108 protein-coding genes, 1 tRNA gene and 1 pseudogene (2 of these 110 cut by a window edge) are annotated in these 115,343 nt (G+C 38.5%); 64 read left to right on the forward strand and 46 right to left on the reverse strand.

Features of this window, described 5'->3' with window-relative positions:
• Together ruvA and K6I41_RS04560 are read right to left on the reverse strand one after the other, a co-directional pair.
• Positions 1 to 577, reverse strand: partial view of a Holliday junction branch migration protein RuvA gene (gene ruvA / locus K6I41_RS04555; RefSeq protein WP_016137345.1) — the 5' portion only. The gene continues 23 nt to the left of window position 1, outside the view; only the first 577 of its 600 coding nucleotides appear in the window; its start codon is at positions 575 to 577; its stop codon lies beyond the left edge, outside the window.
• A gap of 93 nt (positions 578 to 670) precedes the next feature.
• Complete coding sequence (locus K6I41_RS04560) at positions 671 to 2,011, reverse strand: deoxyguanosinetriphosphate triphosphohydrolase (RefSeq protein ID WP_004790671.1); 1,341 nt, start codon at positions 2,009 to 2,011, stop codon at positions 671 to 673.
• Positions 2,012 to 2,320: 309 nt separating this feature from the next.
• Between K6I41_RS04560 and purL the strand changes: the two genes are divergently transcribed.
• The 4 genes from purL (at position 2,321) to K6I41_RS04575 (ending at position 8,157) form a co-directional block, all read left to right on the forward strand.
• A complete protein-coding gene (gene purL, locus K6I41_RS04565; RefSeq protein ID WP_250375286.1) occupies positions 2,321 to 6,154 on the forward strand; it encodes a phosphoribosylformylglycinamidine synthase in 3,834 nt (1,277 codons plus the stop codon).
• A gap of 82 nt (positions 6,155 to 6,236) precedes the next feature.
• A complete protein-coding gene (locus K6I41_RS04570; RefSeq protein ID WP_250375287.1) occupies positions 6,237 to 7,442 on the forward strand; it encodes a multidrug effflux MFS transporter in 1,206 nt (401 codons plus the stop codon).
• A gap of 200 nt (positions 7,443 to 7,642) precedes the next feature.
• Positions 7,643 to 7,768: a KGW motif small protein gene (locus tag K6I41_RS19160; protein ID WP_005307535.1), complete on the forward strand. Its 126-nt coding sequence runs from the start codon at positions 7,643 to 7,645 to the stop codon at positions 7,766 to 7,768.
• Between the two features lie 68 nt (positions 7,769 to 7,836).
• Entirely contained in the window at positions 7,837 to 8,157 is a 321-nt protein-coding gene (locus tag K6I41_RS04575; RefSeq protein ID WP_250375288.1) for a YqfO family protein, read from the forward strand.
• Here the strand turns inward: K6I41_RS04575 and K6I41_RS04580 are convergent.
• Positions 8,150 to 8,950, reverse strand: a complete 801-nt coding sequence (locus tag K6I41_RS04580; RefSeq protein ID WP_250375289.1) for an enoyl-CoA hydratase-related protein — start codon at positions 8,948 to 8,950, stop codon at positions 8,150 to 8,152. The two genes, K6I41_RS04575 and K6I41_RS04580, sit on opposite strands and share 8 nt — an antisense overlap.
• A 109-nt stretch (positions 8,951 to 9,059) precedes the next feature.
• On the opposite strand from K6I41_RS04580, the gene K6I41_RS04585 reads away from it, so the two are divergent.
• The 3 genes and pseudogenes from K6I41_RS04585 (at position 9,060) to K6I41_RS04595 (ending at position 10,157) form a co-directional block, all read left to right on the forward strand.
• The gene (locus K6I41_RS04585; RefSeq protein ID WP_128825156.1) at positions 9,060 to 9,626 is read left to right on the forward strand and encodes a nicotinate-nicotinamide nucleotide adenylyltransferase; all 567 of its coding nucleotides are present in this window, start codon (positions 9,060 to 9,062) and stop codon (positions 9,624 to 9,626) included.
• Positions 9,614 to 9,775 (forward strand): annotated as a pseudogene (locus K6I41_RS04590) (tautomerase family protein); the annotation flags it as partial. The gene K6I41_RS04585 and the pseudogene K6I41_RS04590, both read left to right, overlap by 13 nt.
• A gap of 1 nt (position 9,776) precedes the next feature.
• Positions 9,777 to 10,157 carry a nuclear transport factor 2 family protein gene (locus K6I41_RS04595; RefSeq protein WP_151821474.1) on the forward strand — a complete coding sequence of 127 codons (381 nt, stop codon included), beginning with the start codon at positions 9,777 to 9,779 and terminating at the stop codon, positions 10,155 to 10,157.
• Between the two features lie 4 nt (positions 10,158 to 10,161).
• Here K6I41_RS04595 and K6I41_RS04600 read toward each other — a convergent pair whose 3' ends face one another.
• From K6I41_RS04600 to dapD, 8 genes are all read right to left on the reverse strand, one after another.
• Entirely contained in the window at positions 10,162 to 10,524 is a 363-nt protein-coding gene (locus K6I41_RS04600; protein ID WP_004790695.1) for a glyoxalase superfamily protein, read from the reverse strand.
• Between the two features lie 12 nt (positions 10,525 to 10,536).
• Positions 10,537 to 11,106, reverse strand: coding sequence for a CAP domain-containing protein (locus tag K6I41_RS04605; protein WP_250375290.1), 570 nt, complete (start codon positions 11,104 to 11,106; stop codon positions 10,537 to 10,539).
• A 117-nt stretch (positions 11,107 to 11,223) separates the two neighbouring features.
• On the reverse strand, positions 11,224 to 11,685 hold the full coding sequence (locus tag K6I41_RS04610) for a peroxiredoxin (protein WP_151767145.1): 462 nt from the start codon (positions 11,683 to 11,685) through the stop codon (positions 11,224 to 11,226).
• A 19-nt stretch (positions 11,686 to 11,704) separates the two neighbouring features.
• Complete coding sequence (locus K6I41_RS04615; RefSeq protein ID WP_250375291.1) at positions 11,705 to 12,391, reverse strand: Dph6-related ATP pyrophosphatase; 687 nt, start codon at positions 12,389 to 12,391, stop codon at positions 11,705 to 11,707.
• 99 nt (positions 12,392 to 12,490) lie between these two features.
• Positions 12,491 to 12,907, reverse strand: a complete 417-nt coding sequence (locus tag K6I41_RS04620; RefSeq protein ID WP_003650267.1) for a hypothetical protein — start codon at positions 12,905 to 12,907, stop codon at positions 12,491 to 12,493.
• Between the two features lie 16 nt (positions 12,908 to 12,923).
• Positions 12,924 to 13,592: a 7-cyano-7-deazaguanine synthase QueC gene (queC, locus tag K6I41_RS04625; RefSeq protein WP_004790702.1), complete on the reverse strand. Its 669-nt coding sequence runs from the start codon at positions 13,590 to 13,592 to the stop codon at positions 12,924 to 12,926.
• Positions 13,593 to 13,632: 40 nt separating this feature from the next.
• On the reverse strand, positions 13,633 to 14,343 hold the full coding sequence (gene queE, locus K6I41_RS04630) for a 7-carboxy-7-deazaguanine synthase QueE (RefSeq protein WP_005307514.1): 711 nt from the start codon (positions 14,341 to 14,343) through the stop codon (positions 13,633 to 13,635).
• A gap of 78 nt (positions 14,344 to 14,421) precedes the next feature.
• A complete protein-coding gene (gene dapD / locus K6I41_RS04635; protein WP_005307511.1) occupies positions 14,422 to 15,243 on the reverse strand; it encodes a 2,3,4,5-tetrahydropyridine-2,6-dicarboxylate N-succinyltransferase in 822 nt (273 codons plus the stop codon).
• 295 nt (positions 15,244 to 15,538) lie between these two features.
• On the opposite strand from dapD, the gene carO reads away from it, so the two are divergent.
• Positions 15,539 to 16,279 carry an ornithine uptake porin CarO type 3 gene (gene carO, locus K6I41_RS04640; protein WP_151988368.1) on the forward strand — a complete coding sequence of 247 codons (741 nt, stop codon included), beginning with the start codon at positions 15,539 to 15,541 and terminating at the stop codon, positions 16,277 to 16,279.
• A gap of 89 nt (positions 16,280 to 16,368) precedes the next feature.
• Here carO and K6I41_RS04645 read toward each other — a convergent pair whose 3' ends face one another.
• The 6 genes from K6I41_RS04645 to K6I41_RS04670 form a co-directional block, all read right to left on the reverse strand.
• Positions 16,369 to 17,292, reverse strand: coding sequence for a CysB family HTH-type transcriptional regulator (locus K6I41_RS04645; RefSeq protein WP_004790709.1), 924 nt, complete (start codon positions 17,290 to 17,292; stop codon positions 16,369 to 16,371).
• Positions 17,293 to 17,363: 71 nt separating this feature from the next.
• Positions 17,364 to 18,425 carry a sulfate/molybdate ABC transporter ATP-binding protein gene (locus K6I41_RS04650; RefSeq protein ID WP_005307505.1) on the reverse strand — a complete coding sequence of 354 codons (1,062 nt, stop codon included), beginning with the start codon at positions 18,423 to 18,425 and terminating at the stop codon, positions 17,364 to 17,366.
• 11 nt (positions 18,426 to 18,436) lie between these two features.
• The gene (gene cysW / locus K6I41_RS04655) at positions 18,437 to 19,321 is read right to left on the reverse strand and encodes a sulfate ABC transporter permease subunit CysW (RefSeq protein ID WP_005307502.1); all 885 of its coding nucleotides are present in this window, start codon (positions 19,319 to 19,321) and stop codon (positions 18,437 to 18,439) included.
• A complete protein-coding gene (cysT, locus tag K6I41_RS04660; protein ID WP_005307499.1) occupies positions 19,318 to 20,151 on the reverse strand; it encodes a sulfate ABC transporter permease subunit CysT in 834 nt (277 codons plus the stop codon). The genes cysW and cysT overlap by 4 nt, the downstream gene beginning before the upstream one ends.
• An 80-nt stretch (positions 20,152 to 20,231) precedes the next feature.
• Positions 20,232 to 20,840: an RBBP9/YdeN family alpha/beta hydrolase gene (locus K6I41_RS04665; RefSeq protein WP_005307497.1), complete on the reverse strand. Its 609-nt coding sequence runs from the start codon at positions 20,838 to 20,840 to the stop codon at positions 20,232 to 20,234.
• 30 nt (positions 20,841 to 20,870) lie between these two features.
• Entirely contained in the window at positions 20,871 to 21,878 is a 1,008-nt protein-coding gene (locus K6I41_RS04670) for a sulfate ABC transporter substrate-binding protein (protein ID WP_005307495.1), read from the reverse strand.
• A 263-nt stretch (positions 21,879 to 22,141) separates the two neighbouring features.
• Here K6I41_RS04670 and pabC point away from each other — a divergent pair, with 263 nt between their 5' ends.
• The 4 genes from pabC to K6I41_RS04690 all read left to right on the forward strand — a co-directional run bounded on the left by pabC (position 22,142) and on the right by K6I41_RS04690 (position 25,189).
• Positions 22,142 to 22,954, forward strand: coding sequence for an aminodeoxychorismate lyase (gene pabC / locus K6I41_RS04675; protein ID WP_250375292.1), 813 nt, complete (start codon positions 22,142 to 22,144; stop codon positions 22,952 to 22,954).
• Between the two features lies 1 nt (position 22,955).
• A complete protein-coding gene (gene mltG / locus K6I41_RS04680; protein ID WP_005307490.1) occupies positions 22,956 to 24,026 on the forward strand; it encodes an endolytic transglycosylase MltG in 1,071 nt (356 codons plus the stop codon).
• 9 nt (positions 24,027 to 24,035) lie between these two features.
• On the forward strand, positions 24,036 to 24,635 hold the full coding sequence (tmk, locus tag K6I41_RS04685; RefSeq protein WP_250375293.1) for a dTMP kinase: 600 nt from the start codon (positions 24,036 to 24,038) through the stop codon (positions 24,633 to 24,635).
• Between the two features lie 137 nt (positions 24,636 to 24,772).
• Positions 24,773 to 25,189 (forward strand): PaaI family thioesterase, encoded by a 417-nt coding sequence (locus K6I41_RS04690; RefSeq protein WP_151767153.1) that lies wholly within the window; start codon positions 24,773 to 24,775, stop codon positions 25,187 to 25,189.
• A gap of 55 nt (positions 25,190 to 25,244) precedes the next feature.
• Here K6I41_RS04690 and nadB read toward each other — a convergent pair whose 3' ends face one another.
• Positions 25,245 to 26,888, reverse strand: a complete 1,644-nt coding sequence (nadB, locus tag K6I41_RS04695; protein WP_013197095.1) for an L-aspartate oxidase — start codon at positions 26,886 to 26,888, stop codon at positions 25,245 to 25,247.
• Positions 26,889 to 27,118: 230 nt separating this feature from the next.
• Between nadB and K6I41_RS04700 the strand changes: the two genes are divergently transcribed.
• From K6I41_RS04700 to K6I41_RS04755, 12 genes are all read left to right on the forward strand, one after another.
• Positions 27,119 to 28,495, forward strand: a complete 1,377-nt coding sequence (locus K6I41_RS04700; protein ID WP_192455023.1) for a Do family serine endopeptidase — start codon at positions 27,119 to 27,121, stop codon at positions 28,493 to 28,495.
• Positions 28,496 to 28,619: 124 nt separating this feature from the next.
• Positions 28,620 to 29,072 (forward strand): acyl-CoA thioesterase, encoded by a 453-nt coding sequence (locus K6I41_RS04705; RefSeq protein ID WP_192455022.1) that lies wholly within the window; start codon positions 28,620 to 28,622, stop codon positions 29,070 to 29,072.
• A 174-nt stretch (positions 29,073 to 29,246) separates the two neighbouring features.
• Complete coding sequence (lepA, locus tag K6I41_RS04710; RefSeq protein WP_013197096.1) at positions 29,247 to 31,064, forward strand: translation elongation factor 4; 1,818 nt, start codon at positions 29,247 to 29,249, stop codon at positions 31,062 to 31,064.
• Between the two features lie 76 nt (positions 31,065 to 31,140).
• Positions 31,141 to 31,968, forward strand: a complete 828-nt coding sequence (gene lepB, locus K6I41_RS04715; protein ID WP_004790734.1) for a signal peptidase I — start codon at positions 31,141 to 31,143, stop codon at positions 31,966 to 31,968.
• A gap of 24 nt (positions 31,969 to 31,992) precedes the next feature.
• Positions 31,993 to 32,367, forward strand: a complete 375-nt coding sequence (locus tag K6I41_RS04720) for a DUF4845 domain-containing protein (protein WP_005307477.1) — start codon at positions 31,993 to 31,995, stop codon at positions 32,365 to 32,367.
• Complete coding sequence (gene rnc, locus K6I41_RS04725; RefSeq protein ID WP_004790741.1) at positions 32,339 to 33,031, forward strand: ribonuclease III; 693 nt, start codon at positions 32,339 to 32,341, stop codon at positions 33,029 to 33,031. Before K6I41_RS04720 ends, rnc begins: the two co-directional genes overlap by 29 nt.
• 11 nt (positions 33,032 to 33,042) lie before the next feature.
• Positions 33,043 to 34,065 (forward strand): GTPase Era, encoded by a 1,023-nt coding sequence (gene era / locus K6I41_RS04730; RefSeq protein ID WP_250375754.1) that lies wholly within the window; start codon positions 33,043 to 33,045, stop codon positions 34,063 to 34,065.
• A 17-nt stretch (positions 34,066 to 34,082) separates the two neighbouring features.
• A complete protein-coding gene (locus K6I41_RS04735) occupies positions 34,083 to 34,286 on the forward strand; it encodes an NF038104 family lipoprotein (protein ID WP_004790744.1) in 204 nt (67 codons plus the stop codon).
• A 9-nt stretch (positions 34,287 to 34,295) separates the two neighbouring features.
• Positions 34,296 to 35,012: a DNA repair protein RecO gene (gene recO / locus K6I41_RS04740; protein ID WP_250375294.1), complete on the forward strand. Its 717-nt coding sequence runs from the start codon at positions 34,296 to 34,298 to the stop codon at positions 35,010 to 35,012.
• A 9-nt stretch (positions 35,013 to 35,021) separates the two neighbouring features.
• Complete coding sequence (pdxJ, locus tag K6I41_RS04745) at positions 35,022 to 35,747, forward strand: pyridoxine 5'-phosphate synthase (RefSeq protein ID WP_250375295.1); 726 nt, start codon at positions 35,022 to 35,024, stop codon at positions 35,745 to 35,747.
• Positions 35,748 to 35,753: 6 nt separating this feature from the next.
• The gene (locus K6I41_RS04750; RefSeq protein WP_250375296.1) at positions 35,754 to 36,398 is read left to right on the forward strand and encodes a MiaE family protein; all 645 of its coding nucleotides are present in this window, start codon (positions 35,754 to 35,756) and stop codon (positions 36,396 to 36,398) included.
• 271 nt (positions 36,399 to 36,669) lie between these two features.
• Positions 36,670 to 37,428, forward strand: coding sequence for an SDR family oxidoreductase (locus tag K6I41_RS04755; protein WP_192833945.1), 759 nt, complete (start codon positions 36,670 to 36,672; stop codon positions 37,426 to 37,428).
• Positions 37,429 to 37,597: 169 nt separating this feature from the next.
• Here K6I41_RS04755 and K6I41_RS04760 read toward each other — a convergent pair.
• Positions 37,598 to 37,673, reverse strand: a tRNA-Asn gene (locus K6I41_RS04760).
• Positions 37,674 to 37,719: 46 nt separating this feature from the next.
• Between K6I41_RS04760 and K6I41_RS04765 the strand changes: the two genes are divergently transcribed.
• Together K6I41_RS04765 and K6I41_RS04770 are read left to right on the forward strand one after the other, a co-directional pair.
• Positions 37,720 to 37,866 carry a hypothetical protein gene (locus K6I41_RS04765; protein WP_081399273.1) on the forward strand — a complete coding sequence of 49 codons (147 nt, stop codon included), beginning with the start codon at positions 37,720 to 37,722 and terminating at the stop codon, positions 37,864 to 37,866.
• A 41-nt stretch (positions 37,867 to 37,907) separates the two neighbouring features.
• The gene (locus K6I41_RS04770; protein WP_250375297.1) at positions 37,908 to 38,339 is read left to right on the forward strand and encodes a hypothetical protein; all 432 of its coding nucleotides are present in this window, start codon (positions 37,908 to 37,910) and stop codon (positions 38,337 to 38,339) included.
• A gap of 15 nt (positions 38,340 to 38,354) precedes the next feature.
• Here the strand turns inward: K6I41_RS04770 and K6I41_RS04775 are convergent, their stop codons facing one another.
• Complete coding sequence (locus tag K6I41_RS04775; protein ID WP_250375298.1) at positions 38,355 to 38,792, reverse strand: PaaI family thioesterase; 438 nt, start codon at positions 38,790 to 38,792, stop codon at positions 38,355 to 38,357.
• Between the two features lie 179 nt (positions 38,793 to 38,971).
• Here K6I41_RS04775 and K6I41_RS04780 point away from each other — a divergent pair, with 179 nt between their 5' ends.
• Complete coding sequence (locus K6I41_RS04780; protein ID WP_250375299.1) at positions 38,972 to 39,379, forward strand: GFA family protein; 408 nt, start codon at positions 38,972 to 38,974, stop codon at positions 39,377 to 39,379.
• A gap of 55 nt (positions 39,380 to 39,434) precedes the next feature.
• Here the strand turns inward: K6I41_RS04780 and K6I41_RS04785 are convergent, their stop codons facing one another.
• Positions 39,435 to 40,670 (reverse strand): pyridoxal phosphate-dependent aminotransferase, encoded by a 1,236-nt coding sequence (locus tag K6I41_RS04785; protein WP_002118408.1) that lies wholly within the window; start codon positions 40,668 to 40,670, stop codon positions 39,435 to 39,437.
• A gap of 208 nt (positions 40,671 to 40,878) precedes the next feature.
• Between K6I41_RS04785 and K6I41_RS04790 the strand changes: the two genes are divergently transcribed.
• Complete coding sequence (locus tag K6I41_RS04790; RefSeq protein ID WP_002118942.1) at positions 40,879 to 41,058, forward strand: hypothetical protein; 180 nt, start codon at positions 40,879 to 40,881, stop codon at positions 41,056 to 41,058.
• Positions 41,059 to 41,087: 29 nt separating this feature from the next.
• Here K6I41_RS04790 and K6I41_RS04795 read toward each other — a convergent pair whose 3' ends face one another.
• Positions 41,088 to 42,527, reverse strand: coding sequence for a sensor domain-containing diguanylate cyclase (locus tag K6I41_RS04795; protein WP_144732056.1), 1,440 nt, complete (start codon positions 42,525 to 42,527; stop codon positions 41,088 to 41,090).
• Between the two features lie 175 nt (positions 42,528 to 42,702).
• The gene (locus K6I41_RS04800; protein WP_004790757.1) at positions 42,703 to 43,494 is read right to left on the reverse strand and encodes an A1S_2505 family phage non-structural protein; all 792 of its coding nucleotides are present in this window, start codon (positions 43,492 to 43,494) and stop codon (positions 42,703 to 42,705) included.
• Positions 43,495 to 43,674: 180 nt separating this feature from the next.
• Here K6I41_RS04800 and uvrB point away from each other — a divergent pair, with 180 nt between their 5' ends.
• The 8 genes from uvrB (at position 43,675) to proB (ending at position 53,222) form a co-directional block, all read left to right on the forward strand.
• Entirely contained in the window at positions 43,675 to 45,696 is a 2,022-nt protein-coding gene (gene uvrB / locus K6I41_RS04805) for an excinuclease ABC subunit UvrB (protein WP_049837230.1), read from the forward strand.
• Between the two features lie 93 nt (positions 45,697 to 45,789).
• Positions 45,790 to 46,377 carry a lipocalin family protein gene (locus tag K6I41_RS04810; protein WP_005307444.1) on the forward strand — a complete coding sequence of 196 codons (588 nt, stop codon included), beginning with the start codon at positions 45,790 to 45,792 and terminating at the stop codon, positions 46,375 to 46,377.
• Between the two features lie 110 nt (positions 46,378 to 46,487).
• Positions 46,488 to 47,435: an EamA family transporter RarD gene (gene rarD / locus K6I41_RS04815; protein WP_081402201.1), complete on the forward strand. Its 948-nt coding sequence runs from the start codon at positions 46,488 to 46,490 to the stop codon at positions 47,433 to 47,435.
• Between the two features lie 216 nt (positions 47,436 to 47,651).
• On the forward strand, positions 47,652 to 49,109 hold the full coding sequence (locus K6I41_RS04820) for a glyceraldehyde-3-phosphate dehydrogenase (protein ID WP_004790760.1): 1,458 nt from the start codon (positions 47,652 to 47,654) through the stop codon (positions 49,107 to 49,109).
• 149 nt (positions 49,110 to 49,258) lie between these two features.
• A complete protein-coding gene (locus K6I41_RS04825; RefSeq protein ID WP_004790761.1) occupies positions 49,259 to 49,984 on the forward strand; it encodes a hypothetical protein in 726 nt (241 codons plus the stop codon).
• An 11-nt stretch (positions 49,985 to 49,995) separates the two neighbouring features.
• The gene (locus K6I41_RS04830; RefSeq protein WP_005307432.1) at positions 49,996 to 50,670 is read left to right on the forward strand and encodes a hypothetical protein; all 675 of its coding nucleotides are present in this window, start codon (positions 49,996 to 49,998) and stop codon (positions 50,668 to 50,670) included.
• Positions 50,671 to 50,852: 182 nt separating this feature from the next.
• A complete protein-coding gene (cgtA, locus tag K6I41_RS04835) occupies positions 50,853 to 52,073 on the forward strand; it encodes an Obg family GTPase CgtA (RefSeq protein ID WP_004790763.1) in 1,221 nt (406 codons plus the stop codon).
• Positions 52,074 to 52,088: 15 nt separating this feature from the next.
• The gene (proB, locus tag K6I41_RS04840; protein WP_004790764.1) at positions 52,089 to 53,222 is read left to right on the forward strand and encodes a glutamate 5-kinase; all 1,134 of its coding nucleotides are present in this window, start codon (positions 52,089 to 52,091) and stop codon (positions 53,220 to 53,222) included.
• Positions 53,223 to 53,248: 26 nt separating this feature from the next.
• Here the strand turns inward: proB and K6I41_RS04845 are convergent, their stop codons facing one another.
• Positions 53,249 to 53,905, reverse strand: a complete 657-nt coding sequence (locus K6I41_RS04845) for an HAD-IB family hydrolase (RefSeq protein WP_250375300.1) — start codon at positions 53,903 to 53,905, stop codon at positions 53,249 to 53,251.
• On the reverse strand, positions 53,872 to 55,080 hold the full coding sequence (locus K6I41_RS04850) for a DUF1615 domain-containing protein (RefSeq protein WP_250375301.1): 1,209 nt from the start codon (positions 55,078 to 55,080) through the stop codon (positions 53,872 to 53,874). Before K6I41_RS04850 ends, K6I41_RS04845 begins: the two co-directional genes overlap by 34 nt.
• Positions 55,081 to 55,163: 83 nt before the next feature.
• On the opposite strand from K6I41_RS04850, the gene dusB reads away from it, so the two are divergent.
• Positions 55,164 to 56,189 (forward strand): tRNA dihydrouridine synthase DusB, encoded by a 1,026-nt coding sequence (gene dusB / locus K6I41_RS04855; protein WP_250375302.1) that lies wholly within the window; start codon positions 55,164 to 55,166, stop codon positions 56,187 to 56,189.
• A gap of 38 nt (positions 56,190 to 56,227) precedes the next feature.
• Here the strand turns inward: dusB and K6I41_RS04860 are convergent, their stop codons facing one another.
• The gene (locus tag K6I41_RS04860; protein WP_250375303.1) at positions 56,228 to 57,274 is read right to left on the reverse strand and encodes an NAD(P)H-dependent flavin oxidoreductase; all 1,047 of its coding nucleotides are present in this window, start codon (positions 57,272 to 57,274) and stop codon (positions 56,228 to 56,230) included.
• A 117-nt stretch (positions 57,275 to 57,391) separates the two neighbouring features.
• Positions 57,392 to 58,093, reverse strand: a complete 702-nt coding sequence (locus K6I41_RS04865) for a VIT1/CCC1 transporter family protein (RefSeq protein ID WP_199942859.1) — start codon at positions 58,091 to 58,093, stop codon at positions 57,392 to 57,394.
• Between the two features lie 265 nt (positions 58,094 to 58,358).
• Here K6I41_RS04865 and K6I41_RS04870 point away from each other — a divergent pair, with 265 nt between their 5' ends.
• Both K6I41_RS04870 and wecB read left to right on the forward strand, forming a co-directional pair.
• Entirely contained in the window at positions 58,359 to 59,576 is a 1,218-nt protein-coding gene (locus K6I41_RS04870; RefSeq protein WP_250375304.1) for a tetratricopeptide repeat protein, read from the forward strand.
• Position 59,577: 1 nt separating this feature from the next.
• A complete protein-coding gene (wecB, locus tag K6I41_RS04875) occupies positions 59,578 to 60,720 on the forward strand; it encodes a non-hydrolyzing UDP-N-acetylglucosamine 2-epimerase (protein WP_005307411.1) in 1,143 nt (380 codons plus the stop codon).
• Here the strand turns inward: wecB and K6I41_RS04880 are convergent.
• The 9 genes from K6I41_RS04880 to K6I41_RS04920 form a co-directional block, all read right to left on the reverse strand.
• Positions 60,705 to 61,625 (reverse strand): alpha-amylase family protein, encoded by a 921-nt coding sequence (locus K6I41_RS04880; RefSeq protein ID WP_005307408.1) that lies wholly within the window; start codon positions 61,623 to 61,625, stop codon positions 60,705 to 60,707. The genes wecB and K6I41_RS04880 overlap by 16 nt on opposite strands.
• Complete coding sequence (locus K6I41_RS04885; protein WP_250375305.1) at positions 61,603 to 63,447, reverse strand: hypothetical protein; 1,845 nt, start codon at positions 63,445 to 63,447, stop codon at positions 61,603 to 61,605. Before K6I41_RS04885 ends, K6I41_RS04880 begins: the two co-directional genes overlap by 23 nt.
• On the reverse strand, positions 63,448 to 64,698 hold the full coding sequence (locus tag K6I41_RS04890) for a glycosyltransferase family 2 protein (RefSeq protein WP_005307402.1): 1,251 nt from the start codon (positions 64,696 to 64,698) through the stop codon (positions 63,448 to 63,450). It lies immediately after the preceding gene.
• On the reverse strand, positions 64,685 to 65,581 hold the full coding sequence (locus K6I41_RS04895; protein WP_151826785.1) for a hypothetical protein: 897 nt from the start codon (positions 65,579 to 65,581) through the stop codon (positions 64,685 to 64,687). The genes K6I41_RS04890 and K6I41_RS04895 overlap by 14 nt, the downstream gene beginning before the upstream one ends.
• Entirely contained in the window at positions 65,581 to 66,330 is a 750-nt protein-coding gene (locus K6I41_RS04900) for a hypothetical protein (RefSeq protein WP_250375306.1), read from the reverse strand. Before K6I41_RS04900 ends, K6I41_RS04895 begins: the two co-directional genes overlap by 1 nt.
• Positions 66,331 to 66,524: 194 nt before the next feature.
• Positions 66,525 to 67,967, reverse strand: coding sequence for a cryptochrome/photolyase family protein (locus tag K6I41_RS04905; RefSeq protein ID WP_250375307.1), 1,443 nt, complete (start codon positions 67,965 to 67,967; stop codon positions 66,525 to 66,527).
• Positions 67,968 to 68,085: 118 nt separating this feature from the next.
• A complete protein-coding gene (gene slyD, locus K6I41_RS04910; RefSeq protein WP_005307390.1) occupies positions 68,086 to 68,568 on the reverse strand; it encodes a peptidylprolyl isomerase in 483 nt (160 codons plus the stop codon).
• Positions 68,569 to 68,703: 135 nt separating this feature from the next.
• Positions 68,704 to 69,990, reverse strand: coding sequence for an NAD(P)/FAD-dependent oxidoreductase (locus K6I41_RS04915; RefSeq protein WP_250375308.1), 1,287 nt, complete (start codon positions 69,988 to 69,990; stop codon positions 68,704 to 68,706).
• 98 nt (positions 69,991 to 70,088) lie between these two features.
• Positions 70,089 to 71,408 carry a D-alanyl-D-alanine carboxypeptidase PBP6B gene (locus K6I41_RS04920; RefSeq protein ID WP_151826788.1) on the reverse strand — a complete coding sequence of 440 codons (1,320 nt, stop codon included), beginning with the start codon at positions 71,406 to 71,408 and terminating at the stop codon, positions 70,089 to 70,091.
• A gap of 171 nt (positions 71,409 to 71,579) precedes the next feature.
• Between K6I41_RS04920 and K6I41_RS04925 the strand changes: the two genes are divergently transcribed.
• Together K6I41_RS04925 and K6I41_RS04930 are read left to right on the forward strand one after the other, a co-directional pair.
• On the forward strand, positions 71,580 to 73,283 hold the full coding sequence (locus tag K6I41_RS04925) for a M61 family metallopeptidase (RefSeq protein ID WP_250375309.1): 1,704 nt from the start codon (positions 71,580 to 71,582) through the stop codon (positions 73,281 to 73,283).
• Positions 73,284 to 73,681: 398 nt separating this feature from the next.
• Complete coding sequence (locus K6I41_RS04930) at positions 73,682 to 75,919, forward strand: NADP-dependent isocitrate dehydrogenase (protein WP_005307379.1); 2,238 nt, start codon at positions 73,682 to 73,684, stop codon at positions 75,917 to 75,919.
• 114 nt (positions 75,920 to 76,033) lie between these two features.
• Here the strand turns inward: K6I41_RS04930 and K6I41_RS04935 are convergent, their stop codons facing one another.
• Positions 76,034 to 76,822 (reverse strand): rRNA large subunit pseudouridine synthase E, encoded by a 789-nt coding sequence (locus tag K6I41_RS04935; protein WP_250375310.1) that lies wholly within the window; start codon positions 76,820 to 76,822, stop codon positions 76,034 to 76,036.
• A 196-nt stretch (positions 76,823 to 77,018) separates the two neighbouring features.
• Between K6I41_RS04935 and icd the strand changes: the two genes are divergently transcribed.
• A complete protein-coding gene (gene icd, locus K6I41_RS04940; RefSeq protein WP_250375311.1) occupies positions 77,019 to 78,275 on the forward strand; it encodes an NADP-dependent isocitrate dehydrogenase in 1,257 nt (418 codons plus the stop codon).
• Between the two features lie 40 nt (positions 78,276 to 78,315).
• Here the strand turns inward: icd and K6I41_RS04945 are convergent, their stop codons facing one another.
• Together K6I41_RS04945 and K6I41_RS04950 are read right to left on the reverse strand one after the other, a co-directional pair.
• Positions 78,316 to 78,441, reverse strand: a complete 126-nt coding sequence (locus tag K6I41_RS04945; RefSeq protein WP_013197121.1) for a hypothetical protein — start codon at positions 78,439 to 78,441, stop codon at positions 78,316 to 78,318.
• Positions 78,438 to 79,616, reverse strand: coding sequence for a YbfB/YjiJ family MFS transporter (locus K6I41_RS04950; protein WP_250375312.1), 1,179 nt, complete (start codon positions 79,614 to 79,616; stop codon positions 78,438 to 78,440). Before K6I41_RS04950 ends, K6I41_RS04945 begins: the two co-directional genes overlap by 4 nt.
• A 95-nt stretch (positions 79,617 to 79,711) precedes the next feature.
• On the opposite strand from K6I41_RS04950, the gene K6I41_RS04955 reads away from it, so the two are divergent.
• From K6I41_RS04955 to K6I41_RS04970, 4 genes are all read left to right on the forward strand, one after another.
• Entirely contained in the window at positions 79,712 to 80,593 is an 882-nt protein-coding gene (locus tag K6I41_RS04955; protein WP_151826790.1) for a LysR family transcriptional regulator, read from the forward strand.
• 208 nt (positions 80,594 to 80,801) lie between these two features.
• The gene (locus K6I41_RS04960; RefSeq protein WP_005307367.1) at positions 80,802 to 82,196 is read left to right on the forward strand and encodes an L-cystine transporter; all 1,395 of its coding nucleotides are present in this window, start codon (positions 80,802 to 80,804) and stop codon (positions 82,194 to 82,196) included.
• A 149-nt stretch (positions 82,197 to 82,345) separates the two neighbouring features.
• A complete protein-coding gene (locus K6I41_RS04965) occupies positions 82,346 to 83,161 on the forward strand; it encodes a PhzF family phenazine biosynthesis protein (RefSeq protein WP_250375313.1) in 816 nt (271 codons plus the stop codon).
• A 122-nt stretch (positions 83,162 to 83,283) separates the two neighbouring features.
• Positions 83,284 to 86,046: a M16 family metallopeptidase gene (locus K6I41_RS04970; RefSeq protein ID WP_005307361.1), complete on the forward strand. Its 2,763-nt coding sequence runs from the start codon at positions 83,284 to 83,286 to the stop codon at positions 86,044 to 86,046.
• A 61-nt stretch (positions 86,047 to 86,107) separates the two neighbouring features.
• Here K6I41_RS04970 and K6I41_RS04975 read toward each other — a convergent pair whose 3' ends face one another.
• Positions 86,108 to 86,491, reverse strand: a complete 384-nt coding sequence (locus K6I41_RS04975; protein WP_004790823.1) for a DUF3144 domain-containing protein — start codon at positions 86,489 to 86,491, stop codon at positions 86,108 to 86,110.
• A 107-nt stretch (positions 86,492 to 86,598) separates the two neighbouring features.
• Between K6I41_RS04975 and K6I41_RS04980 the strand changes: the two genes are divergently transcribed.
• On the forward strand, positions 86,599 to 87,231 hold the full coding sequence (locus K6I41_RS04980; RefSeq protein WP_005307359.1) for a hypothetical protein: 633 nt from the start codon (positions 86,599 to 86,601) through the stop codon (positions 87,229 to 87,231).
• 35 nt (positions 87,232 to 87,266) lie between these two features.
• On the opposite strand, the gene K6I41_RS19190 is transcribed toward K6I41_RS04980, so the two are convergent.
• Entirely contained in the window at positions 87,267 to 88,730 is a 1,464-nt protein-coding gene (locus tag K6I41_RS19190) for a CYTH and CHAD domain-containing protein (protein ID WP_350028591.1), read from the reverse strand.
• A gap of 165 nt (positions 88,731 to 88,895) precedes the next feature.
• On the opposite strand from K6I41_RS19190, the gene K6I41_RS05000 reads away from it, so the two are divergent.
• The 6 genes from K6I41_RS05000 to rapA all read left to right on the forward strand — a co-directional run bounded on the left by K6I41_RS05000 (position 88,896) and on the right by rapA (position 95,866).
• Positions 88,896 to 89,279 carry an Mpo1-like protein gene (locus K6I41_RS05000; protein ID WP_111854442.1) on the forward strand — a complete coding sequence of 128 codons (384 nt, stop codon included), beginning with the start codon at positions 88,896 to 88,898 and terminating at the stop codon, positions 89,277 to 89,279.
• A gap of 115 nt (positions 89,280 to 89,394) precedes the next feature.
• The gene (gene thiE / locus K6I41_RS05005; protein WP_192833922.1) at positions 89,395 to 90,006 is read left to right on the forward strand and encodes a thiamine phosphate synthase; all 612 of its coding nucleotides are present in this window, start codon (positions 89,395 to 89,397) and stop codon (positions 90,004 to 90,006) included.
• Positions 90,007 to 90,048: 42 nt separating this feature from the next.
• Entirely contained in the window at positions 90,049 to 91,347 is a 1,299-nt protein-coding gene (gene hemL, locus K6I41_RS05010) for a glutamate-1-semialdehyde 2,1-aminomutase (RefSeq protein WP_013197129.1), read from the forward strand.
• Positions 91,348 to 91,408: 61 nt separating this feature from the next.
• The gene (locus K6I41_RS05015; RefSeq protein WP_250375314.1) at positions 91,409 to 92,113 is read left to right on the forward strand and encodes an acyl carrier protein; all 705 of its coding nucleotides are present in this window, start codon (positions 91,409 to 91,411) and stop codon (positions 92,111 to 92,113) included.
• Positions 92,114 to 92,245: 132 nt separating this feature from the next.
• Positions 92,246 to 92,884, forward strand: coding sequence for an RluA family pseudouridine synthase (locus K6I41_RS05020; protein ID WP_005307342.1), 639 nt, complete (start codon positions 92,246 to 92,248; stop codon positions 92,882 to 92,884).
• 144 nt (positions 92,885 to 93,028) lie between these two features.
• Positions 93,029 to 95,866, forward strand: coding sequence for an RNA polymerase-associated protein RapA (rapA, locus tag K6I41_RS05025; protein WP_013197132.1), 2,838 nt, complete (start codon positions 93,029 to 93,031; stop codon positions 95,864 to 95,866).
• Between the two features lie 58 nt (positions 95,867 to 95,924).
• Here rapA and K6I41_RS05030 read toward each other — a convergent pair whose 3' ends face one another.
• Positions 95,925 to 96,941, reverse strand: coding sequence for an AI-2E family transporter (locus tag K6I41_RS05030; RefSeq protein ID WP_004790840.1), 1,017 nt, complete (start codon positions 96,939 to 96,941; stop codon positions 95,925 to 95,927).
• Between the two features lie 166 nt (positions 96,942 to 97,107).
• Positions 97,108 to 97,803, reverse strand: coding sequence for an HTH-type transcriptional repressor FabR (gene fabR, locus K6I41_RS05035; protein ID WP_107882831.1), 696 nt, complete (start codon positions 97,801 to 97,803; stop codon positions 97,108 to 97,110).
• 140 nt (positions 97,804 to 97,943) lie between these two features.
• Between fabR and K6I41_RS05040 the strand changes: the two genes are divergently transcribed.
• Both K6I41_RS05040 and K6I41_RS05045 read left to right on the forward strand, forming a co-directional pair.
• Positions 97,944 to 99,011, forward strand: a complete 1,068-nt coding sequence (locus K6I41_RS05040) for a ferredoxin reductase (protein ID WP_250375315.1) — start codon at positions 97,944 to 97,946, stop codon at positions 99,009 to 99,011.
• A gap of 12 nt (positions 99,012 to 99,023) precedes the next feature.
• Positions 99,024 to 100,118, forward strand: a complete 1,095-nt coding sequence (locus tag K6I41_RS05045) for a fatty acid desaturase family protein (RefSeq protein WP_004790847.1) — start codon at positions 99,024 to 99,026, stop codon at positions 100,116 to 100,118.
• A gap of 35 nt (positions 100,119 to 100,153) precedes the next feature.
• On the opposite strand, the gene K6I41_RS05050 is transcribed toward K6I41_RS05045, so the two are convergent.
• Entirely contained in the window at positions 100,154 to 100,618 is a 465-nt protein-coding gene (locus K6I41_RS05050; RefSeq protein ID WP_250375316.1) for a hotdog fold domain-containing protein, read from the reverse strand.
• Positions 100,619 to 100,736: 118 nt separating this feature from the next.
• Between K6I41_RS05050 and K6I41_RS05055 the strand changes: the two genes are divergently transcribed.
• On the forward strand, positions 100,737 to 101,360 hold the full coding sequence (locus K6I41_RS05055; protein ID WP_250375317.1) for a TetR/AcrR family transcriptional regulator: 624 nt from the start codon (positions 100,737 to 100,739) through the stop codon (positions 101,358 to 101,360).
• A 60-nt stretch (positions 101,361 to 101,420) separates the two neighbouring features.
• Here K6I41_RS05055 and K6I41_RS05060 read toward each other — a convergent pair whose 3' ends face one another.
• On the reverse strand, positions 101,421 to 102,122 hold the full coding sequence (locus tag K6I41_RS05060) for an SIMPL domain-containing protein (protein WP_198306991.1): 702 nt from the start codon (positions 102,120 to 102,122) through the stop codon (positions 101,421 to 101,423).
• Between the two features lie 466 nt (positions 102,123 to 102,588).
• Here K6I41_RS05060 and K6I41_RS05065 point away from each other — a divergent pair, with 466 nt between their 5' ends.
• The 3 genes from K6I41_RS05065 (at position 102,589) to K6I41_RS05075 (ending at position 107,213) form a co-directional block, all read left to right on the forward strand.
• The gene (locus tag K6I41_RS05065; RefSeq protein WP_004790853.1) at positions 102,589 to 103,962 is read left to right on the forward strand and encodes a diaminobutyrate--2-oxoglutarate transaminase; all 1,374 of its coding nucleotides are present in this window, start codon (positions 102,589 to 102,591) and stop codon (positions 103,960 to 103,962) included.
• Positions 103,963 to 103,964: 2 nt separating this feature from the next.
• Positions 103,965 to 105,497 (forward strand): pyridoxal phosphate-dependent decarboxylase family protein, encoded by a 1,533-nt coding sequence (locus K6I41_RS05070; protein ID WP_013197139.1) that lies wholly within the window; start codon positions 103,965 to 103,967, stop codon positions 105,495 to 105,497.
• Between the two features lie 285 nt (positions 105,498 to 105,782).
• Positions 105,783 to 107,213 carry an aldehyde dehydrogenase family protein gene (locus tag K6I41_RS05075; RefSeq protein WP_250375318.1) on the forward strand — a complete coding sequence of 477 codons (1,431 nt, stop codon included), beginning with the start codon at positions 105,783 to 105,785 and terminating at the stop codon, positions 107,211 to 107,213.
• 70 nt (positions 107,214 to 107,283) lie between these two features.
• Here the strand turns inward: K6I41_RS05075 and K6I41_RS05080 are convergent, their stop codons facing one another.
• A complete protein-coding gene (locus K6I41_RS05080; protein ID WP_004643588.1) occupies positions 107,284 to 107,769 on the reverse strand; it encodes an Lrp/AsnC family transcriptional regulator in 486 nt (161 codons plus the stop codon).
• Positions 107,770 to 107,903: 134 nt separating this feature from the next.
• On the opposite strand from K6I41_RS05080, the gene K6I41_RS05085 reads away from it, so the two are divergent.
• The 5 genes from K6I41_RS05085 to pstA form a co-directional block, all read left to right on the forward strand.
• The gene (locus K6I41_RS05085; RefSeq protein ID WP_250375319.1) at positions 107,904 to 109,625 is read left to right on the forward strand and encodes an alpha-keto acid decarboxylase family protein; all 1,722 of its coding nucleotides are present in this window, start codon (positions 107,904 to 107,906) and stop codon (positions 109,623 to 109,625) included.
• Between the two features lie 140 nt (positions 109,626 to 109,765).
• Positions 109,766 to 111,145 carry an amino acid permease gene (locus K6I41_RS05090; protein ID WP_250375320.1) on the forward strand — a complete coding sequence of 460 codons (1,380 nt, stop codon included), beginning with the start codon at positions 109,766 to 109,768 and terminating at the stop codon, positions 111,143 to 111,145.
• 476 nt (positions 111,146 to 111,621) lie between these two features.
• Positions 111,622 to 112,653: a substrate-binding domain-containing protein gene (locus K6I41_RS05095; RefSeq protein WP_013197143.1), complete on the forward strand. Its 1,032-nt coding sequence runs from the start codon at positions 111,622 to 111,624 to the stop codon at positions 112,651 to 112,653.
• A gap of 99 nt (positions 112,654 to 112,752) precedes the next feature.
• Positions 112,753 to 114,132 carry a phosphate ABC transporter permease subunit PstC gene (gene pstC / locus K6I41_RS05100; RefSeq protein WP_005307309.1) on the forward strand — a complete coding sequence of 460 codons (1,380 nt, stop codon included), beginning with the start codon at positions 112,753 to 112,755 and terminating at the stop codon, positions 114,130 to 114,132.
• On the forward strand, positions 114,129 to 115,343 hold the 5' portion of the coding sequence (gene pstA / locus K6I41_RS05105; protein WP_250375321.1) for a phosphate ABC transporter permease PstA. Its footprint extends 183 nt past the window's final position; the window shows 1,215 of its 1,398 coding nt (coding positions 1-1,215); its start codon is at positions 114,129 to 114,131; its stop codon lies beyond the right edge, outside the window. Before pstC ends, pstA begins: the two co-directional genes overlap by 4 nt.

Genomic DNA, 115,343 nt, shown 5'->3' on the forward strand with positions numbered 1-115,343 from the left:
CAGCACGAATAATATCGGCTGATTCTGTGTAATCGGCTTTAACCGCAGCAACAGCTTTTTGTGCTTCAAGTGGCTTATAACCTAAAGATTGCAAAGCGGCTTCTGCTTCTGCTACAGGCGAGTTTGCCGCAAACTGAATTTGAGGCAGGGTAGCTGACGTAGAAGTACCTTGGGCTAATGTTTTGAAACGGTCACGAAGCTCAATCATTAAACGTTCAGCTGTTTTTTTACCAACTCCCGGAACTTTGACCAGCGTATTAATATCATCATGTTCAATGGTGTGAACCAATAGCTCAACGCTTAGTGTCGATAGAATACCCAATGCCATTTTCGGACCAACACCATTTACTTTTAATAAGGTGCGGAAAATTGTTTTCTCTTGAGCATCGCTAAAACCGTAGAGTTGTTGAGCATCTTCACGAACAACTAAATGCGTCCATAGCGTAACTTTCTGGCCTTTTTGTAATTGGCAAAATGTTGAAAGTGGCGTATCAATTTCATAACCCACACCATTTACATTGAGTAAGACAGTAGGGGCTTCTAGGGCAAACACTTCGCCAATTAAACATCCGATCATAGATTAGTTTCACTTATTCATAACTGTAAATCTGGTCGTTTTAACACTAATTAAAAACGACACTGGTTTTATTTCTTTCTATATTAAGCCAGCTTAAAACAAGCCAATTTTATTACCTTGTAGCTCTTGAGCCAAGCTATAAGCCTGATGATCTGAAAACTTACTGATAATATCGAGTACTTGCATAATATTGCTGTAATGATTATTGCTAAAGTTAGCACCATACAGATTAAGGATAGACATTAAACGTTGTTCTTTAAAGCTTAAAGATTTATGTGGTGTGGTCAGCGGTACAAATGCATCCAAAATTGTTTGCAAACTTTGATGCGCAATAATTTCTAAGCCAGACTTTTGTGGATGCTCAAAAATTTTATCACGCGCCAGATTTTTGGCTGTTTCGATACCAATTGCAATATCGGGTGAACAATATTGCAAAAGGTTGCCTTTAAGCTGACCTGTAATGATTTCATAATGATGTTTAGCAAAGGCTGTAGTGACTTCATCTACAAGCCGTTTCATAACACGACCACGTAATGCTGAAATCTTTTGTTGCCACGTACTATTTGGATGTGACAATTCTTCAGGCTGACCATAGTCGGCAATAAGGTTTAAGAAAATTGGTTCAACTTCTTGGTAACTCAGCATATTTAAGATAATGCCATCTTCTAAGTCAATTAAGGCATAGCAAATGTCATCCGCAGCTTCTAACAAATAGGTGAGAGGGTGACGGCAATAATGGTATTCACCTAATTGAATAAGTCCGAGTTGTTCTGCAATCTGTTTTAAAATTTCTTTTTCAGATTGATAACAACCAAACTTTGCTCGTTGATGAGAAGGGCGATCACCTTGTGACGCAATGGTTTTTGAAAGCCATGGATACTTTAAATAAGCACCTAAAGTTGCATAGGTTAAACGCATGCCTCCATCATTTGGATGATAGTCAATGCGACTTAATAAACGTAATCCTTGAGCATTACCTTCAAACTGGCGAACATCGGCTTCTTCTTCGGGACTTAGTTTCTTCAAAAAATCATCATGTGAAGCATCGTCAAACCACTCACGAATCGCGTATTCTCCTGCATGTCCGAAAGGTGGGTTGCCAATGTCGTGGGCAAGACAGGCTGCTTGAATAATTGCGCCGACATCAGCAGGAGAAATCCATACGGGTAATTCATTTTTTATTTTTTCTGCGGCAAGCATACCCATCGAGCGGCCAATACAGGAAACCTCAAGAGAGTGAGTTAAACGGGTATGAATGCCATCATGCTGTGCGAGTGGGTGAACTTGCGTCTTACGGTTTAGCTGACGAAAACTTTGCGAAAATATAATACGGTCATAATCTTTATGGAATGGGCTACGAGCCAGTTCTGTACTGCTTTTTTTACTACCTAAACGAACTGCAGAAAGCAGCTCTAACCAACGCATTTGTTCCATTTATCATTATTCAAAACTGTAAAACCTGATCATGCCAAAAAAAAGTTAAAAGCACTAGCTTGGTGCGACATAGTTTGTCTTAGTTCAGGTTTTATTATGTTATTGAATAAACATGAAACAATTTATTTTTAGCTAGAATGCCTAAAAAAATGATTTTGAACAAAAAACTACTCACTTCTTGCAGAATTAGGTTACAGAATACTGATTCTACATCTAGCTGATTTTAGCAAGAAGCAGTAGAATATGCGCTCTCTCTAAAGTCACATTGCGGTAAGGTTCACAAGACCTGCCCGTGGAGCCAAAATCAACATGTTTATCGTGGCCGGTGCAGCAGCACATTCTTCTTTTAAGAAAGCTCAACTATTAACACGTTTATCGTCAATTAGTTCTGTTCAATCTTTTGACAGCCAATGGGTCTATTTGTTTGATCAAGCGCTCAACGAGCAGCAACATCAATCTGCTTTGCAATTATTGAATGACGGTGAGTCTTTTGAACTTCGTCAATCTGCAAGTGATGAGATTCAGATTTTAGTTACACCACGTGTGGGTACTATTTCACCTTGGTCTTCTAAAGCAACTGATATTTTCAAAAACTGTAATACACCAGTACACCGCTTAGAACGTGGTCTTTTATTCACGTTAAAAGGTGTTACTGAAATTACGAATGAAGTTAAACAAGTACTTCATGACCGTATGACAGAAACAGTTTTTGCTCAAATTGATGATGCAAAAGCATTATTTTCAGAAACAGCTCCAAAACCATTAAATTCAATTGATATCTTGGGTCAAGGCAAAGAAGCTTTGGTTAAAGCTAACAATGAGTTCGGTTTTGCGTTATCTGAACAAGAAATTGATTACTTAACTGAAGCATTCGGTAAGCTTGGTCGTAATCCGAATGACATCGAGTTGATGATGTTTGCACAAGCAAACTCTGAGCACTGTCGTCATAAAATCTTTGGATCTGAATGGACAATTGATGGTGAAAAACAACCATTATCATTGTTCCAGATGATTAAAAACACTTATAAAGAATCTCCAACTGATGTGTTATCTGCTTATAAAGATAATGCTTCAGTAATTGTGGGTTATGACACGATGCGTTTTTATCCGAAAGCGGATGAAAATGGTCACTTTGTTTATAAATATAAGAGCCAAGCTGCTCATATTTTAATGAAGGTTGAAACTCATAACCACCCAACAGCAATTTCTCCATTTGCTGGTGCTGCAACAGGTTCAGGCGGTGAAATCCGTGATGAAGGTGCAACTGGTCGTGGTGGTAAACCAAAAGCTGGTTTAACAGGTTTCACAGTTTCGAACTTAAACATTCCTGGTTTTGAACAACCTTGGGAAGAAAACTACGGTAAACCTTCACGTATGGCTTCGCCATTACAAATCATGATTGAAGGTCCATTAGGCGGCGCGGCATTTAACAATGAATTCGGTCGTCCTGCGTTAAATGGTTATTTCCGTACTTTCGAACAGAATGTAAATGGTGAAGTGAAAGGCTTCCACAAGCCAATTATGATCGCTGGTGGTTACGGTAATATCCGTCCTGACCATGTAGAAAAAGATGCGATTCAACCAGGTGACTTGCTCATTGTATTGGGTGGCCCTGCAATGTTAATCGGTCTTGGCGGCGGTGCAGCATCTTCTGTAGACAGCGGTACAATGGGTGAAAGCCTTGATTTCGCATCTGTACAACGTGAAAACCCAGAAATGGAGCGCCGTTGTCAAGAAGTGATCGATACGTGCTGGCGTTTAGAAGACTTCAACCCAATCGTTTCTGTACACGACGTTGGCGCGGGTGGTCTATCAAATGCTATGCCTGAGCTTGTGAATGATCATGAGTTAGGTGCAGTTCTTAACCTTCGTAAGATTCCTTCATTAGAACCGGGCATGAGCCCAATGGAAATCTGGTCAAATGAAGCACAAGAGCGTTATGTTCTTGCTATTCGTCCAGAATCTTTAGAGCAGTTCGAAGCAATCTGTGCACGTGAACGTTGTCCGTTTGCTGTGTTAGGTGAAGCAACTGAAGCACGTCACTTAACAGTTGAAGATCCATTGTTCCAAAATGATGCTGTTGATATGCCAATGCAGGTAATGCTTGGTGGTACGCCACGCATGCAGCGTTCTTATGAAACTATTGAACGTAGTGGTGATGATTTTGACGCTTCAAAAGTTGATTTGAAAGATGCGATTTTCCGCGTATTGAAAAACCCTACAGTTGCGTCTAAGTCATTCTTGATCACCATTGGTGACCGTTCAATTACAGGTATGGTTGCACGTGATCAAATGGTTGGTCGTTGGCAGGTTCCTGTTGCAGATGCAGCAGTAACGACAACAAGTTTGCAAGGTTTCACTGGTGAAGCAATGGCAATGGGCGAACGTCCACCAGTTGCATTGTTAAATCCAGCAGCATCTGCTCGTTTGGCAGTTGCTGAAGCAATTACCAATATTGCATGTGCAAACATTGAACAAATTAGCGATATCAAACTTTCTGCAAACTGGATGGCTGCTGCGGGTCAAAAAGGTGAAGACCAAGCACTGTTTGAAGGCGTGAAAGCAATTGGTATGGAAATGTGTCCTGCTTTAGGAATTGCGATTCCAGTAGGTAAAGACTCGCTTTCAATGCGTACGACTTGGAATGACAACGGCGAAGATAAAGCCGTAACTTCTCCAATGACGGGTGTAATTACTGCATTTGCTCCAGTAACTGATGTTCGTAAGACCTTAACACCTGAACTTAAAAATTTAGAAGATTCAGTACTTGTACGTATTGATTTATCTAAAGGTCAGTTCCGTTTAGGTGGTTCGATTCTTGCTCAAGTATATAAAGCAATCGGTTCAATCACTCCAGATGTTGATAGTTTTGATGATTTCAAAGCGTTCTTCGCTTTAATCCAAGACTGGAACAATCGTGGTTTGATTCAGGCTTACCATGACATCGGCGATGGTGGTTTATTAGCTTCTGTAGCTGAAATGATGTTTGCTGCACGTTTAGGTGTTGCGTTAGAAAACCAGACTACTGCGGGTTTATTTGCAGAAGAAATTGGTGCAGTACTTCAAATCAAAGCAACTGATTGGGAAGCTTTACAAGCAGAAATCGCAGCTTCTAGCTTAAAAGATGCAATTGCTGTAGTTGGTCGTGTAAATAACTCAGATCAATTATCTGTAAATGGTTTAACTTTAGATCGTGCTGAATTACAACAAGCTTGGTCTGAGGTATCTCATCAGATCCAACGTCTACGTGATAACGTAGAAACTGCTGATCAGGAATTTTCATTAATTACTGATAATGCACACCAAGGTTTAATTGCTAAACCAACATTCGACTTGAATGAACCTATTGAAGCGCCGTTCATTAATACACGTCGTCCTAATATGGCAATCTTGCGTGAGCAAGGTGTAAATGGTCATATTGAAATGGCAGCAGCTTTTGACAAAGTTGGCTTTAATACGATTGACGTACACATGAGCGATTTACTTGCTGGTCGTGTAAGCCTAAGTGATTTCGAAGGTTTAGTGACTTGTGGTGGTTTCTCTTACGGTGACGTAATGGGTGCAGGTGGTGGCTGGGCAAAATCAGTATTGTTCAATGCTAAATTACGTGATCAGTTTGAACAGTTCTTCCATCGTGAAGAAACATTCAGCTTAGGTATCTGTAATGGTTGCCAAATGTTGTCACAATTGGCACCGCTTATTCCGGGTGCTGAGCACTGGCCACGTTTCCACCGCAATATGTCGGAAGTTTTTGAAGCTCGTAGCGTAAACGTTCGTGTTGAAAAATCTGTTTCTGTATTACTTGATGGTATGGAAGGTTCAATCTTACCGATTGCTGTAGCACATGGCGAAGGTCGTGCAGTTGCGAGTGAAGCTGATATTGCAAGCTTGAATGCAGGTAACCAAGTTGCATTGCGTTATGTTGATAGTCACGGTAACCCGACTCAACATTACCCATTGAACCCGAACGGCTCACCTGAAGCGATTACTGGTGTTACTTCTAAAGATGGTCGTGCAACGATTATGATGCCGCACCCTGAGCGTACTTTCCGTGCAATTCAACACTCTTGGAGTCCAGAAGAATGGACTGAAGATGGTGCATGGTTACGTATGTTCCGTAATGCTCGTAAGTTTATAGGTTAATAGAAAAATTGAAATAAGCCACCGTAAGGTGGCTTATTTGTATGTAGTACAATGTAAATAGAATAAATAGTAGAGAAGAAAAATGAAATCAAAAATCCATTTCCGTGAATTTGCATTGCTCATGGCATTGCTCATGTCGATTGTTTCTTTTTCGATAGATGCAGTTTTGCCTGCTTTAGGCGAGATTGGACGTATTTTTGAATTAAAAAATAATAATCAGTCACAGTGGGTCATCATTGGTATCTTTTCTGGCATGACCATTGGGCAGCTCATTGCGGGGCCTCTATCCGATGCGATTGGGCGTAAACGCATTTTATTCACAGGAATTATTATTTATTTTCTGGGAAGTTTATTGTGCTTTACAACACAAAGTTTTGAGTGGTTTTTAGTTGGACGCTTTATTCAAGGTATTGGCGTTTCAGGGCCTTATGTTGCTACGATTTCAATTGTTAGAGATAAATACAGCGGAGCTCAAATGGCTCGCATCATGTCTTTAATCATGATGGTATTTATGGTGGCTCCAGCAGTTGCACCGAGTTTAGGGCAGCTCATTATTCATTTCTTTGGTTGGCGTGAGATCTTTGTTTTATATATGGTTTATGCCACAGTGATTGGAGCATGGGTTGCTTTACGATTAGAAGAAACATTACTTCCTGAAAATCGTTTACCTATGCGGTTGCAAGCATTTCAAGAGGGCTTTAAAGAAGTTGTAAGTAATAAAACCACCATGAGCTATTTGCTATGTGCCGGTTTTTGCTTTGGTGGATTCATTGGTTATTTAGGAACTTCTCAACAAATTTTTATGCAACAGTTTGGTAAAACAGGACAAGAATTTAGTGCTTATTTTGCCGTGCTTGCTGGTGTGATGGGAATCGCCTCATTTACAAACTCTAAAATTGTTATGAAGTTTGGTATGCGTCCAATCTGTATTTATGGCTTTTTAGGCTTGTGTTTAATTTCTTTGATTTTCTTGGGAATTCAGCTTTTAGGCGTGGTTGTATCATTCTGGATGTTTATGCTTTATGCCTGTATTTTATTTTTATTATTTGGAACTCTATTTGGTAATTTAAACGCGATTGCGATGGAACCAATGGGGCATGTCGCTGGAATGGCATCGGCTATTATTGGTGCAGCTTCCTCTGTCTTGTCACTTATTCTTGCCTCTATTATTGGGCAGTTATATAACGGTACATTAATTCCAATGACTTGTGGTTTTGTCATTTTGTGTGGTTTGGCTTTCGCTATGACAATATATGAGAATAGATATTTAAAGAAATCGGACGCTTAAAATTATAGGGATGAAAATAAATCACTGAATTTTCAAATTTCTTCAAAGTAATAGCTGTATATGGATTGTTGAAGCTCTTGAAGCATTTTAAAAAAACGTATAAGAGTATAGACAGCTTACTATTTAACCCCTTATGCTTTATTTAAGGTTGGTTCAATTTTTGCTTTCTCTGTAACAACGATAAAAAATCGGAGATCAAAATGATGAAAAATGAAAATCACATAAAAACGTTTTATAAAAAAGATATGGGCTGGCGTTTATTTGGCTTAGCGCTTGCGATTCAAATCCTCTTTATTGGAGCAAATTATTTAGTAATGATGAGCTGACTTTGATTCTGAGGCTTTTTTAACGGTATGATTTAAAGCAAGTTCGCTAGTTTTGAGTCATTTTGCCCATGTTAAAGCTGATTTATTACGTACCTGAGTCACATCTTGAGTCGACTAAACAAGCCATTTTCTCTGCTGGTGCAGGTGGTATCGGTAATTATGAACACTGTGCATGGCAAGTGAAAGGAATAGGGCAGTTTAAGCCAGTCAAAGGAGCCGATCCTTATATCGGAGAGCTAGGTGAACTCGAACAAGTTGATGAGTGGCGTGTAGAAACAATTGTAATTGAAGAAAATGCCAAGGCTGTAACGAAAGCATTAAAGGCAAGCCATCCTTATGAAGAGCCTGCCTTTGAGTTTATTCAAATCATAGAAATTGATTTTAATTAAACTGAGAGAAATCTGGTTTACGTTTTTGCATAAATGCTTGTACTGCTTCTAGCATTTCAGGTGAGTGAACGCGCTGCATAAAGATTTCAGCTTCATGATCAATACATTCAATAATTTGCTCTAAATTATGTTTCATAAGCGCTTTTGTCTGCTTTAATGATGCAAGAGGCAAAGCTGCTAAATGCTGAGCTGTTGCCTGAGCAGATGCGTAAGAATCTTCAACTACTTCATTAACTAAGCCAGCTTGTACTGCGGTTTCAGCATTGAATTTTTTTGCAGTAAGTAGAAGCTCAGCTGCTTTGTGATAACCCGCTTGTTGAATGAGTAATTGACTTGCACCACCTTCTGGAGAAAGGCCAAGACTTACAAATGGAATTTGGAATAGGGCAGTGTTGTCAGCAAAAACCAAGTCTGCATGTAATAAAATCGTAACGCCAATTCCAATTGCCACACCTTTTACTGCAATAAGAAGTGGTTTTGAGAATTTGGCAGCCGCTTTAAGTAGAACGAATGGCGGAACTTCTCCAGCTAGACCTATGTTTGGATTTTGTACAAAACCCATAAAATCTTTCATGTCATTGCCAGCGGTAAAATCTTGCTCAACACCACGTAGAATAACTACACGAACATCTTTATGAAGGTCGGCTTCATTCAGTGCTTTGGCAATCCATAAATAAAGTTCGCCATAGAGTGCATTTTTTGCATCTGGGCGATTTATGGCTAAGGTGAGTACGCCACCTTCTAAATTTGCGTTTAAATGTTGATGAGGTTGTTGAATACAGCTAAGTGTCATCGTACTATCCTTGCTTTAAACCACGTTGTTAATTTTTAGGTTCTCATTATGGCGCATATTTTTTGTAATGAGCGTTACTAATGAGTTCATAAAAAGTGAAAATCTAATTATGTATAAATTTGACTATCTCGTTTTTATAGGGCGTTTTCAACCATTTCATTTGGCTCATATGCAGACAATTGAAATTGCCTTACAACAAAGCCATTATGTGGTTTTGGCGCTAGGCTCTGCTCAAATGGAACGTAATATTAAAAATCCGTTCTTAGCAATAGAGCGTGAGCAAATGATCTTGTCAAATTTTTCTCTAGAAGAACAAAAACGCATCCGTTTTGTACATGTGGTAGATGTTTATAATGACGAAAAGTGGGTGAAACAAGTCAAATCTTTAGTGAATGGCGTAATTGAACCTAACTCAAAAGTTGGTTTGATCGGACATTTTAAAGACGAGTCTTCCTATTATTTGAGACTGTTTCCTGAATGGATTATGGTTGAGCTGGATAGCTTAAAAGATTCAATTTCGGCAACACCAATGCGTGAAGCTTATTATCGTGGTGAAATCCAAACGGAATTTTTCCCTGTAGGAACGATTAAATTTTTAGATGAATTTAAAGAAACTGAAATTTATGCTGAACTCCAGCGCAAATATCTTATAGATGATAAAACCAATCTAAATTAATTCAAGAAGCAACAGAGCTTGTGGTTCGTGTACTTGATAAAGATCCTGCAACTACATTTGTAGTCATTGATGAAGTTGAAACTGATAACTGGGGTGTTGCAGGTGAAACTGTTTCTGCGATACGAAAAAGACAAAGTTTGAGTACTTAAAATGCAAAATAATCCGATTACTGAGATTCAGAAACAACTAGAACAATATTTTGATGGTTTGTATTTTTGTGATGTGCAACTTTTAAATAATGTTTTTCATCCTGATGCCATATATATCAATGTAACCGAGCAACCCGTACTACGACTTAGCATGGCTGAATATTTTCCAATTGTTGCGAGTCGGATTTCTCCAGCTTCAAAGCAACAAACACGACAGGATAAAATCAGTTCAATCAATTTGATTCATGAACGGTTGGCGCTAGTCCATGTTGAATGCATTATCCACCCTAAATATTTTTATGATGCACTTACATTTGTGTTTGAAGATGATCAATGGAGAATTATATCGAAAGTATTCCATTATCAAATTTTAGCGGACTAAATGATTAAGCATCTGCCCAAAAGATAATTCGGTTGGAAAAAGGATCGGTGATGCTGAGTTCAAGTGTTTCCCAATCTGTTTTTTCAACCTGAGGTTTAGAAAATTTATAATCTTTTTTGCTTAGTTCACTGTGCAGCTCATAAATATGTTCCCAATAAATACGGATTGCACTATGTGGACTTGCATCACCAAAATGCTCGGATAAATGAATAACGCAATCATCTTTAGAAATTTGTAAATATAATGGAAAGTTATCTTCAAATTGATGTTGCCAATCAAGCTGAAAACCTAAGAACTCAAGATAAAATGATTGAGCTAAATCAACATCAAAAATTCTTAAAATTGGAGTGATTGAACCAGATTGCATCATTTTTTCCTTTTAACGCGTACCAAATTGTTGAGTCCAATAACTCTTTTGCTTCACAGACTGATCAGAAGCACACGCGATTGCGTAAGTTGTGAATTTTGGATTCATTAGATTACTACAATGCAAGGGACTTGTTAGCCATTTAGACATAACTTGCCCTAAAGTTTTTTGGCCACTAGCGACATTTTCACCATTGGCTTTACCAAGGGTATTGTAAATTTTCAAACGTGATTTTAAGTCCAGACCTGTTGAGCCAACATGCCCGAGAAAGTTGTGTGCAGCCATATCTTCACTATGAGAAAGTGCGCCTTTATATAAATTATTACTCCAGCTCAACGGTTTAGTTGCGGGGAAATACTGTTGGCCACATTGACGTGATTGCTGTCGGATCTGATTAATTGTGCTCAATACAGCTTGTTGATAGGCTGGGTTTTGTAAATCTTGGCAGCTTATTTCATTGGAATTGTTTTGAATTTGAGCAATTGATGTGGTGCTATCAGTGGATATTGTTAATGTATTTGCACTACATGCACCAATAAAAAGAGTAGTAGGCAGCAAAGAGCAGGTTTTGAGTAGACTCATATCATTGCCTTAAAATAATTATTCTAATGTTTTTATGATACGCCAAAGTCAAAGTATTGGGTAATGCTTTGCAAACAAAAAGCGAGTGTGAAACTCGCTTTTTGTTTGTTAATTTTATTAGGCTGTTTGAAGGGCTTTTAAGTCTTCTAGAACTTGTTCTGCATGTCCAGCAGCTTTAACTTTACGGTAGCTTTTAACTAAAGTTTTGTTATGGAAAATGAAAGTAGAGCGTTCAATACCCATTACTTTTTTGCCATACATATTTTTTTCTTTAATCACATCGAAGTGTTTACACAGTACTTCTTCTTTATCACTAATCAGATCAATAGTCAGTGCCTGCTTTTCTGTAAAATTTTGGTGGGCTTTTACTGAGTCGCGCGAAACACCGTAAATACGAGCACCTAAAGCTTCAAACTGATCTTTTAGACAAGAAAAACCAACAGCTTGTGTTGTACATCCTGGAGTTGAATCTTTAGGGTAGAAGTAAATGATTAACCATTCATTTTCGACCTCAGTCAAGTTCACTTCACCTTGTGTTGTTGGGAATACCTGATTTGGTAATTGGATATTGTCAGTCATTTCTCATCCTTCAAAAAAGCTAAATTTGATCTAATTCAAGTGGTAAAAAAGCATATTCTTCATGATAAACAATATCGAGCTTTCTTACAGGAATTGGTTTGTTAAAAATTGGGCCATCAATCACAGTGGTATGAAATTCACCGCCTTCACCACATGGATCAATACCACGGTTTTCAAGTTCTTTTATATATTCTAAGGTTAAAGTTTTTCCTAAATCTTGAATTGTCATTCCTAGTTTTAAGTTCACTGTTACAAGCACACTATGGAAACCAAGATTGATAAATTCTTCAACAACTTCGCGATGTGGACGAAGCCATAGAGGCATTCCTAATTTAAGTCCCACCTGTTGAGTAATCCGATCATGCCAACACCCATGTTCAGGCATATCTAGATCACCTGTAACAAGTACCTCGACACCTTGTTGTTTTGCCTGAATGAGTAATTCAATAAATTTAGCTTCATAGTCATTCCAGCTTGATGAAGCCATAAATACGGGTAAGCCGATTGCTTTAGCTTGTGCTTGAATAATATCAAGTGGCATAGCATGTGAACGAGAGCGCTGACCTTGTTCTTCCAACATGACAATGAGCCCACTCACCGTGCCAGTTTTCATTGCATGGTAGAGTGCAAGGGAGCTGTCTTTACCGCCACTGAAGGAGACAATAGAGGCCTTATTTATTGCGTTGGTTTTCCATTGTTCTTGCATGGTTTATTTCAGGTGAATTGTTCAAGTTCGATAAGATCATTTTAACAGAGCTACAAAAAAGCCTGCATAAATGCAGGCTTAATTTGGAATAACAAAAGCTTATTTTTTAGGAGCTTGTTGTTGAGCAGCTTTCATTGCATCTTCAGTTAATTTTTCAAGTTTAGTTGTTAACTGAGGACCGAAACATGCTTTAAGATCACGGTTTTGTTGTTGTACAAATCCTAGAGAGCTTGGGCTTTTCTTCGCATTGATTGCACTTTGGATTTCCCATTTTTGTGCTTCAGTCACTTTACCTTGTGCTTCAACTTGGCAGCTACAGAATTTGCTAACTTCAGATGAACTTAGTTTGCCGCCTTTAGCTGTTTGATCTTTACAAACGTTAACTAATGCACCTTTAACGTTGGTACTTTTATATGCTGCTTGAACTGGGTTTTCGGCAGCATGTGCTGCACCAGCCATAAGAGCAACTGTTGAAAACAAAGATGAAAGAATAAGATTTGATTTTAACAACTTCATAAATTTTACCTACTTATTACGGTATATAGCGTGTTGGGTCGGCAACACCAGCCTCGATAAAGCCTTCTTTACGCAAACGGCAACTGTCACATTTGCCACACGCACGTCCTTGAGCATCTGCTTGGTAGCAAGATACCGTTTGACTATAGTCTACGCCATGTTCAATCCCTAAACGTATAATATTCGCTTTGGATAAATGTAACAGTGGTGTTTCAAACTTAAGTGGTTTTCCTTCTACGCCAGCTTTAGTTGCTAAGCGTGCCATATTCGCAAAAGCATCAATAAATTCAGGACGACAATCAGGATATCCTGAATAATCAACAGCATTGATACCAATAACAATCGCTTCGGCATTAAATACTTCAGCTGCTGCTAGAGCATAAGAGAGGAAAATAGTGTTACGCGCTGGTACATAAGTTACAGGAATACCTTCTTGTAACTGTTCTGGTACGGCAATGTTGTGGTCTGTAAGTGCAGATCCACCTAAATTCGCCAAATCGATATTAATTACACGATGTTCAACACCTGCACGTTGAGCTAATGCTTTTGCTGCATCTAGTTCAGTCGTTGAGCGTTGGCCATACATAAAACTAATAGCAATACATTCATAGCGTGCTTGTGCCCAAGCTAGGCAAGTGGTTGAGTCTAAGCCGCCTGAAAGCAAAACAATGGCACGAGGGCGCATATTTTTCTCCATATTCGGAATGATTTATTTTATTGAGTGATTAACGACCTGATTCATCGTTCCAAAGCAGTTTATGTAACTGAAGTTGGAAGCGAACGAGGAGTTTATCATCAAGTATCCACTGTGCCAGATCACGTGCTAGACGTGGCAGGCCAACAGCACCTTTTTCAACTGCAAAGGCAGGGGAGAACCAAACGGTACTGACTTTTTTATGCAGTTGATATTTTTCAACTTGCTGCTTTGACCATTCATAATCTTCGCGGTTACAAATGACGAATTTAATTTGATCGTGCGCAGTCAAATGATCAAGATTGCTGATGAGATTACGATGTTCCTCACCAGAAGTTGGCGTTTTTAAATCAAGAACTTTAGAAACACGCGAATCTACTTTTGAGACATCGAGCGCGCCACTGGTTTCTAAAGAAACATCAAAGCCAGCTTCACATAGACGTTGTAATAAAATCAAACAGTTTGGCTGTGCAAGTGGTTCACCACCCGTTACACAAATATAAGGTGTTTGATATTGGGTAGCTGTTTCAATGATATGTTCAAGTGAAAAACGTTCACCGCCTTCAAAAGAATAAGTGGTATCACAATAACTACAACGTAATGGACAGCCCGTTAGACGGATAAATACAGTCGGTAGGCCAGAGGCGTTTGCTTCACCCTGCAACGAGTAAAAAATCTCGGTAATGCGTAAACCGGACGCAGGGTCTGAGACAGGAATTGCAGAGGAACGTAAGGAAGCCATTCTAGAAATACCACACTATATAAAAAATAAAATCTCTACGATCAGTGTTGACCGTAGAGATGTTTGATCAAACTGAAATTAGTCAGCGCGTAACAAATCGTTCAAACTTGTTTTTGCACGTGTTTGCGCATCAACTTTTTTCACAATAATTGCAGCATATAAGCTGTATTTACCATCAGCTGACGGCAGGCTACCTGCTACAACAACTGAACCTGCTGGAACGCGACCATAATGGACTTCACCAGTTGCACGGTCATAAATTTTAGTTGATTGACCAATGAAAACGCCCATTGAAATAACTGAGCCTTCTTCAACAATCACACCTTCAACGATTTCTGAGCGCGCACCAATAAAGCAGTTGTCTTCAATAATGGTTGGGTTCGCTTGTAATGGTTCTAAAACACCACCGATACCTACACCACCAGACAAGTGAACATTTTTACCGATTTGTGCACATGAACCTACAGTTGCCCATGTATCAACCATTGTGCCTTCATCTACATAAGCACCAATGTTTACATAAGAAGGCATTAACACTACGTTTTTAGCTTGGAAGCTACCACGACGTGCTACAGCAGGAGGAACAACACGAACACCTGCTGCTTTAAATTGTTCTTCAGTCCAACCAGAGAATTTAGTTTCAACTTTGTCGTAGAAACGAAGATCACATGACTCGATTGGTTTATTGTCATTTAATTTAAATGATAATAAAACAGCTTTTTTTAACCATTGGTGAACAACCCATTCACCATTGATCTTTTCAGCAACTCGAAGTGTACCGTTATCTAAACCAGCAATTGCTTCTTCAACAGCTTGGCGGATTTCGCTTGAGCAATCTGCTGCAGTAAAGTTTGCGCGGTCTTCAAATGCTTGCTCAATGATCGTAGAAAGCTGAGACATGATCTTCCTTCCATAAAAAATTTTAAAGATTTTACACTAATTTGTGACAAGAATCTTTGAAAAAACGTGTTACGTTTAATTGAGGATATAAATGAGGTAAATGAAAATAAGCTTATTAGATAATCAAGTGTTTTTTACACAAAAATGATTTGAAAATAAAAATTTAACTCAATTTGTATCAAAAAATAACAGAAATCTACCACTTTTTGTATAAAAAAGACTCTAAGCTCTCTTTATTATGATTTCAGTCACAAGATGAATAAATTAAAAACAGAGCCTTTTTGAGGAGAAAACTATGAAAGCATTACGTGTTTTAGTAACAACAACAGCTTTATTCGCTGCTGGTGCTGTAATGGCAGATGAAGCAGTTGTTCATGACAGCTACGCATTTGACAAAAACCAATTAATTCCTGTGGGGGCGCGTGCTGAGGTAGGTACAACTGGTTACGGTGGTGCTTTATTGTGGCAAGCAAACCCATATGTAGGTTTAGCACTTGGTTATAACGGTGGTGACATTTCTTGGTCTGATGACGTAAAAGTTAATGGCTCAACCTATGACATCGATATGGATAACAACAATGTTTATTTAAATGCTGAAATTCGTCCATGGGGTGCAAGTACTAACCGTTGGGCTCAAGGCCTATATGTAGCGGCTGGTGCAGCATATCTTGATAATGATTACGATTTATCTCGTAATGTTGATGCGACCCGTTCATTCCGTGTCAATAACCAAGACTTTCTTGCTAATGAGGGCGGAGTAAAAATTAATGGTAAAATGTCTTATGAAAATGACATTGCTCCATATTTAGGTTTTGGTTTTGCACCTAAAATTAATAAAAACTGGGGCGTATTTGGTGAAGTAGGTGCTTACTACACTGGTAACCCAACAGTTAAACTTGTTTCAACAGGTTCAGCGACTACTACTGGTGATCAATCACTTGAAGAAGCAGTAAATGCGGAAGCTCGTAAAATCGCGAATGACGATAAATACCAATGGTTACCAGTTGGTAAAGTTGGTGTGAACTTCTACTGGTAAGATCTAAAAGAAAAACGAGCTACGGCTCGTTTTTTTTGCATCTCCTAAAATAAAAGAGCTAAAAAGCTCTTTTATTTATTTTTAAATCTTTATTCATCTGGGTAAGCAATTTTCTTAAGTGCTTTGATATCGGCATCAGGTGAGCATAAGGAAATAAACTCGTAACCATAACCGCGTAGTAGATGGCCTTTGCGAACTGCAATCCATGTCGTATTGACACCAAAAATATCAGTTTTAGTCTGTTTTAAACGATGATCACGTTCTGTGTCATAGGCCACGTCATTGACAATTCCGACTCCCATGCCCAATTCGACATAAGTCTTAATAACGTCTGCATCAAGAGCAGACATTACGATATCTGCATCTAGGTGAGCTTCTTCAAAAGCTTTGTCAATTTTAGAGCGACCTGTAAAACCACCATGATAAGTAATAAGTGGGTAGTCCGCTAAAAGTTCAAGTGTAATCTTGTCTGCCTTTACTAAAGGATGATTTTGCGGTGTGATAATGCTGTGTTGCCATTGATAGTAAGGAATACTAGCCAGATTTTCTTCAGTTGTTAAAGACTCTGTGGCAATTCCAATATCCGCCTCACCTTGTAAGAGCATTTCTGAAATTTCAACAGGGCTAGCTTGTTGTAAAATCAAATGAACTTTAGGAAATAGCTTCTTAAATTGGTTTACGATCGGAGGTAGCACATAACGTGCTTGAGTATGGGTTGTTGCGATCGTTAATGTGCCTTCATCAACTTTATTAAAATCTTCTGCAAGGCGTTTAATATTTTCAGCATCAACCAACATGCGTTCAACGATGCCAAGAAGAGATTGTCCTGGTTCTGTTAAACCTAGAAGACGTTTACCTTTTCGTATAAAAAGCTGTACACCTAGCTCATCTTCTAGATCTTTAATATGTTTACTTACACCCGATTGAGACGTGTAGAGTGCAGCCGATGCTTCGGTTAAGTTAAAGTTTTGGCGTACAGTTTCTCGGATAATTCTTAATTGTTGAAAGTTCATTCACACTTTTCCTCAAAAGAGGTGAGGAATTGCTTTAGTTCCGCAAGATATTCCCTCACCAAATATATTTCTTAAGCAACTTGATCTGCAAATAAGTGCAATTGAGATGCACTCACCCAAACAGTTTGATTCGGTTTAAATGCATGTAATTTTGCAGCTTCACTGCTCAGAGCAATTTCAATTAAACGTCCATTACGGTCTTGTAATTCCGCCACAACTTTTCCAGCAATCCAGATTTCACGTACAAAAGTCGCTTCAATCGTATTCGCTTGCGGTTGCGAGTGAATATGTAACTCATCTGGACGGGCAAAAGCAATCACTTTTCCTTGAGGTGCCTCAACTGCCGTTGGTAATTCAATACGGTCATTGCCAATACGAATAATACCGCCGGCATGTTCACCTTCAAAACGATTTGCTTGACCCAAGAAATCAAATACAAATGGCGTTGCAGGTTTTTCATAAACTTCACGAGGTGAGCCAATCTGCTCGACATTTCCTTTATTCATTACAATAATTTGGTCTGCAACCTCAAGTGCTTCTTCCTGATCATGGGTTACAAAGATTGACGTAATATGCAATTCATCATGCAAGTTGCGTAACCAGCGGCGTAATTCCTTACGGACTTTAGCATCTAGCGCACCAAATGGTTCATCAAGCAATAAGACTCGTGGCTCTACTGCCAAAGCACGGGCTAAAGCAATACGCTGACGCTGTCCACCAGAAAGCTGAGCAGGGTAGCGGTCTGCTAAAAATCCAAGCTGAACTAGATCAAGTAAACGAGTAACACGTTTTTTAATTTCAGCTTCTGAAGGGCGTGTTGCACGAGGACGAACACGTAAACCAAATGCAATATTGTCAAATACTGTCATGTGACGGAATAAAGCATAGTGCTGAAATACAAAACCAACCTGACGCTCGCGTACGTGTACATTGGTCGCATCCTCACCTTCAAGTAGCACTTGACCACCATCAGCTGATTCTAATCCTGCAATAATCCGAAGGAGGGTTGTTTTACCGCAACCAGATGGGCCGAGTAGGGCAACCAGTTCACCTTCCGGAAAATCTAGAGAAATATTTTTAAGCGCATGGAATGCACCAAAGTGTTTTTCAATATTTTTAACTTGAATACTCATGATTTCATTCCTTACGAATCAGTTGAATGTGGTTCTGGTTTGTCTTGATGTAGTTCTAACCACGTTTTCAATACCAGCGTTAATAGGGCTAAAAAAGCAAGCAATGAGGACACGGCAAACGCTGCGCTAAAGGTGTACTCGTTATATAAAATTTCGACATGAAGTGGCAGGGTATTGGTTTCACCACGGATATGGCCAGAAACTACCGATACTGCACCAAACTCACCCATTGCACGGGCATTACACAAAATCACGCCGTAAATCAAACCCCATTTAATGTTAGGTAGTGTCACTTTCCAAAAGGTTTGCCAGCCTGAGGCACCCAATACAATCGCGGCTTCTTCTTCCTCTGTTCCTTGAGCTTCCATGAGTGGAATTAACTCACGTGCTACAAAAGGGACTGTAATAAAGATGGTTGCTAAAACAATTCCGGGTACTGCATACAAGATCTTAATGTCATGGTCCATTAACCAGCCGCCAAACCAACCTTGAGCACCAAAAATAAGTACAATCATTAAACCTGCAATAACAGGTGAAACTGAAAAAGGCATATCAATGATGGTGGTTAAAACAGCCTTACCTCTAAATTGGAACTTAGAGACAGCCCATGCTGCGGCAACACCAAATATCACGTTAATCGGCACTGCAATTGCTGCGGTTAATAAAGTTAATTTCACTGCTGATAACGTATCTGGATCAATCAAAGCCTGAACATAGACTTCAAGTCCTTGTTTAAATGCTTCTACAAAAACCAGAATGAGTGGCAACATGAGGCAACTGAGGAAAAAAATCAGCGCAATTGTAATTAAGGTATAACGTACCCAAGTTGGTTCGCGTGTTGCATCTCGTGATTGCAATTTAAGCGCAAGTGCATTGCTGTCAGTATGTAGGTTCATGTGATATTTCTCCCTGTACGACGGTTTGCCCACGCTTGAAGTAAATTAATGGCAAATAAAATGATGAAAGAGAGAACTAACATGACCGCAGCAATTGTTGTTGCACCTGCATAATCATATTCTTCAAGGCGTGAAATGATCATGAGCGGAGCAATTTCTGTTTTAAACGGCTGGTTACCTGCAATAAAAATAACTGAACCATATTCACCGACACCGCGGGCAAATGCTAAAGCAAAGCCTGTGAATAGGGCTGGTAGTAATATCGGTAAAATAATCTTAGTAATTGTCTGCCAGCGATTTGCGCCGAGTGCCGAAGCTGCTTCTTCAAGTTCAGTTTCGATATCACTGAGTACAGGTTGTACTGTTCTTACAATGAATGGAATACCAATGAATATTAATGCCAACGTAATACCGATTGGCGTATATGCAACTTGAATACCAAGTGGTTCTAAATACTGACCGATCCAGCCAGTGGGCGCATAGAGTGAAGTAAGCGCAATACCTGCAACTGCAGTTGGAAGAGCAAAAGGTAGATCGACTAATGCATCAACCAAGCGTTTCCCAGGAAAGTTATAACGGACAAGGCACCAAGCTAAAAGTAACCCAAACACAACATTAATAAAGGCTGCGATTAAAGCTGAACTAAAGCTGAGCTGAAGCGATTTTAAAATACGCTCAGAAGTTAAAATTTCCCATAATCCGTCCCATCCAATTCCAAATGATTTGATAAAGACTGCGGCTAATGGAATAAGCACAATAAAAGAAACGTAGGCGAGGGTGAAGCCCAAAGATAGACCAAACCCAGGCAGCACTCGGGATCGCTGCGACATGATATTTCCTCAAAGAGAAAAGCCTGCTGAAACCAGTAAGCGAATAAATAAAGATAAACGGTGCGATATAAAGCTGGGTATTAAGCAAATTTCAAAGAGAAATGAGTTTTTACCGGGTCGATAGATGAGTGGCTACACATCGAATCTTCTGGAATCAAATAATTCAGCAAATCTGGAAACGGGCCAAAACCTGAAGCAACATTAATATGGCCGACTTCACCAAGATTAACCGGGTTTAATTTCCATGATTTCGCAAGTTGTAATGCATCAAAAAAACCAAGCCATGGATCATTTTCACTAATGAGGAGCGTTGTAGGCACATCAATTTTTAATTGATGAAAATAATCTTTGTAGTCGGTCAAACTATGTCGAGCAAACCCTGCTTCCCCAAAGCGTGCTGGATTTGCCGGAGCGACTAAAATAAGTTTCTTAACCCGGTTTTTTAACTCTGGATGCTCAGCTAAAGCAGCAACACTTGTTAAGCAACCAAAGCTATGAGCAACAATTTGTACAGGAGCTGGTGCTGCTTGAACCGTTTTAACGAATTGCTCAACCCATTCACTTAGTACAGGTCTATCCCAGTTTTTTTGCTCAACACGAGAACTAGACACGAGTTTACGCTGCAACCAAGATTGCCAATGCTGATGTTCACTTCCACCTACACCTGGAACAATTACAGTATGAATCATGTCTGTTCTCCTTATTTTTAGTACAAAGAATTACTTCTCTGTACTATTGATTTTCACGATTTGATCGAAAACACCACCATTGTCGAAGTGTTTCTTTTGTACTTTCGTCCAACCACCAAACTCTTTATCGATAGTTACAAGTTTCAATGGCTTAAATACGTTGCTGTATTTCTTAAGAACGGCTGCGTTGCGTGGACGGTAGAAGTTACGTGCTGCAATTTCTTGGCCGGCTGGCGAATACAAGTAGTTGAGGTAACCCTTAGCAATCGTTAAGTTGCCTTTTTTCGCAGCATTTTTCTCAACAACAGCAACTGGAGGTTCAGCTAAAATCGAAAGAGATGGGGTAATAATTTCAAATTTGCCCGGCTGTTCACGAGTAGCTAAATATGCTTCGTTTTCCCAAGCGAGTAACACATCACCAATACCACGTTCAGCAAAAGTTGTGGTTGCACCGCGTGCACCTGAATCTAGAACTTTAGTGTGTTTATAAATTTGGCGAACATACTCTTGTGCTTTAGCATCGTTACCGCCTGGTTGATGTTTTGCCCAAGCCCAAGCTGCAAGATAATTCCAACGAGCACCACCTGAAGTTTTCGGGTTTGGCGTAATAATTTCTACACCTGGTTTGATTAAATCACCCCAGTCTTTGATTTGTTTTGGATTACCTTTACGCACTAAAAACACAATTGTTGAAGTGTATGGGGTAGAGTTCTGCGGTAACTTTTTCTGCCAGTCAGCTGGAAGTAATTTTGCTTTTTCCGCAATTTCATCGATATCTGCCGCAAGTGCTAATGTCACTACATCTGCATTTAAGCCATCAATCACTGCACGCGCCTGCTTACCAGAACCGCCATGTGATTGTTTGAACTCAATATCTTGACCAGTACGTTGTTTCCAGTAAGTACCGAACTGTTTATTGAAATCTGTATATAACTCACGAGTAGGATCGTAAGAGACGTTTAAAAATTCTTGCGCTGCAAATGATGAAACAGACAGAAGTGCAGCGATAACCCCGACTTTTAATTGTGAAAAACGCATGAGATAAGTCCTCAAAAAATATGAAATGTTCAAAACATGAACGCAGAATAGCGCTAGTCTTTATTCTAAAAAAATAATAAAAAACGAATTTAATATGAAAAAAATAGAAATAGTAAAAATAGATAAGTTATTCTTAAATCTTGATATAGAACAAGTTTCAAAAGTAGATACGAAATCGGTATAATTTTTTAAAATCAGTCATTTAATATTTAAATGAAAGGTGTTGTATTGTCGGGTCGTTTTAAGCATAGGATGGGTTAAACATGTGGTGTTTTAAAAATGGGCAACCTATTGAAACCATTCCTTTACTGGATCGAGCATTTCATTATGGAGATGGATGCTTTACCACAATCCGTGTTTTTCAAAATCAGATTGAACTTAAAGAAAGGCATTGGGATCGACTAAAACTTGCATGTCAAAAACTGTCTTTAACTGCGGATTTTGAACTCATAGAACAGAGCTTAGAGCAATTACAAAAGCAAAATCTTGTACTCAACGGCACTTTAAAAATTGTGATTAGTCGTGGTGAAGGCGACCGTGGTTATAGCTTACCAAAGCATGACGCCGATATTTATATTTGGTTTTATCCGAAAGCTTTAGAACCATTTCAACCAGACTTTATACAGTGTGGTGTTTTAAATCAGGCTTTAGGTTTAACCATGCCGAGCTTGGTCGGGCTTAAATCTTTAAACCGTCTTGAACAAGTGTTGCTAAAAAAAGAAGCAGATCAACTAGGGTGGGCTGAAGCATTAGTTACTGATGTACAAGGTTATATTGTTGAAGGGGTCAGCAGTAATTGTTTTATTCGCTTAAATGATAGATGGATTACTCCGGAACTTCGTTATAATGGCGTCCACGGTGTAATGCGGGCAGAAATTCTGGCGCGTATGCAGCACCATGGTATTGCCTGTGAAGTACGTGTAATTGAGTTAGATGAAGTATCTGAAATACAAAGTCTATTCTTTTGTAATGCTTTAAACCCTATGCGAGTAGTCACTCATTTAGGTGAGAAAACGCTAGAAACACAGGCATGCATAGATTTATTTCATATCCTTAACTTAAATCAGATTCATTAATATGCCGAAGCCACCTGTGAATGCGAAAGCAAAAAACGCCAAGAAAAATAACAAAAAACAAGCTCCAAAATTTTCTAAGCGATTGGTTCTAATTGGCCTGTTTATTGTCTTAATTTCTACTTTTGCCATTTTATGGTCGAGTCTATTTAAAGCTTATCCTATTGAAGGCAAAAAACAGATGTTATCTATTACATCTGGTGAAACCTATTCTGGTTTTATTGATCGTTTGGCGAAAGAAGGCAAAATTAGCTTTCCTGTGGTATTGAAGCTTTATCAGAAGTTTATGATTCATGACAGCATGAAAGCTGGTGTGTATGAAATTGAACAGGGAATGAGTGTAAGAGAAGTATTAGAAATGCTATCTGATGCAGATAATGCTCAGATGAACCGTGTCTTGGTCATTGAAGGTACAACTTTTAAACAGCTTATTACTGCACTCAAAAATGATAAAAATGTAAAAAATACAATATTAGATTTACCAGATGATCAGCTGATGAAGGCGCTTGGGATTCCTTATGGGCATCCTGAAGGTTTGTTCGCACCTAATACTTATTTCTTTGCCAAAGGTGAAACAGATAAGAAAATTCTGACCGATTTATACCACCGTCAAATGAAAGCTCTAGATGCAGCTTGGGCAAATCGTGCGCCGAATTTACCTTATAAAGATAAATATGAAGCATTAATTATGGCTTCTATTGTTGAGAAAGAAACAAGTTTAGACAGTGAACTTACACAAGTTTCAGGCGTTTTTGTTCGCCGTTTAAAAATTGGTATGCGTCTACAAACGGATCCAACTGTTATTTACGGTATGGGGAATAACTATAAAGGCAATATTACTCGAGAAGACCTCCGTACCCCAACAGCATATAATACTTATACTATTAATGGCTTACCGCCAACGCCAATTGCTTTGCCAAGCCAAAAAGCAATTGAAGCTGCATTGCATCCAGATGATTCAAATAACATCTATTTTGTAGCGACTGGTAATGGTGGGCATAAATTTACGGCAAGCTTGCAAGCGCATAATCAAGCGGTGCAAGAGTACTTATCCGTGTTGAGATCGAAGAAATAAGGAAAAGAGATGTTTATTAGCTTTGAAGGTACGGAAGGGGTGGGTAAAACTACACTCATTCGAAAAATTCATCAGTATTTTGAAGAGCAAGGTAAACAAGTTGTTTTAACTCGTGAACCGGGTGGTACGCCGTTAGCAGAACAAATACGTTCAATGCTTTTGGCAGTGAATCATGATGAAAATATGAGTCACGATACTGAACTACTTTTAATTTATGCTGCACGTGCTCAACACTTACAGCAGATTATTTTGCCAGCTCTAGAGTCTAATAAAATTGTATTAAGTGATCGTTTTACCGATGCAAGCTTTGCTTACCAATGTTCTGGTCGTGGTTTAAGCCAAGATAAATTACAGCTTTTAAATCAGAACTTTGTTTCACGCATGCCAGAAGTAACGTTCTGGTTAGATGCACCGATTGAACTCGGGATGAACCGTGCACGTGAACGTGGAGTTTTAGATCGTTTTGAACAAGAAAAGTTAAGTTTCTTTACTAAGGTTCGTGAAGGTTATGAAACCTTGTGGAAAGCTGAACCTGAACGTATTAAGCGAATAGATGCAACCCAAAGTCCTGATCAGGTGTTCGAACAGGCATTGCAATATTTAGGATAAGCAATTGGATGAGCCACTCTTATAGACTATGGGAGTGGTGAAAAATGACGTTAATTCTGATTTAAAACGTCATAGAAAATATCTGCTATTTTCTTATGCTATCTTACATATGATTTATAGATTGAAGAATAACAAGGATGAAAAGCTCAAAAGAAGAAATCGTGGCATTTCTTGAAAAGGAATTTCCACCAAGTCTTGAACATTGCACGATTGAATCAGTCACGCCTAAAGCTGCTGTCGTTCATTATCATGTCGATCAAAGGCATCAACGGCCCGGTGGTACCATATCTGGTCCAACCATGATGACTTTGGCAGACTTTGCTTTATATATTGCAATATTAGGTGAAATCGGAATTATTGGTTTAGCTGTGACGACCAATTTTAATATTAATTTTCTAAGAAAACCCGCAGGTGATCAAGACTTACGTAGTGAATGTAAACTCATGAAAGTCGGAAAGAGCTTGGTCGTGGGTGAGGTCTGGATTTATTCAGTAGGGTTAGAAGAACCCGTTGCACATGTGACCGCAACTTATTCAATTCCACCTAGATCATAAATATTAAAGCAAATAAAAAGCACAGTCTGAACTGTGCTTTTTTTAGAAGAACAGCTTAAATATCAGTATTAACCAATGGCTGTTCAACTGCAAAATTTGGCGGTGTTAGAACTGTTTTACGAATCTCACTCGAAGTTTCTGGATAATCAAGCGTGTAATGTAGACCACGTGATTCTTTACGTTGCATAGCACAGCGCACAATCATCTCAGATACTAAAACAAGGTTACGCAACTCAATTAAATTTTTGCTGACACGGTAGTCTTGATAATACTCAGTGATTTCACGCTTTAACATTTCAATACGGTGCAAAGCACGTTCTAAACGTTTTGTAGTTCTTACAATACCAACATAGTTCCACATGGTCGAACGTAACTCATCCCAGTTTTGTAAAATCACTACATCTTCATCAGGGTTGGTTACTTGTGAGTCATCCCAAGTTGGTACTTCAGGTAATTTGAAGTTTTCATCAAATTTATTTTCGATATCTTTTGCTGCACTCATGCCGTAAACGAAGCACTCAAGTAATGAGTTACTTGCCATACGGTTTGCGCCATGTAAACCGGTATAAGACGTTTCACCAATCGCATATAGACCTTCGATATCCGTCTGGCTATTTGAGTCAACTACGACACCACCACATGTATAGTGCGCTGCTGGCACCACTGGAATCATGTCTTTGGTAATGTCGATACCTAACTCAAGCAATCGTGCATAAAGTGTAGGGAAGTGCTCTTTGATAAACTCTGGTGATTTGTGTGTAATGTCTAACCACACGTGACGAATACCGAGGCGTTTAATTTCATGGTCAATGGTACGTGCCACAATATCGCGAGGAGCCAGTTCTGCACGATCGTCAAAACGTAGCATAAAACGCTCGCCATCAGGTAAGCGCAAATAAGCACCTTCACCGCGCATGGCTTCAGTAATTAAAAATGAGCGAGCTTGAGGGTGATACAGACAAGTTGGGTGGAATTGGTTAAATTCCATATTGGCTACACGGCAACCTGCACGGAAGGCCATTGCAATACCATCACCTGTAGCAATATCTGGATTAGATGTGTACAGATAAGCTTTCATCGCACCGCCGCAAGCAAGTGCGGTGAATGGTGCAAGGAAAGTATGAACTTTTTCTGTATTTTCATCTAAGGCATACAAACCAATAGCGCGATTTGCTTGATCTGTATGACCTAATTTATGCGATGTAATTAAATCAATCGCAATATAATTTTCAAAAATAGTAATATTTTTACGTTCTTTGGCACGTTCAACCAAGGTGGTTGAAATGGCTTTACCTGTTGCATCAGCAGAATGGATAATGCGTCGCTGTGAATGGCCACCTTCGCGTGTTAAATGAAGTTGTTCATCTTCATCTAAAGTAAATTGCACGCCTTGCTTTAAAAGAAAGTCAACAGAAGGGCGACCGCCTTCTACGGTATGTTGTACCGCATCCATTTCACATAAATGAGCACCTGCAATCATAGTGTCATTAATGTGCTGTTGAATAGAGTCAGTCTCATCAAGAACAGCAGCAACACCACCTTGAGCATAGAAGGTACTTGCTTCGGTTAAAGCAGCTTTGGCTAAAACTGCAATATTAAAATGATTTGGTAACGATAAAGCCAGACTTAAACCAGCACCGCCGCTGCCCACAATAATCACGTCAAAGTGGTGAATTGTCTGTAAATTAGGCATGTCCATTCGCAACAATCTAAAACGTCCGCTAATGACACCCCTTTTTATCTAAAAAGGCAAGAGCTTAAGCGCTCTAACTCAGAGAAAAATTGCAATTGGCTTAAAAAGTTGCAATGCGTAAAATAATGAATGTAAGGATGCCTTACAAATAAACATATTGTTACGCACAACCCCAAAGCGTTGTGATACAACAGTTTTATTCTTATTCTCGTAGACCAATTGTGGGTGAGCACCGAATGAAAACTCGCTATTTACAACAAGGAATGTATGCAGCGGTATTTACAGTTGCTGCTGTTCAGGCAAATGCTGCTGTTGATTTTTCAAACCTCGTTGAACAAGTTAGTCCAGCAGTGGTGAGTGTAAACGTCGTAAAAAAAATGACTCAGGATGAACTATTGCAGCAGCAAGTCCCTGAAATTTTGAAACGTTTCTTTGGAAATCAGGTCATCATTCCACAGCAACAGGGTCCACAAGAAAAAACTGCATACGGTAGTGCATTCTTTATTAGTAAAGATGGTTACCTACTTACCAACCACCATGTGATTGAAAATGCCTCACGCATTAGTATTACTTTAAATGACCGCCGTGAAATTGATGCAACTGTGGTTGGGAGTGATGAGCGTACAGACGTTGCATTGTTAAAGGTGACTGGAAATAGTTATCCAGCTTTACGCGTAGGAAATGTTGACCGTTTGCGAGTGGGAGAGCCAGTTTTAGCAATTGGTTCGCCTTTTGGTTTTGACTACTCTGCATCGGCAGGTATTGTGAGTGCTAAATCACGAAATATGAGTGGTGAAACTTCGGTACCATTTATTCAAACTGACGTTGCGCTAAACCCAGGTAACTCTGGTGGTCCACTATTTAACCAAAATGGTGAAGTAGTCGGGGTAAACTCTCGAATATTTAGTGGTACTGGCGGCTATATGGGCTTGTCTTTTTCTATCCCGATTGACGTAGCGATGGATGTAGCCGAACAGCTTAAAACTAAAGGTAAGGTAACACGCTCTTATCTTGGTGTGATGATGCAAGACATTGACCGCAACCTTGCCGATGCTTACAAGTTACCAAAACCTGAAGGTGCTTTAATTACTCAAATTTCTCCGAACTCACCTGCACAAAAAGCAGGCTTGCGAGCTGGTGACGTGATTTTGAAATACAACGGTAATCCGGTATCGCGCACGAGTGAATTACTATATGCATTAAACAAAGTACAGCCGAATCAAACTGTCCAGTTTGAAGTATTACGTGATGACAAAACCCGTAATATTTCAGCAACTTTAACGACTGCTCCAGATGAAACGCCTGCCACAGGTGCACAAAGTATCGTATCTAAAGGACCAGTTTTAGGAATGAGCATTCGTGATTTAGCTGAGCCAGAAAAAAGTGCTTTGAGTGTAAAAGGTGGTATCTATGTACAAGATGTTCGCCGTGGTGGCCTAGCATCATTGTCAAATATCATTCCGGGTGATGTGATTGTTCAAGTCAACAATAACCAGATTTTAAATAGTCAGGATTTTGCAAAAGTCGTTTCTAACTTGCAAAAAAATACGGTAGCGCGTGTTGCAATTATTCGTCAGGGACAACGCGCAATGCTTGGTTTACGTATTCAGTAAACTTAAAAAAGAAACAATGAACCACCCTAAACATGGGTGGTTTTTTGTTATTTATCTTGAGCGTATAGTGATATCTACCTACACTTATTTCAGTTTAAAAGTTAATAAATAAGAGTGAACATTTGTGAGTAGTATTTTTGATTTACATATTCAGGTGCAGCCACACCATATTGATGCGTTAGGACATGTGAATAATGTGATGTATGTACAGTGGATGCAAGATGTAGCTGGTGCTCATGTTGAAACATTAGGAGTCGGGGTAACTAAATATCTTGAACTAAAACATGCAATGGTCGCGGTTGAGCATCATGTGCAATATCGTAAAGCTGCATTTGAAGGCGAACAAATTGTATTACGTACATGGTTAGATGATATCAATGCTCTTTATTCGTTTCGCCAATATGTATTTTTCCGCCCATCAGATCAGGCCGTATTATTTGTCGGAAATACTAAATGGGCATGCATTGAAATTGCTACAGGACGTCCAAAACGAATGTCTCCAACTTTTACCCATGCATACAAGCCGCTTGATTCAAGCATAAACCCTTATGATTTTACTATTTCGTATGCTCAATAACCTGAAGTAGTAGCCTCACTTTGATTGTCATTTTTAAAACATAAGTACAAAGCTCATGATTATTTTGGATACTTTAAAATATCCATCTGTTATAATCTCACGCAATTTATTTAACTGCTTTGGCTGTGTATTAAAACAAGCTACATAGCACTCTATATTTTCTCAAGGTAACCCATGGCGCAAGCTAAAAAATCCGTCGATATCAAAAATATACGAAATTTCTCGATTATTGCCCACATTGACCATGGTAAGTCTACATTGGCTGACCGTTTTATTCAGATGTGTGGTGGTCTACAAGATCGTGAAATGCAAGCTCAAGTCTTGGACTCAATGGAGCTTGAGCGCGAACGTGGGATTACCATTAAAGCCGCTTCAGTCACGCTATATTATACTCATCCTAATGGTCAAGAATATCAACTTAACTTTATTGATACTCCTGGACACGTAGACTTCTCGTATGAAGTTTCTCGTTCATTAGCTGCATGTGAAGGTGCGCTATTAGTTGTAGATGCTGCACAAGGTGTAGAAGCACAATCAGTTGCAAACTGTTATACCGCGATTGAACAAGGTCTCGAAGTTCTTCCTATTTTAAATAAAATTGATTTACCACAGGCTGAACCTGAACGTGTAATTCATGAAATTGAAGAAATTATCGGAATTGAAGCAACTGATGCACCAACCTGTTCAGCAAAAACTGGTTTGGGTGTTGAAGGTGTTTTAGAGCGTTTAGTCGATGTTATTCCAGCGCCTGAAGGCGATCGTGATGCTCCATTACAAGCATTAATTATCGATTCATGGTTTGATAACTACCTAGGTGTAGTTTCTCTTGTCCGTATTAAACAAGGTCGTATCCGTAAGGGCGACAAAATGTTGGTTAAATCGACAGGTCAAACTCATCCGGTAACTTCAGTGGGTGTATTTAATCCGAAGCATACGGAAACAGATATCCTTGAAGCTGGTGAAGTAGGTTTTGTAATTGCGGGTATTAAAGATATTTTTGGTGCGCCAGTAGGTGACACGATTACGCTTGCATCTACCCCTGATGTTACGATTTTACCGGGTTTCAAAAAAGTTAAACCACAGGTTTATGCTGGTCTTTTCCCGATTGATGCGAGTGATTTTGAGCCATTCCGTGAAGCGCTACAAAAATTACAAATTAACGACTCGGCTTTATTCTTTGAACCAGAAAGTTCTGATGCATTAGGTTTCGGTTTTCGCTGTGGCTTCTTAGGGATGCTACATATGGAGATTGTACAAGAGCGTTTAGAGCGTGAGTACGATCTTGATCTCATCAGTTCTGCGCCTACCGTAATTTATGAAGCATTAACCAAGAAGGGCGAAACGATTTATATCGACAGTCCATCAAAAATGCCAGATGGATCTACTGTAGAAGATTTGCGTGAACCAATTGCTGAATGTCATATCCTTGTTCCTCAAGAATACTTAGGGAACGTAATGACGCTATGTATCGAACGTCGTGGTGTACAAAAAGATATGAAATTCTTGGGTAACCAAGTTTCTATTACTTTTGAAATCCCGATGGCTGAAGTCGTTATGGATTTCTTTGACAGGTTAAAGTCATGCTCTCGTGGCTTTGCATCTTTAGACTATAACTTTGTACGTTTTGAAAGTTCAGCTTTAGTTAAGGTTGATGTGCTAATTAATAGCGAAAAGGTTGATGCCTTGGCTATGATTTGTCACCGTAATGATGCACGCCATCGTGGTATTGCATTGGTTGAGAAAATGAAAGACTTGATTCCTCGCCAAATGTTCGATGTTGCTATTCAGGCAGCAATCGGTGCGCAAATTATTGCCCGTTCTACTGTAAAAGCGATGCGTAAAAACGTATTGGCAAAATGTTATGGTGGTGACGTTTCGCGTAAGAAAAAACTACTTTCTAAACAAAAAGAAGGTAAGAAACGTATGAAACAAGTGGGAAGTGTTGAAATTCCACAAGAAGCGTTCTTGGCTGTATTGAAAGTAGAAAGATAAGAAATGAAGGTCGGGGGGAGTAAGACATTACTTTCCCCTACTTTAAGACAAGCAGCTAGGCTGCGAGTGAGGTCGTGTGGATTTTGATTTTAATTTAATTCTTGTTCCAGTTACGCTGATTCTATTTGCAGTGTGGTTGTTAGATAAACTTGTATTTAAACAGCGTGCAAATAAAGGGCGCGGGAACGAAAATTTTGTCATTACATGGGCTTATGACTTTTGGCCAGTTTTAGCTGTAGTACTTGTACTTCGTTCATTCCTTTACGAACCATTTAATATTCCATCAGACTCTATGGTACCTACTTTAGAAACTGGTGATTTTATTCTGGTTAATAAATTTGATTATGGTGTGCGTTTACCTATCGTTAATAAGAAAATTATTGATGTGGGAGAACCAAAGCGTGGTGATGTGATTGTATTCCGTTATCCACCTCAACCTACCATTAGTTATATTAAACGTGTAATCGGTTTGCCAGGCGATCATCTTGTTTATGATCATGGACAATTGATTATTAACGGACAAAAAGTACCGAAAGTATTAACACAGTTTAGCCGTGAAAAAGATGTATTAGATACACCAACGTCTATTTATCATAAAGAGACGATTGGTACGCACACTTTTACAATGCGTGAACTTGAAGGCGTAAATGTGGCGCGTCAAGCACCGTTTATCAACTATGTTGAAAATGGTAAATATGCAAACCAAGACGGTTTATATTGGGAAGTAACTGTTCCAAAAGGACATTACTTTGCAATGGGGGATAACCGTGATCAAAGTGCAGACAGTCGTTTCTGGGGCTTCGTTCCTGAAGAAAATTTAACAGGACGAGCATTTTATGTCTGGATGCATAAAGAACCGGGGTTACATCTTCCTAACTTTGGCCGAAATGGAAAAATAGATTAAAAACAACCATTAGGAAAAAAAGAAATGCGTAAGGCACAACAAGGTACTTCGTATTTAGCAATTTTATTTGGGGTGGTTATATTTGCGGTTGCAGTAAAAGCTGTACTTGCAGTTTGGCCAGCATATTGGGATGATCGATTGATTAATAATCAAATAGAAGAGCTTTTACAAGAAAGCTCTTCTGACATCACCCCACAGAAGTTTATGACACAAATGGATCAGCGTCTGGAAATGAACAATATTCGTGATCTTCATTTTAAAGAGATTGCGCAAGTGTTTAATGAGTCTGGTCTAAAAGTCCAAAAGAAATATGAGGTAAGAAAACCCTTCTTATCAAATATTGATTTAGTTTTAACATTTGAGAAGAGTTTTGATAAAACATCAGTTCAAACTAAGTGATCCTCGCTTATTGAGTCGAATCGGATATCAATTCAAGCAGCTTGAATTGTTACAGTTGGCTTTGACTCATCGTTCGGTGAGTCATAAATACAATTACGAGCGCTTAGAGTTTTTAGGCGATTCATTATTAGGCATGATTATTGCCAATTATCTATATCATGCCTATCCAAATGAAAACGAAGGTCGCCTAACGCGTATGCGAGCGACTTTAGTGCGTCAGGAAGCTTTAGGTAAGATTGCAACCGATTTGCAACTTAGTCGGTGTTTAATATTAAGTACGGGTGAATTGAAATCTGGTGGTCATCATCGTGAGTCAATATTGGCTGACACGGTAGAAGCCATTATTGGTGCAATTTATATTGATAGTGGTGATCTCAACTTACTTACAGATATTGTGCTAAAATGGTATGTACCGTATTTAGACCATATTGAGCCTACGGATCAACTTAAAGACCCTAAATCACGTTTACAAGAGTATCTACAAGCACGTAAAAAACCTCTCCCTGTTTACGAGGTTGTAGATATTCAGGGTGATGCACCTCACCAGCACTTTAAAGTTGAATGTTTGATAGATGGCTTATCAAAGATTCATGGTGAGGGTTCAAGTCGTCGTTTTGCCGAGCAGGCAGCAGCGGCGGAAATTTTAAAGTTATTGGAGCAATAACCTGCATGTCGATGCATTCTGATCAAATCAATCCAGATTCAAATGAGAACCAAGATCCTAATAATCTGATTGATCAATTTTTTAGTTCCAAAGGCGTAACAATTCCTTCGGATTTTAAGAGCGGATTTGTGGCGATTGTGGGACGTCCAAATGTGGGTAAATCTACCCTCATGAACCATTTGTTAGGTCAAAAGCTTTCTATTACTTCGCGTAAACCTCAAACAACACGTCATAAAATTATTGGTATTGATTCGCGTGAAAAAATGCAGGCGGTATATGTAGATACCCCGGGTATGCATAAAAAAGAAGTGCGTGCTATTAATAAAATGATGAACCGTGCAGCTCACTCTGCATTGCGCGACGTTAATTTGGTCTTATTTGTTATTGATGCTTATAAGTGGACGCAAAATGACGACTTAGTGCTTGAAAAACTCAAGAATGCTGAAATGCCTGTTATTTTGGTGATTAACAAAGCTGATACTTTTGAAGATAAAAGAGATATTCTGCCTTTGATTCAAGAGCGCGCTAAGCTTATGAATTTTGCCGAGATCGTTCCTGTATCTGCATTACGCGGAGCAAATCTGGAACACTTGAGCGAAACGATTGAGAAGTATCTTCCTTACCAAGCGCCTTTGTATTCATTTGATCAGATTACTGACCGTTCTGAGCGCTTTTTAGCTAGCGAAATTATTCGTGAAAAAATCATGCGTCAGTTAGGTGAAGAATTACCTTATGATTTAACAGTACAAATTGAATCTTTCAGAACGGAAGAAGAGACTGTTAATGAAAAAACTGGTCGTTTAAAGCCAGCTTGTACTTATATTGATGCAACGATTTTTGTAGATCGTGCAGGCCAAAAAGCGATTGTGATTGGTGAAAAAGGTGCCAAGCTTAAAACAATCGGTATGGATGCTCGTAAAGACATGGAAAAAATGTTTGAGCAAAAGATCATGCTTACCTTATGGGTTAAAGTTAAAGGTGGCTGGTCTGACGATGAGCGTGCTTTAAAAAGCTTAGGGTATAGTGATATCTAAAGGATAAGGATGCTGGTATGAAAACAATTACATCATTGGTCGCTATAATTGGATGTACATTGATGTTACAAGGTTGTGTATATAAGCTTGTAACCGTACCAGTAGGTATCGCCTATAAAACTACAAAAGGTGTTGTTAAAGGTACAGCGGCTGTTGTAGGGGCGGTAATTCCTGACGGTGATGATGAGGATGACAAAAAAGAAAAAGAATCTGAGGAATAGTTTCTTTTTATGATGCGCAATGAAATCCTCCATGGATATATGATTCATCACCGTAAATACCGTGAAAAAAGTCATATTGTGCATCTTTTTACTCAGGAGTATGGGCGAGTCGATGGTATTTTAAGACAGACTCCGCCCCCTCAATATCAGCCTATTCGCTTGCAAGCCACGGGTAAAAGTGAGCTGAAAAACTTTACAAAGCTTGAAATCTTAAATCAGCCTGTTTTCTTTTTTGGGGATGCTTTTTTTGCCGGATTTTATTTAAATGAAGTTGTTCTTAGACTTTGTCCCTTAGAAGAGACAATGCCACAAACGTTTGAGCAATATCAGTTAACGTTACTTCAATTACAAGAATTATCTTCCCACGAAAATCCTGACCTTTTTCTTCGGCAGATTTTACGCCAGTTCGAGCATATTTTACTTCCTGAACTTGGATACGCACTTGATTTCTCAGTCGATACCCAACAACAGCCGATTCAGGCTCATCAGTTTTATCAATTTCAAGTGACAGAAGGTTTCGCTCCTGTTGTGCAGGCGAGTCGTTCTTCTTTGTCAGGGAAAGCGATTTTGTCTATGTTGGATTATGAGCAAGGGCAGGATTTTTCTCTCGAACAATTGCAATTATTAGGTAAACTATACCGTCAAATGATTACATCGCTTTTAGGTGATCGTCCCCTAAAAAGTCGACAATTGTGGATTCAAAACACTCAAACTAATCGTAATTAGGATTTATTTATGGCTGCATTGCTTGGTGTAAACATAGACCATGTTGCTACTTTGAGACAGGCGCGCGGTACTACTTACCCAGATCCTGTAGAAGCTGCTCTTATTTGTGAACAAGCTGGTGCAGAGGGCATTACTTTGCATTTGCGTGAAGACCGTCGCCATATTCAAGATGATGACGTACGCCGCATGCGTCCATTATTAAAAACACGTATGAATCTTGAGTTAGCTGTTACTGATGAAATGGTCGAGTTTGCGAAAGAAATTCAGCCACAGCATGTTTGTTTTGTTCCTGAAAGACGCCAAGAAGTAACTACCGAAGGTGGTTTAGATGTAGTAGGTAACTTTGAAAAAGTTAAAGCTGCAACTCAGACTTTAGCTGCTATTGGCTGCGACGTATCATTATTTATTGATGCCGATTTAGCTCAAATTGATGCAGCAGTTGCATGTGGTGCACCTACTATTGAGTTACATACGGGTGCATATGCAGATGCGGCAACAGAGCAAGGTCAACAAGCTGAGCTAGCGCGTATTATCAAAGGTGTTGAATACGCAGCTTCAAAAGGTTTGGTTGTAAATGCTGGTCATGGCCTTAACCTTAAGAATATTGCTCCAATTGCTGCTATCTCACAAATTCATGAGTTAAACATTGGGCACTCAATTATTGCAGATAGTGTTTTTGTGGGTCTAGTTCAAGCTGTTAAAGATATGAAAGCAGCAATTCAGGTGGCGGGTTAATTGGTTATGTCGAGTATCAATTACGATGAATTAATGCAACCTGTTTTAGCTTTTTTAGGCTGTCAAACACCAAAAGCATGGTTAGATGAGGCAATCAATAATCTAGATATTTTGATGCAAGATCATGCTAATTGTGAAAAAAAAGCAGCTAGTACTGCAATGAACTTAATGTTTCGTTATAGCTTCTTCCCTGATTTGCAAGTAAAGCTTGCGCAGCTGGTACGGGAAGAAATGCTTCATTATGAACAAGTGCTTGAGCTTATGGCTAAGCGTGGTCAGAAATGGGATGGCTTAAGTGCAGGGCGCTATGCTGGTGGGTTGCGTAAAGAGATTCGTACTTATGAGCCAGAGGCTTTAATTGATGTACTTGTGGTAGGTGCTTTTGTTGAGGCGCGCTCATGTGAACGCTTTCATGCTCTTGCCCCACGTGTAGATGATGAGTTAGGACGCTATTATCGCTATTTGCTTAAGTCGGAGTCTCGTCATTTTGAAGACTACTTGGCACTTGCACTTGATGTTGCAAAAACTGCAAAAATGAAAAATCCTAAAGAGGATATTCAGCAGCGCATTGATCATATTCGTGAGGTTGAAAAGAATCTGATTTTAATGCCTGATGATACCTTCCGTTTTCATAGCGGCGTGCCTGCATAATATTAGAAGTTTTGAATAAAAAAGTTTACCGTGAAAGGTAAACTTTTTTATTAAGTAAGCTTTATTCCTCCGGTGGTCGGCATGTTCTGCTTTTAGTTTTTTTATGCATATAATTATTTAATAAATATATTTTTTATAAATTTTAATTTCTCTTAAAATTTTTTAAAAAACTTTTATTTTTTAAAGTAATAACGAATATTATGTAAATATAAAGATAGTTTTGTTCATAATCGGTTCAACTAAATTAGTCGAATATTTTAAGGATATAAGAATGTTAGCATTAGTTACAGGTGCCTCTGCGGGCTTTGGTTATAGTATTTCAAAAAAACTGATTGAATTAGGCTACAAAGTTATTGGCTGTGGAAGACGGGCAGAAAAATTAAAAGAATTACAGCAAGAACTTGGTGAAAAGTTTTATCCCTTAGTATTTGACATGACAGATACCGTAGAAAATATAAATAAAGCCTTGGTTGACTTACCAGCCGAATTTCAAATCAGTGAAATTGATTTATTGGTTAATAATGCTGGATTGGCCTTAGGGTTAGAGTCAGCAGATAAATCAGATTTAGATGATTGGTACACTATGATTGATACCAATGTTAAGGGGCTTATTACTGTTACCCGACTAATTTTACCAAGCATGGTAAAGAAAAAGTCTGGCTTAATTATCAATATGGGGTCAATTGCAGGTACATACCCATATCCGGGTGGTAATGTTTACGGTGCCACCAAAGCATTCGTGGAGCAATTTAGTTTAAACCTTCGAGCTGATCTATCAGGTACTGGCATTCGAGTCACTAACATTGAGCCAGGGCTTTGTGGGGGTACAGAGTTTTCTTTGGTACGTTTTAAAGGTGACCAAGAAAAAGTGAACAGTCTTTATGATAAAAAGAATCCAATCTTGCCGGAAGATATTGCCAATACGGTAGCTTGGGTTGCCTCACAACCTCCGCACATTAATATTAATCGTATTGAAATGATGCCGACCACTCAGTCTTTTAATCCTTTAAAAGTAGTTGAAATGGAATAAGGATTTAAGAAAGGAATATCTTTTTCAAACTTAGATTGGATCATTAAGCCAAGTAAATGGTTTAACCATGAAAATTAAATCCTCTATATTGATAGGGGATTTTTTTATAGCTATTAATAAAATTATGGCAAAAAAAAGCCCGCTTTAATGCTGCGGGCTTTTTAGTATTTGGCTCTCCCACCTGGGCTCGAACCAGGGACCTGCGGATTAACAGTCCGTCGCTCTACCGACTGAGCTATGGGAGAATCTGCATGCGATTATAAGGAGATTTTGAGAAGGGTCAAGTCTAAATTGTCATGTTTACTTCATTTTTGTGTTGTATGCTTTTTATTTGATCAGTTGGGTGCTGTGTTAAGAAATTACTTGCACTTTAAAAAGTCAATTGCTAGATTCAAGAAAGAACAAGCGTTTGGAGAAATCCAAACAGTGTGGATTTAAACCAACTTGCCAGCACTAAAATGGCTAAATCGGAGATAAGTATGAAAACGCTTACGATCGCTTCTATTTTTTCTAATTTTGATTTTTATCAACAAAATTATCTTAATGTCTTAACTCAATCAGAATCTTATTACACACTTGTAGAAGATGCATGGATTGATGCTTATCCTTTCAAAAAACAGAATTTATATTTAGGCGATTTACTGCAACTTTGGTTTAGTTCTAAATGGAATGTGCATAATTCACTTAAAATTTTAAAAAGCTCGAAATTATTAAACTCCTCTAAATCTCTCTATATTTTTCAATTAGAAGGGGAGTTGTTGTTGGGTAAAAATAAAGTGTTAGCTTGGTCTACTGAGCATCAAGAAATTATAGAACTTCAACTTAAAAATATTTGGGCACCTTATGTGATTGCGCAAACTTGTGAACGTCCAAATAATCAAGATTACTCAATAAAAAAGGCAGCGGTTTAAGGCTGCCTTTAATCATTAGGGACGAATAATCATGCAGGTTGCTGTTGCATAGGCATACAGTTTACCTTCCTCATCAATAATCTTTCCTTCGGAAATACCTAAATTTTTACTTAAATTAATGACTTTTCCTGTCGCAATTAAAGGATGGTTCTTTGGAATGGGGCGGCACATTTTCACGTTAAGGTCGATTGTGCCATAGCCTACACCCGCAGGTAACATCGTATGTACTGCACAGCCAGTCACCGAATCTAGGACTGTTGCAGCAAAACCACCATGCACGCCACCGAGTGGATTTAGATGGTTATAATCCGCTTGGGCTTTGAAAGTAACAGATCCTTCTGAGATTTCAGTAGGCTGCATAGGTATAGTTTTGCTAATACTTGCAGGAGGAATATGGCCTTCTATCATGGCTTGTAAAAATTCAAGGCCAGTCATTTCCATCGGATTTTTCATTTTTTGAGTCCTTTAATTCTTTAAGTTCTAAAATAGAACTTGATGTTAAATTAGGCGTTAAAATACATATTGTCAAGTACAAGAAATATACGTCACTTTATAGTTTATGAACTTGTAAATTTTGGTTGAGCAGAATATTTTATAACTCTAAAAATATAAACTTCTTATGGAAAATAATAATGAACGGTCAGTGTTTATGTGGTGAAACAACTTTTGAAGTTGAATTAAAAAATCATGATGTACATGCTTGCCATTGCTCGATGTGTCGTAGACAAACCAGTGGTGTCATTATGACAATTGATGTGGTCAAAGGTAGTTTAAAGTTTATTCAGCAAAAGCATCTTAGTGTATTTAACTCTTCTGACTGGGGAGAACGAGGTTTTTGTAATGCTTGTGGTACAACAATTTTTTGGAGAACGAAAGATCAAAGCTATTGCAACATCAATGCATTTTCTTTAAATGAGCCAGTAGAAGACTTGAATTTGAATATGGAAATTTTTATTGATTCAAAACCTGATTTTTATACTTTTCAAAATGATACAAAGAAATTGACTGAGGCTCAGGTCGCTGCGTTATTTAACCTATAATAATTTTAATTATAAAAAAGGGCCTCAATTTTGAGGCCCTTTTAATTTTTACAGATTATTTCGCAGCTTTTTCAGCTTCGATTGAAGCGATAGCAGCATCTACACCTTCAATTGAGTCAGCAGCTTTTTTGATACGAGCTAACGCATCAACAAGTACTTCGTCAGCTGTTGCATATGAAATACGCATAAAACCGCCTAAACCAAATGCATCACCAGGTACTACTGCTACGCCAGTTTCTTCTAATAGCCATTCAGAGAACTCTGTGCAAGATTTTAAGCCTTTTGCACGAATAAGAGGACGAATGTTTGCATAAGCATAGAAAGCGCCATCAGCAGGTAAGCAAGAAATACCTTTGATGTCATTTAAGCCGTTTACAACTAAGTCATGACGGCGTTTAAACGCTTCAATCATCGGTTGTAAAACGTCTTGTGGGCCATTCAATGCAGCTTCAGCAGCAACTTGCGAAATAGAAGTTGGGTTAGAAGTTGACTGTGATTGGATCTTTTTCATTGCACCAATGATTTTTGCTGGGCCGGCTGCATAGCCAATACGCCAACCAGTCATTGCATATGCTTTAGATACACCATTTAAAACAATCGTGCGGTCATATAAATCTGGAGCAACTGTTGCGATGTTGTAGAACTCATCTTCCCAACGAATTGGTTCATACATATCGTCAGATGCAACAAATACTTGTGGGTGGCGACGTAGAACTTCAGCTAAAGCTTCTAATTCAGCTTTGCTATAAATCATACCAGTCGGGTTAGAAGGGCTGTTTAATACAACTAAGCGAGTGTTAGGTGTAATAGCAGCTTCTAATTGTTCAGGAGTGATTTTGAAACGTTGATCTTCGCCACATTTCACAATGACTGGAGTACCTTCAGCAATAATGACCATATCTGGATAGCTTACCCAGAAAGGTGCTGGAATGATAACTTCATCGCCTTTGTTTAATAGAGCAAGTGCCAAGTTAAAGAAGCTTTGCTTACCACCACATGAAACCAAAATCTGATTCGCTTGATAATCAAGATTATTATCACGCTTAAATTTAGCAATAATTGCTTTTTTTAATCCAGGAGTACCATCTACAGCCGTATATTTGGTGAAACCATTATTAATCGCTTCAATTGCAGCATCTTTGATGTGTTGCGGGGTATCAAAGTCTGGTTCGCCAGCACCTAAACCAATCACGTTCTTGCCAGCAGCTTTAAGTTCAGCAGCTTTGTTGGTTACAGCAAGTGTAGGGGACGGTTTGATAGCATTGACACGATCAGAAAGACGTACGTCCACGGCAATATTCCTCTTATGGGATTAAAAAATAAAAAGCATACTATCTTATCGCAAAAATTAAGTAATTTGCGGATGTGGGTATTTTTAGATGTAAAAAAGTTTGATTTAAGAAAGATCTTGTCTCTGTTTTATTCAATTGAAGCTTTTTTGGAAAGAAATGATAAAAATCATTTATAATAAGTCGCAATCGAAATTTCGAGAATGAATCATGACTGAGCAACAGCCAAAACAGAAAAAGGCTTTGGTGAAATTGCCATTCCCAATGCCGAATGAAAGCAATCAAGCCGACGATGCGGTACACAACCAAGTACGTCCTAAACCAGAGCAATACGCAGATAGAACGTGGATGCCTCCACGTGGTACGCGTCGTTCTATGGGAAAACGCTAATTTTGAAAAACAGGCAATATGCCTGTTTTTTATTGATTGAGTAAAATTTCCTGATAATAACTTTTTTTCTTTTGATACATGTGATGGTCCGCTCGCTTTAACATGTCCTCAATTTGTTCATTTGTTTGAGTGGTTGCATGTCCAATTGCGATGCTAATTGGGTGACTTGAATAATATTGATTGTCGATATTAAAAAGCTCCTGAATGGTTTGAAGCATAATAAGAACATTCGCCTCATCTGCCCCCGGCATTAAAATTACGAATTCATCACCACCTATTCTAGAAGCCGTATAGGGCGTATTTAAAATAGCCTGACTTAAAATATTTCCAACGCGACGCAATAAACCATCCCCAATATCATGACCAAACTGATCATTGGTTTCTTTTAAACCATTCATATCTAAGAAAATTGAAGAAACAGGGCGAATAATGCTTCGGTTTAAACGATTCAGTTCTTCTGTAAAAAAAGCGCGGTTATATAGTTTGGTAAGAACATCGTGTTGTCCTAAATATTCAAGGTAGTTTTCCGCTTTTTTTCGCGCGGTAATATCGGTAAGTGCAACTTGTACAAGTCCCCAAGTCTCTTCATATCCTGGGAAAACGGTAAATTGAAGCAACACATTTCTTATTTGGCCATCTAAAGCGTAGTTAATGGCTTCACGTTTATGATGAATATTACCTTGCCATAATTCGATGAGTTGCTCGCGAAATGTTTCAATCATCTCTTCAGCAAAAACCTTATGTGTATTTCTGAAAAGTGTGGATTTATCAGGGGCCTTAAATAAATCGAGAGTTGCCTGATTAACATCTAGAATCAGAATATCTTCTACACACTGACGGACAAATTCAGGATGAACATCTAGAAAAGTTCTAAAATCTTCAATTCCCAATAGCCTAAGTTGATCAATTCTATTTTTTATACGGCTGAAATCTTCGACCCACAGAGACGTGGGTGAGTAGATAAACATGGATTCAGCCAAGCGACGATTTTTTTCTTCTTCACGAAGCGCATTTTGATAAGGCGTAATGTCTTCGGTAGTAATTAATACACGTTCAAAAGTCGATTCAGAACCAGGTAAAATTGAGCCTCTTAACTGAACATCAATACGTTTGCCCGATAAAGTGTAATTTACAGTCGTACTTGAAAAATGGGTTTTACCATTCCATAGTTCTTGTAATTCATTAATATGTGATTCAAACATCTCTTTTTTAAAAATAAGATTTAAACTCGAATATAGTTCTTCGTGAGTTTTTGCTTCAAAAAGTTCTAATGTTTTTTGATTCACACGGACAATTTTAATTTTATGGGCACATTCAATAATTAAATTTTTATTTTGGCTTAAAAATTCATGGAGGTTTTCAATACCTTGATTTCTCCATAGATCAAATTGTTGTTTAACTTCACTGAAATCCTCAATCCACATTGGAATTGGGCTAAGGTCAAAAATTGAAGAATCTAAAGTTTCCATATGTTTCTTTAAGTATTCAGTTTGCCTTAAAGTATAATGAGAAAAATTAAGATTTGGGAATATAAAGAACTTAAATTTATTAGAATAATTAAAAATAAGAAAATTAAATGTAAGTAAAAATAAAATAATGAGAAAGCAGATATTATCTGCTTAGCTCATAAGTTTATTAGAGAAATTAACGATTAATAGGGTGATCAATATTCTTTTCACCACGCCATAATTTGATAAAGTCTTGCTCGTCAAAATCATAAAGTTCCATGAGTGCAACGACTGCGCTCACAAAAATCATCGCACCCTCAGAGTTCCCGTGCAGGTCAAAAATTTTACCGTTGAGCTTACCTAAAATATCACTAAGTTCATGATCACGACCTCGGCCATATCGATCTCGAGGGTAGAGCTCTTCATTTAAAACAATAAGAGCAATCGCTTTTTCAGCAGCCGATAAATCTGTTTTATCTAAGGCTTCTTCAAAAGATTCACTTCCATGATTGAAATAAAAAATTACTTCATCGTTAATGAAACTTTTTACCATCTTTTGAGTTAATGTTGGAAATTGTGAAACTGCATTATCTTCAACATAGGGTTTAAAAGATTCTGGAAAGATAACGTTGTGATCAATATCTTTAAAGAGTGGTGCAATTTCAGAGACTTTATAACCTGCGATGCCGCAACCTAAAGCGGTGACAAAATATTTCATTTTAGGATGGTTTTTTGCATATATCTTAAAATCTTCAACGTAGTGCTCAATTTGTGAAAGAGGCATTTGTTGAATATGTTCATTTAAAGTTGGAATTGCAAAGCTTTGACCAGCCCAGCCACGCCCCACACCTTCAACTGCTCCGAAGTGTTGACTGGCAACGCGTGCTGCGCCGCTACCATGCTGTCCAGCAAGGTTACTACCAAATACAAAAACTGTATCTTCTGGAAGTTCGGTTACAATACTTTCATCATGATATTGATAGGTCATGGTTATGCTTTTTATTTAATGGATAGCTTCATGTTGCAACTGATTATAGTATTGGTCAAGTGTTAAGATGCTTAATCTTTTACATTGAATTTCCAACTCAATTTGCACTTTAAATTAAGATAAAAATCCCCATTAAAAGGGGAGACGTTAAATTCAATTTTTTCATAAAGAGAGATAACTTTGAACGAAAATCAACCTTTTGATTTGGTCACTCATTATCAGCCAGCAGGTGATCAGCCACAGGCAATTGAAAAGCTGGTCAATGGTATCGAGCATGGTTTTCGTAATCAGTTATTGTTAGGGGTAACTGGCTCAGGTAAGACCTATACCATGGCAAATGTGATCGCTCAAACACAGCGCCCTACAATTGTGATGGCCCATAACAAAACTTTGGCTGCCCAACTTTATGGTGAGTTTAAATCTTTCTTCCCTAATAATGCGGTTGAATATTTTGTAAGTTATTACGATTACTACCAGCCAGAGGCTTACGTTCCATCTTCGGATACGTTCATCGAAAAAGATGCTGCCATTAATGATCACATTGACCAGATGCGATTATCTGCAACACGAGCTTTATTAGAACGTCGTGATGCAATTATTGTGGCATCGGTGTCTGCAATTTATGGTTTGGGCGACCCAAATGCTTATATGCAAATGTTGCTGCATGTGGTCGAGGGTGATCGAGTAAGCCGTGATGAAATCATCCGCCGTTTGGTTGAAATGCAATATACGCGTAATGAACTTGAATTCTTACGTGGTACATATCGAATTCGCGGCGAAATTATTGATATTTTCCCAGCAGAATCTGATCAACATGCTATTCGCATTGAACTATTTGATGATGAGGTCGACTCAATCCGTTGGTTTGACCCGCTAACAGGTAAAATGGTTCGTAAAGTTTCTCGAGTAACGATTTATCCGAAAAGCCACTATGTAACACCAAAAGATCATTTAACACGTGCCATCGATACAATTAAGGATGAATTACAAGATCAACTTAAATTCTTCCGTGAACATGACAAATTGCTCGAAGCACAGCGTATTGAGCAACGGACACGTTACGATCTAGAAATGATGCAGCAGTTGGGTTATACCAATGGTATCGAAAACTATTCACGTCATTTGTCTGGCCGACCATCTGGTGAAGCTCCGCCGACTTTATTCGACTATATTCCAGAAGATGCTTTGCTGATTATTGATGAGTCACACGTTACGGTTCCACAAATTGGAGCGATGTATAAAGGTGACCGATCGCGTAAAGAAAACTTAGTAAACTATGGCTTCCGTTTACCAAGTGCGCTTGATAACCGTCCAATGAAGTTTGAAGAGTGGGAACGTATTGTACCGACCACCATTTTTGTAAGTGCAACACCTGCTAAATATGAATTAGAAAAGTCAGATCAAATCGTTGAACAGGTGGTACGTCCAACAGGTCTTATCGATCCTGAAATTGAGATTCGTCCTGTCTTAACCCAAGTGGATGATGTTCTTTCTGAAATTAATATTCGTAAGAGTTTGAATGAAAGGGTATTAATTACGACTTTAACGAAGCGTATGGCAGAAGATCTGACTTCATATTTAAAAGAATATGGCGTTAAGGTGGCTTATCTCCACTCAGATATTGATACGGTTGAACGTGTCAAAATTATTCATGAATTACGTACAGGCGTATTCGATGTTTTAGTCGGTATTAACCTGCTACGTGAAGGTCTGGATATGCCAGAAGTTTCTTTGGTTGCCATTTTAGATGCAGATAAAGAAGGCTTTTTACGTTCGGAACGTTCTCTTATTCAGACAATCGGTCGTGCTGCGCGTAATGTAAAAGGTAAAGCAATTTTATATGCTGACCGAATTACTGACTCTATGCAAAAAGCAATAGATGAAACTGATCGCCGTAGAGCCAAGCAAATTGAATTTAATGAGTTGCATGGTATTACGCCGCGGAGTGCGGTTCGTCAGGCTGTCAAAGAAATTGACTCGGGTGAGGTACTTTCAGACGACGAGATTGATGAAAAAGTACTTGAACAAGCACAAGCATTGAGTGCCGATGAAAGACATATTCTTTCAGACCCTAAATTGTTTAGTAAACATATTACTAAGCTTGAAAAAGATATGTTGAAGGCCTCGAAAGATTTACAATTTGAGCAAGCAGCGCGGATACGTGATGAAATTCTTCGATTAAAAGCGCAGATGTTGCAATAAATGAATACATAACGCTACATAATGTGTTTAAAAAACAAGCTACTGTAGATATTTGAGTTCTTTTGTATTCACAACTAATCGTTGAGGGCAACAATGGCATTTCGAAATAATGTTCCGCAAGCCAGTTGGCGTTTGGCTAAAATTGCGTTAGGCGGTGTCGTTTTGGCTGGTTTAGCTGTTGGAACCTATGTCTATGCTCAGCCGAAACCCTTGCAAACTGTTTATAAAGTTGAACTGGACCGATATTTAGGTGTTTGGTATGAAGTCGCCCGTAAGCCTGCATTTTTCCAAAAAAAATGTGCTTATAACGTATCTGCAACTTACACCTTAAATGAAAATGGAAATGTGGTTGTAGATAATCGCTGCTATGACAATAGAAAACAATTACAGCAATCTATTGGTGAAGCCTTCGTGGTTAACCCGCCATATAACAGCAAATTGAAGGTGAGTTTCTTACCGGAAGCTGTGCGATGGATTCCAGTTATTCGCGGAGATTACTGGATTTTAAAAATAGATGAAGACTATCAAACTGTTTTAGTAGGAGAACCTTCTCGTAAATATCTTTGGGTATTATCAAGAACTCCTCATCCTGAACAAGAAGTGGTGGATGAATATCTAAATTATGCAAAAACATTGGGTTTTGATATTCGCGATATTATCCGTACAGAACATAAAGAATAAATGTAAATGTCTGATTAAGAAAAAACCATGTTTTCACATGGTTTTTTCTTTTTTATAGTGGATAAATCAAGTATTGTGGTGAGCTGTTTTTACTAAAGTCTAAGAGGGTGGTGATGTTTAAGGGCGTGAGCTTGTCTGTCATGGCATCTGTCACTTTTGGTGTACTTTATTTTTATACTCAATTGTTAGGCCAGCTTGATAGTGAACAAACTTTCGGATGGCGGATTATTGCAACAATCCCATTTCTAACTTTGTTTATGTGGTGGAGTGGCGATTTAGCGTATATCAAAAATATCTACCAGCGTATTTTGGCTAAGCCATCTTTATTATTGTTGTTAATCACAACCTCCGTTTTAACTTCAGTCCAACTTTGGCTGTTTTTATGGGGGCCTATGCATGGGCGAGGCCTACAAGTATCTTTAGGATATTTTCTATTGCCGCTTGTTTTAGTATTGGCTGGAAGTGTGCTATATGGCGAAAAAATATCAAAATTTCAATGGGTCGCAATTATTCTTGCTGTCATTGGTGTGGGCCATGAAATCTGGCGTTTAGGAAGCATTGCTTGGGAAACTGCATTGGTTGCGGTTGGTTATTCTGCCTACTTTTTATTGCGTAAAAAAATTAAAACAGACAATTTAGGCGGCTTTTGGTGGGACTTAGTCATTATTTTGCCGATTGCGATTTATTTAACCCATACAGGTTTACTCCCTTATAGCAAATTTATAGATCAACCGAGCCTTGCTTTGATCATTATTGGGCTTGGAATTTTAAGTGCTATTGGTTTGGGAAGTTATATTCTGGCAAGTCGCTTTTTACCTTTAGTTGTGTTTGGACTTTTAGGATATCTGGAACCAGTTTTGCTTGCTTTAGCTTCTCTAGTTTTAGGGGAGAGTATTGGCCAAGAAGAATGGTTTACTTATATTCCGATCTGGTGTGCAGTATTTGTACTCGTTTTAGAAGGCGCAGTTCACCTTTATCAACAACGTCAAAAAGCCAAAAATTTGCAGCTAAACGTCGCAAAATATCAAAAAAGATTAAAAAATGATGCTCATGATTAGAGCATCAGAATCTAAAAAGTAAGAAAAAGCAAAAATTTAGCTGCTTTAAACAATAAGATAATAAAAAATAATTATAGGTATTTTATGAATTTATGATGAATTTTAGGAAAATCTAACCACTAACGTCAGCTTTTGATTCATTCTTGTCGATAATTCCATTACAATTACGGGGTTTAAAAAATCACGCCTAGATATAATTAATTAGAGGACGTATCTGTGAGCAAAGACACTATCATCGCCCTGCATGCTGAACACCAAGGCCGTTGGAAAAACCGTGAAGAAATCGCGGAACGTATGATTGCCGTAATCGGTCAATTATACCGTGAAAAAAATATTGTCGTATCTGTTTACGGTCGCTCTTTAATTAACCGTTCTGTTATTCAAATTTTGAAAACTCACCGTCGTACACGTGTTGTAGATGTTGAGCTTTCTGTTGTAAATACATTTCCAATTTTAGAAGCTTTAGCAAAAGTTGAAAACATTGGTTCTGCAGAAGTTGATATCGGTAAACTTGCAGTTGAATATAAAGAAAAAGGCGGTGATGTTGACGCTTTTGTTGCTCAAGCAGTTGAGTCAATTAAAGGTAGTGCAACTTCTGAACAGCCTAAAGATGTAGTTCTTTATGGTTTTGGTCGTATTGGCCGTATCTTGGCTCGTTTAATCATTAGCCAATCAGGTTTAGGTCGTGGCCTAAGCCTTAAAGCAATCGTTGTGCGTAAATCTTCTGATGGCGATTTAGCAAAACGTGCTTCTTTACTTCGTCGTGACTCTATTCATGGCACTTTCGCTGGTACAATCGCTGTTGATGAAGAAAACGAAGCAATCATTGCTAACGGTAACTTCATTAAAGTGATTTATGCATCAAGCCCAAGTGAAGTTGACTATACTGAATACGGTATTCAAAACGCGCTTTTAATCGATAACACTGGTAAATGGCGTGATGCTGAAGGTCTGAGCCAACACTTGAAATGCCCAGGCGTTGCACGTGTTGTATTGACTGCACCAAGTAAAGGCGAAATGAAAAACGTTGTATTTGGCGTAAACAACACAGATATCTTAGATGAAGACAAAATCATCTCTGCTGCAAGTTGTACAACAAATGCAATTACTCCAATTCTTAAAGTATTGGATGACAAATATAAAGTTCTTAACGGTCACGTTGAAACTGTTCACTCATTTACAAATGACCAGAACTTAATTGATAACTACCATAAAGCAGATCGTCGTGGTCGTGCAGCTACATTGAACATGGTTATTACTGAAACTGGTGCTGCTAAAGCTGTTGCTAAAGCATTACCTGCATTGAAAGGTAAGTTAACTGGTAACTCTGTACGTGTTCCTACGCCAAACGTATCTCTTGCTATCTTGAACTTAACGCTTGATAAAGAAGTTGATCGTGAAGAAGTGAACGAATACATTCGTCAAATTTCGATTAACTCTAGTCTTCAAGGTCAAATTGGTTATACCAACTCGACTGAAGTTGTATCGAGTGACTTTATCGGTTCTCGTACTGCTGGTGTATATGATGCTCAAGCAACGATTACTTCTGGTAACCGTTTAACTGCTTATGTTTGGTACGATAACGAAGTTGGTTATAGCTGTCAGGTATTACGTATCGCTGAACAAATGTGCGGCGTAAGCTACAAAAAAATTCCAGCAGAATTGAATGCTTAAGATCATTTAACGATCTATAAAAGATTTTCACAAAAAGACCCAGTTTAGGCTGGGTTTTTTTACAACCGTACAAAATATATGCTGACTATTTTTTGTAAATAAATGAGAATAGGAATTAAGGAAAAAAAGAAAATAGTAAGGGATAGGAATTGTCGCAGTTTAAACGTTTGTTGGTCGTTTTTATATTCATCATTATTGCCAATTTATGTGGTGTACTCATTGCAATATGGGTGTTTAAGCATTTTAATATTTACATTCCTTTGAAGAATCAAGCAGTTGCTATTGACTTGCAAGAACCTCTACAAGTTAAGGTTAAAGTACAAGATGCTTTAAACGTGGATGTAAAAGGGCGGGTAAATGCCAGTATTCCAATTGATGAGAAACTGAATATTCCATTAACACAGACATTAACTCCACGTGTTTACTTCGATAATATGGTGCCGATTAGCACTACAATTCCTGTCAAAGAAACATTAAAAGTTGAGCAGAATTTACCAATCGATACGAAGGTTCAGGTGAGGGTTTTGGGACGTGATATTACGTTACCATTAAAAGGAACAATTCCATTAAAACTTGATGTTCCGATTGATATTAATGTTCCGCTTGAGCAAAAGGTTCATTTAAAATTTGATGCGCCAGTGCGGACGGTATTAAAAGAAAATCTCCATATTCCTCTAAAAGCAAGATTGGATACTAATATTCCAATTGAGGGTAATTTGAATGTCCCTGTTAAAACAGCACTAAATGCTTCGGTTGATGTGAAAAACACATTGCCTGTGAAGATTGCAAATGGTGAGTTAAAAATTCCTCTGTCCACTATGCGATTAAATCGGGTAGTGGGTTCAGAAACATCGCAGACAACAACTGATCAATAGGGTGAATAGTAATGTTTCGTTCACTCAAGAGTATGTTGATCAGTTTTTTCTTAATGATGATCCTTGCTGCTGTTATGTTTTGGGTATATCTCAATATTCAAGCTAATTTAGTTGTTTCGGCTCATAATGCGGATATTAGTTTGCCTGACTCTTTAGAAACAAAGATTCAAGTTGGCAATACTTTACAGGTTCAATCTATTGGTAAACTTGATACAACATTAGATATAGACCGCCAACTAACTTTACCTTTAAAAGGGAAATATCTGGCAGATTTAAGTTTTGCTGTAGAGACACCAATTACAGTGAGCGTTGACTATTCAACAACTTTAAAAATTGATCAGGTTATGCCTCTTGAAACTACTACAGACCTCGTCTACCAAAGTAAATTTTTACCAAAATTTCCACTTAAACTAGATATTCCTATCAAGCTAGATGTTCCTTTTAATTTAAAACGTAGTTATACCATTCCAGTTAAAATTGTTTTTGATGGTCCTGTTTATTTTGAATTTGATGAGCCAGTAAATTTATCTGTTAAACATCGGTTTAACCCAAGTCTACAAGTGAATGACCCTATGGAAATGGGGAATGTCTCTTCATTTAATGCCATCATGTATAATTCGGTTCCAAAAACAAAAGCAAATCTTGATATGCAAATGACCTTGCCACTGCGCAATGTGCATCCTTAAAAATTAAATAGTTATTCTGCATTTTATGTTGGGTAAAGCCCGTATTTGTAAATCTAAATTGCTTTTGATGACTTAAAGATAAAAACAGACCGTTATAAATGGGAATTGTCCCATTTTCTATTCGAGAATTTTATGAAAATATGGCAGAATAGGCGGTTTTAGAGTTTTTAGAGGATTGGCAGATGCGCTTTGTTGATGAAGCAGTCATTACCGTAGAGGCTGGCGACGGTGGCAATGGCGTAGCCAGTTTTCGCCGTGAAAAATTTGTACCATTTGGTGGCCCAGATGGTGGTGATGGCGGACGTGGTGGAAGTATCTATATTCAAGCTGATGATGATACAAGTACGCTAGTCGATTACCGTTACACACGTAAGTTCCGTGCTGAGCGCGGAAAGAATGGTGCAGGCGCTAACTGTACCGGACGTGGTGGTGAAGATGTGGTTTTAAAAGTACCCGTTGGTACAACAATTGTTGATACAGATTCAGGCGATATTATTGGCGATTTGGTTGAAGATGGCCAAAGAATTCTGGTTGCAGGTGGTGGTGATGGTGGTTTGGGGAATACCCACTTTAAATCATCAACTAACCGTGCTCCGCGTAAATGTACGACAGGCATCAAAGGTGAATTTCGTGAAATTCGTCTTGAATTAAAAGTATTGGCAGATGTTGGTTTATTGGGTATGCCAAATGCTGGTAAATCAACCTTTATTCGTGCTGTAAGTGCTGCAAAACCAAAAGTAGCAGATTATCCATTTACAACCATGGTTCCAAACCTTGGCGTTGTAGATGCTGACCGTCATCGTTCATTTGTAATGGCCGATATTCCTGGTTTGATTGAAGGTGCAGCGGAAGGTGCTGGTTTAGGAATTCGTTTCCTTAAACATTTGGCACGTACGCGTATCCTTTTACACATTATTGATGTGCAACCAATTGACGGTTCGGATCCTGCGCATAATGCAAAAGCAATTATGAATGAGTTAGCTAAGTTTTCTCCTACTTTGGCTAAACTTCCGATTGTTTTAGTGCTGAATAAACTTGATCAGATTGCTGAAGAAAGTCGTGAAGAGTGGTGTCAGCATATTCTAGATGAACTAGAGTGGACTGGGCCTGTCTTTAAGACATCAGGTCTATTAAGTGAAGGTACAAAAGACGTTGTGTATTACCTCATGGATCAGATTGAACAACAACGTGAACGCGAAGTTGAAGATCCTGAATATGCAGCAGAAGTAAGAGCTTTCCGTGAACAACTAGAAGTTGAAACACGTGAACAAACCATTGCGGCAAAAGAAGCATATCGCGCTATGCGTCGAGCACAACGTCTTGAAGGCATGTTGGGCGATGATGATGATTTTGACGATGATGAAGACGACAATGATGTAGAAAGCATCTACGTTCGTGACTAAAAAACCGAGGAAAACATGATAGAAGTGGTCGATGGGCAACGTCAGCTCAGTGAGTGTAAACGAATCGTTGTTAAAATCGGATCATCTTTACTCACAGCCAATGGGCAAGGTTTAGATTTGAATGCTATTTCGCATTGGGCGAAACAGATTGCAGATTTACACAATGCAGGACACGAAATTATTTTAGTGTCTTCTGGAGCTGTGGCTGAAGGTATGGTTCGTATGAAGCTTGCAAGTCGACCCACCGATCTACCCAGTCTACAAGCCTGTGCTGCAATTGGGCAGATGGGTTTAATTCATACTTGGTCTAGTGTACTTGAAGAACATGGCATTCGTACTGCTCAGGTTTTACTCACTCATGATGATTTAGCAGACCGCCGTCGTTATTTAAACTCATGTGATGCTTTGCAAAACTTGATTGATTGGCGTGTAATTCCGGTTATTAATGAAAATGACACGGTATCTACCGACGAGATTCGCTTTGGTGATAACGATACTTTAGCTGCGATGGTTGCAGGTCAGGTTCATGCAGAATTGTTGATTATTTTAACTGATCAGCAGGGTATGTTTGACTCAGATCCGCGTCACAACCCCGATGCGAAATTACTCTCTACTGTTCGTGCCATGGATGATGTTTTATTCGAAATGGCTGGCGGTGGCGGTGTGCTTGGCAGAGGTGGTATGGTGACTAAGGTTCGTGCCGCACGTTTAGCTGCTAAGTCTGGTTGTCCAACACTCATTGCGAGTGGTGAAAGTGATAATGTCTTGTCACGTGCGATGGCAGGTGAAATGCTAGGTACGTTGTTTACTACAGATAAAGACCGTATGACTGCTCATCAACAATGGCTCGCTGCTCATTTACAAACGGCAGGCCGTCTTGTAATTGATGATGGTGCTGTTGAAGCGATTAAATTAAAACATCGCAGTTTGCTCCCTGTTGGAGTTAAAACTGTTGAAGGACATTTTGATCGTGGCGATGTGGTTGAATGTGTAGATAAACAAGGTAAACGTATTGCAGTAGGTCGAGTGAATTTCAGTTCACGATCTGCTGAAATTATTAAAGGCTTAGCCTCAGATAAGGTTTATCAAGTGTTAGGTGAAGCTCGTTCACTTGAAATGATTCATCGCGATCATATGGCAATTTATTAAGTTATGTCTAAATAAAAAAGCTCGCTTTATGCGAGCTTTTTTTCTGGTGTTAAACTAGGTAGCACACGGTCTTCACCCACCATATAGGGGTGTGTCGCGAGACTGAGCATATCTAGGTCTTCTGAGCTATTACCATACGCATAAACTTGATGGTAATGCTGGAGCGTATATTGCTGATGTATTCTTAACTTCTTTTGTTCACTACTACAATCTGGGGTGGAGTAGTAACCTGTCATCATGCCGTTTTTAATTTGAGTTTCAGTACAAATTAATTCGATATTCAGTAGTTTGCAAAGTGGGGCAAGGTAGACATCAATTGAAGCTGAAACCAGTACCACTCGATCACCACGTAACTGATGGTGTTGTAACTGTGTGAAAAGTTCAGGTGAAAGCGAAGAGACTAAATCTTGAGCATATTCTTCACCTAATCTTTGCAGCTCAATTGCAGGGGTATTTTTGAACATGCTACGAAATAACTTGGCACGCATAGCATGGGCTGGATAAAAGTTAAGATAGTAGGCTTGAATCCATGGCAGGATTTTCAAGCCTTGTTTAACAATATGGCGCTTAGACAAAGCATAAAAGATGAACCCTGTAAAACTATCTTTACTACACAAGGTTCCATCAAAATCGAACAGGGCGAGACTTTTTATAGTCTTATGCGTTTCGCTCGTTGCATACATGATTCATATCGTCCGTTTACGCGGGTTGCATACCAGTTGGTATTATAGTCACGACTTAATTTTGGCCCAGAAATGACCACTTGTGGCATCATTGCATAGATAGGGTCTTTACCTGTCTTTGCTTTATAAAGTTTCGTCAGAGCAATATAGGTTTGAGTACTTTCAAACTTTTTCTCTTTTTCTAATTTAAGATCATCACGAATTTGTCGTGGGGTAACCAATACATTATTTTTTGCAAATACAGTAATCAGTTCTTTTTCTGACTGGCTTTGAGTAGGGCGTGGATCACCATCTTTTGTATAAAGAAGTAGATCACCATCAAGACTGATTTCTGTATCTGTTAGGTCATTTAACATGCTTTGAAAAGCAGCATTACGGCTAGAATACATACCTGAGTTATAGTCTGCAAATCGATAAATGGCTTTATCGTAGTCTGCTGGATAAACCATTAAACGATGAATACCATAATATAAACCGCCATATTCAGTATATAAGTCATCACGAAGTGCAGCAGTATTCATGCTTGAGCGTTTATTGGCTTTCGCATAGTTAATATGAACTTGCATAGAACCCAAAGTCGTAATAGGGTTCATTTTCTCGCCAATATCTTGTCCAACTAATTTGGCCGCACCTGTTAATGCACTCACATGGTAATGCTTAGCCATAAAATCGAAAATTTCTCGGTAAAGTAAGTCGAGGTCTTTCTCGGTTTTAACCTTACGCATTTGACTCATATAGTTGTTATCGGGAGAAGGCTGAGTTCTTAGCACTTCTTCAAAATAACCGGCAATTGTTCCACCAATGGTTTTGCCAAGCTTATCTTCAAACTTTTCATTTAAACGTGTGCTAACTTCTTCAACTGCTTTTTGGCCTAATCCCGGTACTTGAGGGTTGGCAACAAAGTTAGATTCTTGATCTACTACAGCCACAATACTACAGACATTTTTCTTCGTTTTAGGAATATCCAAGTCTTTCATAATGTCGTCAATATCTTTAGCCCATGATTCACGATCATGCACACGCGATGGAATTAACTTTTTAATTTGCTGGCTTTCTAATTCAGGCTCATCATTATTTGACCACCAAGCTTTATCACCACAAGCAGCTAAACTCATGCATACGGCAGCCATACCGAATGATTTTAATAAAAAACGGGAAGACAACGGTTTGTTCATGGCGAGGAAAGCACCTGCATAAAAAGATGAGCCGATTAAGCGGATGAAGTATACTATGTTGATCATCAATTGTATGAATATATATGTATATTGGTCCCTATCAACTGTCAAATAATTTAATCGTTGCTCCTATGGCTGGGGTCACTGACCGTCCATTTAGAACGCTCTGCAAGTATTTTGGCGCAGGCCATGCAGTCAGTGAAATGATGACTGCCGATAAGACTTTGCGGATGAGTAAAAAAAGCCTTTACCGTGCAAATTTTGACGGCGAACTCGCTCCAATTTCTGCTCAAATTGCAGGTTCTGATCCTGAGCAATTAGCAGAAGCTGCACGTTATCAAGTGGCAAATGGCGCACAAATTGTTGATATCAATATGGGATGTCCAGCCAAAAAAGTATGTAACAAACTTGCTGGTTCAGCATTATTACAAGATGAAGATTTAGTAGCACGAATTCTTGATGCAGTGGTCACTGCTGTTGACGTTCCTGTGACATTAAAAACCCGTTTGGGCTTTTTAAATGGTCAAGAAAATATTTTAAGAGTCGCAAAAAGAGCAGAAGAAGCGGGAATTGCTGCATTGGCTTTACATGGTCGCACCCGTGAAGACATGTATTTAAATACAGCACGTTATGATTTGATCAAACATGTCAAAGAGTTAATCAATATTCCACTTATTGCAAACGGTGATATTGATAGTCCTGAAAAGGCAAAATATGTGCTCGATTATACAGGTGCTGATGCAATCATGATTGGTCGTGCTGCCCAAGGTCGACCATGGATTTTCCGTGAAATTGCTCATTATTTAAAAACTGGAGAGTACTTAGCTGCACCTAATATTGAAGAGGTGCAGCATGTGCTACTTGGGCATTTATCAGAACTTTATCAATTTTATGGTGAATATTCTGGATGTCGTATTGCCCGTAAACATATTGCTTGGTACACAAAAGGATTACGCTCAAGTAACGAATTCCGCCAAAATATGTATAAAGTTGAAAGTACTGCTGAACAAGCATTAGTGGTCGAAAACTATTTTAATCAGCTATTAGCTGAAGGCAATTTGATGAGTGATGTGCAAGTTGAGCAGGTTAATTTACTAGAAGCTCATTAAAGAAAAAGCCAGTAAATGTTTACTGGCTTTTTTTAAATTTACTCATCTTCTAGCATTTCTACCACTAGCTGATTAACTAAATCGGCAGCAGCTAATTCACGTATTTGTGAGACATTACTACCCGCCCAAAAAGCACCGAAGCCATAGTCTTTATTTTTGCTTGCAATTGCATTGAGTTGCTTGGCTAAATCATAGGTATATGGATATTCTGGTTGAGGAGGGCGATTAGGTAAATCAATTTGTGTGTGCCAATGGTTGAGCAATCCACGGGCCGGACGTCCAGAAAGACTGGCACTAATTTGCGTCACAGACTCATTAAATAAAGCTTTACGGTACTCGGCAGATGCATTTGAAGATGGACATTGAACGAAAGCAGTTCCGAGTTGAATAGCTGTAGCTCCTAAGCTCAACATATGTCGTGCTTGTGCGCCGTTCATAATGCCACCAGCGGCTACTACAGGTCGTTTGCAATGTTGGACAATCAGATGTACTAAATCACTCGTTTTAATTGCTGCATCAAAAGTCTTATTAAAGATTCCACGGTGTCCACCTGCTTCAATCCCTTGAGCAATAATAATATCTATACCAGCCGCTTCAATGGCTTGTGCTTCAACTAAATTAGTAGCAGAAACCATAGTGATAATTCCGGCATCTTTTAATGCCTGAATTTGATGGGGATGGGGAATGCCAAAATGAAAACTGACCGCTTTAGGTTTGGTTTCTAATACGACATTTAGAAAATCATCGTTATCAAGAAAACTTGGATAAATACAGTTTAAGTTTTGAGGAGGCTGTTCTCCGAACTTTTCAAACTGTGGCCGTAAATATTCAATCCATTGTGCTGAGGTTTGAGGGTTAAGTTGTTCGGGCTGATGGCAGAAAAAATTAACCTGAAATGATTTTTCTGTAAGTGTTTGGGTTTTTAAAATTTGTTCTCGAGCACTTTGCGCCGTATTTGCTCCAAGTCCTAATGACCCAAGACCACCCTGATTAGAAACTTCTGCAGCAAGTTCAGGGGTAGACACACCCGCCATAGGGGCAAGAAAAATAGGATGTTTAATTTCAAGTTGTTGTAACAGGGTCATTTTATTCACCTCATTTCTTTCTCTTCACCATAACGTGAAATCAGAACCAAGAGCAAATAATATTGGGCATTTAGTTTTTAAATATTTATTTCTTAAATATTTAAAAGTTCTGGTTTTTTAAAGTGGAGTAACATGAAACAAAGATCCGATCCAGCTTGAAAAAGCCATCGCTAAAATTCCCCACAAGGTAATGCGTAAACTTCCTTTCAGCTTAGAAGTACCTGCGAAATGACTTGATAGTGCCCCTAAAAAAGCTAATGAAATAATGCCAAATATTAGAACTGTTTTTTCGACCCATATCTCAGGACTGAGTAGAATAGCGAGCATAGGAAACAATGCCCCAAATGAAAATGAGCCAGCTGAAGCTAATGCGGCTTGAACAGGATTTGCTGCTGTATTTTCATGAATACCAATTTCATCACGTGCGTGAGCACCTAAGGCATCATGATTTGTAAGTTCAGTCGCAACTTGCCGAGCTAAATCTGGTTCTAAGCCTCTGGCTATATAAATTTGGGTGAGCTCATCCAATTCACGTTGCGGATGCTTTTTGAGTTCTTGTGCCTCAAATTTTAAGTCTGCTTTTTCAATATCTTCTTGTGATTTTACAGAAATATACTCTCCGGCAGCCATAGAAGTTGCACCAGAAATTAAACCAGCAATACAGGTAATAAGAAGCGTATGAGCAGTGGCTCCACTTGCAGCCATTCCCATGATTAGACTAGTAACAGAAATAATTCCGTCATTAGCGCCTAAAACGGCTGCCCTTAACCAACCTGAGCGGTGAATAAAATGATGTTCTGGATGTTGGGAAAAGGACATGACTTTACCTTTTTTAGTTATAAATTTTTATCTTATCCTATAAGATTATTTACAATAATACGATTAAAAAATGTGTCATTATAGGAAAAACAATCAGATAACTACTTTTCAAAACATAATATAAAAGGAGATAAAATGAACGATTTATGGAACCTAGCCTACTTACCAAATAGTGTAATTTATAAGTTTAATTATAATATTTATTGATTAAATTTTAATCTTACTTCTACGCAAATATTCTATCCACTTTACTCTAGAGGTCTCAATGAATAACAAAACAATAAAATCTCTAACCCGTTCCCTCATCGTTATTGGTTCGATCTGTCCAGCTTTAGGCCTCTTAAGCATGGAGACTACATTTGCCCAAGAGATTGTTAATCAAGAATATAAACCAGGTAATCCGATTTATGATAAATGGGACCAATTTTATAAAATTGAGAAGACTCAACCTGAAAATGCCGAGAAGTTATTATTAGAGCTCGGTGAAATGACACCTCAAGATATTAAAGTATGGAAAAGTTTAACTTATTTGCAGATTAGAATAGGCAAACAAGAAGCAGCTTTGCAAAGTTTAAGAAAAGCAGAGGCATTAGATCCAGCAGATGATAATTTAAAACTCCAAGAAGCCTATCTGCTTAACTCTCAAAAAAATAATAAAGAAGCTTTGGTAGTTTTTAAGGAGCTTACGCAATCTAAAGATGCCGATATTGCCAATAAAGCGACACAGGCCGTAAAGAATTTAAGTGGAGGGGAAGTCAAAACTTATTTCCGTGATGTGTATTTTGCACCTTCATATGAGTCACGTTACGACGATGTGATTTTCCCACTTAAAGCTCGCTATGGTAAGAATCTTGATAATGGTCGAGCACAGGTGTACGGCTTTTTAAACCTAAACCGTGATACCCAATCTCAGGGCGGGGTAAGACCTGAAATTATTGATGAAAATGCAGTAACTCTAGGTGTTGGTGCTAATTACCAACCTTGGACATCTATACCTGTACGAATGTATTTAGAAGTGGGGGGAAGTTACGATCTGATTGATCGAAATAGAGATAAATTTCGTGAAAGTGTTGTCGGTGGGGTGACAGGTTATCAAGAATGGTACTCTCAAAATAATTGTAATCATTCACTTTGCTTTAATGATTACTTCACTGATTTATATGGCAATGCAGCGACTTATTCTAGAGAAGATTATAACGTTATTGGTGATTTGCGCTTACGTACGGGTTTGAATGTCTATAAAGGTGAGAACGGAACTGTACAGGCTTATTTGAAATTGCATGGCTTAGCTGACAGTAAAGATGAGTATTACAATAATTTATTTGAATATGGCCCCGGCATTTCATGGCAGCCTTTTAATTATCAACCAATAAAACTACGTGTTGAACGACTATATGGCAATTACTTTAAAGATGTGCCAGTAAATACAAAAGATCATTACAACAATACCCGAGTGGAACTCGTCTTTTATAAGGATTTCTAAAATGAAGAAAATTTTTATATCTATTGTATTTGGAACTCGTCCTGAATTAATCAAACTTGCCCCTGTTATTTTATTGGCAAAGCAAGATCCTCGTTTTCAAGTTGAGGTGATTTTTACTGGACAACACGATGAATTAGTAAGAGATGCGATAGATTTCTTTGGGGTTGAAATTGACCATCGTCTTAAAATTATGAATGCGGGACAAAGTTTAAATCAGCTACTCATACACGGTTTGAGCCAAATCGAGAATGTATACACTGATGGGCAAAAAAGAGATGCAATTGTTATTCAAGGAGATACAACAACTGTTTTAGCAGCTGGCTTAGTCGCGTTTTCAATGAAAGTTCCTGTGGCACATGTCGAAGCTGGTTTACGTTCTTATGATTTGGATCATCCTTTTCCAGAAGAGGGAAATCGTCAGTTAGTGTCACGTATTACCAAATGGCATTTTGCTCCGACAGAACAATCAAAAAGAAATTTACTCAATGAGCAAATTCCATTAGAACTCATTACAGTTACAGGTAATACAGTTGTTGATGCAGTGTATTTAGGACGTAAATTAATTTCTGAAAAATCTGATTTGAAGAACCAGCTTGAACCTTATGGAATTCAATTAAAGCAAGATGATAAAGTTGTGCTTATTACTGCGCATCGTCGTGAAAACTTTGGCGGGGGAATTCAAAATATTTGTAATGCCGTTGAGCACTTAGCCCATGACCATCCTGATTTACATTTTATTTGGCCAGTCCATTTAAACCCAGCAGTACATGATGTGGTTCATGATAAGTTTAAAGACCATCCGCAAATCCATCTAGTTAAACCATTAGACTATCCTAGTTTATTGGCAGTCATAGACCGATCTACTTTTATTTTGACGGACTCAGGTGGTTTACAAGAAGAGAGTCCATCATTTAATAAGCCAGTTTTAATCTTACGAGATACCACAGAACGACCTGAAGTTGTTGAAGTGGGAGCAGGCGTTTTGGTGGGAACGAATCAACAAAAAATTATTGAAGAAGCTGAAAAGTTACTCACCGACCGACAGCACTATGAAAAAATGGCACATGTAGAAAACCCATTTGGTGACGGGCAAGCAGCTCAACGTATTCTAGATCAAATTGCTAAATCTTATGAATTGGCATAATGATGAGTTAAGAATTTCTTCTCACTTATGGCTTTATTAACACCACCATAAGTGAGGCGATACCACAAGCTCACTATATTGACGCACCAGCGGCTCATGTAATGAGGACCATCAAAAATATAGACAGTTTTTCCTTCATATGCTTTTAGCTGAGAAATAATTTCCCAAGGATATGCGGCTCTAAATTGCCCATTCTTTTTAACTCTAAAGGCTTCGAGTACTATAATTACTTTATCTTTTCCAAGCTTTTGTTCAAGTTGATCTAAAATATGTTTAGCTTGCTGAGGAGAACGTACACCTACGCCAACTCCGTCTTGGAAGAAAACGCCGTTATGTTCTGGTAACCAGCTTTTAACCCATAAATCGTAATGTTCGGGTTCGGTTTCACCACTATAAATACTCACCCAAACTGGTACTGGAAGTTTAGTTAAAACCTGACCTAAAGCACTTACTCTTAACCAAGTCGGATCTGCTTCCACTGGGAAATAATAACCTTTAGGTGCAGTTTTTTGCTCTTTTATAATTTCAGCAGATTTTTCCCCTAACTCAGTGACATTTGCCCGAGCTTTAGGTTCATTATATTCGCCGGCTAAACCCAATATTAGATTTTTAGCCCAAGGCTCTTGTTTAATTTTTTCTAAATTAATTGCTTTTTCCCATTGAGGAAAATTTGATTCTTTCCACCATGATTTAGACTCAACAACAGACCATTGGGGAACAAATGTATCAACACCTAAATAGTGCCAGTTTCCCTCTGGTGGAGTCGTGTTATTGTCGGGCTGCCAGAAAATTCCTTCAATATGTGGGGCTTGTCCTTGATGTTTGAACAACCCCGCATAAGCGATAACACTACAAATAATTAAAATAATAAAAGCAGCTATTTTAATTGGTATCTGTTTTTTCATTATTTCGTCTTAACCAGTACCACAAGAAGATAATTATTATCATGATTGCAGAGATAATCACAACTAATAAGAAGAAAGAAGATTGTTGAACTAAAGGTGCTTTTTGATTTCCGACAATAAGTTTTTGTAAAACATAAATATTTCCATTTTCTGAAACGAGCATTTTTGTCACGTTATTTGGAATTTTATGTTGTATTTTTTCCCAAAGGTGCATGAAAGCTTGTGCACCGCCTTGTGAGTCGGTAATCACATCAAAGCGGTTATTGTTATAACTGACAATGAAACCATTTTGGGCAGCAGGCGCATAAATAATATCTTGATGCATTAATACCTGTTGTTGATAAATATCTTTATTCACACGAACATTTATTGCTTGTGGTGCATTTGGCGAATACCGGACTAGGTTAAGTGGCATTGGTCCTTGTGTTAAAAGCATTTTTTTCGCAGTTTGGCCTAATACAATCGCGATATTTAACGCACCAGATTGATCATCAATTGCAATTGTCGGAGTCGTTGCTAAAGTCATTGAAATTGCGGCTACACCATTTTTTAGTTTATGAGGTAGCTTTAGAGTAGATTTAGCTGTATCAATCCAGAGCGAACCATGTGCAGTGGGTAAACACTGTGAATTAGCAATGACTGAGTTTTCTAGCTTTAAATTAAAATTGGTCGTATTAGAAATAGCTTTGGCAAAAATGTTGAATTGTCGGTTGACGGGATCGGAAGCAAGGTCGGCTGTTTTCATGCTGCCTGCGAGTCCGCCATCAATCCAAGCCGTAATATTTGAACCTTGCAATAAACCACTTTGAATACGTAGTGCAATTTGCCCTTGCAAGATATCGGTTGGTTGCCATACTGCTGGGAAATCAAGGAATAAGTTCTTTTCAGCGTGATTTAATCTGAAGTCCTCAATGCCTAAGTCTGCAAGTGTATTGATTTTTTTAAATTGTGCCCAAGTTGGAGTGGAGATCGTTGTGGGGAAAATTGCACTTCCTGTATCAAGTTGCTCTACATACGAGGGGTTGATTAGTCCATTTATGGCAGCAGTGAGTTCTTGTGGTGTGTGATAAGTAATTGAAAGAGTAGCTACTCCATCTGCTGGTTTTGCAATTTGTACGAATGCTCCCCCTTTGAGTGGCGTAGCTGAGTGAATCACTTCAATAATGAAATTTGTTTCATCATTTAAATTAGTTTGTCCTGAATCAACCCATTCAATTGGTGTGATTGAAGTCCATGAACTTGCTAATCTAGCGAGCATAGAAGCTTCTATAATCTCTTTACGGTTATATTTTAAAATACCAACAAATGGAGTAGGCCGTCTAGCTTGTGGATTAGCTAAAGCATCTGGTAAGTCTTTTAAACGGTATATATTACGGATAGGCGTAAAGTCGAGTTGGGAATTGCTTAAATAAGTTAAGTGATCAATATCTTCTGTACAGAATGTTTCTTTTGTTTGATTCAGCGTAGTCGGTTTAGCATACTGTTGAATAATAAAATCTAAACGATGAAAGCCACTCTGACTTGCTGGGATATCAAATTTGAATTGACCATCACCACTCAGCGTAGTGTTATAAATGAGTTTATCATCATATTTTACGAGTAAAGTTGTATCACTTTCAGTGGAATAATCACTTGAAAATTGAATGTTTTGCCACTGGGCACCTTTTCCAATATAGAAAAAATGAGGCTCGACCGTATATTTAGTTGAAGTACTAATATCGTCGAGTTTCCATATGTACGCATGAGCAGACATGGCGAGCATAAGACTGGTGCTGGCAAGGAGCACTTGAGCTGTTTTGTAGAGATCAAAAGTCTTTTTCATTTATTTTTTCTCCTTGCTACGTTCCGTTTTGTACCATTGAAGGGAGTTGCCCTGTATTTTATTTTTAAGCATGTCATATGCGGCTTTAAAAACAATAAATAGAAATATTTGTGAGTAACTTACATAAGATAAAACAGAGTAAAAATAGAGTTCTGGTTTAACTTTTTCGAGTGAAAGGGTAAACCACATTTGTGCGACATATAGGCAAAACGAGAGGCCCCACAGTAATGTAAAGGGGCCTGGAACTGAAATGCCTGCGATACCTAGTAACCCAAGCGTCAAGGTAATATGACTCCAGAATAAAGCAGGTACGAAAAGTATGTAGCACATAATGTTATTTAGAATTTCAATTCCAATAGGAAATGGGGTTCTTAACGCTACGGGTAAATATTTACGAGTCACATAAAAATTACCCTGAGTCCAACGTGAGCGCTGCTTAACAAACACACTTAATGATGGCGGATCTTGTTGCCAACCAATTGCGTAGGGAACCCATTTAATTCGTTTTTGACCGATAAAAATTCGGAAGCTCATTTCAGTGTCATCGACCAATGACTTCTCATCAAAACCACCCAAGGTTTCTAAAGCATCACGCCAAATGACATAGTTGGTACCCATTAATGTCGATAGCTCAAAACGTTGCCAACGCCCACCTTGGAAAATCCATTGGAAAAAGATGAATTCAATGGCAATAAATCGAGTCAGAATACTATCTTGCCAATTACGGGTTCTTACTTTGCCATTTACAGCCACTAATTTTTTATCTGCAAGTAGTGTTTGAGCTAATAACCTTACGCAGTCGGGTTCAGGTGTACTATCTGCGTCATAAACAACAATGAGTTCACCTTTGGCATGAGGTAGACCATTATTTAGTGTCCTAGATTTACCTTTGCCTCCCATCCCTTTAGGAACGTTGACAATTTTTATGCAAGGATAAATCTGCGCTAGATTTTCGGCGATTTCTAGGGTGTTATCTTTAGAACCATCATTAATCAGCAAAACTTCATATGCTTCGGCTGGATAATCCTGTTGCGCGATTGCATGTAAAGTATCTTCAATGACTACGCCTTCATTATAGGCAGGAATCAAAACACTCAAAACGGGCCATCTATCGGGTACGGGTAAGTTCTGCAATTCTTTTTCTGCTGTTTTTGAGTATTTCCAAGCCTGATAACTTAGCCATGCCCAAAATGCTTGAGGAATCCAGATGCCTAAAAAACCAAATAGGAAGAGAATATCAATGGGAGCCATTTGATTTAACCCTCCTAATGATAGATGAGATCAGCAATAACAATAAAATCACCCCGACGACCAAGGAGATCCAAGAAATATAGCTGCCGAAAGTACCAAGTAGGTCAGGATAGGTTGTGGTTAAAATAAGATCGAGTGGAACTACGACTGTGCTTAAACCAATAAAAATATACCCAATAAAACTAGTGTTTACATGTTCTGGGGTGCTTATGTATTTAATATTATTAAATTTCCATGAAATGCCGAGTTGAGGATATCGAATATTTGTGGTCGGTAGATCAGCAGGAGGATTAATAATAATTTCATAACCTGAAACATGACCATTAAAATTTTTGGCTGAATAAAATAAGTGCTGCTTTTGTTTAATCTCTCTGGAGGGTAGCGGAAGTTCCTTTGGGTTAAACTGAACAATATAGCTGCCAGCGGTCTGGGAAATTAAGTTTTCATCCCAACCTGTTGAAACAAAAGCAGCCATAGGCCGTAAACCAATTGCAGTTGAAAATGTAGCTTTGGCCGCAAAATATTGAGGTTGTTCAGATTTAAAAAGTACAATCGGAATAGCACCTTGGCTCACCGCTTCTTTTAATAAGAAATAGTGAGAAAAGCTAAAAACTTCATCCGGTAATATGATGCCTGGCTTTATTCCTTTATGAATAAGTCCTTGAAAACTGTCTGAACTGATTTGGTCAATTGTAAAAATAGGCCACCATGTGTCCTGTGATGGGAAAAACATGGAAAGGTCATTCATGCTCTGAACTTCAGTTTTGGTTTGTTCAGATTTAATCTCGCAATGATAATATTGACGATAGAACTGCTGCAAAGTGCCATCTGGATATTGACTAGAGGCGATAATAATTCCACAAATATTAAGAAGATTAGACATTAAGTAATCTCCTCTTCAGGTGGAATCTGAATAACTTTATATTCGACTTCAAGCCGCAAAGTCATAATTTCTCTTAGCTTTTTAATAAATTCAGGTTCTTCTTCTGTTTTTTGTTTACGAATAACAATACTGTATATCGTTTCTAGATCATCATCAGCAAACTGGAAAACAATTTCTTGCGGGTGATGCTGGCTCAAAATTTTAATCATTTCATTTTGAGTGGTTTTCCATACATCATCGCCTAACATTTCTTTAATTAAGCTTCGGTTGAGAATCCTGATTTCAAAGACTTCATAATCTTGTATGTGGTGATGATCAAGAAGTTTAAAGAAACTACGTTGAAAATACTTAAGTGCACTAAGCGGGAAAATATCACGACGATAATTTCGATCATAACTTTGTATATCACGATATTTTTGGACGTTAATTTCAATATTGTGGCGTACAGCACTAAGAAAAAGAGGAATGAGAGGGATAATAAAAAGTAAAAGGAGCTGACGTTCAATATGTGTTTGTGCGCCTAGGTCGAGTAGAAAATATACTGCAACACCTATAAAAGCGATTAAACCCACAATTAAAGATGCGCCGACTTCTAAAAAAGCACCAGAAATTAAAAGAATAAGAATAAAAATCCAGCTTCCTCTAAAACTTACAGGCAGCCACTCGTATGCCACCATCCCCATAAATAGATGAGCTGCGATAATCCATAAGACGAGTGTTCTTCCAGGGTTTTTCTGTTGCTGTTGCATGTGAGCTATGGCTACCTTCTTGTAATGTTAATTTTTTTATACTTTTATTACTAAACGTGAGACATTGCGAAGTTATTGTTGTTTATGGCCTTTTTAAGTATCTATTATGTTTATTTGTAGATCAAAGTCACCATTTAGTCAAATATTGTTATTATTTTTTAATCAAAAATAAACAGATAAGACGTAATTCTTATCTAAATACTCTTGTATGTTTCAATTGCTTTCATACGAGTTTCTTTCAAATCAACAATTGGCTTTGGATAATTCAACTGAAGCGGAGTTTTACTTGAGTAGGGTTCATGAATCACTTTATTGTCTAGATGAGCTAATTCATCCACCCATTGACGAATATAGTCTCCGTTTGGATCAAATTTCTTAGACTGAGCAATAGGGTTAAAAATTCGGAAATAGGGTACAGCATCAGTTCCAGTTGATGCACACCATTGCCAACCACCATTATTCGCTGCTAAATCTCCATCGATTAGGTGTTCCATAAACCATTGTTCACCTATTCGCCAATCGATGAGTAGGTTTTTACATAAAAACATAGCGGTAATCATGCGGACTCGATTATGCATCCATCCTGTTTTTTGTAGTTGACGCATGCCTGCATCAATAATTGGTATACCTGTTTGGCCAGTTTGCCATGCGGTTAGGTGCGCTGGATTATGATTCCATTTAATTTTCTGAGTATCTTTTTTAAACGGAATGTGTTTAGAAACATGTGGAAAATCAAATAAAATATGCTGATAAAACTCTCGCCAAAGCAGTTCATCTAACCAAGTCTGCTGACCTTCGTTTGCAAGATGGAAGTTGCCATGTTCAGCTCGGAAAAGAGCTTGTAAACATTGACGAATAGACAAAATTCCAAGATTTAAATAGGGAGATAGTTGGCTAGTTCCTTTTACATTTGGAAAGTCACGTTCTAATTTATAATCAGATAAATGATTTTCAATAAATACGTCGAGCTGCTCCAGAGCAAAATCTTCTCCAGTGGGCCACAAGTTTTGTTGGTCTTTAGGAATAGATGAGTCAAAAAAAGCTTCGATATCTTCTAGACTTAAACTTTTTATATTTGAATCAGACTCTGGATTAGCTTTTTGCTTTTCAGGAATTGGATAGCACTGAGGCAAACCGCTGATATCTAGTTTTGAATAACATGCTTTTTTAAATGCGCCGAAAACTTGATATGGTTGCTGTGACTGGTTGCGAATAGAACGTAAAGGAAAAATCGTACGGTCATGAAACAAAAAGAGTTCTTTACCTTTTTGATTTAAAGCCTGCTGTACAGTTTTATCTCTTTTTAACTCATTCACGCCTACTTCTATATTTGAGTAAACATTTTCGATATGAAGTTGATGTGTAAGTTGGCAAATATAATCTGCAATATCTTTCCAGTAGGGAATGACTTGAATGATCAGTGGAATATTAAGCTGTTCTAATTCTTTTTTAAGTTGTTGAAGCTGATGTAAATAGAAATTAATTTTTATAGGTGCATCTTGATGTATTTTCCATTGTTCAGGCGACAAAATAACTAACCCAATTGAAGGTCCTTGCTGGCAAGCATGCCATAAAGCAGCATGGTCTCGAACTCTCAAATCCTGACGAAACCAAATCAGCTGATTTACGTTTGACATGAAAGATACCCTTATAAAGTTGAGTGAGTTAGAGGTTTATTATCAAGATATTATATAAAAATAAATACATAAAAAAAGCAAAGCCGAAGCTTTGCTCTTATCTTCATCTAAAGATGAATTAGTGGTGGTGACCACCTGCACCGTGTACGTGACCGTGATCTAATTCTTCTTCAGAAGCTTCACGGATTTCTACGATTTCAACTTCAAAAGTTAAATCTTGACCAGCAAGTGGGAAGTTAGCATCTACAACAACGTTGTCGCCTTCAACAGCTTTAACAGTTACGATCTGAACGCCGTCATCTGTTTGAGCTTGGAATTGCATACCAGGTTGAATGTTTTCAACACCTTGGAACATTTGAGCTGGAACTTCTTGTACTAGGTCTGGGTTGTATTCGCCATAACCTTCAGCTGCTGGTACATTAACAGTAAATTTGTCACCAACAGTTTTACCTTCTAATGCATTTTCAAGACCAGGAATGATATTGCCTGCACCGTGCAAATAGGCAAGTGGTTCGCCTTGAGATTGATCAAGTGTTTCACCCTCAGCGTTTGTTAATTTGTAGTGGAATGAAACCACGTGGTTATTTGCAATAGCAGTCATGTTTTTGATCCATTCAATCAATTAAAGCGTACATCATAAAGTGAAAAATAAATTTTGTAGACTACAAAATCTTAATCTTTGGCACTTTTTCTAATGCGTTTTTATATAAATAGGGACGAACTTAAAAAATTCAACTTAATACAGCTTAATTTTTGGACGTACACGTCTTGTAAGTAAATCTTTCATTGTGAGTAGTCCAGCTTGAGTGTATCCATGAATCGTTGCTTGATGTAAACGATACAAAGATACGTACATGGTTTTTGCAATATAACCTTGCACACTTACATCGCCAAGTAATTCTCCAACGGCTTTATGACGACTTAAAGACACGAGGGAACCTTTGTCGTTAAAAGTGAACATTGGTTGTGAACGGCCATTAAGTCTGGCAGCCATAGCATCAACTAAAAAGCTTGCTTGTTGGCTGGCAACTTGAGCACGTGGTCCAAGAGGAGGGTTTCGTGCATCAAGCTGGCAATGAGCACAATCACCAAACGCAAATACATTTGGATCAGAATAGGTTTGCAACGTTGCATAGACCATTAAACGGTTAATATTGTCGCGTTTAAAATCTGTAAAGCTTTCTAGTACCTTAGGTGCTTTTACGCCTGCTGCCCAAACGGTAATATCACTTTTGAGTTGGTTGCCATTGCTAAAGTAGATGCAATGCTTATCAATTTTTTCAACGCGGTGTTGAGTTAAAATTTCAACGCCCATTTTTCTGAGTTGCTCGGCACTGTGTTCAGCAGTTTTATCCGTCAGAGCAGGTAAAATGCGCTCAGAGGCTTCAATGAGTGTAATTTTGACTTGGTTGGGGTGAATCTTCTTTAAACCATATCGATAAAAGTTTTTGGTTGTTTCAATTAACTCGGCTGCAAGCTCTACCCCTGTTGCTCCCGCACCAACGATTCCAATATTTAAAGTTCGCTGATTAGGTTGATTTTGAGCTTCAATATAAAGATGTAATAAATCTTGCTGGAAAACATCGGCTTGTTTTCTGCTGTCGAGGAAATGACAGTTTTCACGTACACCCGTGGTATTAAAGTCATTTGATACTGAGCCAAGCGCTAAAATAAGTGTGTCATAACTTAGCTCTTGCGGATGATTCTGTTGATCCTTAGACACTTGAGGGGGCATTAGTTCAATTAATTTTTTATCTTTATTGACCCCAACTAATGTTCCTAGCACAAATTCATAATGATGTTTTTCTGAGTGTGCGAAATAGTTAGTTTGTTCTTCATGCGGATTTAAAGAACCAGCAGCGATTTCGTGAAGCAAAGGTTTCCAAATATGAGTGAGGTTTTGGTCAACCAATGTAATCTTTGCTTTACGATTTTTCCCAAAAGTTTCACCGAGTTGTGTTGCCAGTTCTAAGCCACCAGCACCACCACCAACAATTACAATATGATGTAAATTTTGGGCCATTTTTTTCACCTAATTATTTTTCTATAAAAAAAGATGGCTAAATTATGCCATCTTTTATTTATAAAATTTATTGTGCGTCTGTGCACAATTTGATGTTTTTAGTGCGAATCTACAGGGTAGAGTTTTGCAGCACTATGTTCACTTGATGAAAAAATAGAGAAGAGGCTAGAAAACCACATTGCGATTTTTTGGAAAATATTAGCTTCTTCAATATGTACGTTATCTTCGATTTGAAGACTACGGATCAGTTGATTATTTTGATAAATCGATACTGTTGCTAAGCTCATTACTTTCATTAACGGCGCAGTTAATTGTTTTTCATTTAACTCAATGTTTACACGTGTTTGAGTCGTTTCGAGCGGAGCAATAACCTTTGGCTGAAGGTTACTATCAAGTACTTGAACGCGCTGAGTGATATTATCAAAATTATTTAAGTCAATTGGTGCTGGGTCAGCATATAAAGAAGTCGTGACAATCGTAGGCTGCTTTGTCGCTACCTTAAACATCTTTAAAGTCGACTTTACAACAGGCAGCTCGGCAATTAATTTTTGCTCAGGAATAATGACTTCATCACGTGTATAGGTATAAGCAAGATTCATTAATTTATCTGCAATCTCAGCACGTTTTACCGCACTCGGTGTACCTAAAACGATGACCAATAAACGTCTTTGAGCTAAGTCTGATGAAAATGAAGGACGTGAAGCTGTTAATGCCAAATTATAACCCGCTGCTTTAGTGTAACCAGTTTTTAGACCATCAACAGATGGATCATATTTCAAAGCAAGGTTAGTCGCATGGTGAAAACGTTGATTGAAGCTAAAGCTTGGCATTTTTGAATAATGCAAATATTCAGGCGTTTCTTTAATTACGGCCTGACCTAATAAGCTTAAATCATGTGCCGTAGTGTAATGATCCGGCATCGTAATTCCAGGAGGGTTACTAAAATGGGTATCTTTCATACCCAGAGCTTGAGCTTCCTGATTCATACGTTGTACAAAATGAGGAACATCACCAGAAATTTTTTCAGCTAAGGTCACGGCTGCATCATTCGCAGACATAACAATTAAACCTGCCAATAACTGATCAACAGAAATTTGTTCACCAGCTTTAAGATACATTTGTGATTCGTCCCACTGCACGACACCAACTACTGGTGTTGCAGTAATGATTTCTTCTTTTTTCAGCTTTCCGGCTTTAATCTCTTTTAAAGCAATATAGGCAACCATCATTTTGGTTAAAGATGCTGGCGCACGTTGCACGTGGCTATTATGCTCGGCAATGATTTGACCCGATTGAGTATCTACAATAGTCCATGCGGCGGCTTCAACACTTTCAGGTGCAATATTGAGTAGCGCAGCATTGGTTAGGGTGGTGCAGAAAAGACTGAATAGGGTAAAAAGAGATAGAAAAAATTTCACGGATGACCTTAACTTTTACTGGCAAATACGGGACACAGATGCACAGCATGCTATGCCTTTTTTTAATGGAAGGCTAGTGGAAATTGTTGCCAAAAAATACATGTACGCAAGACGATACAAAAAAGTGATAATCTAATACGAAGCCGTTCTTATTTTTAAATTGAAGAATTTATGTTGCATTATCAAATTGAGTTCGATGATTACAAACAACACCTTGTTCACGTGACAATTCGTTTTTTAGCCAATCCGAATCAGGAACTTTGGCTGCCAACGTGGATTCCAGGTAGTTATCTAATTCGAGAGTTCTCAAAACATATTGAAGCCGTTAAAGCTTATGATGAAGCTGGACGTCTGCTGGATATTAAAAAAACGAGCAAGAATCGTTGGCGTTTATTTAATACCGATCATGAGTTAATGACGATTGAATATGATGTTTATGCATATGATTTGTCTGTACGTGGTGCATATGTCGATCAGACCCGCTTATATATTAATCCAGCATGCGTATGTTTAGCTTTAGAAGGCCAAGAGCAGTCTGCTTGTGAAGTCGAAGTTTTCTTACCCGATGAGTTAAAACATTTTCAGTTAGCAACGGGCTTAGCTTCGAAAAGTCTAGTCAAAGGCCGCTTTACTTTAAAAGCCGATCATTATGATCAATTGATTGATAGCCCGTTTGAATTGGCTGATCAAACACGCTTTAGTTTTGAAACACATGATATTGAACATGAGTTTGTAATTTCTGGCCCACATAATGCCAATGTTGATCGCTTAAAAACCGACATTGAAAAGATTTGTGCAGCCGAAATAAATATGTTCGGTTCAGCGCCCTTTAAAAACTATACCTTTATGACGATGGCAACAGGGAATAGTTATGGCGGATTAGAACATTGCAATAGCACAAGTTTGATTACACCGCGTGACGATTTGCCAAAATCAAATGAACCAGCTGAACCTTCTAAAGATTATCAACGCTTTTTAGGCTTATGTAGTCACGAATATTTTCATTCATGGTTAGTAAAGTTTATTCGCCCAGAAAACTTTGCAAACTATAATTTGCATCAAGAAGGTTACACCACTTTACTTTGGATATTTGAAGGTTTTACTTCATATTATGACGACCTGATTTTATTGCGTAGTGGCGTAATTTCTCAGAAGTCTTATCTTGATTTACTTAAAGCGCAAATTGATCGCTATTTACAAAATCCAGGCCGTTTTGTTCAAACAGTGGCCGAATCAAGTTTTGATGCGTGGATTAAATTTTATCGTCAAGATGAAAACTCGAATAACGCGGGTACGAGTTACTACAATAAGGGTGCTTTAGTTGCGTTGTGCCTAGATTTAGGTTTACGTCTACGTGGTTCTAGTCTTGATGCTTTAATGCGTCGATTATATGAAAATACTCAAAATGGTATGCAAGTAAACGAAAGAACCATTTTTGATTTATGTAAAGAACTGACGGGTGATAATTGGATTGAACAGATTAATCATCTGATTAACACGACTGATGAATTACCGCTTGATCAATTGTTTCCTGAGTTTGGCTTAAGCTATAGAGTTAAAACCGACAAATCTTTGCCATTAGGCTTAAAACTTGTCGATAAGCCAGAAGGTGTGCTTGTGCAAAGTGCCCGCCGTGATAGTGCAGCAGCGAAAGCAGGTATTTCTGCCAATGATGTGATTATTGCAATTGATGGTTTAAAAGCATCCACTAAGCTTATTGAGAAGTATGCAAAGCAGGGCGGAACTTATACTGTCTTTGCTTTCCGTCGTGATGAGTTAATCTCTTTTGAAGTCGATTGCGCTACATCTGATTTAACTGAAGTTGAACTTATCGTTGAAGATCAAGCTAAAACTGAAAAATGGTTAAAAGCTTAGATTAAAGCTAAATAGTTTATAAAAAACCGATGTTTTGCACATCGGTTTTTACTTTTAAGTACTTCCAGATGGCGAAATCCGTTTTGCCTTTGAGTTTATTTTGAATGAAAAGTATAATAATTGTCAGAACACTGAAAGATATCTCATGTAATTTAATGATGTTTAATGCCTGAAAAGTGATCTGAATGTGCGTATTACAATGACTTAGATATCAGAAAATTATCTATATATTTGAATTATGTATTATTTCGCTACGAAATGTCGTTATCACTGGATATTTCGTTGACTGGAAGGCAATGAGAGCCGATACTCTCAGGGTTTTATTTAAGCATATCGGTTCGTAGGCACTGGGCCAAAAGCTCGGTCCTCAACACTCAATCAAACGGAAGGGGCTATATATGGCTGGTGAAAAGTCAACTATTATTTACACACTGACTGACGAGGCGCCACTATTGGCGACCTATTCGCTACTGCCGATCATTGAGACCTTTACTAAGCCAGCTGGCATCGAGATTATTAAAAGTGACATCTCTGTAGCTGCACGTGTGCTCGCAGAATTCGCTGATTACCTAAGTGAAGAGCAAAAGGTATCCGACAACCTTGCAGAGCTTGGTCGTCTTACACAAGATCCAGATACTAACATTATCAAACTCCCGAACATTAGTGCGTCTGTTGCGCAATTAACTGCATGTATCAAAGAGCTTCAATCAAAAGGTTATGCAATTCCTGATTATCCGGAAAATCCTGCAACCGAAGAAGAAAAATCAATCAAAGCTCGTTATGGTAAGTGCCTTGGTTCAGCAGTAAACCCTGTCCTTCGTGAAGGTAACTCTGACCGCCGTGCTCCAGCAGCAGTTAAAAACTATGCGAAAAAACACCCTCATTCAATGAGCGAGTGGAAACAGTGGTCACAAACTCATGTTTCACATATGGAAGAAGGTGACTTCTACCATGGTGAAAAATCAATGACACTTGATCGCGCACGTAATGTGAAAATGGAACTTATCACGACCAGTGGTAAGAGCATTGTTCTTAAGCCAAAAGTTGCGCTTCAAGAAGGCGAAATCATTGACTCAATGTTCATGAGCAAGAAAGCACTTTGTGATTTCTATGAAAAAGAACTTGATGATTGTAAAGAAGCGGGAATTTTATTCTCTCTACACGTAAAAGCGACAATGATGAAAGTTTCACACCCGATCGTTTTCGGTCACTGTGTGAAAATTTACTACAAAGAAGCTTTCGAAAAACACGGTAAGTTATTTGACGAATTAGGCATTAACGTTAATAACGGTATGGCTGGGTTATACGAGAAAATCGAAACTCTTCCTACTTCATTACGTGAAGAAATCATTGAAGACTTACATGCTTGTCAAGAACACCGTCCTGCACTTGCAATGGTTGACTCAGCAAAAGGCATCACTAACTTCCATTCACCAAACGACATCATCGTTGATGCTTCTATGCCAGCAATGATCCGTGCTGGTGGTAAAATGTGGGGTGCTGATGGTAAGCAATATGATGCTAAAGCTGTTATGCCAGAATCAACATTTGCCCGTATTTACCAAGAAATGATCAACTTCTGTAAGTGGCATGGTAACTTCGATCCGAAGACTATGGGTACTGTACCGAACGTTGGCTTGATGGCTCAAAAAGCTGAAGAATACGGTTCTCACGACAAGACTTTTGAAATTTCTGAAGCTGGTATTGCAAACATTACCGATCTTGACACTGGTGAAGTGTTATTGACTCAAAATGTTGAAGAAGGCGATATCTGGCGTATGTGTCAGGTTAAAGACGCTCCGATTCGTGACTGGGTAAAACTTGCAGTAACTCGTGCACGTAACTCAGGCATGCCTGCGATCTTCTGGCTTGACCCGTACCGTCCACACGAAAATGAATTAATCAAGAAAGTACAAACGTATTTAAAAGATCATGACACGACTGGCCTTGATATCCAGATTATGTCTCAAGTTCGTGCAATGCGTTACACACTTGAGCGTGTAGTACGTGGTCTAGATACTATTTCTGTGACTGGTAACATCTTACGTGACTACTTAACTGACTTGTTCCCAATTATGGAACTTGGTACTTCTGCGAAAATGTTATCTATCGTTCCGCTTATGGCGGGTGGTGGTATGTACGAGACTGGTGCGGGTGGTTCAGCGCCAAAACACGTACAACAGCTTGTTGAAGAAAACCACTTACGTTGGGATTCGCTTGGTGAGTTCCTTGCTCTAGCTGCTTCTTTAGAAGAAATGGGCATTAAAGAAAATAATGCTCGTGCTAAGTTACTTGCGAAGACTCTTGATGAAGCGACTGACAAGTTACTTGATAATGGTAAGTCTCCATCACGTCGTACAGGTGAGATTGACAACCGTGGTAGCCATTTCTACTTATCACTTTACTGGGCAGAAGCACTTGCTGCACAGAATGAAGATGCTGAGTTAAAAGCTAAATTTGCTTCACTTGCAAAAACTTTAGCTGAAGAAGAACCTAAGATTGTTGCTGAACTTGCCCAAGTACAAGGTAAACCAGCTGACATCGGTGGTTACTATGCAATTGATAAAGCAAAAGTAGATGCTGTAATGCGTCCAAGTGCTACATTTAATGCAGCTCTTGCAACTGTTGGTGCTTAATTACTAACTCGTTAGTGAATAGCTCAAAAGCCGGTGTATAAACACCGGCTTTTTTATTTTAAAAATAAATGGCATTAAAAAAGCCCACCGAAGTGAGCTTTGAAAATTTAGATCTTAACGACTATTACGTCCACGACCACGTGGTGCTTTTGTATTTGGACGAGTTGTACCATTGGTCTTACGACGTGGCTTTTCACTTTCATCCATTTGCCAGATGCGTTTTGTACCAGACTTTTTCGCAGAACCATCTTTGTTTTTACGAACCATCGGTTTGCCACCAGTACCACCTGGTTTTTTCACATATGAACGTGAACGATAAGGCTCTTCCGCAGGAACATCTTTAAAGTCAGGATAAAGCAAAGGCTCAATTTCTTTCACATCACCAGGTCTTAAACCGAGTTGAACTAAATCAATTGAACCAATTTTAGTACGGATTAAACGTAAAGTTGGAAAACCTACCGCAGAAGTCATACGACGAACTTGACGGTTACGACCTTCACAAATAGAGATTTCAATCCAAGATGTTGGAATGTTGGCACGATAACGTACAGGTGGATTGCGTTCCCATAACCACTCAGGTTCACTTACTTTAATGGCAGTAGCCGGAAGCGTCATACCATCATTAAGTTCTATACCTTTACGAAGCTGCTCAAGCGCTTCTTCAGTTACATCGCCATCAACTTGAACTAAATACGTTTTGTATTTTTTATTTGCAGGATTGGTAATGAACTGGTTAAGACCACCATGATCGGTTAAAAAGACTAAACCCTCAGAGTCCATGTCAAGACGGCCTGCCAAGCGCAAAGTCGGGTCATCAACAAAGTCCGAGACGGTCATATGCGCTTCGTCTTTACGAAACTGGGAGAGAACGTCATAAGGCTTGTTGAGAATGACAATTTTCATAAAAAATGGCTTCTTCTTTCAAATAACTAGAGAAAACATTGAGCTATATTTAAGTGTGAAATTTGCTTATTTCCCACATAAATCTCAAAAAGAATTAAATTCGATTAAGCTATTATGCGTTAATAAAAGTTGAAAGTATTGTTTATCGATAATTATTTTTAGTTAATTAAGTATTATAAAAGGGAGAATTTACACAATGGGTTATCAGAAGATCGTAGTTCCTGCTGACGGCGACAAAATTAAAGTAAATGCAGACCTGTCACTGAACGTACCAAACCATCCAATTATTCCTTTCATTGAAGGTGATGGTATTGGTGTGGATATTACGCCAACCATGAAAACAGTTGTAGATGCTGCTATTTTAAAAGCTTACGGTGGCAAGCGCTCAATCGAATGGATGGAAGTGTATTGTGGTGAAAAAGCCAATAAAATTTATGGCGACTACATGCCAGAAGAAACGTTCGAAGCACTTCGAGAATTCGTTGTATCAATCAAAGGTCCGTTAACGACTCCAGTGGGTGGTGGTATTCGTTCACTCAACGTTGCCTTACGCCAAGAATTGGATTTATATGTTTGCGTACGTCCAGTACGTTGGTTTGAAGGCGTTCCTTCACCTGTTCAGCACCCAGAATTAACAGATATGGTGATTTTCCGTGAGAACTCGGAAGATATTTACGCAGGTATTGAATGGAAAGCTGATTCTGAAGAAGCTAAAAAAGTGATTAGGTTTCTTCAAGAAGAAATGGGTGTCACAAAAATCCGTTTCCCTGAAGGATGTGGGATTGGAATTAAACCTGTATCGAAAGAAGGTTCACAGCGTTTAGTGCGTAAAGCCATTCAGTTCGCAATCGAAAATGATAAGCCTTCTGTGACGCTAGTTCACAAGGGTAATATCATGAAATATACCGAAGGGGCATTTAAAGAATGGGGTTATGAATTGGCTCTAGATCGCTTCGGTGGAGAACTAATTGATGGCGGTCCATGGGTTAAAATTAAAAATCCTAGAACTGGTAAAGACATCATTATTAAAGATGTGATTGCAGATGCGTTTTTACAACAGATCCTTATGCGTCCAGCAGATTATTCCGTTATTGCTACTCTAAATTTAAATGGTGATTATATTTCTGATGCTTTGGCAGCAGAAGTAGGCGGTATTGGTATTGCACCTGGTGCAAATATTGGTGGTGCAATTGCAGTTTATGAAGCAACTCATGGCACTGCGCCTAAATATGCAGGTCAGGATAAAGTAAACCCGGGTTCTATTATTCTTTCTGCGGAAATGATGCTACGTGATATGGGCTGGACAGAAGCTGCAGACCTGATCATTAAAGGAATTGCTGGAGCGATTGCAGCTAAAACCGTAACTTACGATTTTGAACGCCTAATGCCGGGTGCAACCTTATTACGTTGTTCTGAATTTGGTGATGCGATTATCAAACATATGGAAGATTAAATAAATTTTGCATAAGAAAGCCCTCTGTTGAGGGCTTTCTTTATTGCATAAATTCAGGATGTTTCGGAGTCTTAATAAAACCAGTTTTCTTTTGATAACTCTGGTCTAGGGCTTGAATAACAAGAACGAAAGCAACTAGAAATAAAGGAAAGAGCAGAGTTTTCACGATTTGGTTTCTCCGAGAGTTGAGGTGAAAGAAGGGCGTACAGGAAATAAAAGGCAAACCGCAAAAAGAAGAACGATTCCACCCAAAAGAAAGAGATGGGCATAAGACCAATGCAAATGATGCAAAGTACTAATGACAACCCCACCTAAAAGCTGAGTGCTAGCAAACCCAATAGTGGCAAGGCTCCAAAGCTTTTGATAACGTTGCTCATAAATCTGTAGCAGACTATAAGAACTAATAAATACGGTTGCGGGAGTCAGTAAGCCTGTCAAAAGTGAAGACAAGGCGAGTAAAGAAGTGGTCTGTGAAAGGAAAGGTAAAACAACGGCTAGGCAGTAAATGCCATAGAGCCATTTAATGGCCTGTATATATCCCACTATTCGGCTTAAGCAATAAGCGACAAATGCACCAATGCAGCTTCCTAATCCATAGAGAACCCAAAATAAATTTCTTTGCTGCAATGGAAAATGCAGAGTTCCAGATAAATAATCCATCCAAAACAAAGAATGTGGAATATAGGCAAAGGCACTACACATATAGGCAATAATAATGACAAGGCCTAAACGTGATTTTTGTGAGGTTGCTAGAGTTGTCGATTGCGGTTTAATCATCTGGGCCGTATTACCACTTAATAAGCGATAAAGAGTTAAGCTTCCTAATAAAGAAATACCTGCAAAAATATCCCAAACATAATGCACGGGCATATTTTTAAGTAGGGGAATAATAATGGTGCCAGATAAAACCCCCACACCAATTCCGCTAAATCCTAAAAAATTAACTTTTAATCTTTGCGTGGTGGGAATGTATTTCATTGCAAAGCTAGGTGCCAAAATCATAAGTAAGCCGCCAGCAATACCTGAAATTGTGCGCCAGAAAATGAACCACACCAAAGGCATATCCATGAATGAACAGCATAGTAGGCTGAGGCTGCCAGCTATAGTCGAAAGTACGATCATGGATGGGACGTACTTTTCTTTAATACTCAATAGCGCTAATAAGGCACCTATGAGATAACCCAATAAATTTGCGCTGCCTAAGTAACTGGCAAAATCATGGGTCCAGTGGTACTGCTCGATCATGATGGGCATAAGCGCAGTATAGGAAAACCTAAAAACACCAATTCCCAAACAAGTTGCCAAAAAGACAATTAAGCTCATTCGATAAAACGTAGACATGAGAAGACGCTCAATTTTTTATTATTAAAAACGAGTTTATCAATCATTAAAAATGATTTAATATGATAGTGGTTATCTTGTTTTGAGATAGTGAGATGTTACTTAAGTCTTTAGAGTTTTTTTTAGCGGTTGCAGAGAGTGGAAGTTTTTCATTGGCTGCACAAAAAATGTATACGGTTCAATCGAATATCACGAGCCATATAAAAAAACTTGAAGAAGAGTTAGGGGTTATTTTATTCAATCGTAATAATCCTGTGACTTTAACGAATGCAGGACAACAGCTACATAGTTACGCTGTTCAAATGATTGCATTGCATGACAAAGCTAAAAAGATCTTTCAAGAAGGTGATATTGACCCGAATGAAACCATTCGTTTAGGCAGCATGGAAACAACCGCAGCAATACGTTTGCCACAGTTGCTCAATCAATCTATGCAGCAATATCCTACTTTGCCTATTGAGCTTCAAACTCATCCGACCCGTTATTTATTAAATGCGGTACATCAGGGGGAATTGGACTGTGCTTTTGTGGCATCTAAACATTCGATTCCTGAGTTATATAGTTTTCCTGTGTGGCATGAAGAGCTGGTTTTGGTTTGCCCTAAGCAACAACAGAGTTTTCCAGATAAGGCAACCCTTGCAAAGACCAGATTTATTGCATTTCGACAAGGTTGTTCATATCGACATGCGATAGAGCTTTTCTTGAATGACTTTAGTATTCCGCCTTCACAAATTATGGAAATGGGAAGTCTTGATGGAATCGTGAGCTGTGTAGAGTTGGGTGTTGGTTTTGCTTTATTACCGAAATCATATCTCACAAAAGTTGCAGATAAAGTTTCAGTCAATTCTTTTGCACTAAATACAGAATCTGCTTTTTTCACTACATATTTAGTTGCCCAGTTACCAGAAACATGGGGGACCAATTTAAAGCAATTTATTCATTTTATTGAGCAGCAATTTGAATTAAAGGTTGCTTAAGTAGAGGCTGATTTTTATAAATAAATATCTCACTTAATTTATAAGTAAAAAGTGATATATATGTATTTAAAAGTCATTTTATATTCTCACGCAAGTTTGTAATCATCTTGATGCTATAAAATTGTTGAAAAGGGTAGTTTATATAGGCCGGCTATGGTCAAATATGCCCCCTTGAAAGATGACACAAGCAATAATTTGGAGTTTGGGAATGAATATACCCTTAATCATCAATATTGTGGTTTTTGTCGGGTTAATATTTTTACTCGCCCAAACACGTAAAACAGACTGGAGCTTATCGAAAAAAGTTCTGGCTGGCTTAGTTCTAGGTGTAGTGTTTGGTTTAGGACTACATTTGATTTATGGCGGTGGCCATCCGATTCTTGCTGAATCTATTAGCTGGTTTAATATCGTTGGAAACGGCTATGTAAAACTTTTACAAATGGTCGTTATGCCTTTGGTATTTGTGTCTATTTTGGGAGCAGTTGCAAAATTACACCAAGCCTCATCTTTAGGCAAAATCAGTTTTTATACGATCGGCACTTTACTCTTTACAACGCTGATTGCTGCACTGGTAGGGGTATTTGTTACTAACCTATTTGGCTTAACGGCAAAGGGTTTAGTGCAAGGTGCTGCTGAAACTGCACGCTTAACTGCCATTAATACAGATTATGTAGGTAAAGTTACTGATTTAAGTGTACCGCAATTTATTCTTTCTTTTATTCCAAGTAATCCATTTGCCGAATTAACTGGTGCAAACCCAACTTCAATTATTAGTGTGGTTATTTTTGCTGTCTTTTTAGGTATAGCTGCGCTTAACCTAATGAAAGATGATGCAGAGAAAGGCCAGCGTATTCTGACTGCAATTCAGACTTTACAGTCTTGGGTAATGAAGTTGGTTCGTTTAGTGATGACCCTTACACCGTATGGTGTTTTTGCCCTCATGACCAAAGTTGTGGCAAGTTCGAATGTGGCAGATATCTTAAATCTAGGCGGTTTCTTGGTGGCATCTTATTTAGGTTTAGCCATCATGTTTGTTGTGCATGCCATTATTTTGACCCTGACAGGTGTTTCTCCTGTTAAGTTCTTCAAAAAAGTTGCTCCTGTTCTGACATTCGCATTTACCAGCCGTTCAAGTGCTGCCAGTATTCCACTGAGCATTGAGACGCAGACTCGCCGTTTAGGTATTCCTGAATCTATTGCAAGTTTTTCTGCTTCTTTTGGTGCGACCATTGGTCAAAATGGTTGTGCGGGTTTATACCCAGCAATGTTGGCAGTCATGGTTGCGCCAACCATGGGAATTAACACGCTAGATCCAATGTGGATTGCATCGTTAGTAGGTATTGTGACTTTAAGTTCAATTGGGGTTGCCGGAGTAGGTGGAGGTGCGACTTTTGCTGCACTCATTGTTCTTCCTGCTATGGGCTTACCTGTGACTTTAGTTGCCTTGCTGATCTCAATCGAACCCCTCATTGATATGGGACGTACGGCATTAAACGTAAATGGTTCAATGACTGCTGGCGTAGTTACGAGCCAATTTATGGGGCAGACTGATAAAGACATATTAAATAGTGAAGATGAAATTGAGTTAACTCAACATCATTAAGACTTAGTATTAAACGGCTCATCTACTTTGGATGAGCCGTTTTTTTATATGCTTAAATTGCCCCTGTGATGTTAATTTTTAAAAAACTGTATCTGTTTTTCTTTTAAATAATTTTCGAAAATGGACCTATTACAAAAGAGAGCGCTACCATGAAAATGTATCAAGTCGATGCTTTTACAAAAGAGTTATTTCGCGGCAATCCTGCGGCTGTGATTGTTGAAAAAGAGTGGCTAGATGCAGATTTAATGCAGAAGATAGCGCTTGAAAATAACTTATCTGAGACTGCTTTTGTCAAAATCATAGATGCTGAAAATTATGAAATTCGTTGGTTTACGCCAACGATTGAAGCCGATTTTTGTGGTCATGCCACTCTTGCTAGTGCTTTTGTAATATTTAAAGATTTTACTGATAAAAAGACCATTAATTTTCATGTCCGAAACTTAGGTCTTTTTATCGTTCATCAAGATGATGATGGTAAAATCAGAATGAATTTTCCAATTCGTAAAGCTCATCAAGTCGAAGATTACCCAGTGGTTTTACGTGAGGCATTAACCAAACCTTTTAAAGCGGTTTATCAAAATGTTCAAGCTTACATTGTAGAATATGAGTCAGTGCAAGATGTATTAGACGAGCAGCCTGACATGAGCTTGCTCAAAACCCTAGGTAAACGGACTGCGATTACAACGGCGGGAATGGAGGTTGCAATTACCTCAAAAGCAGACCAGCAATATGACTGTGTATCGCGTTATTTTGCACCTGTTGCGGGCATTGATGAAGATCCTGTTACAGGTTCAGTTCATACCGCAATAGCGCCGTTATGGGCAGAAAAGCTGGGCAAAAATAATATATTGGCTTATCAGGCTTCTAGCCGTGGAGGCGTTTTATATTGCAATATCCTGTCTGAAGAACGTATTGAAATTTCAGGCTATGGAAAACTTTATATGCAAGCTGAAATTTTTCTTTAAAATATAAGGCCGTTTAAATAAACGGCTTTTTTTTCAAATCTTTACTATTAATGTCAGCTTAAATTTCCTACTATAGTCCCACAACTATTGATTTTTTATTATTCAAATTAATTGGTATTTATATGTTTATGCAGTTTAAACAACTGACTCTCTCCCTATGTATTCTTGGTTTAAGTGCTGCGTCTTTTGCACAAACCACACTAGTAAAAAGCAAGCAAAATATTGAGGAATATAAATTAGATAATGGTTTTCGGGTTGTACTTGCACCGAACGACAAAGAAAATAAAATCTTTATTAATACCATTTATTTAACTGGTTCATTAAATGACCCGCAAGGTAAAAGCGGTTTAGCTCATTTGCTTGAGCACTTGGCTTTTAAAGGGACAAAAAATGTTAAAGGGGAAGAATTCCAGCGTCGTCTAGATCAATATACATTGATGACGAACGCCAGCACCGATTATTACTCGACCAAATATACCAATATTGTTCGTCCGGAAAAGACTGCACTCAATGAAGTGTTATATCTTGAATCGGAACGTATGGATAAATTAGTTCTACAAGAAAAATTTGTTCCTTCTGAAATTGAAATCGTAAAACGCGAACGTGAAGTCCGTATGGATCAGCCTTTTGCTGTCCTGATGGATCAAATGTGGAAGTCAGCTTATGGTAACCAATATTTAGGTCGTTTACCGATTGGCGATTTACCTGAGCTTAAATCTATTAAAATGCCTGAATTGAATCAGTTCTATCGTAGCTGGTATGCGCCTAATAATGCAGTCATGGTAATTTCAGGTAAGTTCGATAAGACAGATGTCTTAAAAACCATTGATCAATACTTTAGCCCAATTGCGGCGCGTGATGTTCCTAAGCCTGTACAGATTCCTGTGCTCGACTCTACAAAAATAAAAAATCGTCAGTTTGTGGTAAAAAAGGGGAGCGATCTCGCTAAATTCCATATCTATATGAATGGTAAAAATACCAAAATTCAGCCGACTCTCGCTTTAGCGCCTTTGTTATATACCATGCAGCCAAGTGGTCATTTATATCAGAACATGGTTGAAACAGGCATTACCACAAATGTTGATGCAAGTACGTGGTTAGACCAAGATTTTAATGTGGTGTTTCTGGGTGCCATTTATGCACCAAGTAATGACCCTAAAAAAGTTGAAAGCTCTCTGCTAGCGGGTATTGAGAAAGGTAAGCCTTTTACTGAAGTTGAATTAAATCGTGTTAAGAGTTTAATGAAAACTCAAGGCGATTTAATTACTAAAGATGCGGTAGCACTTGGGTCACGTTTAAGTGATTACACGGTTGCTGGTGGGCAATGGGATCAATATTTTAAAGATTTAGATTCAGTAGAAAACGTTAAGTTAGACCAAGTGAATCAAACTTTAAAACAATTCCTTGTGGCTGAGCATCGCATTGACGGTGATATTTTACCAACACCTGAAGATCAGAAAAAAGCTCAACAGCAAAATGCAAAAGACGCACCTAAAACTCTAGATCAGGTAGAAGCAAAGGCAGAGCCTTTAAAAGATCCAAAGGTGTATCAACAAGAAGTCGCGGAGTTTTTAAAAACTTCTAAGCAATATGTTGAAAGCAATGAGAAAAAGATTATCCGTGGAAAACTGAAAAATGGAATGAAGTACGCTTTATTCCCAGTTGAAACACGTGATGATCGTACTTATGCAACGATTACGATGGACTTCGGAACAGAAAAATCTTTATTTAATAAAGGTACGGTCGTTGATTTAACTTCATACTTATTGCTTCGTGGTTCTGATAAATACAGTTTGCAAGATATTGCTGATAAATCGATTGATGCGGGCGGCGCGGCTTATGCAAGTGCTGACGGCAATGGCATGACCATTAATATTCAGTCTAAATCAGAAAAATTTGATGAGTTTTTCGAGTTTGTTCTTGATGTGATGAAAAATCCAAAATTTGAGCAATCTCAATTTGATTTAATTAAATCACAAAGTTTATCAAGCCTTGATCGTCCTTATACTGAACCAGATGTCGTGGCTGGCTTAACACTTTCACGTTTGCTTGAAGAATATCAACCAGGTGATTTGCGTTATCACTTTGAACCTGAACTGGCAAAACAGCAATTGAAAAACGCAACTCAAGAGCAAGTGAAAGAGTTGTATGAGCGTTTCTTTGCAATGAACCATGCTCAAATTGCTATTACAGGTAAATTTGATGCGAAAAAAATGCAGAAATTACTTAATCAGGAATTTGGTCGTTGGAATGGTAAACAGCCTTATCAAAAAATCTTGATTAATCATGTTGATTTTCCAGCTCAGCAAGTTCATGTTTTATCTGAGCAGCGCGAATTTGGTAGTTACCAAAGTGTGCTTTCAATTCCAGTTGGGAAAAACCATCCAGATGCATCTGCATTAATTTTACTTAACTATATTTTAGGTGAGTCTCAAATTTCATCACGTTTGGCTCAAGAGCTTCGTGAGAAAAATGCGCTAGTCTATGGTTTTGGAAGTGGGCTGCAACTTGACCGTGATACGAATGTAGGGGCCTTAAGTATTAGTGCAAATTATACTTCTGGTCGCTCAGCACAAGTGTCTGCATCAATACATAAAGTGTTGAATGACTTGTTGAAAAATGGTGTGACTGAGCAAGAGCTTGAAGCTGCTAAAGCAGATATCATGAAGAAACGCGTTACGGCATTAGAAGATGAACGTAATATTCATGGGATGTTAAATCTACAGCTTGAAACAGATAAAACATTACAAGACCGTATTCGACATGATCAAAACTTGACTAAACTGACTGTTGCAGACGTAAATGCAGTAATTAAAAAGTATATTAAACCTGAACATTTAGTTGAGGTGATGGCTGATCAATATGGTCAGGCAGCAAAAAAATAAAGTCTTATCGCAAATAAAAAGCCACTAAATTGTGGCTTTTTATTTGGATGTTTAAATCATCTTAATGATCATGTTTATGCGCATGAAAATCTTCATTTTTACGGAAACGTAAATAATTTTCGAACTGTTCACAGTACTCATCAAAATTATCTTCAAGCATCATTTGAAATTGTTGCACAAGATAAGACATCACTTGATCTTTAGCAGCGCGCATTTCTTCGCCATCTTTAAAATTATTTGCTGCTACCCACGTGTTAAAACGGGCACTAGCAAACAACATTGCTGCGCTTACTTGACCACGCAGTTCGGCTGGATCTGGCTTTTCACCTTTTGGCGGGCGACAAAAATCATTGGCTTGTTTAATGAATTCATCCGCACGCTCAAAGAAAACCGCATTTAACGCTTCTTCTTCAGTAATATCTGTTGCATTAATCTTTTGAGACATGACTTATTCCCGCAAAAATAGAGCTGCTTATTATAGGCAAACGCTTGCGGAAACAAAACCTTTGACTTAGTCTGTAAATAGCCTAAGTATTGGTTGGAGAGTCTAATATGCAAGATGCGATTGCTATTCAAAGTTTAAAAACAGATATTGCTTTATTACGCCAGCATGTTTTCCCACCTCAATATTTAGAACATGTTGAAGGATTGCCAATTTATTATGGCTTGCAAGAAGAAGTCGAAAATTATTATCACCAATGGCAGGACCTAATTGAAAGGGCACAAGAACTTTTTCAGCCATTTATGGAAGATGAATTACCAGATGCCATTCATTTGCCAAGTCATTTAAATTTACCGCTATTCTTTTTTCATGTAGATCGAATTCGGATTAATAAAACACGCGCAAAAGAATCGAAAACTTTCCGTGGTGTGGCAAGTCTTATTGAAAAATGCGGGCAGTTCGAAACTGATCAGATTTTTACAATGCAAGAATGGTTGCAGAGCGATGATACCGCGGCTCTAGTTGCTCACCGTGAATTTATCGATTTAAGAACGTATGTATTTCAACATGGACAAAGTGAATATACCCGTTCACGGTTTTATACCAATGGTATTGTGTTAGGGGTAGAACCACATTTTAAATTGGTCGATGCCCGTGATAAGCCAAGAAAGCAACGTAGTGATAGCTATAATGACCCGTTAGCAGATAACGGTGTGTGGAAAGTATTTGGTAAATACCGATAAAAAGTCGCTGCCTGTTTACAGCGACTTTTTATAAATTACCAGAAAGTTTCAGCTTGGCTAAAAGTTTGTAAAGCTTTTGCTGAGCGCTTTTGTAGGTGCGGTTGTTTGGCTTTTACCCAGCCTAAGGCAAACCAGAAAGATGAGTCATTTTCGACAACTTTATTGAAAATACCTTCCGCAATAAATAAGTCGTTATATTGACCTAAGGTGTTTTGTACAGGTTGTAGATGTTTTAAATATTGCTGTACTTTCTTGTCAGGATAAAGGCTTGAAATAAACTCAACACAATAACGTAACTGCTTAGCTGTCTTTCGTATTTTGTGCTGTTCAGTCACTTCAAGCTCAGAGAAGTGTTCAGCATTGCTAATCACTTTATGATGTAATTTATCTAAACTCTTTTTAATATGTTTTTTTAATCCACCTGTTTTGTTCTTTGAATCTTCTTCTGAATACGCAAATGCTAATAAATCGAGTAATAGCTTAATCGTGTCCGCAGAGGTAAAGATTGTTGAGAGTTCTTTTGAGGGCTGAACTGAAACAGGTAGTAAAAGTTCTGGTGAGCCATGTTGTTGAATGACAGGTAACACCTCGGTACGGATAGCATCTTCATCACGAGTGTCTCCAAGCTTACGGAAAAGCTCGGCAATTTGTTCTTCCCAAACAGGGTTTAGCTCGCTTGACCAGCCAGAGAAGTGTTTTAGTGCACTGCGTAAACGACGTAAACTTACACGTGCCTGATGAATATGCTCAGGTTCGGCAACTCCATCGGCAATTACAGCCATATTGGGTAAGAATTGTCCTAAACAGTTTTCGATAATCTTTTTTAGAGCCTGTTCAGCAGTAATATCTTTATTTAATGTCAGCGCTTTGGCATGTACAGCGGGTGAGGCTGCTTGCCCCAGTGTTAATAAATTCCCACGCTCGGCTTTACTTCTGACATCAAGCCAAAGGGCATAACGATTAATCCATTGCTGTGCAAATTGAATTAGCGTTTTTACTGCGCCTTGCTTAAGTTCAAATTCGACTTCACAAATTATACTTTGTGTATCTGCAGTTTTTACGACGCCGTCATCTAAACAAACTTCAATAGCTGTATTATCTGCTTCAAACACATGATAGGTGCGCTGTACATCGGTCTCAAACTGCAAACTTAGTTTTTCAGCTTGCGTTCCTAAAACCGCATTGATTAAATCAGTTACGACTTTATTATCTTGATATAACGCAAGGTTTAAGTCAGGTTCTTGGTCACACGCACCTAAATGAATTTCTTCTTCAACACGGTGCAGGTGGCTTTGACCTGCGGCTTTAAATGTTTGTACCCATTGATTATCTTCTTTACGTAAACGTAGAGCCATGCCATTTTTTGCGAGTAATCGATCAGGGGTATCGTAATACTTTGCCTGTAAGTGAATATATTTCGCTTTATGTTTTTTTAAGTATTGCTGGACAGTTTTTTTCTTCGATTCAGGTAACTGAAACTTTAGTTCGACTTCGACCATAATATATCTCCCTGAATCAGGTATTTAAACTATCTTGAATAAGTATAATAGCTTAGCGCTAAAAGTAATGCTTTTGATAGAGAAAGTTACAATCAAACATATGACGCTAGGCTTTTATTTAGGTGTACAATCAGGTGACGTTTTGATCAAATAAAAATCAGGAAGATGATCGTGAATGCACCAGTAAACTTTAGCCATGAAGCTCAGCCAGAGTTTGAATTGCCGATTAAAAACTATCAGGAATTTTATCGTTTTTATTTAACTGAACACCGTAACATCATGAGCAGACGCTTACATGTGGTGGGTAGCAGTATTGGCATATACTTTTTTTCAAAAGCAATTCGTAAGAAACAGGCCAAATATGTGCTCTATGGTTTGGTAGCGGGCTACGCAAATGCTTGGGTTGGACATTTTGTGTTTGAAAAAAATAAGCCTGCCAGTTTTAAACAGCCTTTCTATAGCTTTATTTCTGATTGGCGAATGCTATCTGATGTTGCACGTGGTCGTTTGAGTTTGACTGATCGTAAGCATGACAAAATACCAAGTTAATTTTACTTTCTATTCTTAATATACCGATTGGTACTGGTAAGCCTATATCAATCGGTACTTATGATGTCCTATAAATCCGTTATACTAGCGAAGTTTTTTAAAGCGAGAGTAGAGTATGCGCGGTTTATATCTCATTACCAATGATGACCCAATCCAATTATTATTAGAAAAATTAGACGCCGCACTCGCAACTCATCAGGTCGCAATTTTACAGTACCGCCGTAAGAAAGTAGAAAAAGCAGACCAACCCGCAGAAGTTGAACAGATCAAACTTTTATGTGAAAAATATCAAGTTCCTTTTGTGATTAATGATGACCTAAAACTGGCTGCTCAGTTTGGTTTAGGTGTGCATTTAGGGCAAAGTGACGGTGAAATTACTGATGCAAAATCGCAGTTACTTGAAGGTGTCATTATTGGTCGTACTTGTCTAAACTCATTAGAACTCGCCCAAAAAGCAATTGCAGATGGCGCGACTTATATTGCATTTGGTGCAGTCTACGCGACCTCTACAAAACCTGAAGCAGGTAATGTGGGTATCGAAGTGATTAAGCAAGCAGCAGCCCAATATGATTTACCAATTTGCGCGATTGGTGGTTTAACTGTTGAAAACTCAAAACCTGTGATTGAGGCTGGGGCTGACCTCTGTGCAGTCATTAGTGATATATTAGGCCGATCAACTGCTGAAATTCCTGCCCGTGTACAGGCCTGGGCACAATTATTTTCTTAAGCTTTCAAAATTATTTTTTAGATATTTAAGACGAGCATTTCCATGAGTTTATCTCCAAAGCAAGAACAGTTATTTAAACAAGCCAGCAAACACATTCCAGGTGGTGTGAACTCTCCGGTACGTGCCTTTAATGGCGTTGGAGGAACACCTGTTTTCATCGAGAAAGCAAAAGGTGCTTATTTATGGGATGTAGATGGTAAGCGTTATGTTGACTATGTTGGTTCTTGGGGACCAATGATTTTGGGTCATGCTCATCCAGAAATTATTAAAGCAGTACAAACAGCCGCAGAAGATGGTTTAAGTTTTGGTGCACCAACCGTACATGAAACAACGTTGGCAGATATTATCTGTGAAATCATGCCATCAATTGAATTGGTGCGTATGACGAACTCTGGTACAGAAGCGACCATGACGGCTATTCGTTTAGCGCGTGGTTACACTGGCCGTGACAAGATCGTGAAGTTTGAAGGTTGTTACCACGGTCACTCTGACTCACTTTTAGTAAAAGCAGGTTCAGGCTTACTGACTTTAGGTGAGGGTGAACCGACTTCAAAGGGTGTTCCTGTTGATTTTGCTAAACACACTTTAACGTTACCTTATAACGATATTGCTGCATTAAAAGAATGCTTTGCTAAATTTGGTCATGAAATTGCGGGCGTCATTATTGAGCCTGTCGCTGGTAACATGAATATGGTGAAACCAATTGACGGTTTCTTACAAGCCATTCGTGATGTATGTGATGAATATAAATCTGTATTTATTATTGATGAAGTGATGACTGGTTTCCGTGTTGCTTTAGGTGGTGCTCAATCGGTTTATAACGTTAAGCCAGACTTAACGACTTTAGGTAAAATTATTGGTGCGGGCTTACCTGTAGGTGCGTTTGGCGGTAAGCGTGAAATTATGGAATGTATCGCACCTTTAGGTGGCGTATACCAAGCAGGTACTTTGTCTGGAAACCCACTTGCTATGCGTGCTGGTATCGAGATGTTTAAACATTTACGCCAACCAGACTTTTACAGTAATTTATCTGCTCAACTTGAAAAGTTACTTGCAGGCTTACAAGCCGCAGCTAATGAAGCAGGTATTCCATTTAAAACTCAGCAAGCTGGTGCAATGTTTGGTCTTTACTTTACCGACCAAGAAGACATTACAAGTTTTGACTCTATGTTGGCGTGTGATATTGAAGCTTTCAAAAAGTTCTTCCATGGCATGTTAAAACGTGGGGTAAACTTAGCACCTTCAGCATTTGAAGCAGGCTTTATTTCATCTGCTCACTCCGATGAAGATATCGAGTATACGATTCAGGCTGCTAAAGAAACATTCGCTGAAATGAAGTAAGCAAAAAGCCCGTGTTAAACGGGCTTTTTAATTTGAGCTATTTTTATATTTGTAGAGAACAATGTTTTATCCTTTACCTCGAAAAATCCAATTAGCAGCAAGTACTTCAAATTGGTCAATTGAGTCTACACAAAGTATTTTGCTCATGGTTGGGCTAAATGAACTTGAAAAATCACCTGACTGGGTGCACCAGCCATTAGCCGATCATTTAGAATTACTAAGTAAAAGAGCACAGGCACTCGAGATTCCAGTTATTTTTATTGATGCATCTCAGCTTCAACAAACCATGTTGCAGTTAGGGCAACGACTGTCATCAAATAGCAAAGCCCAAGTTGTGATGGCCGGTGATTTGTCACCTCTGTTTAAACAAGTCATGCAGCTTGTTTTATCTATTACCGATTATGTAGCTATTGTAAATGATGCGATCTTGGCGGCTAATCTAGAGCAACATATCCAATTGGTTGAAAAGATCAGTTTTGACCATATAAAACATTTAAATACACGGACCTTAATGCGTCTATGGTCTTTAAGTGCGCCGTCTGAATATATTTTGTCGGATAAAGGAATCTTATTGGCAATTGCTGAACAGGTGGGGCGACACCCCATGGAGATTCATCCTGAAATTGATTTACGAAACTACGGTTTAGATCAGTCTGCTGTGAATTATCTGGTCGAATTATGGCGTGCGAATGGTGCGAGCTTGAGCACTGAAGAGATAATGCAAGCACCGACATTGCAGCATATTATGCAGTTATTGAAGCCTTGATTAACTATAGACTCCAAGTGATCCATAATATTTGCAAATTATGCTGTTAATTTACCCGAACGGCATTGTAATTCGGACGTAAGCTTTTTATTATTGCCCGCTTGTTTTTCATCTTGCCTTGGGAATACAACTTTGAGTGATTTTCTAAGTGAACATCTGATCTATCGTGATGATGATTTTATGGTGATTCATAAACCTTCGGACATCTTGAGTGTTCCTGGTAAGGGTGATTTACATGATAGCGTTTTGACAAGGTTGGTTGCGATTGAACCTAAAACTTTGCTCATTCATCGTCTAGACCGAGATACTTCAGGTATTTTAGTATTTGGTTTATCAAAGCGCGGTCAAAGTGCTATTGCGCGTCAATTTCAAGATCGTCAGACTTCAAAAATATATGAAGCGCTTGTCGCAGGTCATTTAGAGGGTGAGGGGACTGTAGATATTCCTGTCATCTATGATCCAAGCCGACCACCTTTACATATTGTCGACGCTTCTCACAACAAACCTGCTTTAACACATTGGCAGGCAATAGAACATTTTCAGATTCAGGGGCAACCTGTAACTCGTGTGAAATTAACACCAATTACGGGTCGATCCCATCAACTCCGTGTACACATGCAATATCTTGGGCATCCAATTGTAGGTGACACGCTGTATGCAACACCGGAGCAACAACTTGTTCCGCGTTTATGTTTGCATGCCAAACAGTTAAGTTTTAATCATCCTGTCACAGCAGAAACATTAACTTTTGACTGTCCTGTACCGTTTTAATGTAAAAATTTTAATGCGTGATTTTTTGTAGCAAAGTCATTTAATTGGTTTTTGCTTCAAAATTTTGCTTTAAAGACTACATAAAAAGATGCAAAAATAAGCTAATTTGCATCGTACAATATGTAGTGCGAACTTGAGAGAAAGGTGGAAAAATTGCAGCAGTATGCTATTGGTCAACGTTGGCTATCAGACACAGAAACTGAACTCGGTTTAGGTGTGCTTATTGATGTAGATGAAAGATCTGTCAGCATTTTATTCCCCAAAAGTGATGAGACACGTGTCTATGCACGTAATAATGCTCCACTATCTCGTATCATCTTTAACACAAATGATGAAGTTCAAGATCAAGAAGGCAAGAAGTGGATTGTTGAGTCTGTTGAAGACCGACATGGTGTTTTGCGTTACAACGTTGTTCGTACCTTAGAAAATGGCGAACAAGATCGTAAAGCGCTGAATGAAACACGTATCGGTGCACAAATTCAGTTATCGAAACCTTTAGATCGTTTGCTTGCAAGTCAGGTCGACTATAAAGAGTGGTATGACCTGCGTATTGAAGCGATGCTTATGCAAGCACAAATGCAGAATAGTCCTCTGCGTGGAATGGTTGGGGCGCGTGTTGGTTTAATTCCGCATCAGCTTTATATCGCACACGAAGTTGGTAAACGTTTTGCACCTCGTGTTTTACTTGCCGATGAAGTGGGCTTGGGTAAAACAATTGAAGCTGGCTTAATTATCCACCAACAGCTTAAAACCGGACGCTCAGAACGAATTCTTATTTTAGTCCCTGATTCTTTACAGTATCAGTGGATGATTGAAATGCGCCGTCGTTTTAACTTGCAATTCTCTCTGTTTGATTTAACACGTACCGCATCTATTAAAGAACATGATCCAGAACTTAACCCGTTCTTGACTGAGCAATGCATTATTGCCAGCGTTGATTTAATGGTTGACCATGATGATTTGCGTGAGCAAGCAATAGAAGCTGGCTTCGATTTGCTCGTGGTCGATGAAGCACATCATTTGATGTGGAGCGAAGAAGAAGGCGGTAATGATCGCTACGATTTAATTGAAGAGCTTGCTGAAAATACCGCTGGGGTGTTATTGCTTACCGCAACACCTGAACAGCTTGGTGTGGAAAGTCATTTCGCACGTTTACGTTTACTTGATCCACAGCGTTTTAGCAGTTTAGAGCGCTTCTTAGATGAAGAAACTCAATACCAGCAGACTGCAAAAATTGCTGAAGTACTCATGTCTGATCAGCCTTTAGCTCCAGAGCATTTATCTGCTTTAGAAGGCTTATTAGGTCACAGTATTGAAGACCAACCTGACCAACGCTTTAGAGCAATTCACGAATTATTAGACCGTCACGGTACAGGTCGTATTTTATTCCGTAATACGCGTGAAGCAATTCAAGGCTTCCCAGGGCGTGATTGTCAGCCAGCACCATTACCAGCGCCAGAAGATTGGTCAAAAGATGGGAAACTGCGTGAGCAAATGTGGCCAGAAGAAGCACAACTTGATGGTTCATGGATGCAAAATGACCCACGTGTGCTATGGGTAATGGAAATTCTACGCAAAGATCTCAAGCATAAAAAAGTGCTTTTAATTGCGCGTAGTGGACCAGTTGTTGAAGCTCTAGAAAATGTATTGCGTTTGCATGCAGGCATTCGTACTGCAATGTTCCATGAAGGCATGAGCTTACTTGAACGTGACCAAGCAGCAGCCTATTTTGCTGAAGAAAGCTATGGTGCACAAATTCTCCTGTGTTCGGAAATTGGTTCGGAAGGCCGTAATTTCCAATTCGCCAGTGATCTAATTTTATTTGATCTGCCAGCGAACCCAGATGTTTTAGAGCAACGTATTGGACGTCTAGACCGTATTGGTCAAGAAAACCGTATTCAGATTCATGTGCCATATCTTGTTGGAACAGCTCAAGAGCGTATGTTCCGTTGGTACAATGAAGCACTTAATATTTTCAGCAATATTTCTCCGACAGCACAAACGCTGCAAGAGAATTTTATTGTTGAATTAAAAGACTGTTTGCTTGCAGACCAAGGTCAAACATTTGAAGATTTGCTTGAAGAAGTGAATGTTCAACGTCAAGCTTTGGAAGCTGAACTTCAAGCGGGCCGAGATCGTTTACTTGAATATAACTCATGTCGTCCTATCGTGGCGCAAGAGATTGTTCAGGCACTTGAAGATTATGATGACAACACAACGCTACCAATGTTTGTGAAGCGTTTCATGTCTTCAACCAATATCGACTTTGATGAGCAAAGTAACGGTACTGTGATTATTCGTCCAACAGACCAAATGCAAGTGCAAGGTTTAGCGCTAGACGAAGAAGGCATGACCGCTACGTTCTATCGTGATCAGGCTCAGCTTCGTGAAGATGCTCAATATTTAACTTTAGAGCACCCATTCATTGAAAGTGTAATGGAGATGATCCGTACCCAATCATTTGGTAGTACCAATGTTGCTGTACTCAAGTCTAATGCGTTAAAGCAGGGTTCAGTATTAATTGAAGTGTGGTTTAAAGTCGATGTTGTTGCGCCTAAGGCGTTGAACTTACCATCGAGCTTGCCTAAGCAGTTAATTCGTGTGCTATTAAGCGAAACTGGTCAAGATTTGTCTGAAAAAATTGATCCAGCAATTTTGAAACCATATTTACATCACTTAGATGGCAATAGCTGTCGTCAGGTGGTTAAAGCTCGCCGTGATATTATTGAGCAACGTTATAAACAAGCATTGGATATCGCGAAAGTTGATTTGCCACAGCTTCAGCAGCAAGCAAAAGAACACTATGGTAATAAATGGCAATATGAAATTGACCGTTTAACTTATCTAAAACAGTTCAATCCAAGTATTCGTCAAGATGAAATTGAACGTTTACAAAAGCTGCAAAAAGAAGGCTTGAGCTTGCTTGATGGTTTAACTGTTACACCAGAAGCAATTCAAGTTTTAGTTGTGGTTAAGCCATAATTAACTCAAACTAAAAAAAGCGCCTAGAGGGCGCTTTTTTTTATAGATGGATTTTGAATTAGATGAGACCGGCATCTTTTAGTTCTAATTTTAAATATGCATAGAAAATTGGAGCTGCGATTAAACCGCCTAAGCCAAAAATTGACTCAAATACCAGCATTGCTAATAAAATCTCCCATGCATTTGCATTGATTTTATGCCCAATAATTTTAGCATTAATAAAATATTCAAGTTTATGAACAAGAACGAGATAAAGTAATGCTGCACCTGCGAGCCCGAGTGAAACAGTAAGCGCGGCAATGAACGTCAATGTATTGGAAATAAGATTACCTAAAATTGGAATCAATCCAAACATGAAGGTCAAAATAGTAAGCGTTTTTGCAAAAGGAAGGTGGACTCCCCAAAGCGGTAATAAAACAAATGCAAATAAAATAAAGAGCAGCGTATTAATTGCTGAAATTTTTATCTGTGCAAAAACAACATTTTTAAATGAAATTGATAGTTTCTGAATACGTTGAATCAGAAGAGATTTAAAAACAGGTTGAGGTGTGCGGCGGTGAAAACCATGTATAGCCACCAAGATACCGATAATGAGACCCATAACCATCGTCACGAAGTTATGCAAAATATCGGAGCTGGTATTTTTTAATATGGTCACGTTATCTTTCATAAAAGCGAAAATTTCATCTTTTAATTCTGTCACGCTATCGGGAATATAACCCGGAAGGTATTTGCTAATTTCAGCTTGTAAATGCAACAGGGTTTGATCGACTTTGCTGTTGATATTATGGATGCCTACACCTTTTAAATCATGAACCACAAAGCTAATTAAACTTGTAAAGAAAAAGGCGATCAGTGAAATCGTAATAATACTTAATAAAATACTAATAAAAATGCGGGCTCTTTGACCATCAATATAACGTTCTACAACCGAGCTTAAGCTAATAATAATTTCATAAATAAGAAAGCCTGCAAAAAAACTTGCTAATAGATGTAATGGGATAACCGAAAGCAAAAAGATGCCCATAAGAATGTAGCTTGCAATCAGACTTTGACGATTATTCAAATTTTGCATGTTGATCCCTGAGATCGTTGGGAATATAGAAGAAAGAGCAAATGGAATAATTATTTATACTCTCGCAAGCTATTCGCTTCAATCGGTGAATTATATTTTTATTGGAAAATAGAGGAGTTAGATGTAAAAATGGCCTGTTTATTAACAAGCCATTCATTAGATAATTTTAACGAATTTCTGCTTCATCCAAATGCCGAGCACCTTCTAAAATCATTCGAATCATAATCATCGTTTGCTCAGCAACTTCTGCACGTTGATGAATTGGAAGATCAATCACTTTAGCGCCCATGTGAAACACAAGTTGCGTAATTGCTTTTGCAACAAGATCAGGGTGATATAAGTGGTTATTATTTAAATGCTCTAGACGAATTAAATCTTCTTGTAGTTCTTGCTGGAAGAAGTTTAATTGGCGATCAACAGCAGCTTTATAAGAAGTAGAACCTGTAAAACCTTCGCGTAGTAATAAACTTAAATTACCTTCATCGGCATCGAGCTGCTGGAGAAAAATATCGACAGAACTGCGAATAATACTTTCTTGCAAGGAAGCACGTAGGCGAGCCTGCCGGATAATTTTACGTAAGACGATACCTGCACGGTCAATTAAAGAAATTGCTAACTCATCAATATCTTTAAAGTGTCGATAGAAACTATTTGGCGCAATGCCAGCTTCTCGTGCTACTTCACGTAAACTTAATGAAGCAATACTCTTTTGTGGGCCAATCAGATTTAGAGCAGCCTGAAAAAGTTCTTCTTTAGTAATTGTCGCTTTTCTTCCCACAGAACGCGTAGCTGTTTTAATTTCAATGACATCTTGTTGTTGAGGTGTGTCATTCAGGTTCTGAGAAAGTGAAGATTGGGTCATGCTGTTCAATATATTTGTAAACTCTCAGGATTATAGCCTTAGAAGCTGAACTTGTGAAATTGTAATTAAAAGTACGGGTGTATATACAAATATATATACATGTGTATAATAATTAAAAAAGAGCGACAGAGCGTCCATCTATGCAAGTAATCGAAAAGAGAAATTCTCTATTCAATTCATTGACACAAGCCATCTTTGATAAAGAAATGGCTAACTTCTGGCTACAAAAAGTTAATCCTTTATGGTCGGTAAAACATGGGCTTGTTCAAATTGTAAAAAAAGAATTTGTCGCTCATGACATGGTGAGTCTTACATTAAAATGTAACCGTTTAGTGAAAGTAGGTGTTGCTGGTCAGCATCATCCTGTCATTGTTGAAATTGCTGGTCGTCGTTATGAACGTACTTATAGCTTGACGCAAATTGATGAACAACATTTACGCTTAACGATTAAAAAAGTGGCTGATGGTATTGTCAGTAACTGGTTTATGACTGAAAGCCAAATTGGTGATGTTTTTGAGCTTGGTCAGCCTTATGGTGACATGCAACAAAACATCAAAACACCGAAATTAATTATGCTAGCTGCGGGTAGTGGTATTACCCCAATGTTGAGCTTAGTCACTGCAATTAAACAAAGCCAGCAGTTAGATAAAGTTCAAGTACAGCTTTTATATTGGGTAAAGCAACGCTCTGATGCAGCTTTTGTTGAATACTTTGAAAAAGTTGCAGAGCAATTCCCAAATTTTAGTTATCAGGTTTTCTATACACAAGAAACACCAAATGATGAACGTTTAAATGCAGAGCATTTAGCATTAGTAGATGATTTGGAAAATAGCACCATATATGCATGTGGACCTTCTGGTTTCGTTTCAACAGTGGAACAGCTTTTTGAAAAAGCACCGACTGTATTAACAGAAGCTTTTAGCTTAACGCGTGATAGTACGGCTGAAGTTGGTTATGTAAATGTCACATTAACCCAGTCTAATAAGATTATTGCAATTCCAAAAGGCGAATCAATTTTGGTGAGTCTGGAACATGAAGGCCTTAAGCCAACACATGGCTGCCGTATGGGAATTTGTAATAAGTGCGTTTGTAGTAAAGCTCAAGGTTCTACACGTAACTTACTCAATGGTAGTGAAAATACCGAACCAAGCCAATTACTCAAAATTTGTGTGAACTCAGCACAATCTGATCTAGTTATTGATCTTTAAGAGAGAACTTTTATGAATATGCCAGTGAAAGTCGAATATTTTAAAAATCCTAAAAATCGCGATTTGACTCCAGCAGAACTTGACGCATTTGCAAAAGAGCTTGATCAGATCAAACAAGAAGTATTGGATGATTTGGGTGAGAAAGATGCTAAATATATCCGCCGTGTCTATGCAGCAGTTCGTTACAGTAGTTTTCTAGGCCGAGCTTGTTTATTTGCAGGTTGGTTCCCACCAGCATGGATTTTAGGAACAGGTCTATTAGGCTTTTCTAAAATTATGGAAAACATGGAACTTGGGCATAATGTGATGCATGGCCAATACGACTGGATGAACGATCCTAAATTTAATGGTCAAACCTACGAATGGGATACGGTCGGTACTTCTGATAACTGGCGCCAAACGCATAACTATAAACATCACACATATACCAACATTAAAGGTATCGATGATGATATTGGTTATGGTTTACTTCGTTTATTCCCAGAGCAACGTTGGAAACCTGGTTTCTTGCTTCAACCCGTTTATAGCATTCCATTTTGCTTATTGTTCCAATGGGGCGTAGCGATTCAGAACCTTGAAATTGGTCGCGTTCTTTACAAGCGTAAGAGCATGGCTAAATTCTTGGAAGAATTGAAACCAGTAAATAAAAAGATTGGTACCCAGCTTTTCAAAGATTACGTTTTTTTCCCATTAATTGCAGGGCCAGCGGCATTACCTGTATTGACAGGAAACTTGGTTGCGAATGGTCTTCGTAATATCTGGACGTTTACGATTATTTTCTGTGGTCACTTCACAAAAGATGCAGAAGTATTTCCAAAGTCTGTTTTACAGGAAGAAAGCCGTGGTCACTGGTATATGCGCCAGATTCGTGGTTCTTCAAACTTAAAAGGTTCAGAAGCATTACATATCTTAAGCGGACATTTGAGCCATCAAATCGAGCATCATTTATATCCTGATGTTCCTGCGCGCCGTTATCGCCAAATGGCTCCAAAAGTTGAAGCTGTATGTAAAAAATATGGTCTAAATTACAACAATGCTAGTCTGGCTAAACAGTTTGGACAGGTTGTGGGTCGTATCTTTAAATATGCTTTACCCTTTAAAAAATAATCAAGAAAAGCCCTGATCAGTTCAGGGCTTTTTTATTATTTCTTTTTAGAAATCCACATGGTAATTATAGCTTGAAAGACTTTTTCTTTCTGGGAATCATAGATTTCTACATTTACTAAATATTCGCCAGCTTTATCCCAGTCATAATTTTTTTCTACAGGCGTTGCAACTGCAATTAAGTCTGTTTCTGCTTTTTTCAAATATTCGACAGTCATACCTTTAGGAATCCAGCGATGAGTAGAAGGTACAGTGACTTCGGTCATTGTTCCACCTGCAAGCTCGGCCATATTACACATCGCAATCGCATGAACTGTTCCAATATGATTGAGAACAGATCGTTTTTTCTTAATGGCTATTTCACAATAATTAGGTTTTAACTCAATAAATAGCGGCGAAATACTGCCGAAATAAGGTGCTTTTAAACATAGCATGCGTGAGAAAGTCCATTTTCCTTTCGGAAAAGTAGACACTTTGTTCCAAAGTTCTAAAGTGGTTGCCATGATTTAAAGCTCCATATTAATAAAAAAAGAATTATATTCTTTAACAGAATATAATTCTGTTTACAAAAGTGAGTCAAGTCATTCAGAATATCTCCGATAACTGGTTAGGGAACAAACAATGCAATCTGCACAAGAGTTATTAGAACGGTTATATCCAGGCAGAAGGGCTGCTTTAAAAAGACAGATTTTATTAGATGCCTTGTCTTGTTTCTTAGAGAATGGAATTGAAACCACTAGCATTGAAATGATTCGTTCGAAATCTGACAGCAGTGTAGGGGCTATTTATCACCACTTTAAAAATAAAGAAGGGATTGTTGCGACTTTATTTTTTGCAGCTTTAGATGACCAAGCGGCATTAAGAGATGAATATTTGGAGGGTACAAAATCTCTTCAAGAAGTGTTATATGCTTATATTCACAGCTATGTTGATTGGGTTAGTGGACAACCTGAGTTTGCTAAATTTTTAATATCTGCTCGTTTTAGTGTGATGCAGGGGGAAGATCAAGAACGTCTTGTTCAGAAAAATAAATTAAGAAATCAAAAGATCTTTAGTGAAATTTCAAATTATGCTGAGGCTGAGTTTTTAAAATTTATACCGCATGAGTTATTACTTTCACTAGTCATTGGGTCTACAGAAAACTACTGCCGTGCGTGGTTATCACAACGTGTTCCTTCAAATCCTAAAGTTTATAAAGATATTTTGGCGAAAGCTGCTTGGGATTCTTTGCAAAATTTGAGTTAAGTTTTTTGATTCATACATAAAAAAGCCGCATATTTCATGCGGCTTTTTTAGCTCAAGCAATTATTTAAATTGAATTGAACCGTTTGCATTGACAGTAATTTTAGACTCACCAGCTGCCATGTCTTGAGCTGGTGCAGCTTCGGCCATAGCAAACTTAGCCATACTCGCTCTCATTACAGGCTGAGGAAAATAGTTGTTGGTATTTAAGTTTAAGTTAACAAGCGTGTATTGGCTTTTATTCCATGCTTGAGTCAACATTTGAGCACGCTGTTGAAAGTTTTTAGAAGCTTCGACCATCAAATCATTTTCAACTTTTTTACGTTGCTCATCTGAAACCGTAAAATTAATCGATTGAGTTTGGAAGCTTTGTTGCAATTCATTGACTAACTGGCTTGCTGCTTTAAAGTCTTTACTTTCAAGACGAATTTCAGCGCGGCCACGCCATTCTTTTAGCTTATTACTATCGTTATCGTAAATTGGGTAAGTGCTTTGAGCACCAGTTTCCACTTTTACTTGCGGATATTTACGAGAAACGGCAAGTGCCTGATTCATCAATTGATTAATCTGATTTGAAAGTTCGGCTGGTTGTTTGTTACTTTTTTCAATATATAAAGTTGCATGCATTTCATCATTAGAAACTTGACGAGAAGCTTCAGCTTGTACATTCACAATATTATAGTTCAAAGCATTATCATCCTGAGCAAAAACTAAAGGGCTAAGGAGAGAACCTAAAAGAAGGGTTGAGGCAGCTAAAGTACGCATAATTTTTTCCTTTAAAAATTAATATAAATTTAATTTTTTTCATTAAGAAATGTTAAACATAAGTTATGCATAACTTTTGCAGATTTTGTGGCGTATTTGTAATATTTAGATCAGTTTTTTTAAATTTTGGTAAATATAAAATCTTTTAAAAATAAATACTTAAAAATAAAGTGTGTCAATGTAACTTAAAAAATCAAAGTAATATAAAAAAAGAATATTTTCTTTAGGTTGTCACATAGTATGATGATAATTCATCTTAACTATTGGGATGATACATTTTTTCAATAAGATTAGATGAGTAAAGTACATAAAAGACGTTTTTTTTCTTGTAAAATTAGGTATCATCGCGCTCCTAGTTACAAGATATAAAATAAGTGTCTTTACTAGTTCTATAAAGCACCGAGTCAAAGGACCAAAAGTCACCAGACTTATTTCTTTCTACCCCTATCAGAGATGGTAATCCGATATGAGCGTTACTTCCGTTAACCCTGCCACTAATGCTACTAACGAATATTATTTGACTCGCCAAAGTCAAATGGAATCAAATGTTCGTAGCTATCCACGTAAATTACCGTTAGCGATAGCGAAAGCACAAGGATGCTGGGTTACTGATGTTGAAGGTACAGAGTACCTTGATTGTTTAGCTGGGGCAGGTACATTGGCTTTAGGTCATAATCATCCTGCGGTGATTCAAAGTATTCAAGATACATTGGCAAGTGGTTTGCCATTGCATACTTTAGACTTAACCACACCTTTAAAAGATGCATTCACTGAAGCATTGTTAGCATATTTACCTGGTGGTAAAGAAGAATACTGCTTGCAGTTCTGTGGTCCTGCTGGTGCAGACGCAACTGAAGCAGCAATTAAACTTGCTAAGACTTACACTGGCCGTAGTTCAGTGATCAGTTTCTCTGGCGGTTATCATGGTATGACCCATGGTGCACTTGCTATGACTGGTAACTTAAGTGCAAAAAATGCAGTTAACGGTTTAATGCCAGGCGTGCAATTTATGCCATATCCGCATGAATACCGCTGCCCACTTGGTTTAGGTGGTGAAGCTGGTGTTGACGCTTTAACTTACTTCTTTGAAAACTTTATCGAAGATGTTGAAAGCGGTGTAACAAAACCGGCTGCTGTTATTCTTGAAGCGATTCAAGGTGAGGGCGGCGTAGTTACAGCTCCAGTAAAATGGTTGCAAAAAATCCGTGAAGTGACTGAAAAGCACAACATCGTTTTAATTTTAGACGAAGTTCAAGCTGGCTTTGCACGTTCAGGCAAAATGTTTGCATTTGAACATGCAGGTATTGAACCTGATGTTGTGGTAATGTCTAAAGCAGTAGGTGGTGGTTTACCACTTGCAGTATTAGGTATTAAACGTAAATTTGATGCTTGGCAGCCTGCTGGTCACACTGGTACTTTCCGTGGTAACCAACTTGCTATGGGTACAGGCCTTGTCGTATTAAAAACGATTACTGAACAAAATCTTGCTCAAAATGCGCAAGAACGTGGTGATTATCTACAAGCTGAATTTAAAAAATTAGCTCAAGAATTCCCATGTATCGGTAACGTACGTGGTCGCGGTTTAATGATCGGTGTTGAGATCGTTGACGAGCGTAAACCAGCTGATCGTATTGGTTCACATCCTGCTGATTCACAATTAGCTGCTGCGATTCAAACTGCTTGTTTCAACAATAAATTATTGCTTGAAAAAGGTGGTCGTAACGGTACAGTAATTCGTTTACTTTGCCCGCTTATCATCACTCAAGAAGAGTGTGTTGAAGTAGTTGCTCGCTTTAAGAAAGCAATTGCAGAAGCATTGGTTGCAGTACGAGGCGCATAAGTATGGTGGATTTTGCAGAACATCGTAAAGCGTTACTCTGCAATGATGCACAATCCATTGCTGACTATGAGTCAGCAATGGGCGAAGCGGTAAAAGCCGTTTCAGCATGGTTGCAAAATGAAAAGATGTACACAGGCGGTAGCATTAAAGAATTGCGTTCAGCAATTTCTTTCCAACCTTCAAAAGAAGGTATGGGTGTACAAGAATCACTTCAACGTATGATTGAGCTTTTCTTAAATAAAAGCTTAAAAGTACATCATCCACATTCATTAGCACATTTACACTGCCCAACCATGGTGATGAGCCAGATTGCGGAAGTGTTAATCAATGCAACTAACCAGTCTATGGACTCATGGGATCAAAGCCCAGCCGGTTCATTAATGGAAGTTCAGCTCATTGATTGGTTGCGTCAAAAAGTTGGTTATGGTTCTGGTCAGGCAGGTGTTTTCACTTCTGGCGGTACTCAATCTAACTTAATGGGTGTGTTACTTGCTCGTGACTGGTGCATTTCGAAAAACTGGAAAGACGAAAACGGTAATCCGTGGTCTGTACAGCGTGATGGTATTCCAGCTGAAGCAATGAAAAACGTCAAAGTTATTTGTTCTGAAAATGCACATTTCTCTGTGCAAAAGAACATGGCAATGATGGGCATGGGCTTCCAGTCAGTTGTGACTGTTCCTGTGAATGAAAATGCACAGATGGATGTAGATGCTCTCGAAAAAACGATGGCGCATTTGCAATCAGAAGGCAAAGTGGTTGCTTGTGTTGTTGCGACAGCAGGTACAACTGATGCTGGTGCAATTGATCCATTGAAGAAAATTCGTGAAATCACGACGAAATATGGTTCATGGATGCACATTGATGCGGCATGGGGCGGTGCATTAATTCTGTCAAATGACTACCGTGCAATGCTTGATGGTATTGAGTTGTCTGACTCGATTACCCTCGACTTCCATAAGCATTACTTCCAAAGCATTAGCTGTGGCGCGTTCTTGTTAAAAGACGAAGCGAACTACCGTTTCATGCACTACGAAGCTGAATACTTGAACTCTGCTTATGACGAAGAACATGGTGTACCAAACCTTGTTTCTAAGTCATTACAAACGACTCGTCGTTTTGATGCATTGAAATTGTGGATGACAATTGAGTCGCTTGGTGAAGATCTTTACGGTTCAATGATTGACCATGGTGTAAAACTTACTCGTGAAGTTGCAGATTACATCAAGGCAACTGATGGTCTAGAGCTTTTAGTTGAACCACAATTTGCTTCAGTATTGTTCCGTGTTGTGCCACAAGGCTACCCAGTTGAGTTTATCGACAGCTTGAACCAAAACGTAGCGGACGAATTGTTTGCACGTGGTGAAGCAAATATCGGTGTAACAAAAGTTGGTAATGTACAGTCATTGAAGATGACAACATTAAGCCCTGTTGTGACATTCGAAAATGTTAAAAACCTTTTAGGTCAAGTATTGGCTGAAGCTGACCGTATTAAAGATGCGATTGCTTCTGGTAACTATGTACCACCAATCGACTAATTGAGTTGATAACAAAAAAAGCCTGGCTTCTTGCTGGGCTTTTTTATTACAGATTCTTTTATTCAAAATGTGTATGAGTAAATAGAAATATGCACAAACCATGCATATTTTTCAAAAACAAAAATAATTATGCATGATCTATCTTATGCAAATTTCTTATTGTATTGGTATGTCCCCAATATTTTTGGTCACATTGATATATCAATATCGTACTTACTTTAAATAATCCCGTTTTAACTGAAAAAAGTAAGTGGCTGTAATTACAATTAAGACAAGGAAGAAGAAATGCAACAAGTTAATGTGCTTAATGAATTTAAACTGATTATTAACGGTCAATCTTGTTCAGGTGAACAGGGTGAACTAGAAGTTATTAACCCTGCTACAGGTCTAACAGCCGCACGCTGTGCAAAAGCATCGGTTGAGCAGGTGAATCAAGCAGTGAGTACAGCTAAACAAGCCTCTAAAGCTTGGCAACAAGTTTCACATGATGAACGTAAATCAATTTTAAACAAAATTGCAGATGGTATTGAAAAGCACGCTGAAATGCTTGCAGAGCTGGTTGTGCTGGAGCAAGGTAAACCACTGGCACTCGCGCAAATGGAAGTGCAGGGTGCAATTGGTTGGACTCGCTATGCCGCTGCTATGGATTTACCTGTTGAAGTAATTGAAGACAGTGAAACCAAGCGTATTGAACGTCATCGTCAGCCATTAGGTGTGGTGGCTTCAATTACTCCGTGGAACTGGCCTCTCATGATTGCGGTTTGGCATATCATGCCTGCTTTACGTGCGGGTAACGTTGTGATTAGTAAACCTTCTGAATACACACCGCTATCAACTTTGCGTCTATGTGAAATCATTCAACAAGAAGTTCCAGCGGGTGTCATTTCAATTGTGGTAGGTGCTGGTGAGATTGGTGAAGCACTCTCTTCACATCCAGATGTGCAAAAAGTCGTATTTACGGGTTCAACTCGAACAGGTCAGCACATTATGGCTGGTGCAGCTCAACAGTTAAAACATTTAACATTAGAGCTCGGCGGTAATGACGCGGGTATTGTACTGCCTGATGCAAATATCGATGAAATTGCAGCTAAGATTTTTAATATGGCATTCTTGAACGCTGGTCAAACGTGCGCGGCCTTAAAACGTTTATATGTACATGAAAGCCAATATGAAGCTCTATCTCAAAAGTTAGCTGATATTGCCAATGCTCAAGTTGTGGGTGGTGGAATGGAGTCTTCTACAACGTTTGGTCCCGTGCAAAATCAAATGCAATATAACAAAGTGAAAGCGCTTATTACTGAAGCTATAGAGCAGGGTGCAAAAGCGCTTTCTGGTCACCAGCACTTACCAGAGCAGGGCTACTTTATTGCGCCAACTATTTTGACTGAAGTGTCTGACTCTTGCAGAGTGGTCCAAGAAGAACAATTTGGTCCAGTGTTGCCTGTTTTAAAATATACAGATATCAACGATGCAATTGCCCGTGCTAATGACAGCGAGTTTGGTTTGGGTGGTTCAATTTGGTCTTCTGATATTCAAGCTGCTCAAACTTATGCGACTCAGCTTCAATGCGGTACTGTTTGGATTAATACCCATGCAGAAGTCCTGCCTCATGCACCTTTTGGTGGCTGGAAAATGTCAGGATTAGGTGCTGAGTTTGGTTTAGAAGGTTTACTTGAAAATACGATCGGGCAAACAGTCCATATCAGTAAAGTCTAAATATTAATTCTAAGGCGGATGATAGATCCGCCTTTTTTATTTTAAATTATCTTATTAAATATTAATCTGCTTAAGTCGTGTGATGGTAACCGTGACCTTTAGGTTTGATTAAAAAATGATTCTGTTCTTTGATTTTTTTCAGAACAATGTAAGACTTTATGTGACCAATAAAATTATAAGAAAGCAATCTTTCGGTTACAAATTGAGAAAGCTGTTCTAAGTTTTCAGCAACGACTTTTAAAATAAAATCCGCATCGCCACTAATTGAAAATGCATCTTGAATGTTATCTTCCGCTTCAATAAGTTCTTGAAATGCCTGCTGAGATTTTGCCTCGTGTGTTCTTAAATTAATGTGAATCATCGCTGTGACTTCCAGCCCTAGAGCTTGTTGCTGGATACGGGCTGTATAACCTAAAATTATGCCTTTTTGCTCAAGTAGCTGTCTTCTTCTAGAACATTGAGAAGCAGATAAACCGATTAAATCTCCAACTTCCTGGTTGGTGAGCCGTCCATTCTTTTGTAGTGCCTGAATGATTTGCCAGTCGAACTTATCCATTGCATAAAATCCTTTTATGATACACAAATCATGTATTTTTCTTAAAATGCGTTTTCATTATGCACGAAATCTAAAAGGTAGATGAAATATTATTTTTCTATGGAATAAAAATTGGTCTCAAAGGATATAGAGCAATGTTCATAGAAATCGGTGACTTTTTAAATCTTCGTTTAAAACAAATGGGTATCCAACATCTTTTTGGTGTACCTGGTGATTTTAACCTCTCATATCTCGAACAAGTTGAAGCAGATCCGGAACTCGAATTTATCGGAAATTGTAATGAATTAAATGCTGCCTATGCAGCTGATGGTTATGCACGAATTAACGGTTTTTCTGCCTTGGCAACTACTTATGGTGTAGGTGATTTAAGTGCGATTAATGGCATTGCAGGTGCATATGCAGAAAATGTACCTCTTATTCATATCTCAGGTATTCCGCCTTTACATGCAGTTCAAAAGGGCACTTTAATTCACCATACCCTTGTCGATGGTAACTACGACAATATTATGAACTGTATGAAAGAGTTCACAGTTGCTCAAACACGTTTAACTCCTGCCAATGCAGCTTTTGAAATTGATCGTGTATTACGTCAGTGTTTCCTTGAACGTCGCCCTGTGCACATCCAGTTAGCGGGAGATATTACTCACGTTAAAATTGAAGTTACTGACCGCCCACTTGATTTAAGTTATCCATCTGTTGAACCAGACTTATTGCAAAGTGTGGTAAGCAAACTTTGTGACATTTTGAACAATGCAAAAAGTCCAGCACTTCTTATTGATAATGAAGCTTCAGTTTTTGGTGTAACTTCGCTTTTAAATGATTTATCTCAAAAATGCTCAATTCCATTTGCGGGTATGAATACTGCAAAAAATATTATGGATGAAGGCTCACCTCGTTATATTGGAACTTATGTGGGTGGGGCAAGCCAACCGCATGTGAAAAATATTATTGAGCAATCTGACTGCCTAATTGGTATTGGTGCACGATTTACAGATGTTGGTTCAGCTGTATTTACTCATCAAATTGAGACCAAGAATTACATTGAAATTAAATCTTATGGTCTGAACATTTTCGGGCAAGATTTTCCGGGTATTGAAATTGGACAGTTACTTGTTGAGCTAAATAAAAAAGTTGCACCACGTAAATCGTCAATGCCTCTTCTTGAAAAACAGCCACAGAAAGTAATTGAAGCCCCAGCCCAACAAAAGCTAAGTCAAGATGTGCTTTGGAACTACATTTCAGGTTTCTTAAAAGAAGACGATGTGATTATTGGTGAAGTCGGGACATCAAACTCTGCTTTGTCTGGTATAAAACTCCCTGCAACAGCTAAATATATTGCTCAGCCGCTTTGGGGTTCAATCGGTTATACCTTGCCGGCTTTACTTGGTAGCTTGTTGGCAGCTCCTGAACGCCGTCAAATTTTGTTTATTGGCGATGGTTCTTTCCAGCTTACGGTACAAGAGCTTTCTACAATTATCCGTCACGGTTTAAAGCCGATCATTTTCTTGCTGAACAATGGCGGCTACACCATTGAGCGCTTAATTATGGGTGAAAACGCAGCCTATAACGACGTGCAAAATTGGAAATACACCGAAATTCCTGCGGTATTTAACGGTAAAAAAGGCCATACCACTTATGTGGTTGAAACTGCCGGACAGCTTAGAAGTGTTTTAGACAATGTTCATTTAAATGATCAGTTAACTTTTATTGAATTAAAGCTACCAGCAATGGATGCGCCAGTAAGTTTGAAAAAATTTGCTTCTGTCATCGCGCGTTTTGATTACGGCGATCGTGGCTACGAAATTTTAAAGGAGCGTTCCCAGCCTATTAAATGTAAGGATGCAAGCTCGTTTTAAATAGAAGATAGGACAAGTCTTCTTAAAATTAAATGGACTCATATTAAAGCAAACGTATTTCCGAAGGTCGGTTTCTGGCCTTCGGATATGGTGCTGAATAAAGGTGTACAGGAAGTGACACCAACATTGGAGATAATGTTATGGATGCAAACAATAAGCACGAGTTAAAACAAGGCTTATCCAATCGGCATATTCAACTCATCGCACTCGGAGGAGCGATCGGAACAGGGTTATTCTTAGGTCTTTCTCAAACGATTAAACTGGCAGGTCCTTCAATTTTATTAGGATATGCAATTGCCGGAATTATCGCTTTCTTAATTATGCGTCATTTAGGTGAAATGGTTGTTGAGGAACCAGTAAGTGGTTCTTTTAGTTATTTTGCGAACAAGTATTGGGGCAAAATGGCTGGTTTTATGTCTGGTTGGAATTACTGGGTGTTGTATGTGCTGGTAAGTATGGCTGAACTCAGTGCAATTGGAACCTTCATTCAGTTCTGGTGGCCTGAAATTCCGACTTGGCTGACTGCTTTATTTTTCTTTATTTTAATTAATGGCATTAACTTAGTGAATGTCCGCTTTTTTGGGGAATCCGAATTCTTATTTTCCTGCATTAAGATTATTGCAATTTTAAGCATGATTGGTTTTGGTACTTATCTCTTATTTACAGGTTCTGCTGGTCCGCAAGCAGGTATTGCAAATTTATGGCAACACGGTGGCTTCTTCCCGCACGGGATTCACGGTTTTGTCATGGCTTTAGCCGTTATTATGTTTGCATTTGGTGGTCTAGAACTTATTGGTATTGCTGCTGCTGAAACGAAAAAACCTGAAACCACTATTCCAAAAGCAGTGAACCAAATTGTTTATCGTATTTTAATTTTTTACATCGGTGCTATTGGGATCTTACTGTGCCTTTACCCTTGGAATATGGTGGCAGAAGGCGGTAGCCCATTTGTCATGATTTTCCAGTCATTAAACAGTAATGGTGTTGCGAATGTTCTTAACTTTGTAGTCTTAATTGCTGCTATTTCGGTTTATAACAGCTGTATCTATTGTAATAGTCGTATGTTGCATGGTTTAGCAGAGCAGGGCAATGCTCCGGCAATTTTGAAAAAAGTAAACAGCCGTGGTATTCCAGTTCCAGCAGCGGTTGTTTCTGCATCAATCACAGCAATATGTGTGGTCGTAAATTACCTAATTCCTGGACAAGCCTTTCAGCTCTTTATGATGCTTGTTGTGGCTGCACTTGTGATTAACTGGCTCATGATTTCAGTCACACATTTGAAATTTACCAAAGCAATGAAATTGCAAAAACGTCAAACTAAGTTCCAAAGTATTATGAGTCCATGGAGTAATTATTTAACCATTAGCTTTGTATGTTTCATTCTTATTATTATGGCAATGACGCCAGATATGAGATTGGCCGTTATTTTGGGTCCAATCTGGCTTGCTGTTTTAGCACTGATGTATTTCTTCAAATACCGCAGAAAAATGGTCGCAATGCCAGAAGTGCAATCGAATTAATCCACTAAATTTACAACGATATTGCGGTTACCTTACATACGGTAGGTAACCCTTTATCTTTTGTCATATTATTTTCATGTTACAAAGAAATTATTATCTATCGCAATTTTTGATCAGAATTTTAGTAATAAAATTATTTTTAGTAGTAAAAGTAAAAATATAGTTAAATTATCGATTTTTAAAATAATTATAATATCTTTTGGTTTTATATTTTATGAATCCTTAAAATCTATATTTTTAATTAGTGTCATAATAGAGACTAATATACAGAGTAAAATATCTGCTTAAGTTGAATTAAATATTTGATAACAGATAAAAAATAATAATGTGACAATTAACAATATCGAAATCATTAAAGCGTCATCATACTGTAACTTAATTGTCATATTTTCTATTCACAATGCAGCTATCGAAGAGCGTACAAGCACTCAACAAAAAGTGACGTACAACCTATTGCATTAATGAGAGAGAACAGAATGCGCTTAAATCCACGTCAAATCGCAATTGCGTTAGCAGTAACTGGGGCAGCTGTAACAACGACTGCAAATGCAGCTCGTGATACGATTCAAATTGCTGGTTCTTCAACTGTACTACCATTTGCCAGTGTTGTAGCTGAAGAGTTTGGTAATACATTTCCTCAATTTAAAACTCCTGTAGTTGGTTCTGGCGGTTCTTCTGCTGGTTTGAAACAATTCTGTCAAGGTGTTGGCGATAACACAATCGACGTTGCTAACGCTTCTCGTAAAATTAAAAGCACTGAAATTGAAGCTTGTAACAAAGCTGGTGTAAAACAAATTCAAGAAATCAAAATTGGTTACGACGGTATCGTATTTGCGTCTAACTCACACAAAGCAGCTTATAAATTAAAACCTTACCATGTGTTTGCTGCTTTAGCTGCACAATTACCTTCAAATGGTAAATTGGTTCCAAACCCATATACAAACTGGAACCAGATTGATAAATCACTTCCAAATGAACCAATTACTCTTGTAATTCCTGCATCTAACCACGGTACTCGTGAAGTTTTCCAAGAGAAAATGGTTGATGCTGGTTGTGAAGCGTATGAATACTTCAAGAACTTAGATAAAGATGCTCAGAAGAAAGCATGTTCTACTTTCCGTAAAGATGGCCGTGTAATTGAAATTGCTGGTGACTATACAGAAACTCTAGCTCGCTTAAAGACTTCTCCAAGTGCAGTAGGCGTGTTTGGTTTAAGTTTCTATGATATGAACCGTGACAAGTTACGTGTAGCAACTGTAAATAACGTTGTTCCATCTGAGAAAACTGTATTGAACGGTACATATCCTGTGTCTCGTCCATTATTCTTCTATGTGAAAGGCGAACATTTAAAATCAGTTAAAGGCTTACCGCAATATGTAGAATATTTCGTAAGCAAAAAAGCAACAGGTAAAGGCTCTAAAGCTGAACGTGATGGCTTAATCGCAATGTCTGATGCTGAACGTGCAAAAGTATTGGCTGACTTTAAAGCAGGTAAAACTGTTAAATAAGTTAGTTTGAATAGGGGCTGGTGATCTTGAGAGTTCATCAGCCTTTTTGTCTAACTTGTTTTTCCAAATTATGACAATTGAGAAAACAGTGGAGAGTACATGAATCTGCTACTTATCGGTGTGTTGTTAGCCCTTGTGGCAATCGCATATCAACTTGGGCTGAGAAAGAGCCGTAGCCTAGCAGGTAAGGGAAGCAACTCGGCGACATTACATTCTCGTCCTGGTTATTATGGTGCACTGGTTGGTCTTTGGTGCGGTATCCCTGCTTTTTTAATTTTGATCATTTGGAGCTTGGTTGAACCAAGTATTTTAAATCATATTATCTTTAATAATATTCCTGCATCTGTAAGTGCATCACTTGATGAAGCTGGCAGAAGTGTCTTGATTGATCGTGTTCAAGCGATTGCTTCAGGTTTTGGGGTAAGTGATAAGCCGGCAGCCTATGAATTAGCTGCTGCACAACAGTTTGCAAAATTTCAAACCATTGGCTCTTTTGCCAAATTTGCTGTTGTAGTTTGTGCAGCTTTATTAGGTTTAGTGTGGGCAAAGAAAAAGATTAATCAACAATATCGTGCACGTAACCAAGTTGAACGTGCGATTAATGTTGCTTTGATTTTATGTTCTGGTGTTGCGATTTTAACAACCATCGGTATTGTGATGTCGATGTTTGGCGAAGCAATGCACTTCTTCCGTTTTGTAAGCCCGCTTGATTTCTTCTTCGGGACAGAGTGGAATCCGGGCTTTAGTACTTCGGGTAATGCAGAAGGTAGTTATGGTTTATTGCCATTACTCTGGGGCACACTCATGGTCAGCGGCATTGCTTTATTAGTTGCCGTACCCATTGGATTAATGATTGCCATTTATTTAGCTGAATATGCTTCCCCGTGGTTACGCTCGTGGGCAAAACCAACAATTGAAGTTTTAGCGGGTATTCCAACAATTGTTTATGGTGTGTTTGCCATGATGATTATTGGACCATTTTTCAAGACAGCTGGTGCTTACGTTGGTCTTGAAATTAACGCGACCAGTGCTTTAACTGCTGGTTTCGTGATGGGGATTATGATTATTCCGTTTGTTTCTTCTTTATCAGACGACATTATTACCCAAGTACCTCGTGCCTTACGTGACGGTTCTTTAGGACTTGGAGCAACTAAGTCAGAAACAATTCGACAAGTCGTTTTACCTGCTGCGTTACCGGGTATTACTGGTGCCTTTTTATTAGCTGTCTCTCGTGCCGTAGGGGAAACCATGATTGTGGTTTTGGCAGCAGGAAACAGTCCACTTTTACATGCAAATCCATTTGAAGCTGTTTCGACAGTGACCGTTACGATCGTAAAACAGTTAACTGGTGATACTGACTTCGCCAGCCCACAAGCTTTGGTTGCATTCGCGTTAGGTCTGACACTCTTTGTGATTACCTTATGTTTAAACATTGTTGCACTGTACATTGTGCGTAAATACCGTGAGCAATACGAATGAGTACATCAAATACATCGTCTCCTATGGATCAGAACGTATTTGATCCACAAGCTGCTGCTCAAGCACGTGATCGCCGTAAAAAAGTGATTGAAAAGTCATTGGCTAAACGTCACCGTAAAGAAAAAGCTTTCCGTTTTGCTGGTTTATCGGCAGTTGTTATTGGTCTTGCATTCGTAGCGCTATTGTTTAGCAGTATTTTGGCAAAAGGTTTACCTGCTTTTTGGCAAACGAGCATGAATGTTCCAATTTATTTCGATCCGAAAGTAATTGATGCAGGTCCAGTACCTGTACGTACTCAAGGTGAAACACCTGCTCATTACCAAGAGCGTTATATCGATTGGCAAACTAAAATGGGTATGGTGGATTGGGATGGCATTATTGTAAATGGAATGATTGCCAAAGATCCTGCACTTGCTAGTGAACGTGATTACTTAAGTAGTCTTTATGCAAGTTCAGAGGCTTATCGTTTACGTGACATGGTTTTTGCAGACCCATCACTCATTGGTAAAAAAGAAAATATTAATTTCTTGGGCGATGCCAATGTTGATGTCTGGTTAAAAGGTAATATTGACCGTTCATTGCCAGATGATCAGCAACAACTTGAACCAGAAGTACGTAAACTTGCGGATGAACTAAAAGCAAAAGGTGTTCTTGAAAATACGTTCAATTTGAACTTATTTAAGAATCCGGACTCTCGTAGTTCACCAGCAATTAGTGGTCTTGCTGGTGCATTTATGGGTTCATTATTCATGATGCTGATTGTGATCATTATTGCGATTCCAATTGGTGTTGCTAGCGCAATCTATCTTGAAGAATTTGCTCCAAAGAATATTGTCACAGACATTATTGAAGTTAATATCAATAACCTTGCTGCTGTTCCTTCAATTGTGTTTGGTTTACTCGGTGCGGCAATTTTTATTGGCTGGATGCATTTACCGTTATCGGCTCCGTTAGTTGGTGGTTTAGTTTTAAGTTTGATGACATTACCAACAGTCATTATTACGACACGTGCTTCATTAAAAGCAGTGCCACCTTCTATTCGACAAGCCGCACTTGGTTTGGGAGCTTCTAAGTTTCAGACCATTTTCCACCACGTTTTACCATTAGCTTTACCAGGCATTATGACCGGCTCAATTATTGGTGTTGCTCATGCGCTTGGTGAAACTGCACCTTTACTTTTAATTGGAATGAGTGCATTCGTTGCAAGTATT

The sequence above is a fragment of the Acinetobacter sp. AS23 genome (genome assembly GCF_023612055.1).
Lineage (GTDB): Bacteria > Pseudomonadota > Gammaproteobacteria > Pseudomonadales > Moraxellaceae > Acinetobacter > Acinetobacter oleivorans.

What these genes read in the sequence shown, in the direction of transcription:
- K6I41_RS19190 (WP_350028591.1), bottom strand. Translation starts at nt 88,730, where the DNA reads ATGGTCGAAGTCGAACTAAAGTTTCAGTTACCTGAATCGAAGAAAAAA.
- nadB (WP_013197095.1), bottom strand. Translation starts at nt 26,888, where the DNA reads ATGGACATGCCTAATTTACAGACAATTCACCACTTTGACGTGATTATT.
- K6I41_RS04665 (WP_005307497.1), bottom strand. Translation starts at nt 20,840, where the DNA reads ATGATTCATACTGTAATTGTTCCAGGTGTAGGTGGAAGTGAACATCAG.
- K6I41_RS04690 (WP_151767153.1), top strand. Translation starts at nt 24,773, where the DNA reads ATGAAAAGCTCAAAAGAAGAAATCGTGGCATTTCTTGAAAAGGAATTT.
- K6I41_RS05065 (WP_004790853.1), top strand. Translation starts at nt 102,589, where the DNA reads ATGAGCGTTACTTCCGTTAACCCTGCCACTAATGCTACTAACGAATAT.
- K6I41_RS04935 (WP_250375310.1), bottom strand. Translation starts at nt 76,822, where the DNA reads ATGAAAATTGTCATTCTCAACAAGCCTTATGACGTTCTCTCCCAGTTT.
- K6I41_RS04980 (WP_005307359.1), top strand. Translation starts at nt 86,599, where the DNA reads ATGCAAGATGCGATTGCTATTCAAAGTTTAAAAACAGATATTGCTTTA.
- K6I41_RS05045 (WP_004790847.1), top strand. Translation starts at nt 99,024, where the DNA reads ATGAATATGCCAGTGAAAGTCGAATATTTTAAAAATCCTAAAAATCGC.
- K6I41_RS04650 (WP_005307505.1), bottom strand. Translation starts at nt 18,425, where the DNA reads ATGAGTATTCAAGTTAAAAATATTGAAAAACACTTTGGTGCATTCCAT.
- K6I41_RS04755 (WP_192833945.1), top strand. Translation starts at nt 36,670, where the DNA reads ATGTTAGCATTAGTTACAGGTGCCTCTGCGGGCTTTGGTTATAGTATT.
- K6I41_RS04795 (WP_144732056.1), bottom strand. Translation starts at nt 42,527, where the DNA reads ATGGAAACTTTAGATTCTTCAATTTTTGACCTTAGCCCAATTCCAATG.
- K6I41_RS05080 (WP_004643588.1), bottom strand. Translation starts at nt 107,769, where the DNA reads ATGGATAAGTTCGACTGGCAAATCATTCAGGCACTACAAAAGAATGGA.
- cysW (WP_005307502.1), bottom strand. Translation starts at nt 19,321, where the DNA reads ATGAACCTACATACTGACAGCAATGCACTTGCGCTTAAATTGCAATCA.
- wecB (WP_005307411.1), top strand. Translation starts at nt 59,578, where the DNA reads ATGAAGAAAATTTTTATATCTATTGTATTTGGAACTCGTCCTGAATTA.
- tmk (WP_250375293.1), top strand. Translation starts at nt 24,036, where the DNA reads ATGTTTATTAGCTTTGAAGGTACGGAAGGGGTGGGTAAAACTACACTC.
- pabC (WP_250375292.1), top strand. Translation starts at nt 22,142, where the DNA reads ATGTGGTGTTTTAAAAATGGGCAACCTATTGAAACCATTCCTTTACTG.
- K6I41_RS04585 (WP_128825156.1), top strand. Translation starts at nt 9,060, where the DNA reads ATGTATAAATTTGACTATCTCGTTTTTATAGGGCGTTTTCAACCATTT.
- K6I41_RS05050 (WP_250375316.1), bottom strand. Translation starts at nt 100,618, where the DNA reads ATGGCAACCACTTTAGAACTTTGGAACAAAGTGTCTACTTTTCCGAAA.
- K6I41_RS04880 (WP_005307408.1), bottom strand. Translation starts at nt 61,625, where the DNA reads ATGAAAAAACAGATACCAATTAAAATAGCTGCTTTTATTATTTTAATT.
- K6I41_RS04965 (WP_250375313.1), top strand. Translation starts at nt 82,346, where the DNA reads ATGAAAATGTATCAAGTCGATGCTTTTACAAAAGAGTTATTTCGCGGC.
- K6I41_RS04775 (WP_250375298.1), bottom strand. Translation starts at nt 38,792, where the DNA reads ATGAAAAATCCGATGGAAATGACTGGCCTTGAATTTTTACAAGCCATG.
- K6I41_RS04720 (WP_005307477.1), top strand. Translation starts at nt 31,993, where the DNA reads ATGCGTAAGGCACAACAAGGTACTTCGTATTTAGCAATTTTATTTGGG.
- K6I41_RS05060 (WP_198306991.1), bottom strand. Translation starts at nt 102,122, where the DNA reads ATGCGTACTTTAGCTGCCTCAACCCTTCTTTTAGGTTCTCTCCTTAGC.
- K6I41_RS04895 (WP_151826785.1), bottom strand. Translation starts at nt 65,581, where the DNA reads ATGTCTAATCTTCTTAATATTTGTGGAATTATTATCGCCTCTAGTCAA.
- K6I41_RS05000 (WP_111854442.1), top strand. Translation starts at nt 88,896, where the DNA reads ATGATCGTGAATGCACCAGTAAACTTTAGCCATGAAGCTCAGCCAGAG.
- queE (WP_005307514.1), bottom strand. Translation starts at nt 14,343, where the DNA reads ATGGCTTCCTTACGTTCCTCTGCAATTCCTGTCTCAGACCCTGCGTCC.
- K6I41_RS04700 (WP_192455023.1), top strand. Translation starts at nt 27,119, where the DNA reads ATGAAAACTCGCTATTTACAACAAGGAATGTATGCAGCGGTATTTACA.
- K6I41_RS04580 (WP_250375289.1), bottom strand. Translation starts at nt 8,950, where the DNA reads ATGACACTTAGCTGTATTCAACAACCTCATCAACATTTAAACGCAAAT.
- K6I41_RS05030 (WP_004790840.1), bottom strand. Translation starts at nt 96,941, where the DNA reads ATGCAAAATTTGAATAATCGTCAAAGTCTGATTGCAAGCTACATTCTT.
- proB (WP_004790764.1), top strand. Translation starts at nt 52,089, where the DNA reads ATGATAGAAGTGGTCGATGGGCAACGTCAGCTCAGTGAGTGTAAACGA.
- K6I41_RS04570 (WP_250375287.1), top strand. Translation starts at nt 6,237, where the DNA reads ATGAAATCAAAAATCCATTTCCGTGAATTTGCATTGCTCATGGCATTG.
- K6I41_RS04900 (WP_250375306.1), bottom strand. Translation starts at nt 66,330, where the DNA reads ATGCAACAGCAACAGAAAAACCCTGGAAGAACACTCGTCTTATGGATT.
- K6I41_RS04600 (WP_004790695.1), bottom strand. Translation starts at nt 10,524, where the DNA reads ATGCAATCTGGTTCAATCACTCCAATTTTAAGAATTTTTGATGTTGAT.
- dapD (WP_005307511.1), bottom strand. Translation starts at nt 15,243, where the DNA reads ATGTCTCAGCTTTCTACGATCATTGAGCAAGCATTTGAAGACCGCGCA.
- K6I41_RS04610 (WP_151767145.1), bottom strand. Translation starts at nt 11,685, where the DNA reads ATGACTGACAATATCCAATTACCAAATCAGGTATTCCCAACAACACAA.
- dusB (WP_250375302.1), top strand. Translation starts at nt 55,164, where the DNA reads ATGTATATTGGTCCCTATCAACTGTCAAATAATTTAATCGTTGCTCCT.
- fabR (WP_107882831.1), bottom strand. Translation starts at nt 97,803, where the DNA reads ATGACCCAATCTTCACTTTCTCAGAACCTGAATGACACACCTCAACAA.
- era (WP_250375754.1), top strand. Translation starts at nt 33,043, where the DNA reads ATGCATTCTGATCAAATCAATCCAGATTCAAATGAGAACCAAGATCCT.
- carO (WP_151988368.1), top strand. Translation starts at nt 15,539, where the DNA reads ATGAAAGCATTACGTGTTTTAGTAACAACAACAGCTTTATTCGCTGCT.
- K6I41_RS04955 (WP_151826790.1), top strand. Translation starts at nt 79,712, where the DNA reads ATGTTACTTAAGTCTTTAGAGTTTTTTTTAGCGGTTGCAGAGAGTGGA.
- hemL (WP_013197129.1), top strand. Translation starts at nt 90,049, where the DNA reads ATGAGTTTATCTCCAAAGCAAGAACAGTTATTTAAACAAGCCAGCAAA.
- K6I41_RS04830 (WP_005307432.1), top strand. Translation starts at nt 49,996, where the DNA reads ATGTTTCGTTCACTCAAGAGTATGTTGATCAGTTTTTTCTTAATGATG.
- K6I41_RS04615 (WP_250375291.1), bottom strand. Translation starts at nt 12,391, where the DNA reads ATGCAAGAACAATGGAAAACCAACGCAATAAATAAGGCCTCTATTGTC.
- K6I41_RS04850 (WP_250375301.1), bottom strand. Translation starts at nt 55,080, where the DNA reads ATGAACAAACCGTTGTCTTCCCGTTTTTTATTAAAATCATTCGGTATG.
- K6I41_RS04780 (WP_250375299.1), top strand. Translation starts at nt 38,972, where the DNA reads ATGAACGGTCAGTGTTTATGTGGTGAAACAACTTTTGAAGTTGAATTA.
- K6I41_RS04595 (WP_151821474.1), top strand. Translation starts at nt 9,777, where the DNA reads ATGCAAAATAATCCGATTACTGAGATTCAGAAACAACTAGAACAATAT.
- K6I41_RS04975 (WP_004790823.1), bottom strand. Translation starts at nt 86,491, where the DNA reads ATGTCTCAAAAGATTAATGCAACAGATATTACTGAAGAAGAAGCGTTA.
- lepA (WP_013197096.1), top strand. Translation starts at nt 29,247, where the DNA reads ATGGCGCAAGCTAAAAAATCCGTCGATATCAAAAATATACGAAATTTC.
- K6I41_RS05090 (WP_250375320.1), top strand. Translation starts at nt 109,766, where the DNA reads ATGGATGCAAACAATAAGCACGAGTTAAAACAAGGCTTATCCAATCGG.
- K6I41_RS05075 (WP_250375318.1), top strand. Translation starts at nt 105,783, where the DNA reads ATGCAACAAGTTAATGTGCTTAATGAATTTAAACTGATTATTAACGGT.
- slyD (WP_005307390.1), bottom strand. Translation starts at nt 68,568, where the DNA reads ATGACTGCTATTGCAAATAACCACGTGGTTTCATTCCACTACAAATTA.
- queC (WP_004790702.1), bottom strand. Translation starts at nt 13,592, where the DNA reads ATGCGCCCTCGTGCCATTGTTTTGCTTTCAGGCGGCTTAGACTCAACC.
- icd (WP_250375311.1), top strand. Translation starts at nt 77,019, where the DNA reads ATGGGTTATCAGAAGATCGTAGTTCCTGCTGACGGCGACAAAATTAAA.
- K6I41_RS04800 (WP_004790757.1), bottom strand. Translation starts at nt 43,494, where the DNA reads ATGACCTATCAATATCATGATGAAAGTATTGTAACCGAACTTCCAGAA.
- K6I41_RS04960 (WP_005307367.1), top strand. Translation starts at nt 80,802, where the DNA reads ATGAATATACCCTTAATCATCAATATTGTGGTTTTTGTCGGGTTAATA.
- K6I41_RS04870 (WP_250375304.1), top strand. Translation starts at nt 58,359, where the DNA reads ATGAATAACAAAACAATAAAATCTCTAACCCGTTCCCTCATCGTTATT.
- recO (WP_250375294.1), top strand. Translation starts at nt 34,296, where the DNA reads ATGATGCGCAATGAAATCCTCCATGGATATATGATTCATCACCGTAAA.
- K6I41_RS05095 (WP_013197143.1), top strand. Translation starts at nt 111,622, where the DNA reads ATGCGCTTAAATCCACGTCAAATCGCAATTGCGTTAGCAGTAACTGGG.
- K6I41_RS04860 (WP_250375303.1), bottom strand. Translation starts at nt 57,274, where the DNA reads ATGACCCTGTTACAACAACTTGAAATTAAACATCCTATTTTTCTTGCC.
- K6I41_RS05085 (WP_250375319.1), top strand. Translation starts at nt 107,904, where the DNA reads ATGTTCATAGAAATCGGTGACTTTTTAAATCTTCGTTTAAAACAAATG.
- K6I41_RS05015 (WP_250375314.1), top strand. Translation starts at nt 91,409, where the DNA reads ATGTTTTATCCTTTACCTCGAAAAATCCAATTAGCAGCAAGTACTTCA.
- K6I41_RS04605 (WP_250375290.1), bottom strand. Translation starts at nt 11,106, where the DNA reads ATGAGTCTACTCAAAACCTGCTCTTTGCTGCCTACTACTCTTTTTATT.
- K6I41_RS04845 (WP_250375300.1), bottom strand. Translation starts at nt 53,905, where the DNA reads ATGTATGCAACGAGCGAAACGCATAAGACTATAAAAAGTCTCGCCCTG.
- cgtA (WP_004790763.1), top strand. Translation starts at nt 50,853, where the DNA reads ATGCGCTTTGTTGATGAAGCAGTCATTACCGTAGAGGCTGGCGACGGT.
- K6I41_RS04560 (WP_004790671.1), bottom strand. Translation starts at nt 2,011, where the DNA reads ATGGAACAAATGCGTTGGTTAGAGCTGCTTTCTGCAGTTCGTTTAGGT.
- K6I41_RS04790 (WP_002118942.1), top strand. Translation starts at nt 40,879, where the DNA reads ATGACTGAGCAACAGCCAAAACAGAAAAAGGCTTTGGTGAAATTGCCA.
- K6I41_RS05070 (WP_013197139.1), top strand. Translation starts at nt 103,965, where the DNA reads ATGGTGGATTTTGCAGAACATCGTAAAGCGTTACTCTGCAATGATGCA.
- K6I41_RS04890 (WP_005307402.1), bottom strand. Translation starts at nt 64,698, where the DNA reads ATGGCTCCCATTGATATTCTCTTCCTATTTGGTTTTTTAGGCATCTGG.
- K6I41_RS04735 (WP_004790744.1), top strand. Translation starts at nt 34,083, where the DNA reads ATGAAAACAATTACATCATTGGTCGCTATAATTGGATGTACATTGATG.
- K6I41_RS04770 (WP_250375297.1), top strand. Translation starts at nt 37,908, where the DNA reads ATGAAAACGCTTACGATCGCTTCTATTTTTTCTAATTTTGATTTTTAT.
- purL (WP_250375286.1), top strand. Translation starts at nt 2,321, where the DNA reads ATGTTTATCGTGGCCGGTGCAGCAGCACATTCTTCTTTTAAGAAAGCT.
- K6I41_RS04925 (WP_250375309.1), top strand. Translation starts at nt 71,580, where the DNA reads ATGTTGCATTATCAAATTGAGTTCGATGATTACAAACAACACCTTGTT.
- K6I41_RS04905 (WP_250375307.1), bottom strand. Translation starts at nt 67,967, where the DNA reads ATGTCAAACGTAAATCAGCTGATTTGGTTTCGTCAGGATTTGAGAGTT.
- K6I41_RS04970 (WP_005307361.1), top strand. Translation starts at nt 83,284, where the DNA reads ATGTTTATGCAGTTTAAACAACTGACTCTCTCCCTATGTATTCTTGGT.
- mltG (WP_005307490.1), top strand. Translation starts at nt 22,956, where the DNA reads ATGCCGAAGCCACCTGTGAATGCGAAAGCAAAAAACGCCAAGAAAAAT.
- K6I41_RS05055 (WP_250375317.1), top strand. Translation starts at nt 100,737, where the DNA reads ATGCAATCTGCACAAGAGTTATTAGAACGGTTATATCCAGGCAGAAGG.
- K6I41_RS04930 (WP_005307379.1), top strand. Translation starts at nt 73,682, where the DNA reads ATGGCTGGTGAAAAGTCAACTATTATTTACACACTGACTGACGAGGCG.
- cysT (WP_005307499.1), bottom strand. Translation starts at nt 20,151, where the DNA reads ATGTCGCAGCGATCCCGAGTGCTGCCTGGGTTTGGTCTATCTTTGGGC.
- K6I41_RS19160 (WP_005307535.1), top strand. Translation starts at nt 7,643, where the DNA reads ATGATGAAAAATGAAAATCACATAAAAACGTTTTATAAAAAAGATATG.
- K6I41_RS05040 (WP_250375315.1), top strand. Translation starts at nt 97,944, where the DNA reads ATGCAAGTAATCGAAAAGAGAAATTCTCTATTCAATTCATTGACACAA.
- K6I41_RS04645 (WP_004790709.1), bottom strand. Translation starts at nt 17,292, where the DNA reads ATGAACTTTCAACAATTAAGAATTATCCGAGAAACTGTACGCCAAAAC.
- K6I41_RS04885 (WP_250375305.1), bottom strand. Translation starts at nt 63,447, where the DNA reads ATGAAAAAGACTTTTGATCTCTACAAAACAGCTCAAGTGCTCCTTGCC.
- K6I41_RS04620 (WP_003650267.1), bottom strand. Translation starts at nt 12,907, where the DNA reads ATGAAGTTGTTAAAATCAAATCTTATTCTTTCATCTTTGTTTTCAACA.
- K6I41_RS04750 (WP_250375296.1), top strand. Translation starts at nt 35,754, where the DNA reads ATGTCGAGTATCAATTACGATGAATTAATGCAACCTGTTTTAGCTTTT.
- K6I41_RS04915 (WP_250375308.1), bottom strand. Translation starts at nt 69,990, where the DNA reads ATGGCCCAAAATTTACATCATATTGTAATTGTTGGTGGTGGTGCTGGT.
- K6I41_RS04950 (WP_250375312.1), bottom strand. Translation starts at nt 79,616, where the DNA reads ATGTCTACGTTTTATCGAATGAGCTTAATTGTCTTTTTGGCAACTTGT.
- thiE (WP_192833922.1), top strand. Translation starts at nt 89,395, where the DNA reads ATGCGCGGTTTATATCTCATTACCAATGATGACCCAATCCAATTATTA.
- pdxJ (WP_250375295.1), top strand. Translation starts at nt 35,022, where the DNA reads ATGGCTGCATTGCTTGGTGTAAACATAGACCATGTTGCTACTTTGAGA.
- K6I41_RS04670 (WP_005307495.1), bottom strand. Translation starts at nt 21,878, where the DNA reads ATGCGTTTTTCACAATTAAAAGTCGGGGTTATCGCTGCACTTCTGTCT.
- pstC (WP_005307309.1), top strand. Translation starts at nt 112,753, where the DNA reads ATGAATCTGCTACTTATCGGTGTGTTGTTAGCCCTTGTGGCAATCGCA.
- K6I41_RS04810 (WP_005307444.1), top strand. Translation starts at nt 45,790, where the DNA reads ATGGCATTTCGAAATAATGTTCCGCAAGCCAGTTGGCGTTTGGCTAAA.
- K6I41_RS04575 (WP_250375288.1), top strand. Translation starts at nt 7,837, where the DNA reads ATGTTAAAGCTGATTTATTACGTACCTGAGTCACATCTTGAGTCGACT.
- K6I41_RS04865 (WP_199942859.1), bottom strand. Translation starts at nt 58,093, where the DNA reads ATGTCCTTTTCCCAACATCCAGAACATCATTTTATTCACCGCTCAGGT.